The sequence below is a fragment of the Streptomyces sp. NPDC002577 genome, assembly GCF_053594815.1.
Genome location: NZ_JBSFWK010000009.1, coordinates 1 through 113176, shown reverse-complemented (window position 1 = coordinate 113176; position 113176 = coordinate 1). Strand labels below are relative to the sequence as shown.

Here is a 113176-nt window from a genome sequence, read left to right as displayed (position 1 = left end):
ACCCGCCGACGGCCTCCTCACCTGGCCCCCAGTGGTGGCGCGGGCCGGCCCGGATAGTCCGGTGGCGGCTTGAGGCGCTGGCCCGGCATACCGCCCTTTTCGTACTTCAGGAGTTTCTTCGCCTTCTCCGGGTCCGTTTCACCCTCGCCGTACGCCGGGCAGAGCGGGGCGATGGGGCAGGCGCCGCAGGCGGGCTTGCGGGAGTGGCAGATGCGCCGGCCGTGGAAGATCACACGGTGCGAGAGCATCGTCCAGTCGCTCTTCGGGAACAGCGCCCCGACGGCCGCCTCGACCTTGTCCGGGTCCGTCTCGTCGGTCCACTTCCAGCGGCGGACGAGCCGGCCGAAGTGGGTGTCGACAGTCAGCCCCGGCACTCCGAAGGCGTTGCCGAGCACGACGAAGGCCGTCTTGCGGCCCACACCGGGCAGCTTCACCAGATCCTCGAGCCGACCTGGCACTTCGCCGTCGAACTCGTCGCGCAGGGCGGTCGCGATACCCATGATCGACTTGGTCTTGGCGCGGAAGAACCCCGTCGGCCGGATGAGCTCCTCGACCTCTTCGGGGTTGGCGGCGGCCAGGTCCTCCGGGGTCGGGTACTTGGCGAAGAGCGCCGGCGTGGTCTGGTTCACCCGCAGGTCCGTGGTCTGGGCGGAGAGCACGGTGGCGAGCAGAAGCTGGTACGGGCTCTCGAAGTCGAGCTCGGGGTGGGCGTACGGATAGACGTCGGCGAGCTCGCGGTTGATCCGGCGGGCACGGCGGACGAGCGCCGCACGGGACTCGGGCTTGGCGGCGGCCTTGGCCGCACGCGCGCTCTCGACGAGGGCGGCCTTGGCGGCGACGGTCTCCGCGGGAGCGCTCTTGGCGCGTGTCGCCTTCTTGGCGGGCGCCGCCTTCTTCGCGGGCGACGTCTTCTTCGCGCCGCCCGTCGCCGTCTTCGCAGCCGCCGTCTTCTTCGCGGCTCCCGGCACCTTCTTCGCCACGGCACCCCTCGAGTTCTCAGCCCCGGCCTCGGCCGTCGTTGTCGGCCGCCCGGCGGCCGCTTCACTCGACGTCGATTTTGTCCCGTTTGTTCCATTCTCGAGCTCGGCGGCAGCCTGTTCGCCCATAGCGGAATTACGGCGTACAACCACCAGCCCAGCCCCCTTTGCCCGTGCTCTCACTGGCGTTTTGGACACCCGACCAGCCTAAAGCCAGCAACTGACATCCGCCCCGGACCCAGCGGATCGGCCCCCGATTGGCCCCCTCCCGCACAGCTCGCGACGCCGGTGCGGCAAACTTGTGACTGATCACACTGTTTGGACCGTCCGGCAAAATGGGGAGCACGGTCCCCTGGATACACGGGGGAGCAAGATCCTCTGAGCAGGTCGACAAGGAGAGAACTCGTGGACGACGTTCTGCGGCGCGCCCCGCTCTTCGCGGCGCTCGATGACGAGCAGGCCGCGGAGCTCCGCGCCTCCATGAGTGAGGTGACCCTCGCCCGCGGTGACTCGCTGTTCCATGAGGGCGACCCCGGTGACCGCCTGTACGTGGTCATGGAAGGCAAGGTCAAGCTCCACCGCACATCCCCCGACGGCCGCGAGAACATGCTGGCCGTCCTCGGCCCCGGCGAGCTCATCGGCGAACTGTCGCTGTTCGACCCGGGCCCGCGTACGGCCACCGCCACGGCCCTCACCGAGGTCAAGCTCCTCGGCCTCGGCCACGGCGACCTCCAGCCGTGGCTCAACGCGCGCCCCGAGGTGGCCGCCGCCCTGCTGCGCGCCGTCGCCCGGCGCCTGCGCAAGACCAACGACCAGATGTCCGACCTGGTCTTCTCCGACGTCCCGGGCCGTGTCGCCCGGGCACTCCTGGACCTGTCGCGCCGCTTCGGCGTGCAGTCCGAGGAGGGCATCCACGTCGTGCACGACCTGACGCAGGAGGAGCTCGCCCAGCTGGTCGGCGCCTCCCGCGAGACGGTCAACAAGGCGCTCGCGGACTTCGCGGGCCGCGGCTGGCTCCGTCTGGAGGCCCGCGCCGTGATCCTGCTGGACGTGGAGCGGCTCGCCAAGCGGTCGCGCTGACCCACGGTCGCACTCAGGGCTCACGACAGCACAGCGACGGGGTCCCGCCCACGGTCGGGCGGGACCCCGTCGTGCTTGCCGCCACCAGGGCACGCCCCGCGTACCGGGAACGGCTAGATCAGCCCGTGCTCCCGCAGATAGTCCAGCTGCGCCCTGACCGACAGCTCGGCGGCCGGCCACAGGGAGCGGTCCACGTCGGCGTACACGTGCGCCACGATCTCGGGGGCCGTGCGATGCCCGTCCTCGACGGCCGTCTCGACCTGCGCGAGGCGGTGGGCGCGGTGGGCGAGGTAGAACTCGACGGCGCCCTGGGCGTCCTCCAGCACCGGCCCGTGGCCCGGCAGCACGGTGTGCACGCCGTCGTCGACGGTGAGGGAGCGCAGCCGGCGCAGGGAGTCCAGATAGTCGCCGAGCCGCCCGTCCGGGTGAGCCACCACGGTCGTACCGCGGCCCAGGATCGTGTCCCCGGTGAGCACCGCGCGGTCGGCCGGCAGATGGAAGCAGAGCGAGTCGGCGGTGTGCCCCGGCGTCGGTACGACGCGCAGCTCAAGACCGTCGAGACGCACCACGTCACCCGCGGCCAGGCCCTCGTCGCCGAGCCGCAGGGCCGGGTCGAGGGCGCGTACCTTCGTGCGTGTCAGCTCCGCGAAGCGCGCCGCGCCCTCCGCGTGGTCCGGGTGCCCGTGCGTGAGCAGCGTCAGCGCGACCCGCTTGCCGGCCTGCTCGGCCGCCTCGATCACCTGGCGCAGGTGCGTGTCGTCCAGCGGCCCCGGGTCGATGACCACGGCGAGCGCGGAGTCCGGTTCGGAGACGATCCAGGTGTTCGTCCCGTCGAGCGTCATCGCCGAGGCGTTGGGGGCGAGGACGTTGACGGCGCGTTCGGTCGCGGGGCCGGAGAGCACCCCGCCGCGGGGCTGGCCCGGAAGGGCGGTCGCGTCGGTCATGCGGCGGGCCCCCCGGTCCTCCCGGTCGGGATGTGCTTGGTGAACTCGTCGTGGCCCGGCCAGGTCAGGACCACCGTGTCCTCCTCCAGCCGGGCCTGGGCCAGCACCGGCGTCATGTCGCAGGAGGGCGCGGCCGCGAGTACCTCGGCGGCCGAGTCGTACGCGGCGAGCCGGCGCAGCATCGCGATGGTCGGCGGCATCATCAGCAGTTCGCCCGCGTCGTAGCGGGCGGCTGCCTCGGCGGGGCGGATCCACACCGTGCGGTCGGCCTCCAGGGAGGTGCGGAGGGTGCGCTGCCCGTCCGGGAGTCCGGCCGCGAAGAACCACGTGTCGTAGCGGCGCGTCTCGAACTCGGGCGTGATCCAGCGGCCCCAGGCGCCCAGCAGATCGGAGCGCAGGACCAGGCCGCGGCGGTCCAGGAACTCCGCGAAGGACAGGTCGCGGTCGATCAGCGCGACGCGGTCCACGTCCCAGTCCTCGCCGGTGACGTCCCCCACGACGGTGTCCGCGGTCGCCCCGGCGAGCAGCACGCCCGCCTCCTCGTACGTCTCGCGCACCGCCGCGCACACGATGGCCTGCGCGGACGCCTCGTCGACGCCGAGGCGGGCCGCCCACTGCGCGCGGGTGGGGCCCGCCCAGCGGACCAGGCGGTCGTCGTCGCGAGGATCCACGCCGCCGCCCGGATACGCGTACGCGCCTCCGGCGAAGGCCATGGAGGCGCGTCTGCGCAGCATATGGACGGCAGGACCGTCGGCGTCGTCCCTCAGGAGCATGACGGTGGCGGCCCGGCGCGGGGTCGCCGGCGTGAGCTCGCCGCTCGCGACGGCGCGGATGCGGTCGGGCCACTCCGGTGGGTACCACTGACCATGTGCCATGGCCGGAGGCTAACCCGTGGCGGGCGAATGTTCGAGGGGCATGATCCGCCCGCCACTCGGCGGAAAGGCCAGGCGGCTGTCAGCCCTCGCCCGTGAGCTCCACCTGGATCTCGACCTCCACGGGCGCGTCCAGCGGCAGCACCGCGACACCGACCGCGCTGCGCGCATGCACGCCCTTGTCGCCGAGGACCTCGCCGAGCAGCTCGCTCGCGCCGTTGAGCACGGCGGGCTGGCCCGTGAAGTCGGGGGCGGAGGCGACGAAGCCGACGACCTTCACGACGCGCGCGATCCGGTCCAGGTCACCGGCGACCGACTTGACCGCGGCCAGCGCGTTCAGCGCACACGTACGGGCCAGGTCCCTGGCCTCCTCGGGCGTGACCTCGGCGCCGACCTTCCCGGTGACCGGAAGCTTGCCCTCCACCATCGGGAGCTGGCCCGCGGTGTAGACGTACGGGCCGGTCCGCACGGCGGGTTGATACGCGGCGAGCGGCGGCACGACCTCCGGCAGAGTCAGCCCCAGCTCGGCGATCCGCGCCTCGACGGCCCCGCTCATGCGGTCTTCTCGCGCTTCAGATAAGCCACCAACTGCTCGGGGTTCGGCCCGGGCACGACCTGGACGAGCTCCCACCCGTCCTCGCCCCAGGTGTCCAGAATCTGCTTCGTCGCGTGCACGAGAAGCGGCACGGTCGCGTATTCCCACTTGGTCATGTGGCCGACTGTAGCCGCCCTGAACGGTGGCCTCCTGCGTAGCCCGGTCCGCCACTGGTTAGGCTCGAAGGCGTGAGCAGGCTCCAGGTCGTCAGCGGCAAGGGCGGTACCGGCAAGACCACGGTGGCCGCAGCCCTCGCGCTCGCCCTCGCGACCGAGGGAAAGCGCACCCTCCTGGTCGAGGTCGAGGGCCGGCAGGGCATCGCACAGGTCTTCGAGACGGAGGCTCTTCCGTACGAGGAGCGGAAGATCGCGGTGGCTCCGGGGGGCGGGGAGGTGTTCGCCCTCGCCATCGACCCCGAGCTGGCGCTGCTCGACTACCTGCAGATGTTCTACAAGATGGGTGGCGCGGGCCGCGCGCTCAAGAAGCTCGGCGCCATCGACTTCGCGACCACCATCGCGCCGGGCCTGCGCGATGTCCTCCTCACCGGCAAGGCCTGCGAGGCGGTCCGCCGCAAGGACAAGCGCGGCCGCTTCGTGTACGACTACGTGATCATGGACGCGCCGCCGACCGGCCGCATCACCCGCTTCCTGAACGTGAACGACGAGGTCGCGGGACTGGCGAAGATCGGCCCTATACACAATCAGGCGCAGGCCGTCATGCGGGTGATCAAGTCGCCCGAGACCGAGGTGCACCTGGTGACGCTGCTCGAGGAGATGCCGGTCCAGGAGACCGCGGACGGCATCGGTGAGCTGCGTGCGGCGCGGCTGCCGGTGGGGCGGGTCATCGTGAACATGGTGCGGCCCGCCGTCCTCGACGAGGCCTCTGTGGAGCTCGCGCAGAGCGTGCCGCGTACGGCCCTCGCCAAGACGCTGTCGTCGGCCGGTCTCGGCGGCGCCCGCCGCGGCGGCCTCGCGGAGCGGCTCGTGGACCCGCTGCTGGAACAGGCCGAGGAGTACGCCGAGCGGTTTGCGCTGGAGCGCGACCAGCGCGCCGTACTGACCGACCTGGACCTGCCCCTGCACGAACTGCCGCTGCTCGCCGAGGGAATGGACCTGGCAGGCCTCTACCGGCTCGCCACGGAACTGCGGAAGCAAGGGATCTCATGACGCTGGACGCGGTGCGCACGCTCGACGTCGACCCCCTGCTCGACGACCCGAAGACCCGCATCGTGGTCTGCTGCGGCTCGGGCGGTGTCGGCAAGACGACCACGGCCGCGGCCCTGGGGCTGCGTGCCGCCGAGCGCGGCCGGAAGGTCGTCGTGCTCACGATCGACCCGGCCCGCAGGCTCGCCCAGTCCATGGGCATCGACTCCCTCGACAACACCCCGCGCCGGGTCAAGGGCATCGACGAGTCCGCGGGCGGCGAACTGCACGCCATGATGCTCGACATGAAGCGCACCTTCGACGAGATCGTCGAGGCGCACGCGAACGGCGACCGGGCCCGCCAGATCCTGGAGAACCCCTTCTACCAGTCGCTGTCGGCCGGTTTCGCCGGTACGCAGGAGTACATGGCGATGGAGAAGCTGGGCCAGCTGCGCTCCCGCGACCAGTGGGATCTGATCGTCGTCGACACCCCGCCGTCGCGTTCCGCGCTGGACTTCCTGGACGCGCCGAAGCGGCTCGGTTCGTTCCTGGACGGCAAGCTGATCCGGGTCCTGATGGCGCCGGCGAAGATGGGCGGCCGGGCCGGGATGAAGTTCCTGAACGTCGGCATGTCGATGATGACAGGCGCCCTGGGCAAGCTGCTCGGCGGCCAACTTCTGCAGGACGTTCAGACGTTCGTGGCCGCTATGGACACCATGTTCGGCGGCTTCCGCACCCGGGCCGACGCCACGTACCGGCTGCTGCAGGCGCCGGGCACGGCGTTCCTCGTGGTGGCGGCCCCGGAGCGGGACGCGCTGCGCGAGGCGGCGTACTTCGTGGAGCGGCTGGCCGCGGAGGACATGCCGCTGGCCGGTCTCGTGCTGAACCGGGTGCACGGCAGCGGAGCGTCCCGGCTGTCGGCGGAGCGGGCCCTGGCCGCCGCGGAGATGCTTGAAGCAGAAAATCTTGAAGACAGCCGCATTGTGGATCAGGAGGGCGGGAAAGCTGGAGTTCGTAACTCCCCCGAAACGCCCGGCGAGTCTGCCAAGGCTTCACAATCCCACGGCAGTTCACATGACACCGGCTCAGCCACCGCAGGTTCGGACACTCCCGACGAAGGCTCCCCCGCCTCCGACCGAACCAACGGCACAGACGGAACCAACCGGCCGGCCGAGCAACCAGCAGAACAACTGACCACTCTGACCGCAGGCCTGCTCAGGCTGCACGCCGAGCGGATGCAGCTGCTTGCCCGCGAGCAGCGCACACGCGACCGCTTCACCGCGCTCCACCCGGAGGTGGCCGTGACCGAGGTGGCCGCTCTGCCCGGCGATGTGCACGACATCGCAGGACTTCGGGCCATCGGAGACCGGCTCGCGACCGAAGACTGACCGGCCGGAGCTGGCTGCCGCCCTGTCTGCAGAAGGGCTGCTCAACCCGTGCCTGCAGAGGGGCATTCCGCGCGACAGCGCAGGGCGATCAGCCCACCGCCGCGAAGCTCTCGTACACCTCTTCGTCCACGTCGAGCGGCAGCAGACCTGCGCCGCGCTCGTATTCCGTACGCGCGGTCTCGAGCAGCCTGCGCCACGAGGTGACGGTGGGACGCCTGCGCAGAAGCGCACGGCGCTCCCGCTCGGTCATACCGCCCCACACGCCGAACTCGACGCGGTTGTCCAGCGCGTCGGCCAGGCACTCGGTGCGCACCGGACACCCGGTGCAGACCGCCTTGGCCCTGTTCTGCGCTGCTCCTTGTACGAACAGTTCATCCGGATCAGTAGTGCGGCAGGCCGCCTGCGCACTCCAGTCGGTAACCCAGCCCATACCGGCGCCGTCCTCTCCCGAATCGAGGCTCCCCCACGGCGGCAGCGGCATATTCACCGCCGCCAGTTGAGGACGTTACGGAAGGTGGGCACAGCGCAACACCCCCTTCGGGCCCAATCTTGAATGGCCCGAACGGACTATGCGTACGCGGCAGATCACCCAACGGAGTGAGCTGGGGACATACGTAAGGAACCCGGCAAACCGGGACAGTTCAGCTGAGGCACAACGGACGACCACTGACACATAAGGCAGATTCGGACACGCCCCCACCGCAGGGGAGGGTTGACGTCCAGTAACGATTCGGGTTCGCCGGACGTCATGCCGTGACTTGCGATGGGACTGCCGGAGGGACCAGTTGGAGAGCGGACCGGAGCGACCGGAGCGATCCAAAAGTCCCATACAGCCGGGTATGACCGACACTGCCGTGACAGCCGAGAGCAGCTTAGGCCAAGGGATATACGGCTGTCCGGCGAATCAGAACGTAGGCTTCCCCCATGGCAAACAAGCGCTCGGGCGGTGGTCTCTCACCAACGCAGCAGGCCGCCAAGTTCCTCGGTGTCAGCGTGCTCGCTGGAGCGGTGCTGGCCGGTATCGCGCTGCCCGCCGTGGGCGCGCTGGGACTTGCGGCCAAGGGGTCGGTCGAGAGCTTCGACGACATCCCCGCGAATCTGAAGCGTCCGCCCCTGAGCCAGCGCACCACCATCCTGGACAACAAGGGCGGCACGATCGCGACGGTCTACTCGCGCAACCGCACGGTGGTGGACCTCAAGGACATCTCGCCGTACATGCAGAAGGCGATCGTCGCGATCGAGGACGCCCGCTTCTACGAGCACGGCGCGGTCGACCTCAAGGGCATCCTGCGCGCGCTCAACCAGAACGCGCAGAGCGGCGGGGTGGCCCAGGGCGCGTCCACGCTGACCCAGCAGTACGTCAAGAACGTCTTCGTCGAGGAGGCCGGCGACGACCCGACGAAGGTCGCCCAGGCCACCCAGCAGACCATCGGCCGCAAGATCCGCGAGCTGAAGTACGCGATCCAGGTCGAGGAGAAGCTGGGCAAGAAGCGCATCCTCGAGAACTACCTGAACATCACGTTCTTCGGGCAGCAGTCGTACGGCGTCGAGGCCGCGTCCCAGCGGTACTTCTCCAAGCACGCCAAGGACCTGAACCTGGAAGAGGCCGCGATGCTCGCCGGCATCGTCCAGTCGCCCAGCCGCTACGACCCGATCAACGACGAGACCGAGGCCAAGAGGCGGCGCAACGTCGTCCTGCAGCGCATGGCCGACACCGGCGACATCTCCCAGGAGGACGCGGACAAGGCCAAGGAGAAGCCGCTCGGACTGAACATCAGCGCGCCCAAGGAAGGCTGCATCACCGCGGTCAAGGGCGCGGGCTTCTTCTGCGAGTACGTGAAGAACGTCTTCCTGAGCGACCCGGTCTTCGGCAAGACCAAGAAGGACCGGCAGAAGATCTGGAACCAGGGCGGCCTCAAGATCCGCACGACGCTCGACCCGCAGGCGCAGGAATCGGTGCAGGCGTCGATAAAGCAGCACGTGAAGCAGAGCGACGAGGTGGCGACCGCCGCGACCATCGTCCAGCCCGGCACCGGCAAGATCCTCGCGATGGGCCAGTCCCGGCCGTACGGCTTCGGGAAGGGTGAGAGCGCCATCAACCTGTCCGTGGACAAGTCGATGGGCGGCGGCGCGGGTTACCAGCCCGGATCGACCTTCAAGCCGATCGTGGCGGCGGCGGCGATAGAGGGCGGCAAGCCGGCGACGCAGACGTACTCCTCGCCGTACGAGATGGCGTATCCGAGCCCGGTCGCGCAGTGCGACGGCAAGACCTGGGTGAACAGCGACGGCGCCAAGCTCACCAACGAGGACGAGGCCGAGAAGGGCCCGTACGCCATGAAGGAGGCGACCGCGAAGTCGGTCAACACCTACTACGTACAGCTGATCAGCGACATCGGTATCTGCCCGGTGACGCAGATGGCGGAGAAGATGGGTGTCGAACGCGCCGACGGCGCGAAGATCTCCCAGGTCCCGTCGATCGCGCTGGGCACGCAGGAGATGTCGCCGCTGACGATGGCCAACGCGTATGCGACGTTCGCCTCGCGCGGCATGTACTGCACGCCGGTCGCGATCGAGTCGATCACGCAGAAGCTCGGCGGCAAGGACGAGAAGTCCCTGGACGTGCCGAAGTCGACCTGCACGCGCGCGATGTCGGTGAAGACCGCCGACACGATCAACACGATACTGAAGGGCGTCGTCGAGGACGGCACGGGTACGGAGGCCGGCCTCGGCAGCCGCCCCAGCGCGGGCAAGACCGGTACGACGGACTCCCGTTACGCCGCCTGGTTCGTCGGCTACACGCCGAACATGTCGGGCGCCGTCTGGGTCGGCGACCCCCAGCACGAGCGACAGATGGTCCGGATCACCATCGGCGGCCAGTACTGGGAGAAGGTCTACGGCGGCAAGGTCCCCGGACCGATCTGGCGGGACATGATGACCGGAGCGCTCGCGGGCAAGCCCGCACCCGACTTCAACCTCATCAACATCCCCGACCAGAACACGGACAAGAACAAGAACAAGAAGAAGAACAAGGGGAACAACGGCGGCGGCGCCACCCAGACCCCGCTGCCCACCATCACCCTCCCCGGGGACTTCATCGGCGGGGTGACCAGCGGCGGGAACAACGGGGGCGGCAACGGGCGAAACGGCGGATAACCGCTGTCGCTGCCGATTGCCGCTGATCGCTGCTGATCGCTGTTGCTACGCGCGTGAGGGCGCCCCCTGCTTCAGGGGGCGCCCTCACGCGCGTATGGATACGGGTACTGCAGACGGATGCGCGGTCAGCCCGCGAGAAGCTTCTTGACGACCGCCGCGACGCGGCCGCCCTCCGCCAGGCCTGCGACCTTGGGGTTCACGATCTTCATGACCTGGCCCATGGCGCGCGGCCCCTCGGCGCCGGCCGCCTTCGCCTCCTCGACCGCCTGCGCGACGATCTGCTGGAGCTCGTCGTCGGACAGCTGCTTCGGCAGATACTCGGCGAGGACCTCGCCCTCCGCCTTCTCCCGCTCGGCCTGCTCGGCGCGGCCGCCCTGCGCGAAGGCGTCCGCGGCCTCACGCCGCTTCTTCGCCTCCTTGGTGATCACCTTGAGCACCTCGTCGTCGGAGAGCTCGCGCGCCGTCTTGCCCGCGACCTCCTCCTTCGTGATGGCGGCCAGGGTGAGCCGGAGCGTCGAGGAGCGCAGCTCATCGCGCTCCTTGATCGCCGCGGTGAGGTCTTCCTGCAGCTTCGACTTGAGCGTGGTCATGCAGTGATTCTCGCAGGTGCGTCCAGCCGGACGCCCGCTGATTTCCGGTGCCCCGGGGTTCTGACACGATGAGCGTATGCGCGCGCGATACGGAGTACCCCTGGGCATCACGGCGACCGCGGCTGCGGGGCTCGTCTACGCGGCGGGCTTCGAGGCCCGCTCCTTCCGGCTCCGACGGGTCACCGTGCCCGTACTGCCGAGAGGCATGCGACCCCTGCGCGTCCTCCAGGTCTCCGACATCCACATGGTCTCCGGCCAGCGCAAGAAGCAGCGCTGGCTGCGCTCGCTGGCCGGGCTGCGCCCCGACTTCGTGATCAACACCGGGGACAACCTCTCGGACCCGGAGGGCGTACCGGAGGTGCTGGACGCGCTGGGCCCGCTGATGGAGTACCCGGGCGCGTACGTCTTCGGCTCGAACGACTACTACGGCCCCAAACTGCGCAACCCCGCCCGCTACCTCGTCGACAAGGCGCGCGGCCGGCACGGGCTCAACGGCAACGCACCCGCCGTCGGCGCCGTCCACAACCCGTGGGAGGACCTGCGGGACGGCTTCGACGAAGCGGGCTGGGTGAACCTGACCAACACCCGCGGTGCGCTGAAGATAGACGGCTTCGAGATCGCGCTGACGGGCGTGGACGACCCGCACATCAAACGCGACCGGTACGCGCGCGTGGCAGGCGGTCCCCCGGCGGGCGCCGACTTCTCGATGGGCATCGTGCACGCGCCGTATCTGCGCGCCCTCGACGCCTTCACCGAGGACGGCTATCCGCTGATCCTGGCGGGCCACACCCATGGCGGCCAGCTGTGCATCCCCTTCTACGGAGCCCTGGTCACCAACTGCGACCTGGACACGGACCGGGTGAAGGGCCTCTCCACGCACTCGGCGGCGGGCAACGTCTCCTACCTGCACGTCTCCGCAGGCTGCGGCACCAACCGCTACACGCCGGTACGGTTCGCGTGCCCGCCGGAGGCGACGCTGCTGACGCTGACCCCGCAGGTCTGACACGTCGCGTTCGCCACACCGATACGCGACGACCGGTGTCGGCCCGCACGACGCCCCAGGTCAGCGCCGTCCGCGGCGGCCGGGAAACCGGATTTCGTCTCCGGCCGCCGGTCCGCTAAAGTAATCGATGTCGCCGCGACGAGAACGAAAGATCTCGTCCAGCAGTGACATCGGGGTGTGGCGCAGCTTGGTAGCGCGCTTCGTTCGGGACGAAGAGGTCGTGGGTTCAAATCCCGCCACCCCGACAGTGAAGTAACAGGTCAGAGGCCAGGTACTGAATTCAGTACCTGGCCTCTCGCCTTGTGCGTGTCTATCTGCGTGACTACCGCTCGAGAGGGAGCCGACTTCGAGAACCGGCCTCCCAGGGCCGTCTGCCGACGAGCAGGCAGGAGCGTGTGCGGTCAGAGCCAGTCCCAGTGCTTGAAAGCGAAGTACAGCGTCAGAGAGACAACGACGATGACGGCGCTGGAAACGATGAATCCCGACTGATGTCCGAAGCCGGGGTAGGGAAGGTTCTGTCCGTAGAAGCCAGTGATCGCCGTGGGCACGGCGATGATCGCGGCCCAGCTCGTCACCTTCTTCATGATCAGGTTCATCCGGTTCGCCTGCACCGACAAGTTGGTCTCCATCACCGAGGCCACCAGGTCGCGCAGTGACTCCGTCCACTCGCCGGCACGCAGCACGTGGTCGTACACATCGCGGTAGTACGGCAGCAAGGGGCCGTCGACGACGTCGAGGTCGGGGCGCATGAGGGCGTTGACGACCTCCCGCATGGGCAGGACCACGCGACGGAGCCGGACCAGTGAATTCCGCAGGGCGTAGGACTGGCGCTGTACGGTCTGGATCTGTCGGCCGCCTTCGGCGAAGAGCAGATCGTCCAGTTCTTCGATACGTTCGTCGAGTTGCTGTACCGCGGCGAAGTGCCCGTCAACGACATAGTCGAGCAGGCCGTGGAGCAGAAAGGCGACCCCGTGTGCTGCCAGAGCCGGGGTACGGTCCCAGCGGGCGACCAGCTCGTCGAGGGCGAACGCGGCATCCTTGCGGACGGTGATCAGCGCCTGCGGCGTGAGGATGACCGCGAGCTCGCTCATCGTCAGTCCTGCGCCGTCCGGGTCGACGGCGACCGCGTAGACACTGAGGAAATGATGGGTGTGGTAGTTGTCGAGTTTCGCCCGCTGTCCCTCGTGCAGCGCGCCCTCGAGAGCCAGCTCGTGGAGACCGAGTTCCTCGCCGACCGCCGTGAACTCGGCGCGGTTCGGGCGGTACAGGTCCAACCACACGGTCGAAGACGGATCCGCCAGATGCCGGGAGATGTCCCGGACCGGGAAGTCCTCCTCGACCAGGGAGCCGTCGCGGTACAGCCGAGTACTGGCCATGTCGCGCACCCTAACGGCACCAGCGGAACATCAGCGGACACCACTACCGGGCATCCACCCCGACGGGCGGTACCGCCTCGATCGCCTTGAAGTAGGCGCCGCCCAGCGGAGACAGCCCTACCGGCGCCCGGACCTCCAGACGTCATTCCTCGGGCTCGAGGCGTTTCTCGCCGGTCCGAGGGCCCTCCGCGGGGATCGGGTGTGCTGATGGGTGCCGGTGTCGATGAGGATCTGTTCGGCATGGGGGGCTGGTTGTCTCTCGGTGAAATGCCTGCTCACGCACCGTCCCGGGGCCTCGGAGCGGCGTAGAGTGAAAGGGCAGGGAGTACTTCGCACACCGGCCGCCATGTCGGTGTCGTTCCCGGCGAGCAACAACACCGGCCTCCAAGAGGAGGCTCGGGGACAGGTCCGCGTCATGACCGCGACCATCGAACCCACGATCATCAAAGAGCGCCTGCCTTCGGCGTCGGCCCGCCTGTCCCTGGCCCCGACCGGCTCGGTTCCAGGTCTCCTGGACGGTGCCTGGTGGCCCCGCTCCCGTGATCTCCTCCGGGAGATCCCCACTCTGACAGACGCGCTGGACACGTGCTGGGGTCGGATCACCCGCGTCACCGTGAACCCGGCCCACTGGCCCGTCATCCCGCGCAAGGTCCCCGTCACGGGGCACACGGTGCACGTCGGCTGGTTCGCCGACGAGCAGGACGCGAACAAAGTGATCCTCTTCTCCTACACGGTGGGCCGCCTGGACCTGCTCGTGATCCCTCCGGAGACGGAGCCGGCCGCCGCCGCCCGGCTGATGGCAGCAGCAACCGTTCCGGGAGGTATCCGCACGGCCAGCGGTCTGATGGCCGACGAGGCCTGGGGCGACTGCCGTCACACTCACGGGCACGTCGCCCCTGATGCACGTCGTCCTGAATGAGCAAGGGGTCACCATGAAGTCACCGGAACTGCCGTCGACCGGGCACGCGGAAGTTCGTATAGTCGCCGCGGACCCGGAGGCGGCTCGCCGTGTCGCGGAGATTCTCCGCCGTTGTTTCGCCGCCGCCGAAGCGCGCAGCTACCCCGCAGGCGCCGACGGCGGAACACGCCTCCACCTCACCGTGGACACCACGCGCATGGCGGAGCCGGTGCGCTCCTGGCTGTTGACCAGCCAGTCCTCCCGGGACGATCACACACAGCCAGACGAAATCTGAGGAGATGGCCCTCAGCGGGGAAGGAGGATACCGCCCCGGACGTACGGGTTTCCGTCAGTGCCGGCACGAGAGGCAGGCGACCATGGCGACACTGCACGAGCGGGAGCACTACCGCGAGGCGATCATGAAGACCCTGTACGAGGCCGTCGAAGGCAATCGCCTCCTCGGCCTCACCGGGGCGCAGCTGCGCGAGGCCCTCGCCATGCCCGAGGAGGACCTGGCCGCCGCCTGCACATACTTGGCGGCCGAGGGACTGATCCAGGTCGACTGGGCGCGAGGAAACACACCCGCGATGGTCACACTGAAGCACAAGGGGCTCCAGCTCATGGAAACCGAGGAGAAGGACAGTGACTGACACGCCACGGGCCGCCCTCAGGGCTCCGGCTGGTCACATGACGGCCATGTCCTCCCATATGACTGAAATGGCGTCCCGGGCATACCCTGGTGAGTGGGCCGGTGCACTCTCACGTGCAACGACCTGGAAGGGCGGCCCCGGTGTGTATACGCCGGGGCCGTTGCGTCACTGGCACATTGGAACGGAGCCTGTGCCACACCTACGGCCGGGGCAAAGACCAGCCGGAGGCTGGGGGTGCCGGACCAGGGGGCTGAGGATCCTGGCCGCCATCACTGGGCCATCGAACGCACCATGTGCGCCACGAGCCCTTCTCCCGTGATCACGGGAGAGCCGGAGGACCGGGAAACCGTCTCGTCCGGTTTCGGCGGGAGGATGCGCGGAACAGTACGTGCCCCGCGAACCTTCCCGGTCGGCCAGACCCCTCGGCGGCGCCCTCGGTCGGCTCAGGCGTTGGGACGCTTGCCGTGATTGGCCTTCTTCTTCTTACGGCCACGTCGTTTGTTGCCTCGCTTGGCCATGGTGCATATCTCCCTAATCGGGCTAATCGGGACTTTTAACGCCTTCGCCAGTCTAGATTCGGCCCGTGGGATCCGCATCGGTGGTGCGGCACCCACACGCGCAAGCCGCAGATGTCCCGCCTCACGGCCCTGCGGTGCGCGTCGGAAGCGATGCACCCGTGGGTGACCGGTACCAGTGCGGGTGTGATCGCCTACGGGACCTGGGGTGCCGCTGCAGCCTGCGTGACCTAGTCGGCGTACGCTCTGCCGGGCCTCGTCGCTGAGAAGGCAGGCGGCCGCCCGCTGGCCCAGCAGTTCCGGGACCGGCTGTTCGCCCCCCCCTCGGACTGATGGGCGTTCGCCGCCCGGCACTCCGGGAACATAGTCGGACACCGGATCGCTCAGCCGGAGTTTGCCGTCCTCGGCGAGGTCACGATCGCCGAGCTGCTGAAGATGCGCAGCGGACTCTTTCGACACATCTGAGGGGTCGGGCGCCCCAGGCGCACACATCTGCGTGACCGGCCGATCCGGAGTGCCGTGGTGCGGTAGGTACCATCGGCGAGTGAACTCTTACTGGCACGTCGTTCTGCCGCCGCTCTGCGCCTGATCGGGCGCACACGCTGACGGCCTGACCCGCCAACCCGGCTGACCTGCACGGCAGCCAGGGTTTTGTTTTGTGCGCCCGTTTCGAATCCAGATCGCAAGCGGTATTCGACGACGGAAGTACACGACTGTGCCGAATCAAACCTCCTCGCACGCTGCCACCAGCGAGGCCCCTGCAAAGCCGCAGCCACACCCCGCCGGTCCCCTCAGCGGGCCGGTGCCCATCCTTGGCGCCGCCGTGCTGTGGGGTACCACCGGGACCGCCAGTTCCCTTGCTCCTGCCGGTGCACCAGCGGCAGCCATCGGAGCCTCCAGCCTGGTGCTCGGCGGCTTGATCCTGTTCCTGTCCGCGCGTGGCAGCCGCTCGCTGCCCAGGAAATGCGCACGCCACGAGCGGTGGCTGCTTGCCCTGGGCGCGGTGGCGGTGGCCGGATATCCGGTCAGTTTCTACCCGGCCGTAGCCCGCACGGGGGTGGCTGTGGCCACCGTCATTGCGCTCGGCAGCGCTCCGGTTTTCGCCGGCCTGCTGGCCTGGCTCACCGGCCAGGCCCGGCCGACCGCCCGCTGGGTGTATGGCACAGCGGCGGCAGTCAGCGGCTGCACCGTCCTGGTGCTGGGTCCCCTGCTGGCCGGTGGCACCACGCCCGTGGACATCATCGGCGTCCTCCTGGCCGGGCTCGCCGGTCTGTCCTACTCCGCCTACTCCCTCATCGGGGGCAAGCTCATCGCACGCGGACGGCCCTCCAACGCGGTGATGGGCGTCATGTTCGGGGGCGCGGCGCTGCTCGTTCTGCCTGTGCTGCTGTGCAGTGACACACACTGGCTCGTCACCGTCCCCGGCGCGGCGGTCGTGCTGCACCTCGCGGTGGTCACGACTTTCCTCGCCTACCGGCTCTTCGGATACGGCCTGCGGCACACCGCCGCCCAAGTGGCCACGACGCTGACCCTGGCCGAGCCCGCTGTCGCGGCGATGCTGGGCGTCGTGGTGCTCGGCGAGCGTCTGCCCATCGCGTCTTGGTGCGGGCTGGCCGTGCTCGCAATGGGCCTCGTCTTCCTCACCTTCCCCGCGAGGCGCCACGGACGGCGCTGATCGCACCAGGACAGGACGTGGTCCAAAGGGGGTGGGTGGCCGCCGCTGTCACCCACCCTTGACCGCACAATCTCCTTCGTCGGTTGCGAGGTTGGACCGAAAGAGTGAAGGTGGATAGAGAACATATGACCGAGCGCCGAATGGAGCTTGTCATGAAAGCGAGAAAGGCTGACCTGTACGCGCTTGACCTGACCCATGCACGCTGGGTCAAGAGCAGCAAGAGCCCCTACAGGGTGGACTGCGTCGAGGTGGCCGACCTTGGTGGCGGGGCTGTTGCCGTCCGTGACTCGAACAATCGGGACCTGCCGCCTCTGCGGTTCACCGCATCAGAATGGGCAGCTTTCCGAGATGGTGTGCGCGAGGGCGAGTTCGGTTAGAACATCTCGCGAACTCGATTAGTATATTTCGCGTTTCACCAATGCTTAGCCAGGCCTGGCTTCACACGTGCCGATCCAAATCGCGATACGCAGTGCGAATACTTGTTGTCGCTCAGGACTTTTGACCCTGATTATCGCAACTCCCCCGGTTACCACAACTCATTGAGCATTCAGGGGCATTGACCCGTCGATCGACACCTCGGCCCAGACTGTCTTGCCCACGGGGTGACGAGGTTCCGAGCCCCAGCGCACGGCCAGGACGTCCACCAGGAGCAGGCCACGGCCCGACTCGCCGTCGGGGTGCGACGAGGGCGGGGCGGCAGGCGGTCTTTTCGTGGTGGCGGCGTCGGCCACCTCGGTCCGGACCAGGCCTGCCGCCTCGTCAAGGCCGAGCCTGAGCCGGAAATCGCGCCCCGGGACACGGCCGTGCTGTACGGCGTTCGCAGCGAGTTCGCCGACGACGAGGGCGACCGTGCACGACGCGTCCGAATCCGGCGGGTATCCCCACTCCTCCATGCGCCGCACGGCGAGGCGTCGGGCGAGCCTCGCACCTCGGGGTGTCGAGGTGAACTGTGCGGTAAGCGCCTGGAGTTCGGTGGCCCTTCGCGGTTCTTCGCCCGAGGTGATCGTTCCTGTCAGCACGGCCTGTCCGTCCTTGCCCGTCGAGTCCTTGGACGTCTCGCGATGTACGCAAGTCGTCACGTTCCGTACTCAAGAGTCGTCAGACAGCCCTACGCTCGGAAGGTGACCCAGCCTTACCTTTCGCTTCGTAAGGGACGGAAGTGACGCCTTGGCCAACGGAATTGACCCCAGTAAGTCGATGGCAGCGCTGTTCGGTTTGCGCGTGCGCAGACTCCGTACAGCGGCCGGACTGACCCAGGCGGAACTCGGCAGGAAGACGCATGTGGTGAGCACCCGGATCACGCAGATCGAGCGGGCCTCCGGGGCGAAACCGACGCTGGAACTGGCGCGGGCGCTTGACGCCACCCTCGGCGCGGACAACCTGCTGGTGGAGTTGTGGCCGTACGTGTACCGGGAGGCGTTTCCGGACTGGTCGCGGAAGTTCATGGAGTACTCGGAGCGGGCGGTGTCCATCGGGCAGTACGCAGCCCATCTGGTGCCGGGTCTGCTTCAGACTGAGAAGTACGCACGGGCCGTTCTAAGCGTCGGTCTCACGCTCAACAGTGAAGCGCAGTTGGAGGAGAGGCTCACTGCGCGCATGGGACGCCAGGAGCGACTCGGCTCAACCGATCGGCCGGACCTGTGGGTCGTCCTCGACGAGGCGGTACTCAGGCGTCCGGTCGGTGGCCATGCGGTGATGCGTGAGCAGTTGGAGCGACTGCTCGAGGCCGCAGCGGAGCCTCACATCACCGTGCAGGTGCTGCCGTTCGATCAAGGCGAGCACGACGCGATGGGCGGCTCACTGACCACTCTCGTGCTGCCGGATGGCCCCGAAGTGGCCTACACGGAAGGCGCGCACTACGGCCAACTCGTCGAGGATCCAGCCGAGGTCAGGCGGTTCGCGCTGACCTACGATCGGCTACGGGCAGCAGCCCTGCCCCCGCTCATGTCACTCGACATGATCCGATCCGTGATGGAGGGCAACCACCGTGGAGCGAAGGTCCCGTCCCGATCTGAACGGCGCCGTGTGGCGCAAGAGCAGCTACAGCAATCAGGAAGGGGGCGACTGCGTGGAGGTGGCGGACGGGTTCCCCGGCGTCGTGCCCGTCCGTGACAGCAAGGTCCCGCACGGTCCCGCGCTGTGCTTCGAAGCCCGCTCCTGGGCTGCGTTCATAGGCGAGTTGAAGGCCGGTCGGCACCGCCCCTGAGCCATACGCGGGCCAAAGTCAAGCGACCAAGACCAACTGGCCCGGCCGACTGGCCGGGCCGTATTGGTGGCCTCGTCCGCGTGAGTCAGCCGAAGTCGTTCGTGCCGGGCGTGGGGCGGGTACTGATGGGCTCTTCGTACGTCGGCATGTTCGTGCCGTACGAGGTGCGCGGGTCCAGTGGTCCATCGCCGGAAGGGCGGCCGCCCGGGTCGAAGCCCGGGGCGCCCCCGCCTGGGTGCCCGATCGGGTGCTGCTCGCCCCCGCGGGGGCGCAGTGCCGCGGGCATCTCACCAGGGGTGGCCTGCGTCGCGGTGTCCGTGCCGGTCTTCTCGAAGTCCTGGGAGACCCGCTCGTCGTTCCACTCATGGCCGTTCGCCGACGACCTGAGGTTGTCCCCGCCGGCCTGTACGCGGGCGCGCAGACCGTCGAGGGCGGGCTTCCAGCTGTTGGCGATCTCCGTCAGGGCGGGCCCGATCGACCAGCCGGTGAGCGAGCCGCCCGCGGTCCCGGCCTCCTTGACGGCCTTGTCGGCGGGACCCTTCATGGTTCGGGCTATGTCGTCACAGGCTCCGGCGGAGGCGCGGAGTTCGGCCGGGTCGACGTCGGTGCGCTGGGACACGTCCGGTTCCTCTCAAGCGTTTCAGGGGGTCAGAACTGCTGCTGCTTGACGCCGGGCGGGAGCATGCAGGGAGTGCGTACGGAGAAGGAGAGGCGCTGCGGCTTCGTCTTGCCGGAGCCGACTGTGTCGGCCTCGACTCTGTAGTCGTTCTTCTTGTTGCGGGCCCAGAAGATTGCCGAGGCATAGGCGTTCTTGAATTCCCGGTACGAAGTCACCTCGTAACCCTGCTTGGGGAGTTCACTGCGTAGCTTGCGCACGATGCGGGTGTGCTCCGTGACGGGAGCCGGGGAGTAAACGTAATAGAAGAGGCTGTACCGGCCGTCCTCAGCAACCTCGTCGTTCTCCCCGACGCACTCTTCGAAGTTCACTTTGGCCGTGTCAGGGAGCAGTTCGACGTCGGTGAGTTTGGCCATGTAGGCGGTGTAGTCCTTGGCCCACTGCAACGCGGCATCCTTCGCCATCCGAGGCAACGGGGCGTTCGAATCATCGCTTTGAGACATGCAACCTCCAGTCAGGAGCAGGGCTGCGGAAACAGCCAGTAGCGTGCGGAGAAAGGAGTTACAGCCCAGGGACGATGTAAGCCTCCGGCGGCTGGTCACCGCCCTCCTTCGGGACCTCTCCGGGCTGCTTGCCCGCGATGACTGCTCCCTGGTTGGCGAGGGAATCGCTGCCCTTGTCCCAATAGCCACTGTGGCCGTGGGTGTCGACTTCGAAATTGTTTCCACCGAAGGCTCCAAGCATCGGGTCGCGGCCGAGGGTGAGGTCGGAGGCGTGGTTGATGACGGCGTCGTCCTTTGCGCCGCCGATCCACACGTGTTCCGGATCCATCTGCAGATCCTGTGCTCTGTCCACAGTCATCCCGGGACTGCCCACCACCACTACGTCGTCCGCCCCCAGACCGGAGCCCCCCGACGCGGCGGCACCGACCACGGTGGAGCCGTAGCTGTGTCCGAGGACGGTGGTGTGACTCGGGGATCCGTCGTGTGAGGCATGCGTGCCCGCCACGAACTGACGCAGGTCCGGAGCGGCATCCTCGGCCCGACCGGTGCCGCCGACGCTGTTGAAGTCGGTCATGGAAGCCTCGGGGGCGTCGTAGCCGAGCCAGGTGATCATTGCGACGCTCTCGCCGTCGGACTGGCGCTCCGCGGCGTTCTGCAGCCTGCCGATGCGCTCGAGCTGACCGGGCACGGCGTCCATGTTCGTATTGGTGCCCGGCACGAGGATCCCGGTGTGCGCGGCCGTGTCCGGGTTGCCCATGGCGATGATGGCCCGGCCGTCGTCCTTGGAGTCGTAGCCGAGGAGGTACAACTCCTTGCCCTTGGGAGCACTGTCCGCAGCTTCGAGCCGGTCATTGAGGACCTGCAGGTTGTTCAGACGCCTGTTGACGGTCTCATCACTGTCGCCCGGGAACCCTTCGTCCCAGTTGCCCTCCTGGATCAGATTGAGCTCCTGGACGAGGGCCGTGCGGTTGGCGTCGTCGCGTACGTCCGTCGGCAGACCGTCGGTCGCGCCGATCTCCTTCGGGTAGAGCGTGGTGTAGGTCTGGCGCTCTTCGGGGCTGAGGGCCTTCCACCACTCCGCCGCGGCCTTCGGATCGTCCTCGGGGATCTGCGGGGGCTGGACCCCCACCGCCTTCATCGCGTTCTTGACGTCCTGGGCGGATTCCGCTGCCGCGTCATGGCTGAGCGGGTCGGTCAGGATGTCGCCGTTCAGCTCCGCAAGGGCCTTCGACCCGTCGTTGCTGGCCTTGTGCGCGTCGGTCAGGGCCTGGTCGATACGTGCGCGGTACTGCCCGAGCAGGGCGTTGCGGTCCGCGATGATCGCCTGTGCGTCGGGGTCCTGGCGTGGCAGGTCCGTGGTCGTCGGGTCGCTGACCCAGCCGTCGTCGTCGACCTTGAAGTGGTCCTCCTCCGCACGCTGCACCGCGTTGCGGAGGTCCGTCTGGGACTGCTCCATCCAGAACCGTGTGGTGTCCAGGACCTCGGCGATGGCCATGGCCTCCGTCTCGACCACACCGATCCGCGATTCGACGTCCTCCAGATAGAAGAGGGCCGCGTCGGCGTCGTCGCCCTTCCAGGAGTGGTGCAGTGGCCCGGTGACCTGCCGGCGGTGACGGTCGGTCAGGGAGTCCATGGTCGTCGACAGCTCCCGCCAGACCTTGGCCGCGGCTTCCAGGTCGGAGAAATCCTGCTTCATCAGCCGGGAGAAGTCAGAGGCCACGTCGGCCCCCGCCTGACCTGCGCACACACCCTTCAGGGCATGGGCACGACAAATCGACCCAAGAAGACATACGACAACCCCCGTTGTTACCCCATGAGTTCGAGGCGCCCAGGTTATCCGACAACTCCGCGGCAGGACGCACCGATTCCGCACGGCATCGACGCCACAGCGACGAAGTTCAGCCGCGGCGGCCGGCCCCCAGGAACCGGTGGAGGGACGCCGTCATGTTCGTGACGAAGGCGTCGCGCGTCCGGTCGGAGACGAGGTCGAGCGACAGATAAGGGTTGAGGTCTTCCAACTCGACCAGCAGGAGCTCCCCTTCCCGGGTGCGGCAGGCGTCCACGCGCTGGATGCCGTGGTCGATGGTGTTCCAGTCGATGAAGCGCCGGGCGAAGACCAGATCGGCTTCCGTGGGCTCGTAGGGCTCGAGGACCCAGCGCCGGTCGGGGTCGGGGGCGTGGAGGGCGTACTGGTAGTTGTCGTCGACGTAGTAGAAGGAGACCTCGTAGCGGAAGTCGACGCGCGGCTGGACGAGGATGTCGCCCCAGGACAGGCCCTCCAGCTGCTCCCAGGAGACGAAGCTCAGGCCGATGGAGTCCGCGCCGGCCTTCGGCTTGACCGCGTACGAGGCGGTCTCGGACAGGCGTCCCAGGTGTTCCAGGCGTTCCAGGTCCTCGGGCCGGTCGATGGTGGGAATCACCGGGTATCCGGCCTCTGTGAGGTCCAGCAAGTACTGCTTGCCCTGCATGTCCGCCCGGCCGGTGAGCTGGTTGTAGACCCGGGTGCCGCGCGCTGCGGCCTGTGCGCGGAAGGCGTCGTACTCCTTCTGGTAGTGCAGGACGGGCCCGCTGTTGCGGACCACGACGGCGTCGAAGCCGTCCATCAAAGCCGCGGCATCGAGCGGGTGGCACAGGGCGATGTCGAATTCCGTGCGCAGCCGGGAGGACAGGGAGATGTCCTCGTCGCAGTAGCGCCGCCCCCGGGCCTGGTAGGCGAGGTCGGTCACGTACAGGAGGCTGGGGCGGGCTGGCACGGTTGATCTCCTCGTTCGACAGCCACCAAATGTAGCCAGACCCCGGATTCAGCCAGACCCCGGATTCCGTCCGACCACGGATGTGGCCCGACCACGGAGCACACCCTCGCGTCAAGTCACGATTTTTGGGGGCATGACCGTCATCTCCCGATCGTGTCTGCTGACCTCAGGGCCGCATCAAGGGATGCAGCTCTCAGTCAAGCCGTCGAGATCGAGCCGAGGTGTAATCCATGAGCACTGTCAATTCTGCGTGGGTGAATCAAGCGCCGCCCCGTGACTGCGGCCATGTGCCACCACCGCAACCGCCACCGCAATCACGCGTGATCGCCGCACCGGCCGGAACGCCGTATCACCGATTGGCGCGGACCGAGCTGCACCGCTGGTGGCGTCCGCTGGTGGCCACGCTGTTCGCCGTGGTCGTCTGGTTTCTGCTCCAGATCAACGTAGGAATCGGAATGGGCGTGGCTGCCGGGCTGACCGGGGTCGAGCCGGGCACGGGCGGCATGATCTTCGCCGATCCCCTCTGGGACAACGCCGCTCTGCTGCTCGCACTCGCGCTTCTGCTACCGAGCGTGCTGCTTGCCGCACGCCTGGTGCAACGACGGCCGGCGAACTCCCTGTCATCGGTGACCGGGGCGCTGCGCTGGCGCTGGCTGCTGGTCTGCATGGTGGCGGCCGTGGTCGCGGTGGTGCTCCTGTTCAATCTGATCGGCGTCTTCACCGCCGCATCCGGGGAGGTGCCCTGGAACTCGATGTTCGCCCTGCCGTCCGGCGCCTGGGCGGACTGGCCGGCCTTCCTGACCGCCGCCGTCGTGCTCACCTTGCTCGTGCCGTTCCAGGCAGCGGCCGAGGAGTACGTCTTCCGCGGCTGGATCCCGCAGGTCTTCGGCTCCTATATGCGCACGCCCTGGGTGGGCATCATCGTGGCAGGTGTGCTGTTCGCCCTGGCCCACGGGCTCGGCACACCATGGGGCTTCGCCGAGCTGATCGTGTTCAGCTTCGTCCTGGGCGTGCTGGCGATCCGTACCGGAGGGCTGGAGGCGGGCATAGCCGTCCACGTGGTCAACAACCTCTTGATCTTCCTGCTCTCCGCCGCCTTCGTGGGTGGGCTCAGCGATACCGGCAGCTCCAATGCCGCGAGCTCCCCCTGGCCGATGCTGGCGGCCGGCGCGATCGTGTGGCCGCTGTACGGGTGGGTGATCCTGCGTCTGGCGCCGCGGTTCGGCGTCGCACGCACCGCTCCGGAACCGCGTCCCAGCCTGGTGAAGGCCCCGGCCACCGCGGTCTGAGATCCGCCGCCCCGACAGCAACCACCCCGACAACGAAACAGCAGGTCAACGGGAAGGGCCTGATCCTCGGCAGCGAGGATCGGGCCCTCCGTGACGTCTGTACGCATTCGACCCGGCGGACACAGGCGTCCCATCGTTCACGGTGCGGACGGCCCCTTGACACCCCGAGTGCCCCACGGGCAAGGTCTCGATCATGAATGCTTCCGCTGATCACCCTTGCGCGTCCTCCGCGCTGGTGGAGCGGCGCCATGTCGATCTGTGCCGGCAGTCCAGCGCCATCTGTCGCTGATCCCGCAGATCTCTCCCGTTCTTCGCACTCTTCTTCTCTTCTTCGTGCCTGCGCGTTCGTGCCGGCGCGCGCCTCCGTGCGTCAGCACGTCTGCGCGCACCCACGAGGGTTTTCCCTGGTCTCGCGCGCTCCTCCTAGGTTCTCAAGGACACCGATGTCTCATAGCTCACGTATATCCGAAACCTCCTCAGAGCCCTCCGAGTCCGCGTCCGCCACCTCGCCCGCCGACGCCCGTGACGGCATCTCCCGGCGGCTGTTCGGCGGGCTCGTCGGCGGTGGCGCCCTGACCGCTGTGGCCGGACCGGCCGCGGCCGCGTCGGGCACGACCGAGACAGGCACGGCCGCGTCGGACACCAGTGCGTCCGGCGCGGCCGCCTCCGGCGCCACCGCGGAGAAGCCCTTCCGGGCCCGCGCGGGCGCAGGCCACGGCGGCCGGCCGAACCTGCTGGTCATCCTCGGCGACGACCTCGGCTGGGCCGACCTGTCGTCGTACGGCGCACCGCACATCAAGACCCCCAATCTGGACCGCCTCGCCCGTGAGGGTGTGCGTTTCACCGACGCGTACTCGGGCTCGGCGACCTGCTCCCCGACCCGGTTCAGCCTGTACACCGGCCGCTATCCGGGCCGTACGAAGGGCGGACTCGCCGAACCCGTCGGCGACAAGTCCCAGGGCCTCGACCCCAACCACCCCACTCTCGCGTCCCTGTTGAAGGCAGCCGGTTACTCGACCGCGCTCATCGGCAAGTGGCACTGCGGCTGGCTGCCGGACTACAGCCCCACCAAGTCGGGTTGGGACGAGTTCTTCGGCAACTTCGGCGGCGTACTGGAGTACTTCTCCAAGCTCGGGCAGCTCGGCGACTACGACCTCTACGAGGGCGACGCGACCTACAAGGACCTGCGCTACTACACGACGGTCCTGACCGAGCGGGCCGTGGAGTACGTCAGCCGCGACCACGACAAGCCGTGGCTGCTCAACCTCAACTTCACCACCCCGCACTGGCCCTGGCTCGCCGAGGACGACGCGGAGACCGCGGCGGAGATCGCCGCGAAGATCCGCGCGGCGAGCAACCAGGGGCAGGTCCTGAGCGCGCTGCTCCACAACGACGGCGGTTCCGTCGAGAAGTACGCGGAGATGGTCGAGAGCCTCGATGCCGCGGTCGGCGAAGTGCTGGCGGCGCTGCGGCGTTCCGGGCAGGAGGAGAACACGCTGGTGCTGTTCGCCAGTGACAACGGGGGCGAGCGCTTCTCCTACAACTGGCCGCTCAGCGGCAACAAATCCCAGCTGCTGGAGGGCGGCATCCGCGTGCCGACCATCGTGCGCTGGCCGGCCAGGATCGACGCGCACCAGGTCAGCCACGCGCCCAACTTCTCCCCCGACTGGACCGCCACCTTCCTCGAGCTGGGCGGCGCGCGGCCCCACCCCGCGTACCCGCTGGACGGCACCAGCCTCGCCGGCTACCTGCTGCGGGGCGAGGAGCTGCCCGAGCGCGAGCTGTTCTGGCGCGTACGGGCCAACCGGGCGCTGCGGCGCGGCGACTGGAAGTACTACCAGGACGCGAGCGGCAAGGACCACCTGTACAACCTCGCCCAGGACTCCCGTGAGCAGGCCGATCTGGCACCGGACCGGCCGGAGCTGCTCGCGGAGCTCAAGGCGGCGTGGGAGAAGACCGCTGGCGGACTGCTTCCGTATTCGGCTGCCTGATCGCGTTCGCGTGTGGCGCGGAGAGTTATCCACAGGCTGGGGGACTCTTCGGCCGTTTGTCGGCCGGTCCGGGCACTATGGGGCCATGACTGAGAGCAGCGGGTCCAACGGGGCCAACATGTCCATGCCGGGCTCCATGGCGGGCGAGGGGGAGGCCGTCGGCGCGGCGATGCCCGACTGGGAGAAGCGCTTCCGTGCGCCGAGAGTGTCCCTGCCGGACTGGGCGCAGGACGCGCCGGACCGGTCGCTGTTCGTGTCCAACGCTTCGGGGACGTACGAGCTGTATGCGTGGGACCGGGCCACGGGTGAGCAGCGCCAGGTCACCGACCGGCCGAACGGCACCACGGACGGCGTGCTGTCACCGGACGGCGAGTGGATCTGGTGGTTCGACGACAAGGACGGCGACGAGTTCGGCGTCTGGAAGCGGCAGCCGTTCCACGGCGGCGCCGACGACCCCGCGGTGCCCGGCCTCAAGGCGTCGTACCCGGCCGGGCTGGCCATCGGCCGGGACGGACGCACGGTGGTCGTCGGCCGTTCGACCGACGAGGAGGGCTCGACAATCCATGTCGTCCTGGGGGCGGGCGGGCCGGTCGAGGTCTACCGGCACCCCGAGTCGGCGGGCGTCGGAGACCTCTCCCACGACGGCTCGCTGATCGCGATCGAGCACACCGAGCACGGCGACGCCATGCACTCCGCGATCCGGGTGCTGCGGCCGGACGGGTCGGTGGTCGCCGAACTGGACGACACCAAGGGCGGCACGGTCGAGCTCGGCCTCGAGGTGCTCGGCTTCGCTCCGGTCGACGGGGACACGCGGCTGCTCGTCGGGCATCAGCGGCGCGGGCGCTGGGAGCCGATGGTGTGGGACGTCGCCTCGGGCGAGGAGACGGACCTGGCGCTGGAGCTGCCCGGCGACGTGTCGGCGGAGTGGTATCCGGACGGGTCGGCGCTGCTGGTCGCGCACAGCTTCGAGGCGCGCAGCGACCTCTGGCGCTTCGAGCCGGCGACGCGCGCGCTGGTCCGTCTGGACACGCCCCCGGGTTCGGTGTCCGGAGCGACGGCCCGGCCCGACGGCAGCGTCGAGTATCTGTGGTCGTCCGCGGCCGAGCCCCCGGTGGTCCGCTCGACGTCCGGCGGTGCGGTCCTCGACCCGCCCGGGATGAGGTCCCCGGGTTCGGTGCCCGTCGAGGACGTGTGGGTGGAGAGCCCCGGGGGCCGGGTCCACGCCCTCGTCCAGAAGCCCGCCGGTGCGACGGGCCCCCTGCCCACCGTGTTCGAGATCCACGGCGGCCCGACCTGGCACGACAGCGACTCCTTCGCGGCGGGCCCGGCGGCCTGGGTGGATCACGGCTATGCGGTGGTCCGCGTCAACTACCGCGGCTCGACCGGGTACGGACGGGAGTGGACGGACGCGCTCAAGCACCGGGTGGGCCTCATCGAGCTCGAGGACATCGCGGCGGTCCGGGAGTGGGCGGTGGAGTCGGGCCTCGCGGACCCGGCGAAGCTCGTGCTCGCGGGTGGTTCGTGGGGCGGCTATCTGACGCTGCTCGGCCTCGGCACCCAGCCCGACGCGTGGGCGATAGGGCTGGCGGCGGTCCCGGTCGCGGACTACGTCACGGCGTACCACGACGAGATGGAGGCCCTGAAGGCGATGGACCGCACGCTGCTGGGCGGTACGCCGGAGGAGCAGCCGGAGCGCTTCGAGGCATCGTCCCCGCTGACGTACGTGGACGCGGTGAAGGCGCCGGTCTACATCTCGGCCGGCGTCAACGACCCGCGCTGCCCGATCCGCCAGATCGACAACTACGTGGAGCGGCTCGCGGCGCGTGGCGCGGTCCACGAGGTCTACCGCTACGACGCGGGCCACGGGTCGCTGGTGGTGGACGAGCGGATCAAGCAGGTGCGGCTCGAGCTGGACTTCGCGGAGCGGCACCTGGGCGGCTGACCTCATGACCTCGCGGGCGGCACCGGTGGTGACCCACCCCCACGGCCGAGCCGCCCGCGCGGCCCCCGTACCGTGGAGGTGTGTACCGGTTTCTGCTGACCCCTCGGTGGTGGGGGATCAACGTCTTCGTCCTGCTGGCCATCCCCTTCTGCATCTTCATGGGGTCGTGGCAGCTGGGGCGGTTCGAGGACCGCATGCAGGACCACCGGGTCGCCGCTGAGCAGTCCGCCGAGGACAAGCAGGCCCCGGCCCGGCCGCTCGACTCGCTCCTGCCCGTCGACCAGGAGACGTCGGGCGACCGCGCCACGGCGACCGGCCGGTACGACAAGCAGCTCCTCGTCCCGGACCGCGAGCTCGACGGCAAGCGCGGGTTCTACGTGGTGACGATGCTGCGCACGGACAGCGGCAAGGCCCTGCCGGTCGTACGGGGATGGCTGCCCGGCGACGCGTCCGCCGCGAAGGCTCCGGCCCCGCCCGCCGGCGAGGTCACCGTGACCGGCGCGCTGCAGGCCTCGGAGAACGCGGACTCCGACGGGGTGACGGCGACGGGCGGGCTGCCCGCCGGACAGCTCGGCATGATCAGCGCCGCGTCGCTGGTGAACCTCGTGCCGTACGACGTGTACGACGCGTGGATCACCCTCGACAAGGCCGACGCGGGCATGAAGGCGGTGCCCGCGACGGAGCCGCAGGGCAGCGGGCTCGACCTGAAGGCGTTCCAGAACCTCGGCTACACCGGGGAGTGGTTCGTCTTCGCGGGGTTCGTCGTCTTCATGTGGTTCCGGCTGCTGCGCCGGGAGGCGGAGTTCGCCAGGGACGCCGCGCTCGGGCTGAACCCGGAGGGCGAGGAGCAGGAGGACCACACCGGGGCGGACCGGGTTCCCACTGCCTGAAAGGGGGCGGGGGCTCCTCCCCCACCCCCACCGAGGTCCTCTGTTCGGCTACTCGGTTGCTCGGCTACTCGGCCGCGAGCACTCCTGTTTTGTAGATCGTCCCTGCGCACGCGTTCGGGATGGTCGCCGACACCACCGGGCTGCCGGGCTCCGCGGTCAGGGTGAGGAGCACGCTGCCGTCCGCTGTGCCGCCGTCCTCGGCGACGAGCTGCGTCGTCGTACCGCTCTGCTCGGACGTGCCGCCGGTGCCGCCGGTGGTGGTGCTGTCCTGCGACGGGCTCGGGTCGGGCGAGGGTTCCCCGCTGCCACCGGTACTCGTCGTGGTGGGACAGGTCGCCGACGGCGCCCAGGCGAACCGCACCTGGTAGGACTTGCCCGGCGCGAGGACGAGCGGGCTTGCCTCCAGGGACGGATCGGGAAGCCCGGAGCCGTCTCCGGCGGTGTGGTCCACGATGCTGATCTTCGTACTGTCCGCCGCACCCTGCGCCGTGAAGCTCACGGTGCCGGCGCCTTCGATCGTGCAGGCGGCGCTGGAGATGTTCGTGATCGTGAAGCTGCCGTAGACCTTGCCGTCGGCTTCCGTTGATCCGACGCTCTGTGTGGGGCTGCCCAGTTCGTTCGCGCCGCAGGCGGGCGAACTCGCGGCCGCCGTGCTTGCGGGGTCCGAGCTGCCGGTGGCGCTGCCCGTCGTGCCCTTGTCCTGGTCGTTCTTGCCCTTGCTGCCCTTGCCCTGGGACTTCGACGCGCCCGAGCCGCTGTCGTCGCTCTTCTTACTGCCGTCCGGGCTCGCGCCGTCCCCTTGGCCCTGCGAGTCCCGGCTACTGGCGACGGAGGTCGTGTCCGGGGAGCCTGCCGAGTTCGAGACATGGATGAGTGCCGGGATGGCAGTGCCGACGAAGAGGGCCGCGGCGGCCATGCCGACGACGGCCTGGCGCTTGCGCGCACGGCGCGCGGGCACGGCATGCCGCAGATGGTCGAGGGCACCGTCGGTCGGCTCGATGTCCTGGACCGCCTGCTGCAGCATCCTGCGCAGGGCCAGCTCGTCGGAGCCCAGCTCGCCCTCGTAGGACATGTCAGACCCGTCGCGGGGGGTGTCCGGCCCGTCGTAGGAGCTTTCGGGGCCGTGATTCACAGTTCCGTTCCCAGCGTGTTGCTCGTACTCGTACCACTCGGCCTGTTCGGGTCGCTCCCGCCCGGACTCGTCGCCGCCCGGCCGCCACCACTGCTCGCTCATGCGGGCGCCTCCATGGCGATGCGCAGGGCCGCGATGCCGCGGGAGCCGTACGCCTTCACCGAACCGAGCGATATGCCCAGGGTCTCGGCGACCTGCGCCTCGGTCATGTCCGCGAAGTAGCGCAGCACCAGGACCTCGCGCTGGCGCCGCTGCAGGCCGCGCATGGCCGTGATCAGCGCGTCGCGCTCCAGCTGGTCGTACGCACCCTCCTCGGCGCTCGCCATGTCGGGCATCGGCTTGGAGAGCAGCTTCAGCCCGAGGATGCGCCGGCGCAGCGCGGACCGCGAGAGGTTGACCACGGTCTGCCGCAGATACGCGAGGGTCTTCTCCGGGTCACGGACGCGTTTGCGCGCGGAGTGCACGCGGATGAACGCCTCCTGGACGACGTCCTCGCAGGAGGCCGTGTCGTCGAGGAGCAGCGCCGCCAGTCCGAGGAGCGACCGGTAGTGGGCGCGATAGGTCTCGGTGAGATGGTCGACTGTCGTGCCCGCGGCCGTGATCTCGTCAGCGCCCTCGCGCTGGGACGGAATGCGGGCGGGCCGCGCCTGGGGCATGGGGGCGATCACCGGCATGCCGTCGGCCGGGCCGGGCATGCGGGGTCGGCGGGGCGGCCGAAGGGCTGCGCCCCTCGCCCGTACCGCTGTGAAGTCGAGTACCTCTGCCACGCTTGTTGGACACGGCTCCCCCCGCCAGGGTTGTACGCGTCAGGCATCAGATGTGCCGGGGGCACCGCTTGTGGCGGTGTGTCAATTGCCCTCATGCGTACCAGCTCTTCCCCTATGCCCTTTTTTCTACGCCGCGTTCGCCGCAGCACCAGGCGCCCCTGACAGGCGACCGCTAAAGACGCTCCCCGCCCCGTGCGCGGTTGCACGGGGCGGGGAGCGAAATCTTCGAATCCCGACCGGGGTCGGTTCAAGCGGTCTGGACTTTTTTCACAGCCCTTTAAACCTTCAACGATTCTGACAAACGATCCCGGCCTTGGCCAGGGAGATTCCGGATATCGGACAGTCGGCCGATGGGCCCGCACCCGCACACAGGGCTGCCCGCGGGCTACCCGTCCTCACGCCGCCATGAACTCGGCAGCCACCAGCTCGGCGATCTGCGCCGTGTTCAGCGCCGCGCCCTTGCGCAGATTGTCGCCGCACACGAAGAGTTCGAGCGCCGTCGGATCGTCGAGAGCGCGCCGCACCCGGCCGACCCAGGTCGGGTCGGTCCCCACCACGTCGGCGGGTGTGGGGAACTCACCGGCGGCCGGGTCGTCGAACAGGACGACGCCGGGCGCCGTCGCGATGATCTCGCGCGCCTTGTCGACGGTGACCTCGCCCTCGAAGCGGGCGTGGACGGTCAGGGAGTGCGTGGTGACGACGGGGACGCGCACGCAGGTCACGGCGACCTTCAGCTCCGGCAGCCCGAGGATCTTGCGGGACTCGTCCCGCACCTTCATCTCCTCCGACGACCACCCGTCGTCCCGGAGCGAACCGGCCCAGGGCACGACGTTCAGCGCGACCGGCTCGGGGAACGGCCCGGTGGCGTCCCCGACAGCCCGGCGTACGTCGCCGGGTGACGTCCCGAGCTCCGTACCGGCGACGAGCTTCAGCTGCTCCCGCAGGGTGTCGATGCCCGCACGCCCGGCGCCGCTCACCGCCTGGTACGAGGAGACGACCAGCTCGCGCAGCCCGAACTCGGCGTGCAGCGCGCCCACTGCCACGATCATCGAAAGGGTCGTGCAGTTGGGGTTGGCGATGATGCCGCGCGGGCGCACGCGCGCCGCGTGCGGATTGACCTCGGGCACCACGAGCGGCACCTGCGGGTCCATCCGGAAGGCGGCCGAGTTGTCCACGACGACCGCGCCCTTGGCGGCGGCGACGGGCGCCCACTGCGCGGAGACCTCGTCAGGTACGTCGAACATGGCGATGTCGACGCCCTCGAAGGCCTCCTCGCCGAGGGCCACGACCTCGACCTCCTCGCCGCGCACGGCCAGCTTGCGGCCGGCCGAGCGCGGCGAGGCGACGAGTCGGATCTCGCCCCAGATGTCCGCGTGCTGGGACAGGATCTGGAGCATGACCGTGCCGACGGCCCCGGTCGCTCCCACGACAGCGAGCGTCGGTCGTCCGGTCATAGCCGCACCCCTCCCTTGCGGGCGGTCATCGTCGTACGCCTCTGTGCGGCCGTGTAGCCGAGGGCGGAGGTCAGCGCCCGGTACCGCCGTAGACAACGGCCTCGTCGCTGTCGGAGTCCAGCCCGAACGCGGTGTGCACGGCGCGCACGGCCTCCGGGACGTCGTCGGCGCGGGTCACGACCGAGATGCGGATCTCGGAGGTCGAGATCAGCTCGATGTTGACCTGCGCGGCGCTGAGCGCCTCGAAGAACGCGGCCGTGACGCCCGGGTTGGTCTTCATCCCGGCGCCGACCAGCGAGATCTTGCCGATCTGGTCGTCGTAGCGCAGGGACTCGAAGCCGATGATCGACCTGGCCCGCTCCAGCGCGTCGATGGCCTTGCGGCCCTCGGCCTTCGGCAGCGTGAAGGAGATGTCCGTCAGGCCCGTGGCCGCGGCCGACACGTTCTGCACGACCATGTCGATGTTGATCTCCGCGTCGGCGATCGCGCGGAAGATCGAGGCGGCCTCACCCGGCTTGTCCGGGACGCCGACGACCGTGACCTTGGCCTCGGAGGTGTCATGAGCGACACCGGAAATGATGGCCTGCTCCACCTTCTGGTCCCCTTGCGGTTCGTTGCTGACCCAGGTGCCCTGCAGTCCCGAGAAGGACGAGCGGACGTGGATCGGGATGTTGTAACGACGTGCGTACTCGACGCAGCGGTGCAGCAGCACCTTCGACCCGGAGGCGGCGAGCTCCAGCATGTCCTCGAACGAGATCCAGTCGATCTTGCGAGCCTTCTTCACCACGCGCGGGTCGGCGGTGAAGACGCCGTCCACGTCGGTGTAGATCTCGCAGACCTCGGCGTCGAGGGCGGCGGCCAGGGCGACGGCGGTCGTGTCCGAGCCGCCGCGGCCCAGGGTGGTGATGTCCTTGCTGTCCTGGGACACGCCCTGGAAGCCGGCGACGATGGCGATGTTGCCCTCGTCGAGTGCCGTCCTGATACGGCCCGGCGTGACATCGATGATGCGCGCTTTGTTGTGGACCGAGTCGGTGATGACGCCTGCCTGGCTGCCGGTGAACGACTGGGCCTCGTGGCCCAGGTTTTTGATCGCCATCGCCAGCAGGGCCATGGAGATCCGCTCTCCGGCGGTCAGCAGCATGTCGAATTCACGCCCGGCAGGCATCGGAGATACCTGCTCGGCGAGTTCGATCAGCTCGTCCGTCGTGTCGCCCATCGCGGAAACGACCACAACCACCTGGTTGCCGTTCTTCTTCGCTTCCACGATCCGCTTGGCGACGCGCTTGATGCCTTCGGCATCGGCTACGGAGGAGCCTCCGTACTTCTGCACGACAAGGCCCACGTGCGCTCCTCGCTCAATCCGTTTCGTCCCGCATATATCGCGTATATGCGGTCGACCCGCATGACTGCGGTCGACTCAGTCTAACGAGCGGCCGAATTCCGCCCCTGTGATATCGCATCGTGAGATGTCCCGCCCACGACACGGATCGACATTCGATTCCAGGGACCGCGCTCCGGCTGCTCGGACTGGCACATGCCCCATCCGGGACCGCGCACTCGGAAAGTGGGACGGGTCACACACTCGCCCGCGGCCTCCGCCTTGGCCGGCTCGGCGGACGTGGCTGTGGGCTGGAGGCGCGCTGTACGGCGCGCCTCCAGGCCACAGCCACGTCCGTTCACGACACGGAGAGCGACGCACGCCGCTAGCGCGTGCGTCTGCGCCGTACTCCAGTCGCGGTCGTGGTGAGCGTGCAGCCGGCCAGTACCAGCGCGAGGCTCGTCACGGTCATGGGGGCCATCAGTGCGGGCGACCCGGTCTGCGCGAGGGAGCCCCGCCGCACGTATGTGTTGGTGACGGAGATGGTGCTGGTCACGCCTTCCGTGACCGTGACGGTGGCCGGTTCGATGTGTGCGGGGGTGGCGAGTGCCACCTCGTTGTTCTCGCCCGTGTCCCGCTCGGTCACCGTGCAGTGTGTGCCCGTCGGGATACCCGTCACCACCGGCTGGTCGTAGGTGCCTGCCTCCGCCCGCGCGTCGACGACGAACTGCCGGTCGAACGCGCCGTCCGGGTCGTCGCAGGCGAGGTCGAGGACCTTGGTTCCCTGCCGCCCGGCTGCCGGGCCGTCGATGGTGACGGCGACCTTCACCGAACCGGTCGCCCGCACATAGGTGTTGGTGACGGACACCTGCTGGGTCTCATCGGAGCTGATCGTGACGGTGGAGGGTTCGATGTCCGCCGTGGCGGTGACGAGGCCGTTGTCGCCGTCCGAGCTCTCGGTGATCGTGCACACGCTTCCGGCCGGGATGCCGGTGAGCGACCGTGAGTGGTCACCGGCGGACGTGCCGGCCGCGAGTGTCACCGTGCGGTGCTCGTCGAGGCCGGACTCCGGATCCCGGCAGTCCAACTCGACCACCTTCTCGGCCTGGAGTCCCGCCGCTTCTCCGTCGATGCGGAACCTGAACGCCACCGCGCCTGCGGGGAACGGCTGGAGCACCGCGCCGGCCCGCACCACCATTTCGGTCTCCTGCGCCAGTACGAGCGTCTGGGCCTCGTCCAGGCCCGCGTTCGTCCCGTCGTAGAGCAGGACGTTGCCCTCCACGACGTTGGCGAGGCGTTCGAGGACGAAGCCCTGCGGGTCGTCGTCCGAGACGCTGCGGGCCCATAGGCGCGTGCCGGGCTGCACGGTGTCGCCGTCCTGGAGCTGGTTGCGTCCCGCGGAGTCGGTGAACACCTCGACGCCGGTGATCCGGATCGTCGACGGGCCGTCGGCCGTGACCGTGAACGGGCCGACGATCTCGCCGGTCGCCGGCGCCGGCATCTGCTCGGGCGTGACGGACAGCTCCGGTTCCGCCGGCTCCGCGCTCGGCCCGTTGGCCAGGGCGTCCGCGACGATGGCCGCGGTGTACGTACGGATCGTGGCGCTGGTGCCGGTGGTCGCCAGGACGTACTTGTCGGTGAAGAACCAGATGGCCGCCTGCACCGCGGCCGCCCGCTGGGTGAGGGTGGCACCGGACGGTTCGCCGGTGGTCGGGTAGTAGTGCTGCAGGATGTACTCGACGTAGCCGAGGTTCGTGACGTTCGCCTCGTTCCACTCGCCGAGTTCGTAGTTCACCCCGGTCTCGGTGTCGGTGAACAGGTCGATGCAGTACGTGAGGGCGGTTCGTCCGGTGTTCCGGTCCTGGACCACGATCGTCCCGGCGTACGCGGCGGCGTGCACGGTTGAACCGTCGGGGATGGTGGCGGGATAGCCGTCGAGCGGGTTGAAACCGGACGGTGCGGTGGAGCCGTTGACGGTGGCGCCGACGCCGGTACCGGTGATCGTGGCCTCGGTGAACAGGCCCGCCGGGTCGGTGTACACGGGGGTCGGCCTGTACACCGCGAACGCCGCCATGGGGTCGGCCAGGGCCAGGAGCACGCCCACCAGGGCGACGATCATCGTTCTGGTGGCCGTCTGCGCCAGCGTCCGGCATGGCCGGAGCACGCGGTTGTGATGCTTGCCCAAAACGTCCCCTGCTGTGATGTATGGGGCACATGAAAAGCTCACGGCCCCATACCAAGATTTGGTGACTTTCGGGCAAATCGTGACAGGACGTCAGGTCAGGTTGACGACGACATGGCGTACATGATCATCAGCCACGCCTACGGTTGATGATTCGGGCAGACGTACGACCGCGAGGCGCTCGGACGGGACCGCGGCGCCTACTTGACCGTTCGCGCGCGCATGCCCAGCGGCCCGGCGATCTCCCTGGCCATGACCCTGCCGGCCTCCTCCGCCAGCGTGTCGTCGCCGACGCCCTGGTCGGTGTCGAGACCGTCCAGGTCCTCCAGCGGCTGGTTCAGCCGGACGTGGGCCACCAGGGACTGCAGGGCGCGCAGGGCGGCCGAGGCGGTGGCGCCCCAGTTGGAGAAGTAGGAGAACTGCCACCACCACAGGGCCTCGACGGTGCGCCCCTCGCGGTAGTGGGCCATGCCGTGGCGCAGGTCCGCCACGACGTCCGCCAGGTCGTCCGAGATCCGGCAGGCGACCGGTGCCTTCCGCGGCTCGTACGGGTCGAAGACCTCGGAGTAGATGTCGACCGGGTCGAGGAGGACGGCGAGGCGCTCGCGCAGATCGTCCACGTCCTGCTCCGGGCCGAGGTCCGGCTCGTAGCGCTCCTCCGGGACGAAGTCCTCGTGCGCGCCCAGCCTGCCGCCCGCCAGGAGGAGCTGGGACACCTCCAGCAGCAGGAAGGGCACGGCCGAGTCCGGCTCGTCGCCCTTCGCGACCTCGTCGACGGCGACGAGGAAGCTGCCGACCTGGTCGGAGATCTGGACGGCGAAGTCGCCCGGATCGTTCTTGACCGTGTTCAGCGTGGCGTCAGACATCTAGGAGTCGTCTCCCCTCGAAAGCGCGGCCCAGAGTGACCTCGTCCGCGTATTCCAGATCGCCTCCCACCGGGAGTCCGCTGGCCAGACGGGTGACCTTGAGGCCCATGGGCTTGATCATGCGCGCGAGGTACGTGGCCGTCGCCTCGCCCTCCAGATTCGGGTCCGTGGCCAGGATCAGCTCGGTGACCGTGCCGTCGGCGAGACGGGCCAGCAACTCCCGGATCCGCAGGTCGTCGGGGCCCACGCCCTCGATCGGGCTGATCGCGCCGCCCAGGACGTGGTAGCGGCCGCGGAACTCCCGGGTCCGCTCGATCGCCACGACGTCCTTGGGCTCCTCGACCACGCAGATCACGGCGGGGTCGCGGCGCTGGTCGCGGCAGATGCCGCAGTGCTCCTCCTGGGCGACGTTGCCGCAGACCGCGCAGAAGCGGACCTTGGCCTTCACCTCGAGGAGCGCCTGGGCCAGCCGGCGCACGTCCGTGGGCTCCGCCTGCAGGATGTGGAAGGCGATCCGCTGCGCGCTCTTGGGACCGACGCCGGGCAGCCTGCCCAGCTCGTCGATGAGGTCCTGAACCACGCCTTCGTACAACGGACTGCCTTCCTCGTTCTTCGTACTGTCTTCTACGTACCGTCCATACGTACCGGACTTCGCTTCCTTGGTACGTACGGTAGTTGGCCGCGCGTTGTCCTAGAAGGGAAGGCCCGGGATACCGCTGCCGCCGCCGAGGCCCTGGGCCAGCGGGCCCAGCTTCTGCTGCTGCAGCGCCTGTGCGTTCTCGTTCGCCGCCTGGACCGCCGCGACGATCAGGTCGGCGAGGGTCTCGGTGTCCTCCGGGTCCACGGCCTTCGGGTCGATCTCGAGGGCGCGCAGCTCGCCGGAGCCGGTCACCGTCGCCTTCACGAGGCCGCCGCCTGCCTGGCCGTCGACCTCCGTCGCCGCGAGCTCCTCCTGGGCCTGGGCGAGGTCCTGCTGCATCTTCTGGGCCTGCTGCAGCAGCTGCTGCATGTTGGGCTGGCCACCACCGGGGATCACGATCAGCTCCTGGGACTGGCTGGGACTGGAAAGTACGCCTGGGTTCTTGCCGGGTCACTGCGGTTCTGCACCTGGCACGAGCCTACGTGGTCAGGGTGGCGTGCGCTCCAGCACTCGTTCGAGTGACGCGGCACAGGCCCCTATATCTGATCAAGCCCCCCTTCCGGGCGGAAAGACCTCGAAACACACCTCATGCCCACCCATTGGGCGGTAGGAAGGTGCCGCGCTTCAGCACCAGGCGCCGCACATTCATCGCACGTTCATCACGTACTGCAGCAGAAGCCAGCAGAAGCAGCAGGTAGGGAGTGCCGGGTGAGCCAGCCGGAGATGCAGTCCGAGGGGCCGCCCCAGGTGGGGCGGGGCGAGCGTGGAGGTTCCGGACGCGGGGAGGGTGGAGGTTCCCGGGGGAACGACCTGGCGGGGCGGTCGTTACCGCTCGGCGACTGGGGTGAGCCGGCCGAGCGGCTCGACGAGCTGTACCGCTGGGTGGAGCGGGGCGCGCTGAGCACGGCCGAGTGGTATCTGGCGGACCGGGCCTGGAAGCGGCGCGGTGCGCGGGCGCTGCGGGCCGGGACGGCGCTGGGCGCCGTTGCCGGGGCCGCGCTGCCGGTGCTCGATCTGACGCGGGTGGTCGGCGGGGTGGCGCCCTGGGGGTGTCTGGCCCTGCTGCTCGCGCTGGCGTGCGCCCTGGGCGACCGGTATTTCGGGCTGACCTCCGGGTGGATGCGGGACGTGGCCACGGCGCAGGCCGTGCTGCGGCGGCTGCAGGTTCTGCAGTTCGACTGGGCGTCGGAGTGCGTACGGGAGGTGCTGGGACCCACCGAGGGGACGGCCGGGGAGGCGGCCGAGCGGTGCCTCGGGGTGCTGCGGCGGTTCTCGGAGGATCTGACGGAGCTGGTGCGGGCCGAGACCGCGGACTGGATGCTGCAGTTCCGGTCGGGGGGAGCGCCGCTCGGGCTGCAGGGTTTTGGTGCTGGTGGGGATGGTGGGGCGCGGGTGCCCGAGGGGCCGCCGCCGGGGCGGCTTCTCGGGGCGCCGGTCGGGCCGGGGGCCCGGCCGAACATGCCGCGGCAGCGGCCGCCGGAGCCGCGGTGAGGGGTTCCCCTCCGGGGAACCCCTGGGCCGGACGCCTGGGCCGTCCCGGGCCGGCACGAGCCGCTGTCAGCTGAAGACGATCATGGAGCCCTGGGCGAGGCTTCGCGTCGCGGCCGCGTGGAGGCCCAGCCACACATGGCGTTCCCGTGCGAAGGGGCTGTCGTCGTGGGGAGGTGGCGCCGCCGGTTCCTCCAGGGCCGTGGGCGCCGCAGGCGGAAGCGGGGCCGCCGGAGGGTTGGCGGGGTCGATGCCTATCGAGGGCGCCACGTACTCCAGCTCCCGCAGGAGCGCGTGCGAGGAGCCCAGCGGACCGCCCCCGGCCAGCAGCTCGTCGTTGGTCAGGGGTGCGGGGAAGTCCACGGGGACATAGGCCCCCGCGTGGTCGTAGTGCCACACCAGGTGGGACTGCTGTGCCGTCGACTCGAACATCTCCAGCAGCTGCTCGTAGTCGCCGCCCAGCTCGTCGACGGGGGTGACGGCCAGCCCGCAGATCTGCAGCAGGTACGCGCGGCGCAGGAAGTGCAGCGCGTCGTAGTCGAAGCCGGCCACGGGAGCCACGTCCCCGGACAGACCCGGCATGTACGCGTAGACCGGGACCGGCGGCAGTCCGGCCTCGCCCAGCGCCTTGTCGTAGGTCGCGAGTTCCTCGGCGAACGGGTTGTCGGTGCTGTGGCACAGCACGTCGACGAGCGGGACCAGCCAGAGGTCACAGGCCAAGGGAGCTCCTCGCATAGCACTTCACGGTGGTCAGGGCAGCGTAGTGCCGGAGTCCGTCCCTCAGCTGCCCTGCTGCAGATCCCATATCCAGCGACCGTCGGCCCACTCCTGCCGGTCCTGCCGGGCCGTCGCTCAACCGGCCGCAAGCCGCTCGATGAGGGCGAGGGAGTGCTCGTGGTACCCGGCCACGATCGAGAACGCGCCGCTTCTGTCGCGGCGCAGGAACGCGTCGATGAGGTCGGTGTGGCCGGACCACAGCAGCCCTTTGAGATCGCCTACGCGGCGCAGCGGGCCGACCGCGCAGGCCCAGGACTGGACGAGCAGGTGGTTCGAGAAGTCGGAGAGATACGGGTTGCCGAAGAGCGCGGCGAGCTCGCGCCAGAAGCGGATGTCGTAACCGATCAGGACGATCAGGTCACCCGCGACCGCGGCGCGCCGGGCCTCCTCGCCTCGGCGGCGTACGGCGATGAACGTGGCGGCGATGGCGTCCCGCCCCCGGACGTGAGCGCTGGGCTCGCCCGGGGGCGGTGAGGTCGCCTCGCGGCGCAGGCGTATGGCGTCGATGTCGCGGAACATCGCGTCGGCGAGGAGTGCGCGTGCCTCGACGAGGCTGCGGTAGTCGGCCAGCGAGAACTCGTGGACGCAGAATCCGCGGTGCTGGACGGCGTCCAGCAGGCCCTGTGCGGAGAGGTCGACGAGGGCCTCGCGGACCGGGGTCGCCGAGACGCCGTACTGCTCGGCGATCTCCTTGACGGTGAACTCCTGGCCCGGCTTGAGACGGCCTGCGAGTACCTCGTCACGGAGCGCGTCGGCTATCTGCTGTCGCAGAGTGCTGCGGGTGACGGCGCTGCCGCGCATGATGAGGTCCCTCTCCGTGTCGCTTACGGCAGCTCAGCCTACGCGGATCGGTGTGCCGTGCACCGGTCTGTTGTGGGCAATCGTTCCGCAGGGCGGAACAGGTGGGCACAACCCACGTCGTACGGCGCCCCTCGCCGTCGTACCTGGGCGTAGCCCACCCCCACCAGCGACCCCGCTCAGCCCGTGTACTCGTCCGCCACAGCCAGCGCAGCGTCCAGCGCCGCCAGCCCCTCCTTCGCCTCGGCCTCCGAGACGGTGCACGGCGGCACGACGTGGGTCCGGTTCATATTGAGGAAAGGCCACAGCCCGTGCTTCTTCGCGGCGGCGGCGAACGCCGCCATGGGGGCGTTGGCCTCCCCCGCCGCGTTGTACGGCACCAGCGGCTCCCGCGTCTCCTGATTCCGTACCAGTTCCACGGCCCAGAACGCACCCAGGCCGCGCACCTCGCCGACGCTCGGGTGGCGCTCGGCGAGCTCGCGCAGGCCGGGCCCGAGCACGGTCGCGCCGATGTGCGCCGCGTGCTCCACGACGCCCTCCTCCGCCATGACGTTGATCGTTGCGACGGCGGCCGCGCAGGCCAGCGGGTGGCCGGAGTACGTGAGCCCGCCCGGGTACGGCCTGCGGGCGAACGTCTCGGCGATGGCGCCCGAGATCGCGACGCCGCCGAGGGGCACGTATCCCGAGTTGACGCCCTTGGCGAACGTGATCAGGTCCGGGGTCACGTCGAAGTGCTCGGCCGCGAACCACGTGCCCGTACGGCCGAAGCCCGCCATCACCTCGTCCAGGACGAAGACGATGCCGTACCGGTCGCAGATCTCGCGGACGCCCGCGAGATAACCCGGCGGCGGCACCATGATCCCCGCCGTGCCGGGGATCGTTTCGAGGATGATCGCGGCGATCGTCGCCGGGCCCTCGAAGGCGATGGTGTCCTCGAGGTGCTGCAGCGCCCGCTCGCACTCCTGCTCCTCGGTCTCCGCGTGGAACGGCGACCGGTAGAGGAAGGGCGCCCAGAAGTGCACGACGCCCGCCGAGCCGTGGTCGGACGGCCAGCGGCGCGGGTCGCCCGTGACGTTGATCGCCGTCGAGGTGGCGCCGTGGTAGGAGCGGTACGCGCTGAGGACCTTGTGGCGGCCCGTGTGCAGACGGGCCATACGGACGGCGTTCTCCACGGCCTCCGCGCCGCCGTTGGTGAAGAAGATCTTGTCGAGGTCGCCGGGGGTCCGCTCGGCTATGAGGCGTGCGGCCTCCGAGCGCGACTCGACGGCGAAGCCGGGCGCGAAGGTGGCGAGCTTGCCGGCCTGCTCCTGAATGGCGGCGACGACCTTCGGGTGCTGATGCCCGATGTTCGTGAAGACGAGGCCGCTGGTGAAGTCCAGGTAGCGGTTGCCTTCGTAGTCCCAGAAGTACGACCCCTCGGCTCCGGCGACGGCGAGCGGGTCGATGAGCTCCTGCGCTGACCAGGAGTGGAAGACGTGCGCGCGGTCCGCGGCCTTCACGGCGGCGCCGGCCTGGGAAGAGGTCTGAGACGTCATGGCGGCGAGCGTAGGTGTGGCGGGCACCTACCCGGTATCGGCGTACTGTCCCCCGGTCCGGCGCTTTCCGCGACAGTGTGTCGGGCCTGGCACGGCACGGCTTTCGCCGACAGCGCGCCGGGCCTGGCGCGGCACTGCTCCTCGCGCCGGGGCCCGCACTATTCTCGGTCTGCTGCTGCATGTACGGGTGCATGTGCTTGGGGAGCACGTACGGGGGAGGGGAGCCGTGGCGCTGGAGAAGCTGGGGCCGGGGGATCCGCACGGAATCGGGGCGTACCGGCTGCTGGCGCGGCTCGGCGCGGGAGGCATGGGCCAGGTCTATCTGGCCCGCTCGGACCGGGGGCGCACGGTCGCGGTCAAGCTGGTCCGCCGGGAACTCGCCGAGCAGGAGGAGTTCAGGAACCGCTTCCGGCTCGAGGTCGAGGCCGCGCGGCGGGTCGGCGGCAAGTGGACGGCGCCGGTGCTCGACGCGGACACCGAGGCGGCGATTCCGTGGGTGGCCACGGGGTATGTCCCCGGGCCCGCCCTGGGGACGGTCGTGTCCCAGGACCACGGCGCGCTGCCGGAACGTTCCGTTCGGATTCTTGCGGCCGGTCTTGCGCACGCGCTGAAGGACATCCACGCGGCGGGCCTCATCCACCGGGACCTCAAGCCGTCCAACGTCCTGGTGACCATCGACGGGCCGCGCGTCATCGACTTCGGCATAGCGCGGGCGATGCAGACCGTGACGGACGGAGGCCTGACGCGGACCGGCGCACTGGTCGGCTCCCCCGGGTTCATGGCTCCCGAGCAGGTGCGGGGCGACCGGATCACCCCGGCGTGCGACGTGTTCTGCCTCGGCTCCGTGCTGGCCTACGCGGCGACGGGACAGCTGCCCTTCGGCGCGGCCGACAGCGGTGTGCACGCGCTGATGTTCCGTATCGCCCAGGAGGAACCGGACCTGGACCGGCTCCCCGAGAACCTCACCGACCTGGTGCGCGACTGCCTCCGCAAGGACCCGGCCGCCCGTCCGTCGCTCGACGACATCCTGCAACGCACCGGTGCGCAGGACACGGTCGGCGACGGCCGCGCCCGCGATCCGTGGCTGCCGAGCACGCTGGTCGCCCAACTGGGGCGGCATGCGGTGCAGTTGCTGGAGACGGAGAATCCGGACGGGGCGACGGCCGCGGGAGCGGGGCCGGCGGGGGCGGGTCATGCTGAGGCGGGTCCTGCAGAGGCGGGTCCGGCCGGGACGAGTCCTGCTGAGGCGGGGCGGCACGGTTCCGCGGCGGCCGCGGCCCGGGAATCCGGGCCTGCCGAAGCCCAGGGGGCGGCGCCGGCCATCCCCGGGCAGGCCGCGGCCGACCGCCTCCCCACGCAGCCCTCCGGCTCCGCGCCCCTCCCCGCCCCGCGGCCCGCGGGCCACGACGGTGCGCCCGGGTACGGCTATCCGCAGGGTCACTCCCAGCCCCACCCGTCGGCCTACGGCTATCCGCAGCCGGGCGGGTACGGCGGTGCCACGCCCCCGTACGGACCGGGCGCCGCCCCATCCCCGTACGGGCCGGGCGGTACCGCGCCCACGCCCCTGTACGGACCGGGCGCCGCCTCCCCGTACGGACCGGGCAGCACCCCGCCTCCGTACGGGCCCGCCGCCGGTGGACCCGGCGGCGGGTACGAGCCCCCGCCCAGGAGCCGTCGCTCGACGATCGCCCTGGTCGCGGCCGCTCTCGTCGTGGCGGTCGGGGCCGGCGGATCCGTCTATGCGGTGATGAAGGGCGACGGGGACCCGTTCGCCGGAGCCGACGCCAAGCCGTCGGCTTCCTCCAGCGGACCGGCGGATCCGGGGTCGCGGACGCCCGAGGCGAGCGGGACGCCCGATTCCGGGAGTTCCGGGAGTTCCGGGAGTTCCGGGACGACGGGGGCGTCGCCGACCGCGGACGGGGCGGTGCCCGAGAAGTACCTCGGTTCCTGGACCGGCAGCATCGACAACGCCGCCGGCCGGGGCACCCGCCGCCTCGTCATCCAGCAGGGCGAGGTCGGCGACACCGTGCTCTCGCTGACCGCGGACGGGCCTGCCGAGGGCGGCGGAACGTACCACTGCGTGTTCCGGGCCGAGCTCGCCTCCGCCCCGTCCGGCGACGGATCTCTCCGTATCGGCCCGTCGACGGTGACCGCCGGCGAACCGGCGTCCTCCTGCATGCCGGGCGCCGCCACCACCCTCACGATCCTGCCGGACGGCCGCCTCCGGCGCGTGAACGCGGACACGGGCGAGCAGTTGACGTACACGAAGGCGGGCTGACCGCCCTCGTTGAACTCCGGAAGAACATCTGACGACCATTCAGAACAGGCGTTCCGCCCCTGGCCGGCGCACCGTACGGTGACCGCACCGAAGAGCCGGCAACCGGCGACGAGGGGGCGGGGGGACGTCGTGGAGTGGCTCAGCGCCGAGAACGTCGTGGCTGTCGGCACCGCTGCGCTCGGTGTCCTGACCTCGGTCGGCGTGCTCTGGTACGAGCGACGCGTGCCCCGCCGCAGACGCATCGGCTACCGCGTGCAGCTCGACACCCCGATAGGCCGGGACGGACACGACGGCGGGGCGAACGTACGCCTCGGCTGGTTCGCGGAGGCCCCCGGCATGGAGGACGCCACGCTCGTCCTCCTGCGGATCGAGAACGACGGCTCGCAGAGCATCGACGAGAGCGACTACACCCGGCGCGAAGTGCACGGCCTCGAAGCGGTCTTCGCCGAGCGGACCATCCGGGGCGCCGTCGTCAGCGTGCCCCGGACCTCCCGCCACCTGATGGGCCATTTCACCGAGGCCGCGGGCTTCGGCTACAACGGCGCCACCCTCTGCATCCCCCGCGTCCCGCTCAACAGGGGCGAGCACTACAAACTGCTGTGCGTGCTCTCCGGCGGCGGCGTCGGGCGCGCGGTCAACATCGAGGGCGGGATCAAGGAGGGCGATGTCAAGGTCAACCGGTCCACCACACCGGACGACAAGCCTCCGCTGTTCAGCCGCGCGGCCCGCGTCATCACCGTGCTGCTCACCGTCTGCGTCGTCGTCCTCGCCGGCATCATCGTCGCGCGCGACGACTCACGGCCCCCGATGGGCTGCGCCAAGGGCGAGCTGAGAATCATGGGCTCCACGGCCTTCGCCCCCGTGCTCGAGGAACTCGCCGACAAGTACGAGAAGGACTGCGCGACGGCGCACCCCACCGTCACGGTCGACACTCACGGCAGCATGGAGGGGATCCGGGCTCTCGCCGACGCGGGCGCCGACGCCAAGGGCGGCTCCCCGGCGATCATCACCCTCTCCGACGGCCCGAAGCCGAGCGGCTATCCGCAGCTGCGCGAGAGCCGGATCGCCGTCTCGGTCTTCGCCCTCGTCCTGAACGACGACGTCCCGCTGAAGAACCTCAAGGTCTCCGACGTACGCCGCATCTACCGCGGCGAGATCCGCAACTGGAAGCAGCTCGGCGGCCCCGACCTGCCCGTACGCCTGGTCAGCCGCGACGCGAACTCCGGCACCCGGCAGGTCTTCCAGCGCCGCGTCCTCAAGGCCGGCGAACTCGCCAACACCTCGCTCGACTGCGTCAAGAAGGACACCCCGGACGCCCCCGTCGCCCGCTGCGAACTCGACAACACCGACCAGGTGCTGGAGACGGTGGCCAAGGTCCCCGGCGCCATCGGCTACAGCGAGCTGCGCGCCGCCACCAGCCTCAAGGGCCTGCACCGCCTGAAGCTCGACAACCGGGAGCCGTCCCTCGACGCCCTCGAACACGGCGACCGCGACGGCTATCCGTACCGCGAGATCGAGTACGCCTACACCTACGGCCAGCCGCCCGCCGACTCCCTCGCCTCCAGCTTCCTCACCTATATGAGCCGGGGCAGCGGCCAGGACGTCATCCGCACCCACGGCCACCTGCCGTGCGCGACGCCGGAGGGGCTGCGGATCTGCGGTGAGGAGTGACTCCGGTGCCAGGAGTGAGATGGCCGTCGCCGCTGGGCCGGTAACGCCAGCTCAGCGGCCAGGTGAATCCGTCAAGGGCGGGCACGGGGACGTAGGAGACGCGATCCGGCCCCGCGGTGAGCCGCGTAACGCCGTCGGGCCATGCGCGGTGGGAGGTACTGCCGACGGGCACCAGGAAGTACACCGCCCGGCGCCCGTTCGCCTCCTCGATGACGGGGCCGGGCACCCCGCCGGTCATCCGCGCGAGACGGTCCGCGAGCGCGCGGCCGGTGTCTCCGTCCACGCGCACGGCATCGAACCGGACGCCTGCTTTGCGGAGTTGGATGCCGGAGGAAGGGACCCAGTCGAGGTTTACGTCGTCACTTTGCGTATTCATGGGGACAGTTTGCGTAGGCATGGCTAGCGTTCTCTATGCCCCTGAGTCGCAGGTCAGCCACGGTCGGACACTGCCTGCGGCCAGTTGAGGCCGGTTGAGTTCGGGGGTGACCGCGATGGCGCGGGCGGAGAACAAGGCGGAGGCAGGCGGTACGGCCCATGTGGTCGCCGCCCTGGCGAAGGCGCTGCGCGAGCAGGAGCAGCTGTCCCAGGAGCAGCTGGGCAAGAAGGTCGGGTACACGGCATCAGCGATCAGCGCGATGGAGACGTGCGCGCAGCCTGCGAGTGATCAGATGCTGGTGAAGTTGGAGGAGGCGATCGGGGGCGGGTTGGGCGTCTTCCAGAAGGCACGCAAGTGGATGCTGCTGGAGAAGTACCCGGCACGCTTCCGAGGTTTCTCGGAGCTGGAGGCCGGGGCGGTCACGCTCTCCTCGTACGAGACGCTGGTGGTCGACGGCCTGTTCCAGACCGAGGAGTACGCACGGGCGTTGATCGGCGGAGGATATCCGCCGGTGTCCGAGCAGAAGCGCGAGGAGCTGGTCGAGGCGCGGCTGGCCCGCAGGGCGCTCTTCAACCGCGATCCGGCGCCGTTGATCGAACTGATCCTCGAAGAGAGCGTGCTGCGGCGGCCGTTCGGCAGCTGGGAGATCCTGCGCGGACAGCTGCGCTCGCTCGCCGAGGACGCCGGGCGGGACAACGTCTGCGTGCAGGTGCTGCCCCTGGAGCGCGGGCTGCGCGGAACGCACGCCGGCGACCGCGGCGCCATGAAGCTCGTCGAGACCGTGGACCACCAGCACGTCGTCTACATGGAGATCGAGGACCAGGGCGTTGGCAGGAGAAGAACGATGACCGGCACGCTACAGCGACAGCGGCGGCGGCAACTGCGTCGAAGTCGCCTTCCAGGCCCCGGCCCGCCAGTCGCCCCCGAGCGCCGTCCACATCCGCGACTCCAAGGACCCGGCGTCAGCATCCCTCGCCGTGAACTCCGCGGCCTGGGCGGCATTCCTCAGCTGGCTCCCCTGACCACCACGTCGCCACAACGTGACACCACCACCCCAAGTGTCACATTCCTGCGAGTAGGTGTCCCGTCCCCGCCCGCTCAGGGCAGGCTGCCTTCATGAGCAGCCACGCACCACCAGGGACGGGAACCGTGTACCGAGCGGTGCTCGACACCCTGGCCGACCACGGGCCGCGACGGGCGCCCCTCGCGCAGGTCGCGCGGCTGGCCGCCACCAACCGCCAGTTCCTCTACCGGAACTGGCCGAGCCCAGAGGCCCTGTTCCAGGATGCCTGCGCGATGGAATTGGAGCGCCTCTTGTACCTGGCGCGTGAGGTGGACGATGCGATGCCGCCGCCTTGTCTGCTGGTGGCGCAGATCGTGCGCGCAACCCGCCTGCTACGCGAGCACCCCGTGACCCGCGCGACCGCCCGGACGAGCCCCGACCTCACCCTCGCCGCTCTGGCAAGACGGGATACGTCGCTGCACCACCGGGCATTGAACTGGCTCCTGAGCCGCCTCGAAATTCTGTACGTGGGCCCCGATCGCAAGGCCTTGGCCGAGGCCCTGTTCACCGTCGCTGCTCCGTTCGCGCTCGTCCCGCCTCCGTCCCACGAACCCACCGATCGGGCATCACTCGACATACGGCTGAGTTCGGCCCTGCACTGCTGCCTGAACATCGGCCCAGCCTGTGCCAATTGCCAGGATCCGTGACACGTGTGTCTTCGCCGTGGGCAGCACCAGATGCAGCTCCCGTGCGATCTGCGCGTTGGACAGGCCGCACCCGACGGCCTGGGCCACTTCCCGCTCCCGCTCCCGCTCCCGCTCCCGCAGTAGGGCCAGCCGGGCCCGGGCGGCAACAGCCTCCGGATCCCCGGCGACCACCGTCCCGCCGCGCCGAAGCGCAGCGCGCGCAGCTCGTACGCATCGGCACCAGATCGGGCCGGTGCGCGGCGACCAGGGCGGGCACCTCGGCGGACCCGTACGTGATCGCCGCGACCACCTCGATGTCCGCGGCTCCACCAAGCATCAGGCGCAACCCGGCCCGCACGATCGCGTCGTCGTCGACGAGCAGGGCGCGGATCACCTGTGCTTGCCTTCCCCACCCCTGGCCTACGGCGGACGCGGTCTCTGCCGCAGGTCAGGGTAGCCAGACATAGACCCGGAACCCACCGCCGACGGAGCCGGCGTCGAGTTCGCCGCCCGCCAGTCGGGCCCGTTCGGCAAGGACGAGAAAAGACAGCACTCTGGAGTCGCCGATGCGTTGTCGACAGCCTGGATGTATGTGTGGACTGCCATCATCGAGGGGTGCTGATTCCCAGGGCAGTTGCTGTTGTCGTTGACGGACAGCGAGCGTTGGTCATCAAGCGCTTCCTCAGGAAGGAGACGTCTGCGGATTGCGTGATGTGCGAAGACAGTGGCTGGAGTGGGCCGAAGTGTCCCGGACATCACTACGCGGTGCTGCCGGGTGGGCATGTTGAGGACGGCGAGAGCGCCACAGACGCGGCATTGCGGGAGCTTCGGGAGGAGACGACGCTCGATGCTCGGATCGATCGACTGGTGTGGACTGGCCGACACAACGGTCGGCCAGCCAGCTATTACCTCGTGAGGGATGTCCGGGGCAGCGCTGTTCTGTCCGGCGACGAAGCCGAAGCGCATGGTCCAGAGGACAGTTATGAACTCATGTGGGTGACGGTCGATGCTTTCGACGAACTGAACCTGCATCCTGCGGACATCCGCGAGCCGCTGGCGCGGCTGCTTGGTGGCTGATCAGCCGTAACGATGGCCGCGCAGAGACGGGGATCGGTGAAGATCTTCGTCCACCCTCCAAACGACTCGTTGGAGGCGATGGCTTGCTTCTCGTCGGCGGCCTCGGTTCCGCGCGCTCCCGCAGCGAAGCGACCATCTGCTGCCGGGAACGTCCGAACAGCCCCCACCGCATGGCCTTGGCGATCAGCGCGAAGTAGGCCCGCCACGGCCGGGTCACGGCCACCGACGCGGTCGCGCGGCGAGGGCGCGGATGAACCACGGGCCACCCTTGGGCCGCCGGGCCGGCTGGCGCCTGGCCCCGTCGATGTGAAGGCCCGAGACACCGACGGCACGACGACGGCGGCCGCCCCTCGTCGGGACGGCCGCCGTGCGGTGTTGCTACAGGAACGAGTTGATCTGGATCGTCTCGTCGCGGCCGGGGCCGACGCCGATCGCGGAGATCGGGGCGCCGGACATCTCCTCCAGCGCCTTGACGTACGCCTGGGCGTTCTTCGGCAGGTCGGAGAACGACTTGGCGCCGGTGATGTCCTCGGACCAGCCCGGCAGCGTCTCGTAGACCGGCTTCGCGTGGTGGAAGTCGGACTGCGAGTACGGCAGCTCCTCGACGCGCTTGCCGTCGATCTCGTACGCGACGCAGACCGGGATCTGCTCCCAGCCGGTCAGGACGTCCAGCTTGGTGAGGAAGAAGTCCGTCAGGCCGTTCACACGGGTCGCGTAGCGCGCGATGACCGCGTCGAACCAGCCGCAGCGGCGGTCGCGGCCCGTGGTCACGCCGCGCTCGCCGCCGATGCGGCGCAGCGCCTCACCGTCCGCGTCGAAGAGCTCGGTGGGGAACGGGCCCGCGCCGACGCGCGTCGTGTAGGCCTTGAGGATGCCGATGACCCGGCTGATCTTCGTCGGGCCCACGCCGGTGCCGGTGCAGGCGCCGCCCGCGGTCGGGTTCGAGGAGGTGACGAAGGGGTACGTGCCGTGGTCGATGTCCAGCAGCGTGCCCTGGCCGCCTTCGAAGAGGACGACCTTGTCCTGGTCGAGGGCGTCGTTGAGGATCAGCGTCGTGTCGGCGACGTAGCCCTCGATCTGGGAGGCGTAGCCGAGCAGCTCCTCGACGACCTGGTCCACGGCGATCGCGCGGCGGTTGTAGAGCTTGGTGAGCAGCTGGTTCTTGACGTCGAGGGCCGCCTCGACCTTCTGCTGCAGGATCGACTCGTCGTACAGGTCCTGGACGCGGATGCCGACGCGGTTGATCTTGTCGGAGTACGTCGGGCCGATGCCGCGGCCGGTGGTGCCGATCTTCCGCTTCCCGAGGAACCGTTCCGTCACCTTGTCGACCGTGACGTTGTACGGCGTGATGACGTGTGCGTTACCGCTGATCAGCAGCTTCGACGTGTCGACACCGCGCTCGTTCAGACCGCTCAGCTCGGAGAGCAGGACCGACGGGTCGATGACGACACCGTTGCCGATGACCGGGACGCAGCCCGGGGAGAGGATTCCGGAAGGGAGGAGGTGGAGTGCATACTTCTGGTCACCTACGACCACCGTGTGGCCGGCGTTGTTACCACCCTGGTAGCGCACCACATAGTCCACGGATCCACCGAGCAGGTCGGTGGCCTTTCCCTTGCCTTCGTCACCCCACTGAGCACCGAGCAGCACAAGTGCGGGCACAGGCGTACACCCCTTCCGGGCGGGGCATGTCCAGGGTCAGGGGGCCGAAGCCGCCCGTACCGGTGTGCCCCGGAATAGACGAAGCCCCTGGCGCAATAGCGCAAGGGGCTCTTGCACCAAGATGCTACCCGAGGAAGTGAGGCAGGACAGAGGTGGCGGCTTCCGACCAGCTGCTGGTGGTCATCGATCCAGTGGCCCGGCGCAGCGATGGCGAGTCGGTACGGATTGCGAAAGACGTGCTCAGCGCGGGTGCGACGACGAAAGTCTGCCTGCCGGACGGGCCCGAGGAATTCGCGAGAGCTCTTGCCCGGCGAGGGTCCCGGCGGCCCGTGGTGATCGGCGACGACCGAGCCCTGGCGCGTGCGGTGACCCTGCTGCACCGCGAGCGGGAGCTGGCCTCGGCCGTACTGTCGCTGGTGCCGGTGGGCACCTCGCTGTCGCTGGCGGAGACCCTCGGGGTGCCCACGGACGCGGTGGCGGCGGCGCGGGCCGTGCTGGAGGGCGTCGAGCGGCGGCTGGATCTGCTGGTCGACGACCGGGACGGGGTCGTGATCGGGGATCTGCGGATCCCTCCGGTCGGCGGGGGTCCTGAGCCGACGGCATCGGATGACGGCGAGGGAGCCGCGGGGGCCGGGTCCGGGTGGGCCGGGCGGTTCGGCGGATCCGGGGGCTTCGCGGTGCTGGGGCGGTCCGGTGCGCCAGGGAGGCCGGAGAGCAGCGGGCCGGGAGGTTCCACGGGACTCGGCGGGGCCGGAAGGCCCGACGGCTCGGGGTCCGGCAGCTCGACGTCCGGCAGCTCGGGCTTCGGGATGCCCGGGTGGCCCGGCGGGGCGGGCGGAGCAGGCGACGGCGGGGAGTCCGGCGAGGCCGGGCCCTCCGGCCGTGGCGGCCTCGGGTCCACCGGGCATGCCGGGCACTGGCTGCTGTCGACCTGCCAGTCGCTCGTCCGCACCCTGGCGGTCCGGCCGCCGAGGGCCGCTTCGCCGCCGGGGCGTGCGGTGGTGCCCGCGCGGTTGAGGATCGAGGTGGACGGCGTCACGCTGATCGACCTCGACCAGCCGGTCGAGGCGGTCTCGGTCGCGCCGGCCAGCGCGGGACGGGCCCGCATCGAGGTGCGCCCTTCGTCGGTGGGGGCGGAGGCCACCCCCCTGCACGCGGTGGGGCGGAGCATCACCGTGTCCGGGGCGGATTTCCGCTATCGCGCGGATGCGGTGGTGGCGGGGCCCGTACGGACGCGTACGTGGACGGTCCTGCCCCGGGCGTGGACGCTTACGGTGCCCCGCGGGTCGGTGACAGCTGCCCACAGCGGGTGAGGCTTCAGCCCGAGCCGAAAAGCTTCTCCCTGTGGACCCGCCAGCGCTCCATCATGTCGGCCAGTTCGTTCTGGACGAAGTCGAAGAACGCGAGGGTCTCGGCCAGCCGGCGGCCCGCCGCGGTGTCGGGGCCGAGGCTGGCGACGCCCTCGCGCAGGGCGTCCTCCCAGCGCCTCATCACCGAGTCCCGGTTGGTGAGAGCCTCGTACCACTGGTTGCTGTGCACGCGGTAGCGGTCGCGGCGCGAGCCGGGCTCGCGCTCGCGGGAGACCATGTGCTGCTGCGCCAGATAGCGCACGGCGCCGGAGACCGCGGCCGGGCTGATCCGGAGCTGTTCGCCGAGCTCGGCGGAGGTGAGCACGCCGGAGTCGGAGGCCAGCAGAGCCGCGAAGACCCGGGCGGGCATCCGCGGCATCCCGGCCTCGACGAGCTGGGAGGCGAAGCGCTCCACGAACCGCGAGACGGCCTCCTCGTTGCGCGCACCGGCCGCGGCCTCCGTGTGTTCGACGGGCTCGGGGGCTTGTCCGGCCCGATCGGCGGCCTCGCTCTGTCGCGTCATGTCCGGATCATCTCCCCTGCTTCCTCGCCACGTCGCTCCTCCCCCACGTCCGCTGCCGAGTTTATACGTTTCCTTAACTTCACAATTTTGTGAATGTACCGTAGCTTCTGAAGCATGACGAAGGCGATCACTGTCGCGGACCTGCACAAGTCGTTCGGCAGGACCCGCGCGCTGGACGGCCTCGACCTGGAGGTCGAGACAGGCGAGGTGCACGGCTTCCTCGGCCCCAACGGCTCCGGGAAGTCCACCACCATCCGCGTCCTCCTCGGGCTGCTGCGCGCCGACTCCGGCGCCGCCCAGCTGCTGGGCATGGACCCCTGGGCCGACGCGGTCGAACTGCACCGCCGGGTCGCCTACGTCCCCGGCGACGTCACCCTGTGGCGGAACCTGAGCGGCGGCGAGGTCATCGACCTCTACGGGCGGCTGCGCGGCGGGCTCGACAGAACGCGGCGCGCGGACCTCGTCGAGCGGTTCGAACTCGACCCGACGAAGAAGGGACGCACGTACTCCAAGGGCAACCGCCAGAAGGTCGCCCTGGTCGCCGCCTTCGCCTCCGACGTGGACCTGCTGATCCTGGACGAGCCGACCTCCGGCCTCGACCCGCTCATGGAGGAGGTCTTCCAGCGCTGCGTCGCCGAAGAACGCGAGCGCGGGCGGACCGTACTGCTCTCCAGCCATGTGCTCAGCGAGGTCGAGGCGCTCTGCGACCGCGTGAGCATCATCCGCAAGGGCCGGACCGTCGAGTCGGGCTCGCTCGGCGACCTCAGGCATCTGACGCGTACGAGCGTGACGGCCGAACTCGCCGCGCCGCCGAACGGGCTGTCGCACCTGCCAGGTGTGCACGACCTGGACGTACAGGGCCACCGGGTCAGGCTGCAGGTCGAGACGGACAAGCTCGACGCGGTGCTGAGGTCGCTGACGGAGTCGGGCGTGCGGTCGCTGACCTCGACGCCGCCCACCCTGGAGGAGCTGTTCCTGCGCCACTACCAGGACGACGTACGGGCCGACGCGGAAGAGGCGGTGGCCCGATGACCGCCGTGACCGGGGCGCGGCGCGGCGGAGCCGCCGGCCGGCGCCGCGTGACACGTACGGGCGGGCGGCGTCAACTGGCCGGTACGAGCACCCTGCTGAGGCTCGCGCTGCGCCGCGACCGCGTCATGATGCCCGTGTGGGTGGTCGTGGTCGCCCTGATGGTCGTCAGCGGCGTCTCGTCCATCGGACAGCTCTACGACACGGCCGCCAAGCGCGCGGAACTCGCCGCGGACATGAGCGCCAACAGCTCGATGCGTGCGATGTACGGGCCGGTGTTCGGCGACTCCCTCGGCGCGATCGTCGCGTGGCGGTTCAGTGGCTTCGCGGCCGTACTGGCGGGCGTGATGAGCCTGATGATCGTCATCCGGCACACCCGGGAGGAAGAGGAGACCGGCCGCCACGAGCTGCTGGCCTCCGCCGTGGTGGGCCGCAGGGCGCCGCTGACGGCCGCGCTGCTCGCGGCACTGGTCGCCAACGCGGCGGCGGCCCTGCTCATCACCGCCGGACTGTCCGGTCAGGGCACGGCCGGTGCGCTCGCGCTCGGCCTCTCCGTCGGCGGCATCGGCATGCTCTTCGCCGGCATGGCGGCGATCACGGCGCAGTTCACCGAGAGCGCCCGGTTCGCCAGGGGCCTCACGGCCGCGGTGCTCGGCATCGCCTTCCTGCTGCGGGCGGCGGGCGACTCGGCGAGCGACGACGGCGGGTCCGTGCTGACCTGGCTCTCACCGCTCGGCTGGGCCGAGAACGCCCGGCCGTACGCGGACGAACGCTGGTGGGTGCTTGCGCTGCTCGCCGCCGCAGTCGTGGTGCAGCTGGGCCTCGGCTACGTCCTCACCGAGCGGCGCGATGCCGGGATGAGCTTCCTGCCGAGCCGGCCGGGCCCGGCCGAGGGCCGGATCGCCGGCGCGGGCGGGCTCGCCTGGCGGCTGCAGCGCGGCAGCGTCGTCGGCTGGGGCGTCGGCTTCCTGTTCGCCGGGCTCGTCTTCGGCGGGATGACGGAGGGCGCGGCCGACCTGGTCGGCGACAACGAGGACGCACGCGAGATCTTCGAACGCATGGGCGGCCAGGCGGGGCTGACCCAGGCGTTCCTGGCCGCGATGGTCGGCATGCTGGGCATGGTCGCCGCGCTGTACGTGGTGCAGTCCGTCCTGCGGCTGAACGGCGAGGAGACCTCCGGGCGCGCCGAGCCCGTACTGGCGAACGCGGTCGGCCGGCTGCGCTGGGCGGCGGGCCACCTGGTCATCGCCTTCGGCGGATCGGTGCTGGTCATGCTGCTGGGCGGACTGGGCCTGGCATTGGGCTACGGCAGCGAGTTCGGCTCCGTACTGGGCGCGTCCCTGGTCCAGGTCCCGGCGATCTGGACACTCGGCGCCGTCGCGCTGTTCCTGTACGGCGTGTTCCCGAAGGCCTCGGTGGCGGGGAGCTGGGCGGCCGCGGGCCTGGCACTGGCCCTCGGCTGGATCGGTCCGGCGCTGGACATCCCCCAGGCGGTGATGAACGTGTCGCCGTTCGGGCATCTGCCGAAGCTGCCGGGGGCGGAGATGGCGTGGACGCCGGTGGTGGTGCTGACGCTGGTCGCGGCGGGGCTGGCGGCGACGGGGCTGGCTGGGCTGCGGCGACGGGACCTCACCACGTGAGGTCCGTGAGGTCCTCCTCACCGAAACCCTGAGAGACGTGCGTGAGGCAACCGCAGGCGCCGAGCCGCGCGTGTCCCCTATCTGACCGTCCTGGTCACGGAGCTGCCCCTCGTGGCGCTCGCCGGCGGGCTCGTGCCGCTCGTCCTGTACGCCCTCGCGCTGCGGGGGCCGGGCGTACGCCGCGCGCGGCGGCGGCCGGCCGACGACGCACCGTCACACCTCGACGAGTAGCTCCTTCAGCCCGCGGATCACGAAGTTCGGCTTGGGCTCCGGCTCGGCCGCCAGGCGCAGCGCCGGTGCCTGGTCCAGCAACGCCCCGAGCGATGCGGCCAGTTCGATACGGGCGAGCGGGGCGCCGATGCAGTAGTGGATGCCCGCGCTGAACGAGATGTGCGGGTTGTCCTTGCGGGACAGGTCCAGGGTGTCCGGGTCGGCGAAGGCGTCCGGGTCGCGGTTGGCGGAGCCGAAGAGCATGGCGATCTCGGAGCCGCGCGGGATCGTCGTACCGCCTATCTCGATGTCGTCGAGCACCCAGCGCTCGAAGAGCTGGAGCGGGGTGTCGTAGCGCAGCAGCTCCTCCACAGCTGTGGACAGCAGCGAGCGGTCGGCGCGGAGGGCGGCGAGCTGGCCGGGGTGCCGGAAGAGGGCCCACCAGCCGTTGACGGTGGCGTTGACGGTGGCCTCGTGCCCCGCGTTCAGCAGCAGCACGCACGTGGAGATCATCTCCTGCTCGGTGAGCCGGTCGCCCTCGTCGTACGCGGCGATCAGCCCCGAGATCAGGTCCTCACCGGGATCCTTGCGCCGCGCCTCGATCAGCTCCCGCAGATACGCGGCGAACTCGACCGACGCCTGAACCGCGCGGCGGGCCGTCTCCTCGGGCGGGTTCAGCTCGTACATCCCGCAGATGTCCGCCGACCAGGGCCGCAGCAGCGGGCGGTCCGCCTCCGGGATGCCGAGCATCTCGGCGATGACGGCGACGGGCAGTGGTTCCGCGACCGCGGCCAGCAGATCGCCGCCGCCGTCCGCGACCAGCCCGCCGACCAGTTCGGACGCGAGCCGGTGCACATACGGACGCAAGCGCTCGACGGTGCGCGGCGTGAACGCCTTCGACACCAGGCGGCGGATACGGGTGTGGTCCGGCGGCTCGAGGTCGAGCATGCCGTGGTCGTTGAGCACGTGGAACGGCTCGTGCTCGGCCGGCGGGGCCTGGCGGCCGAACTCCTCGTGGGAGAACCGGTGCTGGTAGGTGCGCCCCAGGCGGCGGTCGCGCAGCAGCGCCGCCACGTCCGCGTGACGCGGCACGAGCCACTGGTCGGTGGGCTCGTAGTAGTGCACCCGGCCGCGGGCACGCAGCTCCGCGTAGGCGGGATAGGGATCGGCGACGAAGTCGGGCGACCAGGGATCGAACAGGTCGAACAGTGCGCTCATGGCGGGACGCTAACCGCTTCCCCGCGAGGTGGAAAGCGCCAGCGGGTGCCGCGGAGCGGCGCGGGTCACCCGGGAGTGACCAACCGCGCCTCGTACGCGAACACCGCCGCCTGCGTACGGTCCCGCAACCCCAGCTTCACCAGCACCCGGCTCACATGTGTCTTGATCGTCGACTCGGCCACCACCAGCCGCTCGGCGATCTCCGCGTTGGACAGGCCCTGCGCGATCAGCACCAGCACCTCCGTCTCCCGCTCGGTGAGCTCCCCGTACGCGCCGCGGTTCACCGCCGGGGGCATCGGTGCGTCCGCGAGCTTCGAGAACTCGGTGATCAGCCGCTTCGTGACGCTCGGCGCGAGCAGCGCCTCTCCGGCCGCCACGACCCGTACGCCGTCGGCGAGCTGCCGTGCGGAGGCGTCCTTGAGCAGAAAGCCCGAGGCCCCCGCGCGCAGCGCCTGGTAGACGTACTCGTCGAGATCGAACGTCGTGAGCACCAGCACCTTGGCGCTGCCGTCCGCCGCCACGATCTCGCGCGTCGCCTCGATGCCGTTCATCTCCGGCATACGGATGTCCATCAGAACGACGTCGGGCGCGAGTTCGCGTACCCGCTGGACGGCCTCACGGCCGTTGACCGCCTCACCGACGACCTCGATGTCCGGCATCGCGTTCAGCAGGACCGAGAAGCCCTCGCGCACCATCATCTGGTCGTCGGCGATCAGCACCCTGATGGTCACGGCCTGCCCCTCTCCGCCACGGGCTCCTCAGCAGGGACGGGCAGGAAGACCGTCACCTCGTAGCCGCCGTCGGCCGCCGGCTCCGCCGTCATCTCGCCGCCCAGCATCGCCACGCGCTCACGCATGCCGGTGATGCCGTGACCCGCGCCGTGCGTGGACTTCACCAACACGAGTGTGGGCGAAGGACCGTTGACGATACGCAGTCCGAGGCCGCCGATGACGTAACCGATCTCGACGCACGCGGTCGAGCCCGGCGCATGCCGCAGCGCGTTGCTCAGCGCCTCCTGCACGATGCGGTACGCGGACAGCTCGACGCCCCCCGGGAGTTCGCGTACGGCTCCGGTGACCGTCTTCTCCACGGGCAGGCCCGCCTCGCGCACGTTGGCGAGCAGCCCGTCGATGTCGGCGAGCGTCGGCTGCGGCGCGTCGGGCGCCTCGTAGTCCTCGGCCCGTACGACACCGAGGACGCGGCGGAGTTCGGTGAGCGCGGCCACCGCGTTCTCGCGGATCGTGGCGAAGGCCTGCTCGAGCTCGGGCGGCGGGTTCTCGACGCGGTACGGCGCGGCCTCCGCCTGGATGGCGACCACCGACATGTGGTGGGCGACGACGTCGTGCAGCTCGCGGGCGATGGTGGTGCGCTCCTCGAGGAGGGTGCGCTTGGAGCGTTCGTGTGCGGTGACGGTCTGCTGCGCGGTGACCTGATTCGCCGCCTCGCGGCGCACGTGCCGGACGGTGACGACCAGCAGGGCCAGCGCGGAGACGAACAGGAACGGCACGGTGGCGGAGCCGTAGTAGTTCGGCAGCAGGACCTCGGCCAGCAGCCCGTACAGGCCTGTCAGCACCCACATCCAGGCGGCGGTACGCGGCCGCGTCCGGGCCGCGACGACCGCGAGCACCACGAAATGCGCGAACAACGTGCCGGGTGTCCACGGCCACTCGCCCCTGCCGTCGAGGAAGCTGACGAACGGCGTCACCGCGAGGGACACCCAGAACGCGGCGACCGGCCGGACCAGGGTCATCACGACCGCGACCGCGGGTATGAAGCCGACCAGCAGACTCTGGAGAGCGCCGACGTCGTAGCCGGCGGACTCCATCCCGATGTTCAGCGTCAGCAGTGCGCAGGCCACCACGAACGCGTGCGGCGCCCAGGGCGCGTACCTGCGCAGCCGCTGCGGCAGCCGGCGCACGAGCGGGCCGTCGGTGCTCATGGGGGGCAGCAGTCGGTACGCGAACGCGTCGTGGAACAGGTCACTGCGCAGCCCGCCGAGCATCCCCACGGCGAGGTGGTACTCGGGACTGCGGTACTTCGGCTTGCCCGCCGCGATCGGCTGGGTACGGGTCTCGGTCACGTACAGCAAGGTAGGGCGCGCCCACCTCGGAGTCGTCAGCAAAAAGAACGGTCCTTCCGGGTCCGTCCCAAGTACTACGCGGTCCCGACAGCGGAAACCTGCGGGCCCGCCGACCGGCTCACCACGCCAGCTGTGCGATCTCCTCCGCCACCACCGCGCACGCGTCCGCCGCCGGATCGATGAGCGGGAAGTGCCCCACGCCCTCCAGCAGCGTCAGCCCCACCATTTCTCCTGCCCTCGCCGCCGCATCCGCGTACGACTCGGCGACCTGATGGGGCACGTCCATGTCACCCCGGCCCTGGACGAGCGTGGTGGCGATCCCCGTGGGCAGCAGCGCGACGGGGTCGGCATACGGCAGGCGCTCCGCGAACGTCTCGTCACCGCCGAGGAGTTGCTCCACCGCTCCCGAGCACACGTCCAGCTTGCGGGCAACCGTGAAGTCGGCGATCGGTGCGAGGGCGACGACACCGCGCAGCCGCGCGGGCCGCGCCGTGCGCCACGGGGCGTCCTCGGGGAGGACATGGCGGGCGGCCGCCCACAGCGCGAGATGTCCGCCCGCGGAGTGCCCGGTGACGACGGTGCGGCGCGGATCCGCCTGCGGCAGCGCCTCGCCGACGAGCGCGGGCAGCGCGTCGAGCGCGGCGGCGACGTCGTCGAAGGTCTCCGGCCAGCGCCCGGCGACGGGCCCTTCGCCGCCCTGCGCCGGGATCAGGCTTCCCCGCCGGTACTCGACGCTGGCCACGGCGAACCCCCGGCGGGCCAGGAAGTCCGCGAACGGCGAGATGTGCCGGCGGTCGTAAGGGGCGCGCCAGGCGCCGCCGTGCAGGACGACGACGAGGGGAGCGGACGAGACCCCGTCCCGGGGCGCGTAGAGGTCGATCACCTGGTCGGGGTGGTCGCCGTAGGCGACGGTGGCGTCCGGCGGGACGGCGGGATGCGAGAAGGCCGACTCTTCCTCGGCGGCGCTACGCGCGGCGTCCTCCGACATGATCCAACCTCTCAGCACTCCGGTGGTTGGCCGGGACATTATCAGCGCCACAACGTGACGCCGCACGGCCCCCGTTGCGGACAGGCGCCCTGTGAGAACGCCTGCCCGCAACGGGCGCCACTCAGGTCAGCAGCTCCCCCAGCACCCGGGCCGCCTTCTCCACCTCCGCGAAACCCACGTACAGCGGTGTGAAGCCGAACCGGAGGATGTCCGGCGCCCGGTAGTCGCCGACGACTCCGCGCTCGATGAGGCGCCGCATCACGTCACCCGCATGCGCGCAGCGCAGAGCGACCTGGCTGCCGCGCTCCGCATGGGCCGACGGCGTCACCGACTCGACGAGCCCCTGGGGGACGTACGCGTCCACGCACTCCAGGAAGAAGTCCGTCAGCGCCAGCGACTTGGCCCGGACCGCCTCGACCGAGACGCCCTCCCAGACGTCGAGCGCCGCCTCCAGAGCGAGCATCGACAGGATGTCGGGGGTGCCGACCCGGCCCCGCACCGCACCGGCCCCGGCCTCGTACTCGGGCCGCATCGCGAACGGCTCGGCGTGCGAGGTCCAGCCGGGCAGCGGCGAGTCGAAGCGCGGCTGGAGTGCCTTGCGCACGTACAGGTACGCGGGTGAACCCGGCCCGCCGTTGAGGTACTTGTACGTGCAGCCGACCGCCAGATCCACACCGTCCGCGTCGAGTTCCACGGGCAGAGCACCCGCGCTGTGGCACAGGTCCCACACGGCCAGGGCACCCGCGGCGTGCACGGCGGCGGTGAGTCCGGGCAGGTCGTGCAGCCTGCCCGTCCGGTAGTCGACGTGGTTGAGCAGCACGGCGGCCGTACGCGGGCCGAGCACGCCCGGCACGTCGGCGGGGAGGACCGGGACGATCCGGCACCCTGTCATCCGCGCCGCGGACGAGGCGATGTACCCGTCCGTCGGGAACGTCGAAGCGTCCACGACGATCTCGTCCCGCGCAGAGCCCGCAGTGCCATCGGACGAACCACCGTCGCGTGCCATCCGCACCGCGGCCACCAGCGCCTTGAAGACGTTGACGCTGGTGGAGTCGCCGACCACGATCTGCCCCGGCGCGGCCCCGACCAGCGGCGCGATACGGTCGCCGATCCGCTCCGGCGCCGTCCACCAGCCGCTCTCGTCCCAGGACCGGATGCGCAGCTCGCCCCATTGGCGGCGTACGACGTCCTCGACGCGCCCGGGGACGGCACGCGGCAGCGCACCCAGCGAGTTGCCGTCCAGATAGACCCCGGCGGCGTCAGCCGCATGATCGGACACAGTGTCGAGCACGAAACGCTCGCGCAGCCCGGCCAGTTCATCGGCGGCGTCCAGCTTCGCCGCCTTCTCTTCGTACCTCTCCCCAGGCCTCTCAGACATGGCTGCGCGCCGTCCACAGCTCGGGGAACACGTTCTTCGCGGCGCGCTTCTCCAGCCAGGCCACGCCCGCGGAGCCGCCGGTGCCGGCCTTGGCGCCCATGGCCCTGCGGGTGGCGACGAGATGGTCGTTGCGCCAGCGCCACACCAGTTCGGCGACGTCGGTGAGCGCCTCACCGAGCCGTACGAGCTCGGCGTCCTGGTCACCGCCGTACAGCTCGGCCCACACCGCCTCGACACCGGCCGACGGCTCGTAGCGCAGCGCGAGGTCCCGCTGCAGGACCTCCGCCGGGATCGCGTACCCGCGGCGCGCCAGCAGCCGCAGCACCTCGTCGTAGAGGCCCGGCTGCTGCAGCGCCTTCTCCAGCTCGGCGTGCACACGCGGCGCGCCCCGGTGCGGGACCAGCATGGACGCGGACTTCTCGCCGAGCAGGAACTCCATCCGCCGGTACATCGCGGACTGGAAACCGGAGCCCTCGCCGAGGGCCGACCGGTAGGAGTTGAACTGTGCCGGGGTCAGCCCGGCGAGCGGCGTCCAGGAGGCGCCCAGCGCCTCCAGCTCGCGTACGGACCTCTTGAGCGCGGCCAGCGCCACCGGCAGGTCGTCCTCGCGCAGCGCCCGCGACGCCGTCTCCCACTCGTGGACGATGACGGTGAACCACAGCTCCATGACCTGGGTGGTGACCAGGAAGACCATCTCTCCCGGATCGTCCGAGAGGGGGTGCTGGAGGTGGGTGAGGACGTCGGCCTGGACGTAGTCCTCGTAGGGGGTAGTTCCGGCGAAGTCGAGGTTGGGGGTCTCGGGCTCGTGAGCCCCGTCCCCGTGGATCACCTCGTGGGACATTGCTGTCTCCTGTGAACTCCGGGTAGCGGTCCGCCCCTGCCATGCCGGCACGGGGGCCCCGGTCCCCACCGGCATTCTTGCGCAAGGGTCCCCGGAGACGGCAAGACCCGCCTGGGTCACACCGGCCAGACGGGTCTCATCAATACCGCGGGGCTCAGCAACACCGCGGGACTCAGCAGTACCGCGGGACTCAGCAGTACCGCGGTGCTCAGCAGTACCGCGGGGCTCAGCTCAGCGTCTGGGCCGCCGTCGGCGAGGAGTCCTTCAAGAACTGGCTGCAGCGCTCGTACTCCTCCTGCTCGCCGATCGCCTGCGCGGCGCGGGCGAGGGCGTGCAGGGCGCGCAGGAAGCCGCGGTTCGGCTCGTGCTCCCACGGCACCGGGCCGTGGCCCTTCCAGCCGCTGCGGCGCAGCGCGTCCAGGCCCCGGTGGTAGCCGGTGCGGGCATACGCGTACGACTCGACGACACGGCCGCCCTGGAACGCGTCGTCCGCCAGCTGGGCCCAGGCCAGCGACGATGTCGGGTACTTCGCGGCGACGTCGGCCGGCGCCGCCCCGCTCGCCAGGAGCTCACGGGGCTCCGGTTCGTCGGGCAGATGGGTCGGGGGCGGTCCCCCGAGCAGGTTTTCGTGAATGGCCATGGCCCCAGTCTGCCTTGCCGAGCACACGAGCCCGGCACCCCTGGGGGGTGCCGGGCTCGGATACGCACAGGCAGCCGACGAATGTCAGGCTGCCGCCCCAGCCGTTACTTCAGCTTGGTGCCGGCGGAGCGCAGGTCGGTGCAGGCCTCGGTGACGCGCTTGGCCATGCCGGCCTCGGCGGACTTGCCCCAGGTGCGCGGGTCGTAGGTCTTCTTGGAGCCGACCTCGCCGTCGACCTTCAGGACGCCGTCGTAGTTCTTGAGCATGTGGTCCGCGACGGGCCGCGTGAAGGCGTACTGGGTGTCGGTGTCGAGGTTCATCTTCACGACGCCGTTCTCCAGCGCGGTGGCGATCTCCTCGGCCGTGGAGCCGGAGCCGCCGTGGAAGACGAAGTCGAACGGGTCCTGCTTGCCGAACTTGGCGGCCACACCGGCCTGCAGGTCCTTGAGCAGCTCGGGGCGGAGTACGACGTTGCCCGGCTTGTAGACACCGTGGACGTTGCCGAAGGAGGCGGCCAGCAGGTAGCGGCCCTTCTCGCCCAGGCCGAGCGCCTCGGCGGTGCGGATCGCGTCCTCGACGGTGGTGTACAGCTCGTCGTTGATCTCGTGGCTGACGCCGTCCTCCTCACCGCCGGTGGGGGTGATCTCCACCTCGAGGATGATCTTGGCGGCGGCGGCCTTCGCCAGCAGCTCCTGGGCGATGGCCAGGTTGTCGGCGAGGGTCTCGGCGGAACCGTCCCACATGTGGGACTGGAAGAGAGGTGCCTGACCGGCCTTGACGCGCTCGGCGGAGATGTCGAGCAGCGGGCGGACGTAGCCGTCCAGCTTGTCCTTCGGGCAGTGGTCGGTGTGCAGCGCGACAGTGATGTCGTACTTCGCGGCCACGACGTGCGCGAACTCGGCGAGCGCGACCGCGCCGGTCACCATGTCCTTGTTGTACTGGCCGCCCAGGAACTCCGCACCACCCGTGGAGATCTGGATGATGCCGTCGCTCTCCGCCTCCGCGAAGCCGCGCAGTGCCGCGTGCAGGGTCTGCGAGGACGTCACATTGATGGCCGGGTAGGCGAACTTGCCTGCCTTCGCCCGGTCGAGCATCTCGTTGTAGACCTCGGGGGTTGCGATGGGCATCTGTCCGCTCCTTGTGATGTGCGGGTCGGGTGTGTTCGGAGCCCTGACCTAGGGGGCGACGTCATCGTCGAGGCACATCTTTCCAGACGCGGCGAATTCCTCCAGCCACGGACAGGGCCTTCTCCACGCAAAGGGCGGGGGGTTTCACGTGAAACCCCCCGCCCTCCAGCAAAGCCGCAGGTCAGAGACCTAATCGCCGACCCTGATCACCGCGTCACAAATTGACGTCCACTACACACAAGCCGTAGCGGCGGGTCGGATCCGCCCTCAGTCGAGCCCCAGCTCGTCCTTCGAGAAGGCGAAGAGATACGGCACGCCGGCACCCTCGCTGATCTTCTCGGCGGCGCCGGTCGCGCGGTCGACGATCGTCGCGACGGCGACCACCTCGGCACCGGCCGCGCGGACGGCCTCGACCGCGGTGAGCGGCGAGCCGCCGGTGGTGGACGTGTCCTCCACCACGAGGACACGCCGGCCCTTGATCTCCGGACCCTCGACCTGACGCTGCATGCCGTGGGCCTTGGCGGCCTTGCGCACGACGAACGCGTCCAGAGTCTTACCGCGGGCGGCGGCCGCGTGCAGCATCGACGCGGCGACCGGGTCGGCGCCCATGGTGAGGCCGCCGACCGCGTCGTAGTCGAGCTCGGCGGTCAGGTCGAGCATGACCTGACCGACCAGGGGAGCGGCGACGCCGTCAAGGGTGACCCGGCGCAGGTCCACGTAGTAGTCGGCCTCCAGACCCGAGGAGAGGGTCACCTTGCCGTGCACCACGGCCTTGTCCTTGATCTGCTGCAGCAGCGCGCCGCGTACGTCACTCATGTCTGTCAGCTTAAAGGCGCCGCCAGGTCCAGGTCGTCGCCGTCTCCAGCGGCTCGATGGGGGTGATGAAGCGCGGGTCCGAGTTGAGGCCGTCGGGCGGCCCGGTCTGCGGCTCCACGCACACGGCCTCCTTCTGCTCGTCGTAGACGACGACCCACTGCTCGCGGCTCTTGACGTTCAGCTCCAGCTGGCCGGGCCAGGTCAGGGTGACGTCGACGCCGTCGGGCATCCCGAAGCAGTCGTCCCACGGGCCCGGCCGCTGCGCGATCCGCCGCCCGGTCGGCATGTGATCGCTGCCGCGCTCCTCCTGCCACGCCGGTGCGAAGTCCAGGCGCACGTCCTCGCCGCCCAGATTGCGGTTGAACCAGGGGTGCCAGCCGGCCTGGGCCGGGAAGGTGGACTCGTACGTCTCGACGGACATGGTGAGCGTCAGCGCGTCCTCTGCCAGCTCGACGATCTGGCTGACACGGCCCGGATACGGCCAGGGGTCCGTGAGGTCGTACGTGAACACGGCCGACGACTCCTCGACGCGGCCCGTGCGCCACTTGCCGTCGCGGGCCGTGCCGTGGATGGCGTGCGGTGCGGCGTTGAGCGGCATCTGGTGGACGACGGCGCCGTCCCGGAAACGGCCGTTCCTGGTCCGGCCGCACCACGGGACCATGGGGAAGCAGCCGTAGCGGGCGCCCTGGCGCAGCAATTCGATGCCGTCGATTCGCAGACTTCCGAGTCGGCAGCCGTTGGCGGGCTGCACGGTCACCTCCGCGTTGCCCGCGGTCAGCGTGATCTCTCCACTACTCACGTTGCCGACCCTACGCGCCGTCCCGGCGCCGGGGGTCGGGCCCACGTGTTACCTGTGCACAGGTCTGGCGCACAGTGTGGGCTCGCCCGAACGACGTACGGCTCGGCGCCAGACCTGGGGGCACCTCCCAGGCCCTTAAGGCACTGGGGGAGTACATCCCGCCGCGGCCCCGACCCACGCACCGGCAGGTGGCGAACCACCCACCGGCCCGCAGACGCGTACGTGCTGACGGCCCCACCGGCAGAAGGCGAACCACCGCAACCGCCGGAGGCGCTAGCGGCGGCGCCGCAACGCCCGGCCCACCACGATCGCCGAGGCGACGACGAGGGCCGCGGCCGGTGCCACCCACCGCAGCGTGGCCGTCGTGGAGATCGACTCCGGCTCCGGCACAGGCGCGTACCGCCCGCGCGGCGGCGCATGGTCCACCTCCTCCGCGCTGCGGCCGATCATCGTCCGACGCGCATGCGCGGCCTCCGCCGGACGCTCCGCCCCCGGCGCCCCCTCGTTCTCCGCGAAGGGATCCAGCGACGACGGCGGCACCTCGGTCTCGAAGACCGACGCCCCGGGCTCCGGGGCCTCCGCGGGCTCGGCCTCCGCGAGGGCGTCCTCAGCCGTCTCCGGCCCCTCTGCCCCCGCCCCGGCCGCCAGCCCCTCCGCGAACCGGTTCAGCAGCCGCCGCACCCCCGACTCCACCGACTCGGACTTGAGTTCGGCAGCACGGCCGTCCGCGGTCGCGGTCGCCGTGAAGGCGAACGTCGTACCCCCGTCAGCGGGGGTGAGGCGGATCAGCAGGCCGATCTTGACGCCACCGGTGCCACGGGCCTCCGTGGCCTCGCCCTCGACGGCGTACGACCCGTCGGGCTGCCCGCCGATCCGCAGCGCACCCCGGTACGTGATCGTATGGCCGCCGATGCGGACCTTGAGGCGGCCGGACACGGGCGGCTCCCCCGCATCCTGTTGGAGCCCGGGGACCGCGCGGGCGACCCGCACGGGGTCCCCCAGCACCTCCCGCAGAGGCTCCACCGCAACCGGAACGAACACCTCATGCTCCATGCCGCCGAGCCTACTCAGGACGACCGCCCCTTGTACCAGCGTCAGCGCAGAAGCCCCGCACATTGCGGACCTGAGCACGACCGAGCGAGACCAGCGGGCAGCAGCCGGCGGACCCTGCTCCTCAGTTCCCCGCCCCGTACCGCGGATGCACCAACGTCGAAGGCGGCAGCCCCGCGATCCGCGACCGGCCGAGCTCGCGGGCGCCGGCGTCCAGCACGGCCTGGCTGATCGAGCCGGGCGACGGCCCCGCCGGGTCGAGCGCCGGCTCCGGCCGCTCATGGCCGGCCAGCACGAACGCCCAGTCGTGCGACGCCCGCGCACCGCTCGACGCACGGTCGAAGACGGAGCCGGAACGGGTGAGCCGCCCCTCCACGCGGTACGGCGCGGTCCGCAGCCCGGCGGAGCGGACGGTCGCCTCGACCGTCCAGAAGACGCGCGGGTGGGAGCTCGCGGAGCCCGCGTGGACCACGAGCCGCCCGTCATGCGCCAGCACCCGCGAGACCAGCCCGTAGAACTCCTGGGAGTAGAGCTTCGCGCTCCTCGTGAGTGCGGGATCGGGCAGGTCCGAGATCACCACGTCGTACGTACGGTCCATGCTGCGCAGCCGCTGGAAGGCACCGCCGCCGATGACGTGCACCCGAGGGTCCCGGAACACATGCCTGTTCAGCGCGCTGAGCGCAGCATCGGTGCTCGCCAACCGCACGACACCGGCGTCGAGTTCGACCACGTCGACCCGCTGCACCCCGCTGTGCCGCAGCACTTCGCGGGCCGCGAGGCCGTCTCCTCCGCCGAGGATGAGCACGCGCGCGTGCGGGCCGTTCATCGCGGGGTGGACCAGCGCCTCGTGGTAGCGGCGCTCGTCGCGGCTGCTCATCTGCAGCCGTCCGTCGAAGAAGAGATCCAGAGAACCGTTCCTGCCACCGGTGAGAACGATCTCCTGCTCGTCGGTCCGGACGACGGCCCTGACCTGCGAGCCGTACATGGCCTCCCGCGCCGCATGCTCGAAGTCGTCGACGAGGGCGACGCCCGTGACGAGCAGAGCGAGCACGGCCGCGTTGAGGGCGATCAGCGCCCGCCGGCTGCGCACCGACAGGTCCCCGCGGAACAGGCCGAGGACCAGTGCGGCGCCCGTGAGCACGTTGACCGCGCCGGTGAGCAGCGCACCCGTCAACTGGCCGTATCTGGGCAGGAGCAGGAACGGGAAAGCGAGCCCGCCGATCAGCGCACCCACGTAGTCGGCGGCGAAGAGATCGGCGATCGCACCCCCCGCGTCCTGCCGCCGGATGCGCTGGATCAGCACCATCAGCAGCGGCACTTCGGCCCCGATGAGCACACCGATGACCAGCGAGAACGCCACCAGCAGGTATCGGGGTCCGCCGGCCCAGGCTCCCCCCAGGGATCCGGTCCAGGCGAAGACCGCGTACAACGCCATCGCGCTGCACCCGCCGACCAGCGCGAGCACCGCCTCGACCGCGCCGAAGCCGGCCGCCGCCCGGCGCCTCAGCCGTTTGGTGACGAGCGACCCGATACCCATGGCGAAGACCATCACGGACACGACGACCGAGGTCTGGGTGACCGAGTCGCCTGTCAAGTACGTCGCGATGGCGACCAGTTCGAGTTCGTATACGAGACCACAGGCCGCGCAGACGAAGGTACCGACGAGAACGAGGAACCTGCCCGTCCCGGAGCGGACGGGCAGGGGCGCCGGCTTCTCCCTGCCCCGGGACGGCGGGGCGCCCGTCGGTGCGGCGCGGGCTGACGTATCGACCACGCTGCGAACGCTACGTCACCGAACGTCCGCATCCAGTCACCCACACGCGTGGAAACTGGTGCGGCGAACGCATACTCGGCAATACATCAACGCGCCTTCCCCGGAAGGGCGTTCATGCCAGACGGACACAACAGAGCGATAGCGGCAAAGCAGACACAGGGCACCGAAGACGGCGCGCTCACAGCACAGCCGGCACCCTCACACCCACGCGTGTACGGGTCGCCACAAGCTGACCCTCCTGCGGGTACGCATGCCACGTACGCCAGTGCACCTGCCCCTCGTGGCGCTGGGCCAGCATCGCGGTGAACGCATAGGGGCTGCCGGGGAAGACGCCCGCCAGACCGTTCGGATGGTCGGCGACCAGCGCCAGAAGCTCCTGCGCGCGGCCTGCGAAGGAGCCCGGCGAGAGCGTCTCGACGCGCGCCGCGAACTCGTACTCCCACTCGCCGACGCGCTTGGCGACTCCGAGCGGCAGCGGCGTGCTGCTGCCCGGGATACAGGCGACGGTCTCCGAGCAGGTGCCCTGCTCCTCCTCCAGGAGCACTTGGTGGGACGCACCGAGGAGCCTCAGCTGCAGGTTGGCCCCCGGAAGGTCGACATCGAGAGTGGCGAGCGCGGGGAGCGGCTCCCTTCCGAGGGCCCAGGCGAGGTCGGCCGCACGCGTGTCGGTATAGGCGGTGTGGAGGGTGGTGAGCATGGGGGGGCTCCGCATAACACGCAAAAAGGGGGAGGCCGGCGCGCCCCCGGAAGACACCAGGAGATCGGCCCGGTCGGCCACCGGGCGATCGGGTGAGCCGGCTCGCGCCCACGAGTTGTTCCCAGGCGCGTTGACGGTCACGGAAAGCTGTGTTGACTGTTAAGAGCGACTATGTTGACGGTTAAAAGGAAATCATGAACAACAGCAGTGTCACAGCGCTTTTACCCAACTTGGCAAGCTTTCCATCCGCGCGAGGGCCCCACTGCTCACCTGTTCAACTGCACTGCGCCCGCAGGGGACTTGCCCTGCGGGCGGAGTTCTGCCAGGCAGGCCGGGCCGCTTCCGATGGCGAACCTGCGTCGTACGGACTGATGTGTCACGTGCGGAGGGGTAGCGCGCTCCAGTCACCGCGCGCCCCCGTCTCCGCACTTCGCTGTAGCGCGCTCCAGTCGCCGAGCGTCGCACACCTCCCCACTTCGGTGTAGCGCGCTCCAGTGACCCCGTGCGATGACCGGCCCCCTCAGGAGCCGCCTCCGCAGCCGCCGCCACCGCCGCACGAGGAACCGCCCCCGCACGAGGAGCCACCTCCGCACGACGAGCCGCTGCAGGACGAACTGCTGCCGCACGACGCAGACCCACCCGAGTCACCGCCGCCGGCCCACCAGCCGCCGTCCGACGAACGCCGCGAACGCGAGCTTCGTCCGGCCTTCCGGACGTTCCTCCTGTTGTCGTTCTTCGTCGCTGCCACCAGCATCAGGACGATCGCGAAGGCGACCACTGCCGCCAGGATGATGCCTGTTTCCATGGCTTCATCCCTCCTTTCGTTCCCCCGAAGCAGGCCCCCCGTGGACCCTCGCTTCCCGCGTGGCAGGGGGATGCCCCCGGCCTCGCGGGACCAAAGCAGAGTTGAGGAAGTCCAGAGGTTCGGCGCAGGATGGCGGCCATGACCTCCTCTTTCGGCTCCTCCCCGGCGTCCGGGGCGGAGCGGCGCCCGCTGCTCAACCGCCGCCTGGCCGAGTTCGGTACGACGATCTTCGCGGAGATGTCCGCGCTCGCCGTACGGACCGGCTCGATCAACCTCGGCCAGGGCTTCCCCGACACCGACGGCCCGGAGGAGGTCCGCGAGGCCGCGGTCAGGGCGCTGCGCGACGGGCGCGGCAACCAGTACCCGCCGGGCCCGGGCGTGCCCGAGCTGCGCCAGGCGATCGCCGCGCACCAGCAGCGCCGGCACGGGCTGTCGTACGACCCCGACACCGAGGTCCTCGTCACGGCAGGCGCGACGGAGGCGATCGCGGCATCGCTGCTGGCGCTGGTCGAGCCCGGCGACGAGGTGGTGGCGCTCGAGCCGTACTACGACTCCTACGCCGCGTGCATCGCGATGGCCGGCGGCACCCGCGTGCCCGTCACGCTGCGCCCGCACGAGGGCACCGAGGGCGACGGCGGCGAGGTGCACCGGCGGTTCCGGCTGGACCTCGACGAGATGCGCGACGCGGTCACCGACCGCACGCGCCTGCTGCTGATCAACACCCCGCACAACCCGACGGGCACGGTGCTCACCCGCGAGGAGCTCTCCGCGATCGCGGAGCTGGCCGTGGAGCGCGATCTCCTCGTGGTCACGGACGAGGTGTACGAGCATCTGGTCTTCGACGACGCCGAGCACATCCCGCTCGCCACGTTCCCGGGCATGCGGGAGCGGACGGTCACCATCGGCAGCAGCGGGAAGACGTTCTCGTTCACCGGCTGGAAGGTCGGCTGGGTGACGGGGTCGCCGGAGCTGGTCGGCGCGGTCCGCTCGGCCAAGCAGTTCCTGACGTACGTCTCGTCGGGCCCGTTCCAGTACGCGGTGGCCGAGGCACTTGCGCTGCCCGACTCGTACTTCGAGAGCTTCCGCCACGACATGCAGGCCAAGCGCGACCTGCTGAGCGAGGGGCTGGCGGAGGCCGGGTTCGCGGTCTACCGGCCGGCCGGCACGTACTTCGTGACGACCGACATCCGGCCGCTCGGCGAGTCCGACGGCTTCGCGTTCTGCCGGTCGCTGCCGGAGCGCGCCGGGGTGGTCGCCATCCCCAATGCCGTGTTCTACGACCACCGGGCCGCGGGTGCACCCTTTGTCCGTTTTGCGTTCTGCAAGCGCAAGGATGTGCTGGTGGAAGCCGTCGGCAGGCTCGGGCGGCTGGCGCTCACCGGCTGAACGCGTCGTGGAGGAAAGCGGCGACGACAGCCCACGTCGGTTCCACCGGGCGGCCGTCGTCCGCCGCGCCGTCGAGCGACGAGTAGCGGCGGGCGCCGTCGGCCGCGCCGGACCCGGCCAGGAAGGAACGCCACTGGCCGTGTCCCCCGCGCGGCAGTCCAACCAGGTCCACCTGGCGCCGGTGGCGCCGCGCGGCCCGCAGCAGCGACAGGCTCTGGCCGTAGGGGACGAGCGGGTCGCGTTCCCCGTGCAGCAGCAGCACCGGCGGGCTGTCCGGCCCGAGACGGTGCAGCGGGCTCGCCCGGCGCGCCAGGTCCGGCAGAGTGGTGAGCGGGCCGCCGAGCAGCCGGGACTCCGGGGACGACGGGTCGGCGTGGCTGCTGAAGCGGCCCCCTGACCAGCGGGCCAGCGCCCGGCCCGCGACCGGTGGCGCCTGGGCGTCCATGCTCAGCAGATCCGTGGGCGGGTAGAAGGCCACCGCCGCCCGCGGTGCCCCGGCCCGCCCGGCCCCGGTGAACGCCGCCATCAGAGCGAGCCAGCCGCCGGACGACTCCCCCATCACGGCGAACCGGCCGGGGTCCAGGCCGTGCCGGACGGCCGCCGGACCGGCCAGGTACCGGACGGCCGCGGCAAGGTCGTGCAGCTGGCCGGGGAATCGCGCGTGGTCGCTGGAGCGCACCGCGACGCCTGCCACCGCGATGCCCCTGGGGACCAGCTGCGCGGCGACCTCGTCGGTGCCGTCCCTGCCGTTGTCCGCCAGCCAGCCCGACCCGTGCGACCAGAGCACCACGGGGAACGGGCCGGGCCCCGGCGGCAGATGCAGGTCGAGCAGCCGCCCCGCGCCGCCGGGCACGTCCGGCGGCGCGTACGCGAGGTCGAGCAGCGGTGTCCGTGCAACGGCCTGCCCGCTCATCCGATGGGCAACCCGGTGTAGTTCAGGGCGAGTTCGGTCTCGGCCGTCGGCGAGGACACGAGGCGGCGCAGCTGTGCCAGCTGGATCCTCGCGTCGAAATCGGAGTGCGCCGGGTCCGTGTGCATCATCGTGGTCATGAACCACGAGAAGTGCTCCGTCTGCCACACCCTGCGCAGACACGTCTCGGAGTAGCTCTCCAGCAACTCGGCCGAGCCGGTACGCGCCCATGCGTCCAGGGCCCGGGCGAGCACGGCGACGTCCGCGAACGCGAGGTTGAGGCCCTTGGCCCCGGTCGGCGGCACGATGTGGGCCGCGTCGCCGGCCAGGAAGACGTTCCCGTACCGCATCGGCTCGAAGACGTAGCTGCGCATCGGCACCACCGACTTGGCGGTGATGGGGCCGTGCTGCAGCTCCCAGTCGCCGTCGTCGACGGCGAGGCGCTCGTCCAGCTCCTTCCAGATGCGTTCGTCGGGCCAGTCGTCGGGCTGGGTGCCCGGCGGCACCTGGAGGTAGAGCCGGGTGACCGACGGCGGGCGCATGCTGTGCAGGGCGAAGCCGCGCGGCGAGTGGGCGTAGATCAGCTCGTGCCCGGAGGGCGGGACGGCCGCCAGGATGCCCAGCCAGGAGTACGGGTAGGTCCGCTCGAAGACCCGGCCCACGTCCTCGGGCACGCAGTTCCTGACCACGCCGTGGAAGCCGTCGCAGCCCACGACGTAGTCGCACTCCAGGGTCTGCTCCCGGCCCTCGTGCCGGAACCTCAGCCGCGGCGCCGGGGTGTCGGCGCCCTCCACTTCGAGCACCTGCGCGTCGAACAGCAGCGGTGCGCCGTCGGCCAGCTGGAGCGCGATGAGGTCCTTGACGATCTCGGTCTGCGGGTACGTCATCACCGTCCGACCGCCGGTCAGCGCCGGGAAGTCCATGCGGTGCCGGCCGCGGTCGAAGCGTAACTGGATGCCCCGGTGCACTAAGCCCTCGGCGTCCATGCGGGCGCCCGCCCCGCACTCCCGCAGCAGCTCCACACTGGCCCACTCCAGGGTGCCCGCGCGCTGCCGCCGCTCCACGTAGTCCCGGTCCCGCGCCTCCAGGACGACGCAGTCGATGCCCGCGCGGTGCAGCAGCCGGGCCAACAGCAGCCCCGCCGGACCGCCGCCGACGATGCCAACCGTGGTGCGCATCATTTCCTCCGTGATGGTGCGGCATCGGGGGCCGCCTCGGACAGGGGGACGTAGCGGGGGTTGAAGCGCTCGTGGACGTAGAGTTCGGCGCCGTCGTCGCAGTGGATGACGTACTTCTTGTACGCGCACGCGGCCCCGGCGTCCGACAGCGGCCACCGGTCGAGGCCGTGCGCCAGCAGGGTGCGGAACTGCAGGGTCCCGCGGCCCCGTAACTGACGTCCGATGGGGGCGTCCTCGACCGACCGGGTCAGCCAGGGAACCGAACCCTCCCGGAAGACGACCTCGTTGACGCTGATCGGCTCCTCGCCCGGGACCACGAGCGACGAGCGCCGCACGACGCACCGCTCCCCGTCCGACACCCGCAGCGTGCGCCTCACCTCGTCGGCCAGGCCGCCGGCGGCGACCGGCTCCTGGCCGTGGACGGTCAGCTCGACCTGGACCCCGACCAGGGATTCGAGCAGCACGGTGGTGGACCCCTCGCTCTCCAGGAGCATCCGGGTCACGGGCGGCAGGACCGCCACCTGGCTCTGTGTCATACGCCCTTGAGCACCTTTCCGGTCGCGGAGCGGGCGAGCTCGGCCACGAACTCGACCCTCCTCGGGAGTTGATGACTCGTCAGTCGAGATCGGCACCAGGCCACGATGTCCTCCTCGGTGACCGCGCCCGCGGCCACCACCCGGGCCATCGGCACCTGCCCCCGTGAGGCGTCCGCGACGGCGAGCACCTGCACCTCCGACACGGCCGGGTGAGCGGCCACGACGCGTTCGATCTCCAGCGGGCTGACCTTCTTGCCCGCCACGTTGATGAGGTTGCGCAGCCGCCCCGTGAGCCGGATCCGCCGGTCCTCGACGAACGCCAGATCACCGGTGCGGTACCAGCCCTGCGTCTGCTCCAGCGGTACGACGCCGTCCTGGCCGAGGTAGCCGACGGCCAGGGAGTCCGTGAGCAGCAGCAGCTCTCCCCCGAAGTCCACCCCTTCGACCGGCACGGCTCTGGCGTCGAGGCCGGGCAGCAGCGTGCCCACGTCCCCCTCCGAGAAATCCGGTCCGACCCGGACCAGGGAGATCGCGCCGGTCTCCGACGACCCGTATCCGTTGTGCAGGGCGAAGTCGAAGCGCTCCGCCAGGGCCCTTGCCGTGTCGGTGGGCAGCGGCGCCCCGGAGGACACCGCCCGCCGCAGCCGCGGCAGTTCGGGGGTGCGGGCGGACGTCGCGAGCAGCCCGCAGTGGAACGGCAGGGTGACCAGGGAGTCCGCGTCGTGCTCCCGCACGGCGCGCACCAGCGACGACAGGGTCGACCTGGGCGGGGTGAAGCGGGCCACGGCCCCGTGCAGCAGCGGCGCGAGGAGCCCGTACGTGAATCCGTAGGGATGGAAGACGGGGGTGCTGACCGACACCGGCACCCCGGTCCCGTACCGCATGAACGCCCCGATGCGGCGGCAGTCGGCGAGGACCACGGAGGCGGGGCGCACCACCCCGGTCGGCGTTCCGGTCGAGCCGGACGTCAGGAAGATCTGGGCCCCGTCCGCGATCCCCGGCGGCACCGGCCGCTCGGGTGCCCGCTCGAACCACAGCGGCAGCTCGCCGTCCGGGTCCCAGGCGGTTCCGGACGACGAGTCGTCGCGCACCACGACGCCCGGGTGGGACGGTGCCGCCGCCGGATCGCCGTGCAGGACGGGAAGCCCGGCGAGATCACAGGCCAGGCTCACCACCGCGCGGGCGGCCGGGCCCGCGACATGGGCGGCGATCAGGTCGGGGCCCGGCGCACGGTGCCGGCCCAGGTGGTCCGCGAGACGCTCGGCGTGCCCGAGCAGCTGCGCGTAGGTCCAGGTCCGGCGCTGGGCCACGAGGGCCGGCCGGGCGCCGTCCCCCGCTGCGGCGCGGACGGCCGCGAACAGGCTCATCCGTCGCCCTCCGTCCCGCCGGCCGCCGCCACAAAGCCGACGATCTTGTCCAGGGAGTCGAAGTTCTCGAAGGCGAGCTTCTCGTCGTCGATCTCCAGGCCGTACTCCTCCTCGAGCCACGACAGCAGTTCCAGCAGGGCCAGCGAGTCGAATCCGGGCCGGTCGGCCAGGCGGCCGACAGCCTCCGGTGCGACACCGTCGAGCTCGGGCAGCAGCAGGCGCAGCCGCTCCAGGACGTTCTGGGTCACCTTCTCCTGGTCACTCATCCGCGTACTCCACGTCCTCGGCACACGCCGCAGTCGTCAGAACCATTTCGAATCGCTGAAGGACGTCGCGCAGGTCGTCGCCGGTGAGATCGGCGGTGTCGGTGCCCAACGTCATCCGGGCCGTGTCCGACAGCTCCCAGATGTCGAACTTCAACTCGTCGCATTTCTGCGGTGCCGTCCCGTGCAGGGCGAAGAACTCGCTTGCGTCCGGCAGCTTCCGCAGTTCCTCGCGGGTGATCCCGGCATGGGAGTCGAGCCCCGCGCGGGCCCCGTTCGGGGCGCCCGGATACAGGTCGCCCGGGCCCACGATCCGCAGATTCACCACGTAGGGCAGGGCGAAGTCGCCCACCCGTCGCCGCCGCTCGTCGTCGACCGCGCGCGCCTGGCGGACCGGGTCGAAGCGCCCGTAGCGGTAGGCGCGCAGACAGGCCGCTCCGGCCTGCCGGCACAGCGCGCCGAAGTCGTCGTGGCCCGTGTCGACGGTGACCGCGGTGCGCTGATGGAGATTGGTGACCGTGAGCCGGGTCTCGGGGTGGTCCCGGTTCCCGCTGACCAGGCTGAGGGTGCGGCTGCCGACGGGCGAGCGGTCGTCGAGCACCTTGGCGTACGCGGCGAGCAGCACCGCGCCCGCGGAGACACCGTGGTGCCGGGCGAGCCGGTGGCACGCGGCGGCCACCGCACGAGAGTTGAGCGCCCACTGCCGGTACGGATATCCGCCCGACGCGTCGGGGGTGCCCGGGGCCAGCCGGGCCGAGCGGGCGGCCTCCAGCTGTCTGCGGTGGTAGGCGTCGGCGCGCTCGGCGTGCCGCTGCTGTGCGGGGGTCTGCTCGTGCGCGGCGATCTCACGCGGCTGGCGCACGGGCGGCAGCTCGGCCCCCGGATCGAGGCTCAGCCGCCGGATCTCCTCGCAGACGATCCCGGCTGCGAGCCCGTCCGCGCTGACGTGGTGCAGGGCGAGCACCACCCGCCGCGGCGTCCCGTCGACGCAGACCAGGGCGGTGCGCAGCGGCAGTTCGTCGGGCCCGAACAGCGGCAGTGCGATCTGCTCGGAGACCTGTCCGGTGACCGCCGCGACCTCGTCGGCCGGGCAGTCGAACTCCACCACGGTCAGGGCGCCTTCGGCCCGTACCACCTGCATCCGCCGGGCGTCCGCGGCCGCCGCCGGATAGTGCGTACGCAGCGCCTCGTGCCGCTCCACCACCCGGCGCACGGCGTCGAGGGCGCCGCTCAGGGTGGTGCCGGGTTCGAGCGGGGCGTGCATCCGCACGTTGTAGTTCTGCGGCGCCGAGGTGCCGTCGCCCTCGATCTCGTCGAGCACCCACGCTTGCGCCCAGGCGAGCGGATGGCTGCCGGCGTGCTCGCCCCGGAAGGCGACACGGTGCTGCCGGGTACGTCTCATGCGAGTACCAGTCCTCACTCACTGTGTCCGAACTTGTGTTCGAAATTACGTTCGAAGCTGTGCCGGAAGCTGTGTCCGAAGTGTCGGAAGCTGTGTCGGAAGCCGCTCGGGGTCAGGAATCGGCCGACGCGTACGCGGTGGCCTGGATTCCGTACAACTCGGCGTACCGGCCGCCGACGGCGACCAGTTCGTCATGGGTGCCGGACTCGACGATCCGGCCCTTGTCGAGCACCAGGATCAGATCGGCGCCGTTCACCGTGGAGAAGCGGTGGGAGACGATCAGGGTGATCGCCCCGGTGCGGCCCGCCAGTTCCCTGGCCCACGTCATGTACCGCTGGAAGATCTCCTGTTCGCTGGGGGCGTCCAGGGAGGCGGTCGGCTCGTCGAGCAGGAACAGCAGGGGGGTGCGGCGCATCGACGCCCGGCCGAGCGCGGTCTTCTGCCACTGCCCCTCCGACAGGTCGACCCCGTCGAATCTGCGGCCCAGCTGGGTGTCGAGGCCCTGCGGCAGGCGGGCCACGAAGCGGTCCCCGTCCGCGGCGCGCACCGCCTCGGCGATGCGGTCCCGGTCGTCGAGGTGCGGCAGGTCCCCGAGGCCGATGTTCTCGGCCAGGACCGTCTCGAACCTGCCGAAGTCCTGGAAGGCGGCGCTGATCCGGGATCGCCAGGCGGCGGTGTCCAGCTCGCCGAGGTCCGTGCCGTCGACCCGCACCGCGCCCCGGTCCGGCCGGTAGAACCTGCACAGCAGCTTGGCGAGCGTGGTCTTGCCCGAGCCGTACTCGCCGACGACCGCGACGACGCTGCCCGCGGGCAGCGTGACGCTGATGCCCTCCAGGGCGGGCCGGCCGGTGCCCGGGTAGGTGTAGGTGACGTCCTCGAACTCGATGCCCTCCTTCAGCACGGTCGGCGCGGGCAGCGTCCCGGCCTGCTTGGCCCGTTCGGCGGCGACGTAGGCGCGCAGCCACAGGAAGGGTTCGATGAGCCGTCCGCCGCGTGAGCTGGAGGTGGTCTGGGCGACGACGGCATGGACGGACTGGCGCAGGCTGGTGGCGACGGTGACGGCGAGCACGATGTCGCCCGCGCCGCCGTGCCCCGCCGCGGCCCGGTGGACCACCAGGGCGAGCCCCGCGGTGAAACCGGTGGTGAACACCACCCAGCCCACCAGCTTCCACACCGCTGCCGTCACCCGGGCCCGGGTCCGCTCGGCCATCGCCTCCCGCCACGCCGCCGACTGCCGCGCGACCAGTTCACGCCCGGCACCCGCGACCCGGATCTCCTTGCCGCCGCCCGGCTCCGTGGCCAGGTCGAAGAGTTTCTCCTGGAGCCGGTAGGACTCGGCAGTGGCGGTTTCCGCGTCCCGTACGGCGGCCTGGCCGCGGTGGTCCGACCAGACGGGGACGGCGGCGAACACCAGCAGGAACAGCAGCCAGGGGCTGACCGAGCCCAGCAGGAACAGCAGCACCGAGAGCTGCAGCGCGGTGAAGACGGTGCCGACGGCCGACCAGGTGGACTGCATGAGGCCCCACGCGGAACCCCGCAGCACGGTGATCCGGTCCAGGACGTCGGTGCGTTCGAGGTGGTCGAGCCCTTCCAGGGTGGCGACGTCGCGGTAGATCCGCGGCTGCAGCTCCAGCAGCGCCACCTTCTCCAGGGCGACGGCGGTGACATTGGTCCGCATGTCCTCGGTGACCGCCATGACGGCGTAGACCGTGGCCGCCCCGGCACCGGCGGCGGCCGCCGCGCCCGCCTGTTCCCGCAGGGCGGCGTCGACGCACCGGCTGAGCAGCAGCGACACGGAGGCTATCGAGACGACCGAGACCAGATGCAGACCGAACACGGCGGCCGTGAGCCCCGGCACCCGGCGCCAGGACAGCCGCAGCAGCTCCGCCCAGAGCTTCACGTACGTCGTCATCGCGCCTCCCCCTCCATGAGGTCCATGAGCTGTTCGTCGCCGTGGTCCGCCCCGCGGGCGAACCGTTCGGCCTGGATGGCGAACATCCGCGCATAGCCGCCGCCGAGACGCATGAGCTCGTCGTGGGTGCCCGACTCGGTGATCCGGCCGCCGTCGAGCAGGACGATGCGATCGGCCTGGCGCACCGTGGAGAGCCGGTGCGAGATCAGTACGACGCTCGCCTGCGACTTGCGGGCGGCCAGCCGCTCGAAGACCTCGAACTCGGTGCGGACGTCGAGGTGCGCGGTCGGCTCGTCGAGGACGAGCAGCCCCGCACCGGCCCGCAGCGCGTACAGGGCGCGGCCGAGCACCACCTGCTGCCACTGCCCGCCGGACAGGTCGACCCCGCCGGTGCGCGAGCGGGCGAGGGGGGTCTGCCAGCGCTGCGGCAGCCGGTCGACCAGGGTGTCGAGTCCGGCATCGCGGGCCGCCGCCTCGACGGCCTCCTGGTCGGGGGGTGCCGTGGCCTTGCCGAGGGTCACGTTGTCGGCGGCGGTCAGCGGGTACTTCACGAAGTCCTGGAAGACCACCGACATGCGTCTGCGCCACTGGTCCACGCCGAGTTCCGCGATGTCCGTGCCGTCCGCCGTGATCCTGCCGGACGTCGGGTCGTACAGGCCGGACAGCAGCTTGATGAGGGTCGACTTGCCCGCCCCGTTGAGTCCCACGATCGCCAGGAGTTCACCAGGGCAGATCTCCAGGTCGATCCCGTCCAGGACGGTGCGGCCGATTCCGGGGTAGGCGAAGGAGACGTTCTCGAAGCGGACGCGGGGCGGGCCGGCCGGTACGGGGGAGGACCCGGCCGGCCCCTCGGCGGCGGGTTCGAGTACCCGGCCGAGTTCGTCGTGGGCGCGCAGGCACTCCAGAGCGCCATGGGTGTCGCGGACGCCCTCGCCGTACTTGAGCACCTGGTAGACCGACCACCCGGCGGCGAGGACCGCCGTCTCGGTCTCGACCGTGGCCTCGCCCCGCGCCGCCGCGGCGGCCACGGACGCGAACGTCACCAGCAACGGCACGCCGACCAGCAGGAGCTGGCTCCACTCGCGGCGGGCCGTGCGCAGCCCGGCGCCCCATACCGGGCCGAACATCGTCCGTGTGTGGTCGAGCGCCCGCTCGGTCGCCCAGTCGCCGAGCCCGTAGACCCGGATCTCCTTGCCCTCGCCCGCCGACAGCGACGCCGCCTGCCAGACCCCGGCGCGGAAGCCGTGGATGAGGCCCGCGCGCCACAACTGGCCATAGGCCAGGGCTTGTTGGCTGCGCAGTACGTGGTTGAGGACCGCGGGAGCGAGCAGCAGGGGGATCGCCCACCACGCGTAGCGGGCGAGGACCCCGCACGAGGCGATCAGGCCGATCATGCTCGCCGCGAGCCGTAACTGGGCCAGCGCCCCTGCTGCGGGGGTGCGTTCGGTCCAGTTCTCGGGCATCGCCTTTGCGGCCCTGACCAGTTGCTGCGCGCGCTGCCCCTCCAGTGCGCCGATGGTCGGTCCGAGCGCGGCGAGGCGCATCACACGGGTGCGGTGCGCGCCGTCGATCCGGGCCCGTATCGCGAAGTCCAGCGGTTCCGCGGCCGATTCGAGCAGATGACCCGCAAGCAGCGCGGCACCGAAGGCGAGCAGCGGCCCCAGGGCGGCGGCCAGCAGACCGGACGACGCCGGCCGCCCCACCGCGTCCACCAGGGCGCCCATGGACAGCGCCGTCGCCGCGGGGACCAGCCCCTCGAGCAGCACCAGCACCGCCATCGCGCTCACCAACGGGCGGCCCGCCGCAGGGAGTTCCCTGAATAATCGCACCCTGCCGAACAGAAAACGCACAGAAACCACCATCGTCGAAGCGATTCACCAAGGTTCGTCGAGCGTGACGAAAGGACGGCCTCGATCTGCCGCACCCCAAGGTCACACAGGGGTATTACGCGGCAAAGAGCCCGATATAAAGCGAAACGAGTGGTGCTCAAGACACGTGAGATACACGTGGGAAGTGCATGGGAAGTACATGCTGTCTGTCGAAGCGCTTCAACATTGGCATGGACACGTAGTTGCGTCAACACCTCATCTCACCAGGTGAGTTGAGGACTTCGCGGAAATCAAACACAGACCAACATGACTCATGTCATCATCTGCCGCATGACCCAGCCATCGGCCGCGGCCCGCACGCCGCGCTCATCCGGCATGTCCAGAAGACGCCTGCTCAGCATCGCTACGGGCTCCGCGGCGGGGACGATCCTCACCACGGCCGCGTTCACTCCGTACATGCTCAACGCCGGGGACGCCGGCGCCTCCGAGGCCCCCACGACCACGCCGCTGCCCGTGCCTCCTGAGCTCAATTCGACCCGGTTACACGGCACTTCGGTGTTCCGCCTGGAGATGCGCTCCGGCACGCACGAAGTGCTGCCGGGCGTCGCCAGCGAGACCCGCGGCTTCAACGGCACCTTCCTGGGACCGACGATCCGCCTGCGCGACGGCGAGCGCGTACGGATGGAGGTCACCAACCGCATCGGCGAGGACACCACCGTCCACTGGCACGGCGGCCATGTCCCGCCGCGCGAGGACGGCGGCATGCAGACCTCGTTCGCCGACGGCACCACCTGGACGCCCGAGTTCACCGTCAACCAGCAGGCCGCCACACTCTGGTACCACCCGCACCCCATGGGCGCATCGGCCCGGCAGCTCGCCCAGGGCCTCGCCGGAATGCTGATCGTCGACGACGACTCCCCGGCCTCCCGGGCCCTGCCGCACGACTACGGCGTCGACGACATCCCGGTCGTCCTCCAGTGCATGGCGACCGACCCGGCCGGCACCCTCAAGTACGACTTCGACGGCTACAACGAGGAGAACGTGACCTTCCCCGTCCTCACGAACGGGGTGAACGTGGAGGGCACCACCCTCACGCACCGGGCGGCACGCACCCGGTTGCGGCTGCGCTTCCTCAATGCCTCGCTCTCGGACGTCTTCACCGTCTCCCGCGCCGACGGCGCACCCCTCACCCAGGTCGCCACAGAGTCGGCGCTGCTGCCCGAGCCCGCCCAGGTGGACTCCATACGCCTGGTGGCCGCGTCCCGCGCCGAGATCGTCATCGACGTGCGCGACGCCGTCCAGCTGCAGGCCACCGTGGAGACGGCCTGGGTCGAGGGCGGCAGCGGCACCTACCCCTTCCTGAGGCTCGATCCGCCGCGCAGCCTCGGGCGCCCCGGGCCGCTGCCGGCGCGCCTGAACACCGTAGAGCGCTTCGACACCTCAGGCGTGACGCCCCGCCAGATGACCCTGACCTGGAACTTCACAAAGAAGGGCATGGGCATCAACGGCGTGGTCGGGACCTCCATGGAGGCCATGATGTCCAACGTCGTCCATGTCCGGCTCGGCGAGCTGGAGGTCTGGGACATCGTCAACACCACGGGCCTCGAACACTCGTTCCACATCCACGGCGTCCCGTTCCAGATCGTCTCGGTCGACGGAACCGCCCCCACCGGCGTGGACCTCGGCTGGAAGGACACGGTGGAGATCCGGCCGGAGCAGACCGTGCGGATCGCCATGCGCTTCACCGACTACGCCGATGACGAGTACATGTACATGATGCACTGCCACATCACCCCGCACGAGGACGAGGGGATGATGGGGATGATCATGGTCATGGACGAGTGAGCCCCGGGGGTCCCGAGGGTTGACGAGTGAGACCCGGGGGTCCCGAGGGTTCTGGGGCGGCCGGGCCGGTGCCCGCCCCCGCGCGCGGCGCGGCCCCGTGCACCCGGCTGGGGGAATTCCGCTCGCGCTGGCGTGTCGGTGGACGGAGGGTGCGCATGTGACCTTCCCGCGCACTGTTGCCCCTGCTCCGCTCGAGGCGGCCGGTACCGCGAGTTGTGCCCGCCCGTTCCTCCCCGAGCGCGTCAAGCGCCTGGTGGGACCCCGGACGGAACGCCTCATGGCGACGGCGGCGACGGCTCTCGGGCTCTTCGTCGCTGCCCGGCTGTGCGGCGTGCTCGTCCTCGCGGCCGCCGCGCACGCCACCGGGAAGAGCACGTTCGCGCTGCTGGGACGGTCGTGGGACTCCCTGTGGTACCTCGAGATCGCCGTACACGGGTACGGCCGCACCCTGCACTTCGAGCCCGGTGTCATCCACAGCGACCTGGCCTTCTTCCCGCTCTACCCCGGCCTCGTACGGATCGTCACCGCCGTCGTGCCGGTCAGCGGGGGCGCCGCCGGACTGCTGGTCTCATGGACGGCCGCCATGGCGGCCGCCTGGGGCATGTACCGGATCGGAGTGCTGCTGCACGGACACGGCACGGCCACCCTGCTGGTCCTTCTGTGGGGCCTGCTCCCCCACTCGGTCGTCCTCTCCATGGCCTACACCGAGCCGGTGCTCACCGCCTTCGCCGCCTGGTCGCTGTACGCGGTGCTCACCGGCCGCTGGCTGTGGGCGGGGGTGCTGGCGACGCTCGCCGGGGCCTCGCGGCCGAACGGGTTCGCGGTGGCCGCCGCCGTCATCGCCGCGGCCGGGTGCGAGGTGTGGAAGCGCCGCGGCCGCGTTCCCCACAGCCTGTGGACGGGCGCGGCGCTCGCGCCGGCCGGCTGGTGCGCCTTCGTCCTGTGGGTGGGATTCCGCAAGGGCGATCCGCTCGGCGGCTATTTCGCGGTGCAGCGCGGCTGGGGCTCACGCTTCGACTTCGGCGCGGACTCGCTGGTCTTCGTCAGACACCTGCTGCTCGAAGGCGACCGGGTGGTCTTCCCCGTGACGATGGTGATCGTCGCGGCCGGCGTGCTCCTGTACGCGCTGCTGATCGCCGATCGCGCACCGCTTCCGCTGCTCGTCCACAGCGGCGTCCTGCTGCTGATCACGATCGCCGGCTCGGGGTTCTTCGAGTCCAAGCCGCGCTTCCTGCTGCCGGCGTTCCCGCTGCTGCTGCCGCTCGCGTGCGCGCTCGCGCGAACGGCGAGAGCCCGGCCGCTGCACGCCGTCCTGGTGGTCGGCGCCCTGGCCGGGCTCTCCATGGCATACGGCACGTATCTGGTCGCGATCGCCCATACGCCTCTGTGACGCCGAGCGTGCCTACTCGTCGTCTTCCTCGGGCTTCTCGGTGTTGTCGATCTCCTTCTCGAGACCGAGCTGCTCGACGAGCCAGCGGTCGAACTCGATGGCGGCCCGCACCCAGCTGACGGTCGACGACACGAAGTGCTCCAGGCTGACGCCGGTGCCGACCAGCATCTGCGCCTCGCCGATGAGACGGACCGAGCCGTCGTCGTGCGTGTGGCTGTAGACCTTGGGCCACAGGGTGCGGCGGTTCCAGTCGTCGATGGACTCGAGCAGCTGCGGCTTCTCGTCGAGCTCGTGCGGCCGGTCGTAGAACGTACGCACCGAGAAGACCTGCTGGTCGCCCTCGCCGCGGAACATGAAATACGTACGGAACTGCTCCCACGGCGCCGCGAGGTCACCCTCGTCGTCGACGACGTACTTCAGCTCCATCTGGTCGAGGAGCTGCTTCACGAGGTCCTGATCCGGGACGACAGGGCCCGCCGGTCCTTGGGGCTGCTGCCCCGGCTGGCCCCCGAAGTTCGGAATCGAGGACGGGTCGATGCTCACCGTGTTTTTCCCTTCGTACGGATCCCGCCATCCTCCCTCAGGAGGGGCGGGGCATGGCAAGCCCCGCCCCCGGTGGTTCGGGCAATCTGTGGCCGGATTCCGCTCAGAGCGTCCCTGTTCGGAAGGCCGGAAGGTCCCTGCGGTGACCCGCGGGTGACCCTCCGGTGACCCGCCGGTCAGAGCGTCTTGGCGGTGGCCGGGCCGACCAGCAGCCCGTCGCCGAAGACATCCACCCGGACCGTGTCGCCGTCCTTGACCTCGCCGGCGAGGATCTCCTTCGCGAGCCGGTCGCCGATGGCCGTCTGCACGAGGCGGCGCAGCGGCCGCGCCCCGTACGCCGGGTCGTTGCCCTCGTCCGCGAGCCACGCCAGCGCCTCGGGCGTGACCTCCAGCGTGAGGCGCCGCTCGGCCAGCCGCTTGGCGAGCCGGTCGATCTGGAGCCGGGCGATGCGCTGCAGCTCGTCCTTGTCCAGGGCGGAGAAGACCACGATGTCGTCGAGCCGGTTGAGGAACTCCGGCTTGAAGGACGCGCGGACGATCTCCAGGACCTGTTCCTTCTTCTCCTCCTCGCCCGTCGTCGGATCGACGAGGAACTGACTGCCGAGGTTCGAGGTCAGGATGAGGATGGTGTTGCGGAAGTCCACCGTCCGCCCCTGGCCGTCGGTCAGCCGCCCGTCGTCGAGGACCTGCAGCAGGATGTCGAAGACCTCTGGGTGCGCCTTCTCGACCTCGTCGAGCAGGATCACCGAGTACGGGCGGCGGCGCACCGCCTCGGTCAGCTGGCCGCCCTCCTCGTAGCCGACGTAGCCGGGGGGCGCGCCGACGAGCCGGGCGACGCTGTGCTTCTCGCCGTACTCGCTCATGTCGATACGGACCATGGCCCGCTCGTCGTCGAAGAGGAAGTCCGCGAGGGCCTTGGCCAGCTCGGTCTTGCCGACGCCGGTGGGGCCGAGGAACAGGAACGAGCCCGTCGGCCGGTCCGGGTCGGCGATACCTGCACGCGTGCGGCGTACGGCGTCGGAGACGGCCCGCACGGCCTCGGTCTGGCCGATCAGGCGCCTGCCGATCTCCTCCTCCATGCGCAGCAGCTTCTGCGTCTCGCCCTCGAGGAGCCGGCCTGCGGGGATGCCGGTCCAGGCGCCGACCACCTCGGCGATGTCGTCGGGGCCGACCTCCTCCTTGACCATCGTGTCCTTGGCGACCTCCTCCTCGGCCTCGGACGCGGCCTCCAGGTCGCGCTCCAGGGCCGGGATCTCGCCGTACAGCAGCTTGGAGGCGGTGTCGAAGTCGCCGTCGCGCTGGGCGCGTTCGGCCTGGCCGCGCAGGTCGTCGAGCTTCTCCTTCAGCTCGCCGACGCGGTTGAGGGACTCCTTCTCCTTCTCCCAGCGCGCGGTCAGCCCGCGCAGCTCCTCCTCCTTGTCGGCGAGGTCGCGGCGCAGCTTCTCGAGGCGCTCGCGCGATGCCGGGTCGGTCTCCTTCTCCAGCGCCAGCTCCTCCATCTTCAGCCGGTCCACGGCGCGCTGGAGCTCGTCGATCTCGACGGGCGAGGAGTCGATCTCCATACGCAGCCGGGACGCGGCCTCGTCGACCAGGTCGATGGCCTTGTCGGGCAGGAAGCGGGACGTGATGTACCGGTCGGAGAGGGTCGCGGCGGCCACGAGGGCGCTGTCCGCGATCTGCACCTTGTGGTGGGCCTCGTACCGCCCCTTGAGGCCGCGGAGGATCGCGATGGTGTCCTCGACGCTCGGCTCGGCGACCAGCACCTGCTGGAAGCGGCGCTCCAGGGCCGGGTCCTTCTCGATGCGCTCGCGGTACTCGTCGAGCGTGGTCGCGCCCACCATGCGCAGTTCGCCGCGCGCCAGCATCGGCTTGAGCATGTTGCCCGCGTCCATCGCGGAGTCGCCGCCGGCGCCCGCGCCGACAACGGTGTGCAGCTCGTCGATGAACGTGATGATCTGCCCGTCGGAGTCCTTGATCTCGGCGAGGACGGTCTTCAGGCGCTCCTCGAACTCACCGCGGTACTTGGCCCCGGCGACCATGGCACCAAGGTCGAGCGCGACGAGCCGCTTGTTCTTCAGCGACTCGGGGACGTCGCCCTTCACAATGCGCTGGGCGAGGCCCTCGACGACGGCGGTCTTGCCGACGCCCGGCTCGCCGATGAGGACGGGGTTGTTCTTCGTACGGCGGGACAGCACCTGCACCACGCGGCGGATCTCGTGGTCCCGCCCGATGACGGGGTCGAGCTTGCCGTCGCGCGCTGCCGCGGTGAAGTCCGTGCCGAACTTCTCCAGGGCCTTGTACTGACCCTCCGGGTCCGGTGTCGTCACCCGGCGCCCTCCCCTCGTCTTCTGGAAAGCGTCCAGCAGCTTCTTGGCGGTCGCGCCCTGCTGGGAGAGTACGTCCCCGGCCTGGCCGCCCTTGGCTGCGATACCGATGAGCAGGTGCTCCGTGGAGACGTAGTCGTCGCCGAGGCTCTTCGCGCGCTCCGCGGCATCGGCGATGACGGCCAGCAGGTCGCGGCTGGGCTGCGGCGGCGCGACGGTGGAGCCCGTGACGCTCGGCAGCGCGGAGAGCAGGCGCTCGGTGCCCGCGCGCACGGCGGCCATGTCGGCCTCGACCGCGGCGAGCAGGTCGGTGATGTTCTCGTTGTCCTGGCCCTCGAGCAGTGCCAGCAGCAGGTGTGCGGGGGTCAGGTCCGGATGCCCCTCGGTCACGGCCCGGTTGCTGGCCGCGCCGAGCGCGTCCCGGCTCCTGTTGGTCAGCTCGGCGTCCACGTTCGCTGTCTCCTCCTTGCGTCAGCCCGTCCTTGATCTGACATGGGCAACGTACACAAAGTTGAGTCTATTCCACTCAAGGCAAGCCCGGGAAGTACATTCCAACCCATGACTGCGTACCCCGTCGACCCACTCCGCCCCGACCCCGCCTACCTCAGCTTCTGGCAGGAGAGGCACCTGTGCACGTTGACGACACTCCGGCCCGACGGCACACCGCACGTGGTGCCGGTCGGGGTGACGTACGACCCGGAGGCCGGCCTTGCGCGCGTGATCACCAACAAGTCGAGCGCGAAGGTCAGGCACGTACTGGCCGCCGGGCCCGAGGGCGCGCGGGTCGCGGTCTGCCAGGTGGACGGCCGCCGCTGGGCGACGCTGGAGGGGCGGGCGACGGTGCGCACGGAGCCGGCCCACGTAGCGGAGGCCGAGCGCCGCTACGCCGAGCGCTATGGCCGCACCCCGTCGCCGAATCCCGACCGCGTGGCGATCGAGATCCGCCTGACGACGGCGATGGGCCGCGGCTGAACACCGCCGCCCGCCCCCGCCCCGCTGTGGGCAGTCGTTCCGCTGGGGCGATGGGGGTCCCCCCACGCCCTTAGGGCAGTGGGGGAGGGTGGGCGCAGCCGTCAACGGTCAAGCCGCGCGCAGCGCAAACTGCAGCGGCGCCACCGTGTTCAGGTCACGGTGACGCCGCTGCGGGGGGAAGCACCTGAGCGATTTGTAACGACGGGGGAATCGCGTCAGGCACTGCGGGGGGTGGCGGAGAAAGTTTCTGATGCCTCCTGCTCGACCGGCTGATGGTCCCGCTGGTCGAGGTTCACAAAGATCATTCCGTACCGGACCGCGCACCGCACGGGCTGTGGGGCACCCCGCGGCCGACGCAGGCACCGGTACGCCCGTACGTCCTCGTCCTCCTCGCGCACCACGACGATCGGCTCACCGACCAGCGTCACCATCAACGAATCACCACGGTGCGGAATCGCCGTGACGAGGTCGATGAAGTGCCAGCCTGATCGATAGGCGGTCGCCATCTCGCGTCGGAAGGACCGGTCGTCGGGTGGGATGGTCATGCGTCCGCGCCCACCGGAGCCGTGTCCCAAGCGAGGTCCGGCGGTGCGGTCGCAACGCTCACGGAGGCCGGGGTACTGTCCCAAGCGAGATCCAGAGGGCTCACTGCGCCGAAGACCAATCCAGCGGAGAAGGCTACGGCAAGCGCCGAGCGAAGCATTCTCTTGCACATAGTGGGCTTCGTCCTCACTTCCGATGTCTCTCCCCCGCTCTCAAGACGATGACTCATCAAGCCACGTCAAAGCCACAGAAGCGGTGCATCATGTTCCTGCACGTTCAAGACCCTGGGGGGTGGAGATTTGCCTAAAACAAACACACAACGGACACATCCCCATGCGGTGACCGAACTGTGCGATGCAGGGAGGCGTTTGTACGCCGACGCTCTGCGCCTGGGGCGCATAGGGCGCGCGGAGGTGGCGCCCGCACCTTGCCTCCTTGAGTTCGCGCTCCTGCACCCCGATCCGGACGACGCCAACTGGCTTCGCCCAGTTCCGCCTACAGCGGCGCTGGCGCAGAGACTCCACCCCATCGAGCGCGAGATCCAGGAGCGCCGGGCCTCTGCCATCAAACTGACCGATTCCTTCGAACCGTTCATGGGCATCAGCACCCAGGACCCGGGCTCCACCGCGGCGGTGACCGTCCTCGAGGGCATCGAGCGGATCAACTCCGCCATCGACCTCGCGATGACCGAATGCCAGTCCGAGGTACTCACCGTGCAGCCCGGAGGAGGCCGCAGCGAGCACGCGCTCGGCACGGCGCTCAAACGCGGCCAGGCCGTCATCGAGCGCGGCATCTCGATGCGCACGCTCTACCAGCACACCGTCCGGCACAGCCAGGGAACCCTCGCCTACGCCGAGATCATGGCCAAGGGGAAGGTGGAGATACGCACTCTCGAGGAGCTCATAGAACGCCTCATGATCTTCGACCGGACCGTGGCCTTCATCCCGGCGCGCGACGACCGCCGCGTCGCCCTGGAGTTGCGCCACCCCGGCCTGGTCGAGTACCTCGTGAAGGTCTTCGAACAACTCTGGCGCCGTGCCGTGCCCTTGCTCGAAGAGACCCCCTACGCCCCACCCACGGACGGCATCTCCGGCGTCCAGCGCTCCATCGCCAAGCTCCTCGTCGAGGGCCACGTCGACGAAGCGATAGCCCGCCGTCTCGGCATGAACGTACGCACCTGCCGCGCCCACATCGCCAAGCTCGCGGCGGCACTCGGCAGCGGCAGCCGGGCACAACTCGGCTATCTGATCGCCCAGTCCGGGATACTGAACGAGAATCACTGAGCGCCCATCGGAGAGAGCCGCAGGTGACCGTCGAAGCGCACACGCACGGAGTCGCGGAACTGTGTGAGGCAGGCCTACATCTGTACGCCCGTGCACTTCGCGAGGGGGGTGTCCGTCAGCAGGACGCCGGTTCAGCGCCCTGCCTGATCGACTTCGGTCTCCTCCACCCCGACCTCGAGGACATGCGGTGGCTGCGACCCACCGCACCCTCCGTCGCCCTTCCCATGCTGCTCCGCACCATCGACGAGGAAGTCGCCCGTCAGCGCCGCCGCGGAACGAAGCTGGCCGAGACGTTCGAACCCCTCATGGAGTTGGACGCCGAGGGCGCCTCCCAAGCCAACTCCCCCTCGATCACCGTGCTGCAGGGATTCCACAGAATCAACGCCGCCATCACCCACGCCTTGGGCGTCTCCTCGCAGGAGCTGCTGACCATCCAGCCCGGCGGACAGCGGTCTCCGACCACCCTGGCCGGCGCCCTTCCGCGGGAGCAGGGGCTGCTCGCCCGCGGGGCCCGGATGCGAACGCTCTACCAGCACACCTCCCGCTACTCGCCCGCCATTCTCGCTCATTACGAGCAACTGGACGGCGACGTCGAGGTCCGTACGCTCGACGAGGTCACCGAACGGCTCGTCGTCCTCGACCGCGCCGTCGCCTTCATACCGGGAAACAAAGACCGCGATGTCGCCCTGGAGATACGGCACCCAGCCCTGATCGCCTACTTCGTCACCACTTTCGAGCGGCTCTGGCGCCTCGCCACCCCCATGTTCCCCCAAGCTGCCAGCCAGCCCGCGTCGAACGGCATTACGGCCCGCCAACGAGCCATCGCCGGGCTTCTCGTCGAAGGTCACACCGACACATCGATTGCTGAGCGGCTTGGCATGAACGTCCGTACGGTCCGCGTCCACATCGCCAAGCTGGCCGAGAAGTTGGGAAGTAACAGCCGGGCACAACTCGGCTACCTCATCGGCCAGGCAGGGATTCTGGAGGAAGCAACCTCAGGATCGCCGGATCGCTGACCGAAGCGGGCGCGGACACCCTGACCAGGCAATACGCGTGCGCAGCCGTTCCACAGGCCGCCAGATGCGATGGCCCGACACCCGGTGTCGCCCAACACTCGCTTATCGGCGGCTCTTTTGCCAGCGAGGTGCCTGCGAGGCGCATTGCAACTTCCCGTATGTCCTGGATCTAGCTAGCAGGTGGCATATGCGCACCCCTCCGCATTCTCCACACGCAACAAGATGACGGTGGTGCCCTTGTGAACGCGCGATGCATGGTTGGTGACGACAAGATCTTGGTCACCCCATCACACAGCGGACCACGGGCGCCTTCCTGCGGAACGCGTCCACGAGCAGCCCATGGGGGTGTGCGCATGGCCGACGAAGAGGTCCTGAAGAACGAGAACGCCTCTGGCGCCGTCGTCTGACTGGTCGCTGAGAGGGCCCCGGCGGGGCCTGGGGCACAACATGTGCAATCTGCAGGCCCTGCCGGTTTTCACACGGCGCAGCTTGATGAGAGAGCGCAACTCTGGTGGCCACGCCGCGTCGGCGGGTGCACGTATATGTGTCAGCGCCCTCAGGTTCGCGCGTCTGGGCAGCAGGGACAACTCTCCGCCGGCTCGCCAACACGGCAGCTCACTCGTTCCCATGCCCAAGCTGACTAGCCGCCCTTTGCCAGAAAGGCAATCCCAGCTGTCATTTTTCGCACTTCAGGCACCAGAAACAACATTTTTGTTTTGGTTTCGACAGTCACTGGAGGTCGCACAATGCCCCATGCCCCATGCCCCGAGGAGACTCGCGCAGATTCTCTCCGCCGCACTCCTGGTCACCATCGCGGCAGCTGTCCCGGCATCCGCCGGGGAACCCCCGAAGCCGCTCACTGACCCCACCCGGGCGGCAGCGCTGGCACACAAGCTCGGCGCCGACCGGACCGGCGGCGTGTACTACAAGGACGGGCACCTCGTAGTCACGGTCACTGACCAGGCAGCCGCGCAGACCGTCCGGGACGCGGGCGGGACCCCGAAACTGGTGACCCGAAGTGCGGCTGAGCTTGCGTCCATTCACCATGAGCTTGACCAGCTGGGGGGCATCCCCAATACCGCGTGGGGCGTTGAGGCCAGTACCAACCAGGTGTCAGTCGAGATCTTCGACGGGGTGCCCACCACCAGCAGGGCCCGGATCGAGAAGGTTGCGACAGCTCACCCCGGGGCGATACGCATTAAAAGACTCGGGGGCAAGTTGGAGGCCGCCGCCACCGACCTTCGGGGCGCCAATGGGATTTGGTCCGAAGGCTGGCTTTGCAGCGCCGCGTTCAACACCAAGAACTCCTCGGGGACGATCTACACACTCACCGCAGGCCACTGCGTACCCGGCACCGGCAACACCTGGTACATGGACTGGAACGGCGCCAGGATCGGAACCCAGACCGCGTACAACTTTGAAACCGGAACCGACGGCTACTGTGACGGGTCCACTCGCGCCTGCGACTGGGCCACCATCAAGGCGGACGACCCCGACATCAACCCGCTCGGGACCGTCAGATACTGGGGTGGCGATTACCACCAGATCGACAACTCCCGCTTCGCAGCCGAAGGGGAAAGCGCGGACCGGATCGGAGTCGCGAGCCAAGACACAGTCGGCTACATAAGCAAGTCCAGTACGACTGTCACCTACACCGACGGGACGACCTTGTACGGCATGTACGAGGCCACCCTCTGCACGATGCATGGAGATAGCGGAGGGCCCCTGGTCCAGGGCACGACCGCCCTGGGTATCACCTCCGGCGGAAACTACCTCGACGAGCCCTGCGGCGACTCCGATGCGCAGACAGGCCGCCACTCCTTCTACACGCGAGTGCAGACCGTGCTGGACCAACGCGGCCTCCACGTCTACTGACAACACGCCCTCAGCTGCCCGCAACCCGGTGAACCAATCATGGGCCAGCCGCGTCACAAGGACGGCACAGCTTGCCGCGTCGCCATCGCAACCGGAGGTCATATGCGTATCAGAACATCAGGCACCGCTGGCATGCGCGCCTTGGCGATCTTGACGGCTATCGGTGTGGGTGCCGTCACCGGTTGCGGCAGCGAGAAGGGTGCCGGTGACCACGCGGAGGCAGTGGTGAACCGCGCCCGGCAGGTCGCCGCAGCCTGGGACGGGTCCAAGGCTGCGGCGGCGTGGCGTGCTGGCTACCACCCAATGGGCGAAGTGATCCAGCTGCCGCGGGGTGGCCTGCAGAGCAAGGCTGATCAGCAGGCCTACCAAGACCACAGCTTCGTCCTGGACGGAAAGTTGCCCACCACCTGGCCGAAGAACGGCCGGGTCGCTTGGGACGGGGACGGATTGCTCACACGGCCGCTGGTGGAGCCGGACTCGTCATATAAGACCCTGGCTAGCGCCCGCGTCGGCGGGAACCCGCACCTCACTGTGACCGGGGCGAAGCTGGGTGAGATGAGCGTGGCCACCAGCCGGGGGCCTGCAGTCGTCCCTGCCTGGCTGTTCAGCCTGGAGGGCTATGACTCTCCCCTCAAGCAGGCCGCTGTCATCCCCTCGAAAATGCCTCAGTCGCCGATCAGGCGGGCCACCGACGTCCCCGGTTATCCGCTCAACCGGCTGGTCCAGATTGCCGCAGACGGGCGATCGGTCACCGTGGTTGCCCTTCATGGTGTCTGCGACCGCGGCCCCGCGGTTGATGTGCTGGAAACACGCGGCAGCGTAGTGCTGTCCGCCTCCGTCAAGCACCCCGACGACAGTGACTGCACCGCGCAAGGGAGACTGACACAGGTGACGGTAAAGCTGGACCGCCCTCTGGGCGACCGCGTTCTGCTCGATGCACTCACCGGCCAACCAGTTCCCTACAAGCCGCCGCACGGGCCTTCGCCGAGCTGGAGCTGAGCCGCGCACCCCAGCCCCGGCTCGGACGCACTGACCCCGAAACTTCCCGTGGCGTGGGGGCGGGAAGGTGACGGCCTCTGCCCAGGCCACCGGGCCTATCGCGCCCTGACGTAGTCCTCTGTCGTCCCATCCGACGCCGCGGTCTTCATCACGGGCAACGTCCGCGGACCAGGTCCTCTGTGGGCTCCGTTTCGTCCATGGGCAGCATGCACCGCGCCTGCACCTTCGAGGCCGACAACCCGCACAGCATCGAACCGGAGGCGTTCGGGCAGAGGACCGGCACGCCATACAGCGATGGCTCCCTCACCGATCTTGGAGCGGTCCCCTCAGGAAGCTCCATAGCGCTCCACGCCACCTCCTCGGTGCCGCCACGCCATTGGGTGCTTCAGGAGGTAATCGATCACGCCGACCACCCTCCGCGAAGCCGTCCAGTACACATCTCGTTCAGCTCGAACCACACTCCTTTCGCGTACCGCCCCGCCCGGTCCGCCGCGACGCCCCACGCGTCCGCGACCTCGGCGACGAGCGCGAGTCCGCGACCCCAGCAGGCAACGGCTCCGGCGGCGGGGTCGCAATCACCGGCGGGTCCGGGCTCTCGTCGAAGACGCTGACCCGAAGGCGCGCCGGGGTGAGCCAGACCCGCAGCATCGCGGAGCCCTTGGTGTGCAGATGGACGTTCGTGACGAGTTCCGAGGTGCAGAGCGTCGCCGCGTCGGCGAGTGGCTCTCTGCCGAGGGCGAGCAGGACGCCGCGCACGAAGTCGCGGCACAGTTTCGGGGCGGTGGCGTCGCCCGGCGCGAAGAGGCTGTACTCGTAGGCGAGTTGGGTGGGGCGGTGTGATGCGCTGCGCGCTGGTTGCATGGGTGACGGCTCCCATCGATAGGAGTGAGGAAGGTCGTCCCGTGCCGAGCGATGGCGTTGCCCGCGCGCTCCTGGTGGGAGGGGTGGGTGCTCTGTCGGCTTATGGGCAGGGGGAGTCGAGCGATTCCGTAGCGTTATCGGTACCGCACCCACGGTAGCCATTTAGGGTTCGTATGCGCAACCAACTCCCCTCTTCCGGTGGACCAACCCCCTTGAACGAGGCAGACTTTGGACGAGCCAGCAGGGAGAGACCGTGGGATTGCGCACCACCATCAGCGAGCGGCAACGACGACTCGGATTCGAGCTCAAACAACTGCGCGAAGATGCGGGTTTGAGCGCAGTTGAGGCCGCCGAGCGGATCGACATGAGCCGCGGACAGCTCAGCCACATCGAGCTCGGCAGGACGTCGATCCTTACGGAGCGACTTCTGGACCTGTGTCGGGCTTACAGTTGCGCAGACGAGCCCTATATCGAAGCACTGGTGGCCTTGTCCGAGGCAACCGGCAAGGGATGGTGGAGCCCCTACAAGAAGCACATGGGGCCTGGCGCGCTCAACTTGGCCGAACTGGAGGCAGGCGCCCAATCTCTACGAACCCACGAGCCGCTGTTCATCCCTGGCCTCTTCCAAACGGCCGACTACGCGCGGGCAATCTTCACCAGCCCCAAGCTCGGCTTCGAGAACATCGAGGAAGCCCTGACGTTCCGTATGGAGAGGCAGCACATCCTCACCCGCGAGAACCCGCCCACCGTGCACGCCGTCATCCATGAAGCGGCCCTGCACATGCGCTTCGGCGACACCAAGGTGGTGCGCGAGCAACTGCTGCGACTCATCGAACTGGCCCGCCTGCCGAATGTGACCATCCAGGTCTACCCGTTCCGAGCCCAGGCGTACGGGGCCCTCAGTGGACCCTTCGTACACATCAGCCCCAGCGCACCGCGGCTGGGCACGGTAATCGTCGAACAGCCTCTGGGTTCCCTCTACTTGACCGAGCAAGCCCAGCTTCATCAGTACGCCTCATTGTTCGACCGACTCGCCGAGAACGCCCTCGCCCCCATCGACGTATCGTTGGCCCCCGAAGCGCACTCAGTGAAGGACTCGCTGGCCCTCATCCAGCACCTTCTCTACACCCTCTAGGGAGGCCAAGATGCCGGAACTGAACTGGCAGAAGTCATCGTTCAGCGGCGGCCCGGAGGGCAACTGCGTCTACGTCACCGCCACCCCCGACCGAACCATCCGCCTCCGCGAAAGCGACACCCCGGACGTCATCCTCCGCACCACCCCCGCCGGGCTGGCCGCCCTGCTGCGGCACCTGAGGGCAACCTCGAGCGACGAGCACTGAGCGAAAGCGGTCCAACCGGCCCGCACCCCCGTGAGCTGCCGGAAATCGCCCGGTGACCGGGATGTTACGTATGGCATCTAACGTCGCGCCATGGCGGACATATTTGACGCGTACGCGTTGGCCGATGCATGGGACGAGATGTTCGAGCGTCCGGGTGAAGTCAGGACCGCCTATGAGCCGGTGCTGGCGGCGCTGCAGCCGATGGATCCGGCCGAACTGCGGTTCCGGGCCGACCAGATGGCGAGGTCGTTCACGGACCGGGGTGTGACCTACGCCTTCGCCGGCGAGGAGCGGCCCTGGCCGCTGGACCTCGTGCCGCGCATACTCGACGCACTCGAGTGGGACCTGATCTCGCGCGGCGTGGCCCAGCGCGTGAAGGCGCTGGAGGCGTATCTCGCCGACGCCTACGGACCGTGCCGGGCCTTCGACGACGGTGTGGTGCCGTGGCGGCTGCTGCTCAACTCGCCCCACTTCCACAGATCGGCGGGGCCGGTCGAGCCGCCGGGCGGGGTGCGCATCCACGTCGCCGGGATCGACCTCGTACGGGACGAGCAGGGCGACTTCCGGGTGCTCGAGGACAACGTGCGGGTGCCGTCCGGGGTTTCGTATGTGATCGAGAACCGGCGTGCGATGACCCGGATCTTCCCGTCGCTCTTCGCCGAGCAGCATGTGCTGCCGGTCGACGGCTACGCACAGCGGCTGCTGGCCGCGCTGCGGGCCGCCGCGCCCGGCGGGATCGCCGACCCGCGGGTGGTCGTGCTGACCCCCGGGCCGAACAACGCCGCCTACTTCGAACACGCCTTGCTGGCCCGGCTGATGGGCGTGCAGCTGGTCGAGGGGCACGATCTCGTCTGCCGCAACAACCGGGTGTGGATGCGTACCACGCGCGGCGAGATGCCGGTCCATGTCGTATACCGGCGGCTCGACGACCACTTCCTCGATCCGCTGCACTTCCGGCCGGACTCCGTGATCGGCTGCCCGGGCATTCTCAGCGCCGCGCAGGCCGGCACGGTCACGCTCGCGAACGCGGTGGGCAACGGCATCGCGGACGACAAGCTGCTCTACACGTACGTGCCGGATCTGATCCGGTACTACCTCTCCGAGGAACCGATTCTGCCGAATGTCGAGTCGTACCGTCCCGACGAGCCGGGACAGTTGGAGGCCGTGCTCGACCAGCTCGACCAGCTGGTCATCAAGCCCGTCGACGGCGCCGGCGGCCAGGGCATCGTCATCGGACCGCACGCCGACAAGGCCACGCTGGACGAGGTCGGCAAGGCGGTCGCGGCCGATCCGCGCGGGTGGATCGCCCAGCGTCCCGTCGCCCTGTCGACCTCGCCCACGCTGGCGGGCGACGGCATGGCGCCGCGCCACATAGATCTCCGCCCGTTCGCCGTGAACGACGGCGACGAGGTGTGGGTGCTGCCCGGCGGCCTCACCAGGGTGGCGCTCCAGGAGGGCAACCTCATCGTCAACTCCAGCCAGGGCGGCGGCTCGAAGGACACCTGGGTCCTCACGGACGGCGGCCCCGCGTCCGCCGCCACGGATGAACCGGCCGGCACCCCGCCGCCCGTCGCACCGCGCCAGCTGGGGCCCGACGGCACCGGCTTCCAGGGCGTACAGGAAGGGGCGCAGCAGCAGTGAGGACCATCCCCGTAGGACAGGCAGGACTGGCAGGACAGCTCTCCGGACAGACTCCCGGACAGCCCTCCACCGCAGGAGGTACCGCCGTGAACGACGTGATCCTCTCCCGTATCGCCGAAGCCCTCACCTGGACCGGCCGCTATGTCGAGCGCGCCGACGCGACCGCCCGCATCCTCGACGCGTATCTGCACCGCCTCCTCGAGGACCCGTGGCGCGACGAGGACACCGCGTGCCGCTCGCTGTACGCGATCCTCGGCGTGGATGCGGGCGCGGAGGCCGTCGACATGCAGCAGGTGCTCGACCAGCTGGCCTTCGACGCCCGCACCACCTGCTCCATCGAGGGCGCGCTCGGTGCGGCCCGGCTCAACGCCCGCAGCGCCCGCGAGGCCGTCTCCTCCGAGATGTGGGAGTGCCTCAACTCCACCTGGCACGCGCTCGCCGACCAGCGCACGGCGGCTCGCCGCACCGGCCCGTACGCCTATCTGGAGCTGGTACGCCGCCGGGCCGCGCTCTTCTTCGGCCTCGCCGACTCGACGATGAGCCGGGACGACAGCTGGCGGTTCGTGGTCCTCGGCCGGAGCCTGGAGCGCGTCGACATGACGGTCCGCCTGCTGTCGGTACGCGTACTGGACGCCGCCCATGCCCCCGACTGGCCGACGCTGCTGAGCGCGAGCGGCGCGGACGAGGCGTACGCGCGCGTGTACAGCGGTTTCGGCGACACCCCGCGGGTGGCCGAATTTCTCCTCCTGGACCGGGATTTCCCGCGCTCGGCGCTGCACGCGCTGACGACCGCGGAGGAGTGCCTGGCCGCGCTCGGCCGCCCCCGCCAGGACCCCGCGCGCCGCCCGATAGGCCGGATGCGGACGCGCCTCGAGTACCTGGAATCGGCCGCGCTGGAGGACGGGCTCCCGCACCTGCTGCGCGATCTGCAGCAGGCCTGCATGAACTCGGCGGAGGCCGTGGCGGAGAGGTTCTTCCCGTATCAGGGCCCGGTCGAGTGGGCCCAGGAAGGAGCGTGAGCGGGATGACGGGAAGGACGACGACCGTGGACACGACGAGCGCGACGGCACAGCGGACGAGCAGGCTCCGGATCAGGCACGAGACCCGCGTTTCGTACGCGCAGGCGGCGGTCTCCTCGCACAACGAGGTCCGGATGACCCCGCTGACCCTGCCGGGCCAGACCACCCTGGACGCGCGTGTGACCATCAGCCCTGCCACCGCCACCTGGGCGTACTGGGACTACTGGGGCACCCAGGTCACCGGCTTCGACCTGATGGAGCCGCACGAGGACCTGACGATCACGGCGCTGAGCCTGGTGGAGACCTCGCCTCCGGCGCCCCTCACCACTCCGCCCACCTGGGCGGAGGTGGCCGACCAGGCCGCGAACTCACGCCTGTTGGAGTACGCCGTGCCCACCACGCGTACCGCCGTGACCGAGCAGCTGGCCGACCTGGCCCGTGCCGCGGCCGACGGCCTGGACCCGCACGAGACGGCGGTCGCCGTCTCGAACCTCGTGGCCGACCGGGTCGCGTACGTCCCCGGCGCGACGGGCGTCCACACCGTCGCCACCGAGGCCTGGGAGCAGGGCGCCGGGGTCTGCCAGGACATCGCCCACCTCACGGCGGGCCTGCTGCGCGCCCTCCGCCTGCCGACCCGCTACGTCTCCGGCTACCTCCACCCGGAACGCGACGCGGAGCTCCACCGCCCGGTCGCGGGCCAGAGCCACGCCTGGATCGAGTACTGGGCGGGCGACTGGACCGGCTACGACCCGACGAACCGCACCCAGGCGAACGAGTCCCACGTGATCGTGGGCCGGGGCCGCGACTACGACGACGTGACACCGCACAAGGGGGTGTACCGGGGGGTGGCCGGCGGGCCGCCGGAGGTGTTGGTGGAGTTCACGCGGGTGGCGTGAACGGGGGTGGAGGGTGGGGTGTCCTGGTCACCCTGTCGGGGCGGGGGGCGAGCCGCCAACTCGCCCTCCCCATCCACTCGTCGGGCCCTTTACTCCCATGCCGATCACGGGGAAACTGACACCCGCGCCGCGGTCACCAGCCCACCCTCTCGTCCCCCCTCCCCCATGCTCGACCGCGAGAGCCGCCGGTCCGCGCGCATCCCGCCACCCGCCCCCGTGAGACGGTGCCTCCCCCACCCCGGCTCCACCGCCCCGGTGAAGGACGTACATGCGACGCTCCACCCTCGTCACCCGCGCCCTGGCCTGCGCCGCTCTCGCCTGCGCGGCCGTGGCCCTGGTCCTGGTCTTCGCCCGCTACGACGCCCCGGCGCCGCGCTGGGACATCCTCTGGGCGCTGGGCGGGGCGGCGGTCGCCGTCGGAGGGTGGGCGCTCGCCTGCCGTACGGCGCCTCTGCTCGGGCCGGTGTCGCAGGCCGTGGCGACGGATTCCGCGACACCGCCACCTTTGCCGCGCAAGCTGCCGCTCCCGGCCCGCGACACCGGCCGGGCGACGGCTGCCGTCCTCGTCGCCCTCACCCCGCTCGTGCTCACCCGGCTGGCCGCAGGCACCAGGGGCGGCTTCCTCAGCGGGTTGGTGATCATCCTCGTCTTCATCGTGACCGTGAAGGCCCTCGGCTTCGCCCGCCGCCAGGTGAGCCAGGCGGACCAGCGACGCAAGCTGCGCGTCCTGACCGAGGACGCCGGCCGCGGCGAGGTCCACGCCGTCCGGGTACGGGTGGGCGAGCCGGTCCGTCTGCGCTACTCGAAGCGCGGCGACAAGCCGGGCGAGCTGAACGTCACGCAGTTCCACTGGCTCGTCCTGCGGGCCGGCGAGCGCGAGATCAGGCTGGCCGCTCCGTCGGACGAGGTAGGCCGTGCCGCCCTGCGCCTCGGCGGCCAGGAGGGCCGGCTGTGCTGGCCCGAGCGATGGAAGCTGATCGAGGAGGAACTCCCCGCGGCCTTCGTCGCCGACAACGGCGAGGTCCTCATGGGCCTCACCGACCCGGACGAGGCCCGCCCGTACCTGAAGGGCACCCACCGCGCGGCCCCCGGCGACGCGACAACAGCCCGCCGCCTGCCCCGAACCGCCAAGTTCCAGGCACCTGTTCACCTCCCGATCCTGGGCGGCGCACTGCTCGCGGCACTGCTCGCCGCCCCGGTCCTGTACGTCGGCCCCGACGACCTGCCGGCCGCACTGAGCTGGCTGCTGTGCGCGCTCTCCGCGGCCGCGCTCGTGACCGGCGCGATACGCGGAATCGCAGCGTCCAGCCAGTCCCTCCCGGAGGGCCTGTCCTGGACGGTGGTCGAGGAATCGGACCCGTCGATCGCATGACTTGTGACAAGCACCCGGGCGCCTCCCGTACGGTCGTCTCATGACCGAACTGGTGTTGAGGGGACGCCGGGCCACGGCGCGCTTCGGGCGGGACGAGGTGCTGCTGGAGCGGGCATGGGGGCGGTCTCGGATCCGTATTCCGCTGGCCGCCATAGAGACGGTCCGTACGCGAGGACGTAACGGTCAGGACCCGGGAGACGGCACGACCGGAGGACCGAAGCCGCGGGTCATCGAGATCGTCCTGACGTCCGCATCCGCGAGCACCGATCCCGTCGTCTACACGCTCGGCTCACCCAGTGCCGAGGCCGCCCAAGCCTTCGCGGCGGCGGTCACGGCGGCGCTGCCCGTCCGGGACGCCGAGCAACGACGCGTGGACGGTGCCACCTTGGTGACCGCCGTGCCCCGTCCTGCGGCGGCCGAAGGCAGGGACCGCTGGCGAACAGTTCGCGAATACCCGATGCTCTGGGCGATGGGCGGCCTGTTCGTCCTGGGCCTCGGGCTTGCCGCCGCAACCGGCGAATCGGAACTCACGCTGTTCTGGGCCGTCTTCTTCACGCCGTTCCTCGTCGGGCTTGCGATCGCCGTGTTCGTGTACCGGACCACGGTGGACTGGTGGCTGTTGCGCCGCCGGGGCATCACGGTCGTGGCCACTTTCAAGGAGAAGAGCTACGGGACCGGAACCGACGGCGAGACCACGGTCACCAAGGTCTACGCGTTCACCGACGCGGCAGGCACCCAGCGGACGTACAGCGGCGGCGGCAAGGTGGTCGCCACCGACCCGGAACGCATCGAGGTGACGTACGACCCGTACGACCCGGATCGGATCGCCGCCCGCCACGGACTCGTCGTACGGGCCCTCCTCTTCCTCGCCTACGTCCTCCTCGGCCTGCCCATCACTGTGCTGGCCGCCGCGTACCCGATCGTCTTCCTCGGCGTACTCCTCATGAACCTCTGAGCGGAGCGCCCCTCAGGCCCGCGCCGGGCCCGTGATCGTTGCCCGTGTCCGCGGCGGCCGTCCTCGCGACCGCCCCGGTCCTGGTGAGCGCGGCCGTACCGCCGTCCTCCTGACGGCACGACTGACTGCACGGCCGACGGCACGACCGACGGCATGACGAAGGGGCCCGGAGATTCTTCTCCGGGCCCCTTTCGCGTAAGCGTGTGCGTCAGCGTGCGTCAGTCCGAGGACTGCTGCCGCTTCGGCCGCCACACCACCAGCGCGCTGGTCTGCTGCACCTCCTGGTACGGCACCAGGTCCCGGCGGTACGACGCATGGACCGCCGCCTCGCGCTGCCTCATCGTCGCCGCCGCCCCGTCCAGCGCGTCCTGGAGTTCCGCGACGCGCTGCTGCAGCGCCACGACCTGGTTCTCCAGCTCGATGATGCGCTTGATGCCGGCGAGGTTGATGCCCTCGTCCTGCGACAGCTGCTGCACCTGGCGGAGCAGCTCGATGTCGCGGGCCGAGTAGCGCCGGCCCCGGCCGGCGGTGCGGTCGGGTGAGACCAGGCCGAGACGGTCGTACTGCCGCAGAGTCTGCGGGTGCAGCCCGCTGAGCTGGGCCGCCACCGAGATGACGTACACCGGCGTCTCTTCGGTCAGTTCGTAAGGGTTCCGCCGACGGCTGTCCATATGCGTCATGCTCCCTTCGCGGCCTGGAACAGCTCCTCCCGCGGGTCGTCACCCGCGGTCGCCTCGCGATACGCCTCCAGGGCGTCCCGAGCCTTGCCCGTCACGTCCTTCGGCACGGCGACCTCGACCGTGACCAGCAGGTCGCCGCGGGTGCCGTCCTTGCGGACCGCGCCCTTGCCGCGGGCGCGCATCGTGCGCCCGTTGGGCGTGCCCGGCGGCAGCTTCAGCGTGACCGGCGGGCCGCCGAGCGTGGGGACCTTCACCTCACCACCGAGCGCGGCCTCCGCGAAGGTGACCGGCACCGTGACGGTGAGGTTGTCACCCTTGCGGCCGAAGACGGGGTGGGCGTCGACGTGCACGACCACATACAGGTCGCCCGCCGGGCCGCCCCGCTCGCCGGGTGCGCCCTTGCCGCGCAGGCGGATCCGCTGCCCGTCGCTCACCCCGGCCGGGATACGGACCTGCATGGTGCGGGACGACTTGGCGCGGCCCGAGCCGTTGCAGACCTCGCAGGGGTTCTCCGCGATCAGGCCGCGGCCCTTGCAGTCGGGGCACGGGTCGGTCAGCGAGAAGCCGCCGCCCGAGCCGCGCGCCACCTGGCCGGTGCCGACGCAGGTCGGGCACACGCGCGGCGTGCCGTTCTTGTCGCCGGTGCCCGAGCAGGCCTTGCACGGCTGCTGCGACGACATCCGCAGCGGGACGGTCGCACCGTCCACCGCCTCCGTGAAGCTCAGCGTGACCTCGGACTCGATGTCCTGGCCGCGCCGCGGCTGCGTACGCGTGCCCGTGCCGCCACCGCGGTTGAACAGCCCCCCGAAGACGTCACCGAGCCCGCCGCCGAATCCGCCGGCACCGCCCGCGCCGCCCTGGGCGCCCCCGCCGAAGAGGTCGCCCAGGTCGAAGTTGAACGTTCCGCCCCCGGCTCCCGGCCCCGGGCGGAACCCGCCGTTGCCGAAGAGGGCGCGCGCGTCGTCGTACTCCTTGCGCTTCTTGGGGTCGCCGAGGACGTCGTTCGCCTCGGAGATCTCCTTGAAGCGCTCCTCGGCCTTGGCGTTGCCCTTGTTGGCGTCCGGGTGGAACTCGCGGGCGAGCTTCCGGTACGCCTTCTTGATCTCGGCCTCGGTGGCGTCCTTGGGGACGCCGAGGACCTTGTAGAAGTCCTTCTCGATGAAGTCCTTGGTGCTCATCCCCGACGTCCCTCCTTCCTCGTCCGTACGGCGATCCGTACCGTTCGTATGACGTCAGCCCTCGTCCGGGCCACCGTTCTCCTTGCCCGTCGCGTCTGTCGCTTCCGAAGACCCGTCGCCTGCTTCGGCCTTGTCGGCCTTGACCGTCTGCGCGCCGGGCTGCGGCTCCGCCACGGCCACCCGCGCGGGGCGGATGGTGCGCTCGCCGAACCGGTACCCCGGCTGCAGAATCGCCACGCACGTCGTCTCCGTGACGTCCGGCGCATACGAGTGCATCAGCGCCTCGTGGACCGTCGGGTCGAAGGGCTCGCCCTCCTTGCCGAACTGCTGCAGGCCCATCTTGGCGGCGACCGTCTCCAGCGATTCGGCCACCGACTTGAACCCGCCCACGAGCTCGCCGTGCTCCCGCGCGCGCCCGATGTCGTCGAGCACGGGGAGGAGCTCGGTCAGGAGGTTCGCGATGGCGATCTCCTTGACCGCGATCCGGTCGCGCTCGACCCGGCGGCGGTAGTTCTGGAACTCGGCCTGCAGCCGCTGGAGGTCCGCGGTGCGCTCACCGAGCGCGGTGCGCACCTGGTCCAGCTCGGCCGTCAGGCCGGCCGTCTGCGTCGCGTCCCCGGCCGGGGCCGCCGCGCCCTCCTTGGACTCGGCGGCCTTCGACTCGGCGTCTTCAGAGGTGGCGCCGGAGGGGACGTCGGGCTGCTCTTCGAAGCCCGGGGTCTCCTCCGTCACGCGGCACCGTCCTTGCGGTCCTCGTCGACGATCTCGGCGTCGACGACGTCGTCGTCAGCGGCCTTGGCCTGACCGGCACCGGCGTCACCGGCACCGCCCGCGGCCTGCGCGGCCTGGGCGTCGGCGTACATGGCCTGGCCCAGCTTCTGCGAGACGGCGGCGACCTTCTCCGTGGCGGTGCGGATCTCGGCGGTCTCCTCGCCCTTGAGCTTCTCCTTCAGCTCGGCGACGGCCTCCTCGACCTCGGTCTTGATCTCGCCCGGGACCTTGTCCTCGTTGTCCTTGAGGAACTTCTCGGTCTGGTAGACGAGCTGCTCGCCCTGGTTGCGGGTCTCGGCGGCCTCGCGGCGGCGGTGGTCCTCCTCCGCGTACTGCTCGGCCTCCTGGCGCATGCGGTCGACCTCGTCCTTCGGCAGCGAGGAGCCGCCGGTGACGGTCATCTTCTGCTCCTTGCCCGTGCCCAGGTCCTTCGCGGTCACGTGCATGATGCCGTTGGCGTCGATGTCGAACGCGACCTCGATCTGCGGGACGCCACGCGGGGCCGGCGGCAGACCGGTCAGCTCGAACATGCCGAGCTTCTTGTTGTACGCCGCGATCTCGCGCTCGCCCTGGTAGACCTGGATCTGCACGGACGGCTGGTTGTCCTCGGCCGTCGTGAAGATCTCCGACCGCTTGGTCGGGATGGTCGTGTTCCGGTCGATGAGCTTGGTCATGATGCCGCCCTTGGTCTCGATACCGAGGGACAGCGGGGTCACGTCGAGGAGCAGGACGTCCTTGACCTCACCCTTGAGAACACCGGCCTGCAGGACGGCGCCGATGGCGACGACCTCGTCCGGGTTGACGCCCTTGTTGGCGTCCTTGCCGCCGGTCAGCTCCTTGACGAGCTCGGCGACGGCGGGCATACGGGTGGAGCCACCGACCAGGACGACGTGGTCGATCTCGTTGATCGAGATGCCGGCGTCCTTGATCACGTTGTGGAACGGCGTCTTGCAGCGCTCGAGCAGGTCGGCCGTGAGCTGCTGGAACTGGGCGCGCGTGAGCTTCTCGTCCAGGTGCAGCGGGCCCTCGGCGGACGCCGTGATGTAGGGCAGGTTGATCGAGGTCTCGGTGGACGAGGACAGCTCGATCTTGGCCTTCTCGGCGGCCTCACGGAGGCGCTGGAGGGCCATCTTGTCCTTGGACAGGTCGACGCCGTGGCCGTTCGCGAACTGCTTGACCAGGTAGTCGACGACGCGCTGGTCCCAGTCGTCACCACCGAGGTGGTTGTCGCCGTTGGTGGCCTTCACCTCGACGACGCCGTCACCGATCTCGAGGAGGGACACGTCGAAGGTGCCGCCACCGAGGTCGAAGACGAGGATCGTCTGGTCGTCCTTGTCGAGGCCGTACGCCAGGGCGGCGGCGGTCGGCTCGTTGACGATACGCAGGACGTTCAGACCGGCGATCTCGCCGGCCTCCTTCGTCGCCTGACGCTCGGAGTCGTTGAAGTACGCCGGGACGGTGATGACCGCGTCGGTCACCTTCTCGCCCAGGTACGCCTCGGCGTCCCGCTTCAGCTTCTGCAGGATGAACGCGCTGATCTGCTGCGGGTTGAAGTCCTTGCCGTCCAGGTTGATCTTCCAGCCGGTGCCCATGTGGCGCTTGACCGACCGGATGGTCCTGTCGACGTTCGTGACCGCCTGGCGCTTGGCGACCTCGCCGACGAGCACCTCACCGTTCTTGGCGAAGGCGACGACGGACGGCGTGGTCCTGGCGCCCTCGGCGTTGGTGATGACGGTGGGCTCACCGCCCTCCAGAACGCTGACGACGGAGTTAGTCGTGCCCAGGTCGATGCCGACCGCACGTGCCATTTCAATTCCTCCAGCATGACTTGAGTGGAACAGGCTCAAGGATGCATGAAGGATGTGGGCGAGTCAACAGAGCTGAGTCGACCGGACTCAACTTTTATCGAGCGCTTACGAGCAAGCACAGAGCGTCTCGCGAGGCGCCGCCGCACCGCCGCGACAGACCGAGCACCACCTGGAGCCAGTGTGGACCCTACGCCCGATTTGTCCCATCGGGGCAGGTCCTGTGGTGCCCGGTCCGAGGCCCAAGGTCCATCTTCCGGGGGCCCTCGGTCCACAGCCGGGGCCGACGCCCGCCGTGCGCCTCGGGCCCCCGGGCCCCCGGCGGAGGGGGCCCCTACGACAGCGCCAGGGCGGCAGCCGGTTCCAGCAGCGAGGCGAGGCGGGACACCGCCGCGTCGATCTCCCGCGCACAGTCGCGCAGGACGGCGTACGGCTGTCCGACAGGGTCCGCGACATCGTCCTCGCTGCCGTGCACCGCGGCGACGAGGCCCCGACGCGCGGCGGCCTCCGCGACCACGTCGCCGAAGGCCCCGTCGGCCAGCCGTACGAACTCCTTGAGCGTGAAGCAGCGGCGCATCGCCAGCGGCGAGATCTGCACGGCGGCCTCCCGGTGCTCGTGGGCGAGGCCGAGCACCAGCCCGGCCCCGGCGACGAGCTCCTCGGTGAGCGGGCGGGACGCGAACCCGGCGCCGTCACCGCCCAGCTCCTCCAGAACGCGCCGGGTGGCCGCGTCCATGCCGCCGCGGTGCCGCGCCTCTGTGCCGGCGCTCTCCGGCAGCACGGGGGAGCCCGGCCCGAGCCTGGCCCCCAGCAACCGCTCGGCGAGTACCGAGCGGTGCACATTGCCGGTGCAGACGAAGAGCACCCGGGTCATTTGTCGCCCGCGAGGTGTGTCAGGGCGGGCTCGGCGCCCTCCTTGCGCTTGCCCGGGCGCGGCGAGGGCAGCTCGCCGTAGGACCCGTAGCCGTAGCCATAGCCCTTGCCCTTGGACAGCGGCGCCATGCTGAAAACGGAACCGAGGGTGCGTACGCCCACCTGGCTCAGCGAGGCCGCGGCCGTACGGATCTGGTCTCGGCTTGTCTTCGATGCGCGTACGACGAGGAGCGCACCCTGGGCGAGCGGCGCCAGGCCGATGGTGTCGGCGACCGGCAGCAGGGGCGCGGTGTCGACGATCACGGCCTCGTAGCGGGCCGCGAGTTCGCGCAGCACCTCGCCCATCCGGTCCGAGGAGAGCAACTCGGTCGGGTTGGGCGGCACCGCGCCACTCGTGAGCACCGAAAGGCTGTTCCCGGCCTGCTGGATCACGTCCTCGATGTTGGCCTGGCCGATGAGCACGGTGGTCAGTCCGGCGTTCTGCACCAGACCGAAGGTGCGCGCCATGCACGGACGGCGCAGGTCGGCGTCGACCAGACAGGTCTTGATGCCCGCCTCAGCGAGTGAAAGGGCCAGATTCGCAGCGGTGTTGGTCTTGCCCTCGCCGGGCACCGGGCTGGTCACGACGATCACTCGCGGCCGGTCGTCGACCTGCGCGAACTGCAGATTGGTACGGAGCTTGCGGAACGCCTCGGCACGCGTGGTGTGCTTGGCGGCGCCCGTGGCGAGCGGCTGCCTCGAGGCGTCCTTGTCGAACGGAATGGATCCGAGCACCGGCAGCGAGGTGAGCTCGCTCAGCGCCTCGCTGGACTTGAGGGTGGTGTCGAGCGTCTCGCGCAGGGCGACGAATCCGGCGCCGAGCAGCAGACCGCCGAGGATGCCTGCGACCAGATTGAGCAGCGGCCTCGGCGAGACGGGGACGGTCGGGGCGCCGGCGGGCTGGGTGACGCCGAGCGAGACGGGCGAGATGGCCTCGGCGGGCGGGACGGCGGCGGGGGCGGCAACGCCGTCGCCCGCCGGTCCGCTGGCCCTCGGCGCGGGCTCCGTCACCCGCTTCGGCGTCTCGAGCCGCTCGACGACGGCACTGAAGCGCTCCGCGACGGCGTTGGCGATCCGCGCCGCACGCGACGGGGACGTGTCCCGGACCGTGATGTTGATGAGCACGGTGTTGAGCGGGACCTCCGCCGAGATCTTGGAGGCCAGCATCTCCGGCGTGGTCCGCAACCCCAGTTCACGCAGCACTGGTTCGGTCACCTGGCGGGTGGCGACGATCGCCGCGTACGACTGGACGCGAGCCTGCGAGAAGCTCTGGCCCTGGTTGAGTTCAGCGGTGTCGACGCCGGTCCTGGTGGCGACGAAGAGCTGAGTACGGGCCTCGTAGACGGGTCTGATCAGCTGGGTGGCGGCCTGACCCGCACCGATGCCGAGCAGCAGACAGACCACGACGGTCGGCCAGCGTCTGGCGAGAACCTTGAGAAATCCGCGGAAATCCAACGTGCACCCCTCACAGGGCTGTAGAAAATGGTCTGGGTAGGCCGGATCGTCTGAGTGGACCGGTTTGCTCCCGATGTGCACCGCAGAGGATAGGCACTGCGGTACTTCAAACCCGGGAGTCACCCGAACGACGGCACGTCAGGCTTACGGCGCTACCGGACGGTCCTCCCGCAGAGCCGCGAACAGCCTTGCCGCCTGCGGCTGTTCGAGCACCAGACGATTGGCGTCGTCCGGCGCGGTGCGGTGCGGAACCGTGACAAATCGGACATGGCTTTCCGGTACCTCCCTGACACGCTTGATCACTGCGTACAACTCACCGAGCGAATCGAGCCCTGCGTCCGCGGTGATCGACGAGGTCGCAGCGTCCAGAATCGGGTACAGCCTCGAAGGGTTGGTCAACACACCACTGCTGCGCAGCTTTTCGCCGAGGCTGGTCAGGAACCCCTGTTGCCGGTGAATCCTGTTGAGGTCGCTCCCGTCCCCGACGTACTGCCGGGCACGGACGTACGCGAGCGCCTCCTCGCCCGTGATCACCTGCCGTCCGGCCGGCAGATCGAGCCCCACGTTCGGGTCGCGCTCCGCTTTCGGCAGATCGACCTGGACGCCACCGACGGCGCTGATGATCTTCCTGAAACCGCCGAAGTCCAGCACCAGATGATGGTCGACACGGACGCCCGTGAGTCGTTCGAAGGTCCGAATCGTGCAGGCCGCACCCCCGAACGCGTAGGCCCAGTTGAACTGGGCGCGCTGGGCCCGGCTGGGCTCCCCGTCCGCCGTACGGCAGACGGGGAGGTTCGCATAGAGATCACGCGGCACACTCACGATCTCGAGGCGGCTGCGGTCGCCCGACAGATGCAGCAGCATCGCGGTGTCCGAGCGGGCGCTGCCGAGTTCCTGCCGGTAGTCCGATCCCAGCAGCAGGATGTTCTCCGCATCGCCGGGAGCAGGCTTCGGCCGCTCCGCGCCGTGCTGGGCGAGTTCCGCGCTGGCGGCGCCGTCGGTACGGATGTTGCCGTCGAACTTCTCGTAGGACACGAGCCCCACGACGGCCGTGGTGACAATCAGCAGAGCCGCTCCGGCGGCGCCGAAGGTGAACCACCGACGGCGCCGGCTCGGTCTCTTCTTCCGCCGCTGCGCCCGGTGCCGCTCCTGGCGGTGCGTCTCAAGCCGTTCGGGGCTGTGCTGCTCCCCCGTGGGGGACTCGTACTTCTCGGCTCTGCCCATGATCTGCTACAGCACCGCCAGTCCCGACTGAGGAGACGCGGGCCCCGGCACCTCGACAAGCGCACCCGTACGTTCCGTGCCCGCCGCGAACCACTCGATGGTCCGCAGCAGCCCCTCCTCCACCGAGCTCCGCGGCTGCCAGCCCAGCTCGCTGCCGGCCAGGGCGATGTCCGGACGGCGCCGCTTGGGATCGTCCGTGGGAAGCGGCACCAGGACGATCTCGGAGCGCGAACAGGTGAGCTCGCGGATCCAGTGGGCGAGTTCGAGCATGGTCACCTCGTGCGGATTGCCGAGGTTCACGGGTCCGCCGATCGACGCGCCCAGCATCCGCAGGACGCCGTCGACCAGGTCGTCCACGAAGCACAGCGACCGCGTCTGCGATCCGTCCCCGGTGACCGTCATCGGGGCGCCGTCCAGCGCCTGGCGGATCAGGTTGGGGACGACTCGGCCGTCGCCGGGGCGCATCCTCGGGCCGAAGGTGTTGAAGATCCGGATGATTCCGGCATCGGTGCCCCGCGAGCGCCGATAGGCCATCGTCAGCGCCTCCGCGTACCGCTTCGCCTCGTCGTAGCAGCTGCGGGGCCCCACCGGATTGACGTTGCCCCAGTAGGACTCGGGCTGCGGATGCACCTGCGGATCGCCGTACGTCTCGGAGGTCGAGGCCAGCACGAAGCGGGCACCGTGGAGGTTCGCCAGCTCCAGTGCGTGTCTCGTACCCTCGGCGCCGGCCCGCAGCGTGGCCAGCGGATGGCGCAGATAGTCGACCGGCGAAGCCGGCGACGCGAAGTGCAGCACCGCGTCCACCGGGCCGTCGATATCCAGCCCCTGGACGACGTCGCAACCGATCAGCCGGAACCCGTCACGGCCCGCGAGATGGGCGATGTTCTCCGGTTTTCCGGTAAGGAAGTTGTCGACGCACACCACATCGGTGTAGCCGGCTTCCAAGAGCCGACCGCACAGATGGGAGCCGATGAAACCTGCTCCTCCGGTTACTACGGCACGCATGCCAGCCCCTCTCGACCTCGGGATCACCTCTGCCGCCGGGTCACGCGTGGCGCGTCGACCTGGCTTCGGACATCGTGAGAGAGTCCTAGCCTCAAATTGCATCTTCTTTTGCGAATCGCCTCGATTTCCCACAAACGGATGCGGCTCATGCTGATCAAGCGGCTCATCGATGTGATCGGCAGCCTGGCTGTACTGCTGCTGATGGCCCCTCTGATTCTCGTCATCTCACTAGCGATCGCCTCTACTTCACCAGGTGGTGTGATCTACCGGCAGGCGCGAGCGGGGCGCGACGGACGCCCTTTCGCGATGTTCAAGTTCCGCACCATGCGCGCGGGCGCGGACGCCGAAAGGGCCGCACTCGCCGCGCGCAACGAGACGGACGGCCACCTCTTCAAAGTCCGGGACGACCCCCGGATCACCCCGGTCGGCCGACTGCTGCGGCGGCTGTCACTGGACGAACTCCCCCAGCTCGTCAATGTGTTGCGGGGCGAAATGTCACTGGTCGGTCCGCGCCCGCTGCCGGTCGGCGACTCCGACTACTCCGGCCCGGCGCGCGCCCGGCTCTCCGTGGCACCCGGACTGACCGGCCTGTGGCAGGTCAGCGGCCGCTCCCAACTCCCCTGGGAGGAGATGGTGCGGCTCGACCTGCACTACGTGGAGCACCGCTCGCTCGGCCTGGACCTCGTCATTCTCGCCCGTACGGTCCCGGCGGTACTGACGGCGAGGGGCGCGCACTGACGGTGTGTGAGGTCAGCGGGCGCCCCCTGACGCTCTGACGTGTCAGGGGGCGCCCGCTGCCGGTGTGACGTGTCATACAGGCCGCGCACCGAACGCGACGCGTCATACCCGGATGCTGATGGGTGACTCCGAGCGGTACCAGGCGTAGGTGTCGGCAATACCGTCGTACAGCTCGATCGAGGGCTCCCATCCCAGGGCGGTGATCCGTGAGATGTCCAGGACCTTGCGGGGGGTGCCGTCCGGCTGGGTGGGGTCCCATTCCAGGACGCCTTCGTAGCCGACCACGGACGCCACCGTCTCCGCGAGCTCCCGGATGGTGAGGTCGTCGCCGGTACCCACATTGATGGGTGACTCCGAGTCGTACCGTTCGAGAAGGAGGAGGCAGGCGCGGGCGAGATCGTCCACGTGGAGGAATTCGCGGCGTGGCGCCCCGGTCCCCCAATTGACCACTTTGGGCTGCGCCTCGACACGCGCTTGATGGAATCGCCTGATGAGGGACGGCAGCACATGTGAGTTCTCGGGGTGGAAATTGTCGCCGGGGCCGTACAGATTGGTGGGCATGGCGGAGATCCATGGCAGGCCGTGCTGCCGCCGGACGGCCTTGACCTGGGTGATTCCGGCGATTTTGGCGATCGCGTACGCGTCGTTCGTCTCCTCCAGAGGGCCCGTCAGCAGGGCGTCCTCACGGATGGGCTGGGCTGCGGCCCTGGGATAGATGCAGCTGGAGCCGAGGAAGAGCAGCCGTTGCACTCGGTGTCGCAGCGCGGCGTCCAGGACGTTCACCTGGATGCGCAGATTGTCCGAGATGAATTCCGTGGGCCGGGTGGCGTTCGCCTTGATGCCGCCGACCCGGGCCGCGGCGAGGACCACCACCTGGGGCTCGTGCTCCGCGAACCAGCCGAAGACGGCCGCCCGGTCCCTGAGATCCAGTTCGTCCGAGCCCGGCCCGAGCAGCGAGGTGAAACCCTGGGCGGTGAGATGCCTCCAGAGCGCGGAGCCGACGAGCCCGTAGCGTCCGGCGACGAAGACCGGAGCTGAGCGGTCCAGCGTTTGGCGTGTGCCGGTCGGCACCGTGGATGCGACGGTCATCAGCGAACGCTCCTGTCTGCCGCTTGTCTGCGGGGATGTGTCGGTCGGTCCGCTCTGCGGAGCTGGACCCCCAGGGTATTACCCAAAGCCGCAAACAGGACACATCGCCACAATGCATGGAAAGCAACGACGAATTCCCTACGCTCGCATAGTGCGGCGTCCCACCAGGAGCACGCCTCGGGACTGCGGATCCGAAAGTCAATCCACCAGCATGGGGTGCACGTGGCAGGCAAGAAGGCACTCATCACCGGTATCACCGGCCAGGACGGCACCTATCTCACGGAGCTGCTGCTGGAGAAGGACTACGAGGTCCACGGCATCGTCCACCGGAATCCAACGCTCCACACCGACCGCGTCGACGATCCCGGTGCACGGGCGCGGTTGTCCCTGCACTACGGAGACCTGACGGACGGCTCTCGGCTGACCTGTCTGCTGGAGACCGTACAGCCGGACGAGGTGTACCACCTGGCCGCCCAGTCCCATGTACGCCGGTCCTTCGACGAGCCGGAGTTCACCGGGAACACCACGGGCCTTGGCACCACACGTCTGCTGGAGGCGATCCGGACGGTCGGCCTGCCGTGCCGCTTCTACCAGGCCTCCAGCTCGGAGATGTTCGGTGCCGCACCCCCGCCCCAGCACGAGGAGACCCCCTTCCACCCGCGCTCCCCCTACGGCGTCGCCAAGGTCTACGCCTACTGGGCCACCCGCAACTACCGTGAGGCCTACGGCATTTACGCCGTCAACGGCATCCTCTTCAATCACGAGTCCCCACGTCGCGGCCCCGCCTTCGTCACCCGCAAGATCGCAACCGCCGCCGCACGCATCAAAGCCGGCCTTGAGGACAGCGTCTACCTCGGCAACCTCGACGCCCGACGCGACTGGGGCTACGCAGCCGAGTACGTCGACGCCATGTGGCTCATGCTCCAGCAAGACCAACCCG

Annotated in this window: 104 protein-coding genes, 1 tRNA gene and 2 pseudogenes; 44 read left to right on the top strand and 63 right to left on the bottom strand. The window is 70.0% G+C overall.

From position 1 onward, the window contains the following. Positions 1-17 precede the first annotated feature (17 nt). Positions 18-1106, bottom strand: a complete 1089-nt coding sequence (nth, locus tag ACWD4J_RS15430; protein ID WP_451395864.1) for an endonuclease III — start codon at positions 1104-1106, stop codon at positions 18-20. 276 nt (positions 1107-1382) lie between these two features. Here nth and ACWD4J_RS15425 point away from each other — a divergent pair, with 276 nt between their 5' ends. Then, entirely contained in the window at positions 1383-2057 is a 675-nt protein-coding gene (locus ACWD4J_RS15425; protein ID WP_030573597.1) for a Crp/Fnr family transcriptional regulator, read from the top strand. Positions 2058-2170: 113 nt separating this feature from the next. Here ACWD4J_RS15425 and ACWD4J_RS15420 read toward each other — a convergent pair whose 3' ends face one another. From ACWD4J_RS15420 to ACWD4J_RS15405, 4 genes are all read right to left on the bottom strand, one after another. Beyond that, positions 2171-3001 (bottom strand): MBL fold metallo-hydrolase, encoded by an 831-nt coding sequence (locus ACWD4J_RS15420; RefSeq protein WP_451395863.1) that lies wholly within the window; start codon positions 2999-3001, stop codon positions 2171-2173. Further along, positions 2998-3876 (bottom strand): NUDIX hydrolase, encoded by an 879-nt coding sequence (locus tag ACWD4J_RS15415; RefSeq protein ID WP_451395862.1) that lies wholly within the window; start codon positions 3874-3876, stop codon positions 2998-3000. Before ACWD4J_RS15415 ends, ACWD4J_RS15420 begins: the two co-directional genes overlap by 4 nt. Before the next feature lie 79 nt (positions 3877-3955). Further along, positions 3956-4429, bottom strand: a complete 474-nt coding sequence (locus tag ACWD4J_RS15410; protein WP_451395861.1) for a RidA family protein — start codon at positions 4427-4429, stop codon at positions 3956-3958. Further along, on the bottom strand, positions 4426-4584 hold the full coding sequence (locus ACWD4J_RS15405) for a DUF4177 domain-containing protein (RefSeq protein ID WP_157902902.1): 159 nt from the start codon (positions 4582-4584) through the stop codon (positions 4426-4428). The genes ACWD4J_RS15410 and ACWD4J_RS15405 overlap by 4 nt, the downstream gene beginning before the upstream one ends. 72 nt (positions 4585-4656) lie before the next feature. On the opposite strand from ACWD4J_RS15405, the gene ACWD4J_RS15400 reads away from it, so the two are divergent. Both ACWD4J_RS15400 and ACWD4J_RS15395 read left to right on the top strand, forming a co-directional pair. Beyond that, positions 4657-5634, top strand: a complete 978-nt coding sequence (locus ACWD4J_RS15400) for an ArsA family ATPase (protein WP_451395860.1) — start codon at positions 4657-4659, stop codon at positions 5632-5634. Further along, positions 5631-6998 (top strand): ArsA family ATPase, encoded by a 1368-nt coding sequence (locus tag ACWD4J_RS15395; RefSeq protein WP_451395859.1) that lies wholly within the window; start codon positions 5631-5633, stop codon positions 6996-6998. Before ACWD4J_RS15400 ends, ACWD4J_RS15395 begins: the two co-directional genes overlap by 4 nt. A gap of 88 nt (positions 6999-7086) precedes the next feature. Here ACWD4J_RS15395 and ACWD4J_RS15390 read toward each other — a convergent pair whose 3' ends face one another. Further along, positions 7087-7428, bottom strand: a complete 342-nt coding sequence (locus tag ACWD4J_RS15390) for a WhiB family transcriptional regulator (protein ID WP_451395858.1) — start codon at positions 7426-7428, stop codon at positions 7087-7089. A 494-nt stretch (positions 7429-7922) separates the two neighbouring features. Here ACWD4J_RS15390 and ACWD4J_RS15385 point away from each other — a divergent pair, with 494 nt between their 5' ends. Beyond that, complete coding sequence (locus tag ACWD4J_RS15385; RefSeq protein ID WP_451395857.1) at positions 7923-10151, top strand: transglycosylase domain-containing protein; 2229 nt, start codon at positions 7923-7925, stop codon at positions 10149-10151. 125 nt (positions 10152-10276) lie between these two features. Here the strand turns inward: ACWD4J_RS15385 and ACWD4J_RS15380 are convergent, their stop codons facing one another. Next, positions 10277-10741: a GatB/YqeY domain-containing protein gene (locus ACWD4J_RS15380; RefSeq protein WP_451395856.1), complete on the bottom strand. Its 465-nt coding sequence runs from the start codon at positions 10739-10741 to the stop codon at positions 10277-10279. A 76-nt stretch (positions 10742-10817) separates the two neighbouring features. Between ACWD4J_RS15380 and ACWD4J_RS15375 the strand changes: the two genes are divergently transcribed. Beyond that, entirely contained in the window at positions 10818-11744 is a 927-nt protein-coding gene (locus tag ACWD4J_RS15375) for a metallophosphoesterase (protein ID WP_451395855.1), read from the top strand. A 171-nt stretch (positions 11745-11915) separates the two neighbouring features. Then, positions 11916-11989 (top strand) — tRNA-Pro (locus ACWD4J_RS15370). A 156-nt stretch (positions 11990-12145) separates the two neighbouring features. Here the strand turns inward: ACWD4J_RS15370 and ACWD4J_RS15365 are convergent. Continuing rightward, a complete protein-coding gene (locus tag ACWD4J_RS15365) occupies positions 12146-13120 on the bottom strand; it encodes a magnesium transporter CorA family protein (protein ID WP_451395854.1) in 975 nt (324 codons plus the stop codon). A 415-nt stretch (positions 13121-13535) separates the two neighbouring features. Between ACWD4J_RS15365 and ACWD4J_RS15360 the strand changes: the two genes are divergently transcribed. The 3 genes from ACWD4J_RS15360 (at position 13536) to ACWD4J_RS15350 (ending at position 14668) form a co-directional block, all read left to right on the top strand. Beyond that, a complete protein-coding gene (locus tag ACWD4J_RS15360) occupies positions 13536-14039 on the top strand; it encodes a DUF5994 family protein (RefSeq protein ID WP_451395853.1) in 504 nt (167 codons plus the stop codon). Between the two features lie 13 nt (positions 14040-14052). After that, positions 14053-14313 carry a hypothetical protein gene (locus tag ACWD4J_RS15355; RefSeq protein WP_451395852.1) on the top strand — a complete coding sequence of 87 codons (261 nt, stop codon included), beginning with the start codon at positions 14053-14055 and terminating at the stop codon, positions 14311-14313. Between the two features lie 82 nt (positions 14314-14395). Continuing rightward, on the top strand, positions 14396-14668 hold the full coding sequence (locus tag ACWD4J_RS15350; protein ID WP_451395851.1) for a hypothetical protein: 273 nt from the start codon (positions 14396-14398) through the stop codon (positions 14666-14668). A 443-nt stretch (positions 14669-15111) separates the two neighbouring features. Here the strand turns inward: ACWD4J_RS15350 and ACWD4J_RS15345 are convergent, their stop codons facing one another. After that, entirely contained in the window at positions 15112-15186 is a 75-nt protein-coding gene (locus ACWD4J_RS15345; protein WP_099504217.1) for a 50S ribosomal protein bL37, read from the bottom strand. Positions 15187-15985: 799 nt separating this feature from the next. Between ACWD4J_RS15345 and ACWD4J_RS15340 the strand changes: the two genes are divergently transcribed. Continuing rightward, positions 15986-16858, top strand: coding sequence for a DMT family transporter (locus ACWD4J_RS15340; protein ID WP_451395850.1), 873 nt, complete (start codon positions 15986-15988; stop codon positions 16856-16858). Positions 16859-16983: 125 nt separating this feature from the next. Then, complete coding sequence (locus ACWD4J_RS15335; RefSeq protein ID WP_451395849.1) at positions 16984-17235, top strand: DUF397 domain-containing protein; 252 nt, start codon at positions 16984-16986, stop codon at positions 17233-17235. Positions 17236-17394: 159 nt separating this feature from the next. On the opposite strand, the gene ACWD4J_RS15330 is transcribed toward ACWD4J_RS15335, so the two are convergent. After that, positions 17395-17877, bottom strand: coding sequence for an ATP-binding protein (locus ACWD4J_RS15330; RefSeq protein WP_451395984.1), 483 nt, complete (start codon positions 17875-17877; stop codon positions 17395-17397). Positions 17878-18055: 178 nt separating this feature from the next. Here ACWD4J_RS15330 and ACWD4J_RS15325 point away from each other — a divergent pair, with 178 nt between their 5' ends. Both ACWD4J_RS15325 and ACWD4J_RS15320 read left to right on the top strand, forming a co-directional pair. Further along, positions 18056-18970, top strand: coding sequence for a helix-turn-helix domain-containing protein (locus ACWD4J_RS15325; RefSeq protein WP_451395983.1), 915 nt, complete (start codon positions 18056-18058; stop codon positions 18968-18970). Then, on the top strand, positions 18882-19064 hold the full coding sequence (locus ACWD4J_RS15320; protein WP_451395848.1) for a DUF397 domain-containing protein: 183 nt from the start codon (positions 18882-18884) through the stop codon (positions 19062-19064). The genes ACWD4J_RS15325 and ACWD4J_RS15320 overlap by 89 nt, the downstream gene beginning before the upstream one ends. 85 nt (positions 19065-19149) lie before the next feature. Here ACWD4J_RS15320 and ACWD4J_RS15315 read toward each other — a convergent pair whose 3' ends face one another. The 4 genes from ACWD4J_RS15315 to ACWD4J_RS15300 all read right to left on the bottom strand — a co-directional run bounded on the left by ACWD4J_RS15315 (position 19150) and on the right by ACWD4J_RS15300 (position 22936). After that, the gene (locus tag ACWD4J_RS15315; RefSeq protein ID WP_451395847.1) at positions 19150-19683 is read right to left on the bottom strand and encodes a hypothetical protein; all 534 of its coding nucleotides are present in this window, start codon (positions 19681-19683) and stop codon (positions 19150-19152) included. A 29-nt stretch (positions 19684-19712) separates the two neighbouring features. Further along, the gene (locus ACWD4J_RS15310) at positions 19713-20144 is read right to left on the bottom strand and encodes a hypothetical protein (protein ID WP_451395846.1); all 432 of its coding nucleotides are present in this window, start codon (positions 20142-20144) and stop codon (positions 19713-19715) included. A 97-nt stretch (positions 20145-20241) separates the two neighbouring features. After that, positions 20242-21903 carry an alpha/beta hydrolase gene (locus ACWD4J_RS15305; protein WP_451395845.1) on the bottom strand — a complete coding sequence of 554 codons (1662 nt, stop codon included), beginning with the start codon at positions 21901-21903 and terminating at the stop codon, positions 20242-20244. A gap of 178 nt (positions 21904-22081) precedes the next feature. Then, complete coding sequence (locus tag ACWD4J_RS15300; protein WP_451395844.1) at positions 22082-22936, bottom strand: hypothetical protein; 855 nt, start codon at positions 22934-22936, stop codon at positions 22082-22084. A 356-nt stretch (positions 22937-23292) separates the two neighbouring features. Between ACWD4J_RS15300 and ACWD4J_RS15295 the strand changes: the two genes are divergently transcribed. The 5 genes from ACWD4J_RS15295 to ACWD4J_RS15275 all read left to right on the top strand — a co-directional run bounded on the left by ACWD4J_RS15295 (position 23293) and on the right by ACWD4J_RS15275 (position 29048). Then, entirely contained in the window at positions 23293-24225 is a 933-nt protein-coding gene (locus ACWD4J_RS15295; RefSeq protein WP_451395843.1) for a CPBP family intramembrane glutamic endopeptidase, read from the top strand. 193 nt (positions 24226-24418) lie between these two features. After that, complete coding sequence (locus ACWD4J_RS15290; RefSeq protein ID WP_355937091.1) at positions 24419-24514, top strand: putative leader peptide; 96 nt, start codon at positions 24419-24421, stop codon at positions 24512-24514. A 154-nt stretch (positions 24515-24668) separates the two neighbouring features. Continuing rightward, positions 24669-26216: a sulfatase family protein gene (locus ACWD4J_RS15285; RefSeq protein WP_451395842.1), complete on the top strand. Its 1548-nt coding sequence runs from the start codon at positions 24669-24671 to the stop codon at positions 26214-26216. An 85-nt stretch (positions 26217-26301) separates the two neighbouring features. Then, positions 26302-28158 (top strand): prolyl oligopeptidase family serine peptidase, encoded by a 1857-nt coding sequence (locus tag ACWD4J_RS15280; RefSeq protein ID WP_451395841.1) that lies wholly within the window; start codon positions 26302-26304, stop codon positions 28156-28158. Between the two features lie 80 nt (positions 28159-28238). Further along, entirely contained in the window at positions 28239-29048 is an 810-nt protein-coding gene (locus ACWD4J_RS15275; protein WP_451395840.1) for an SURF1 family protein, read from the top strand. A gap of 64 nt (positions 29049-29112) precedes the next feature. Here the strand turns inward: ACWD4J_RS15275 and ACWD4J_RS15270 are convergent, their stop codons facing one another. The 8 genes from ACWD4J_RS15270 to ACWD4J_RS15235 form a co-directional block, all read right to left on the bottom strand. Next, positions 29113-30282, bottom strand: coding sequence for a hypothetical protein (locus ACWD4J_RS15270; protein WP_451395839.1), 1170 nt, complete (start codon positions 30280-30282; stop codon positions 29113-29115). Then, positions 30279-30947, bottom strand: a complete 669-nt coding sequence (locus ACWD4J_RS15265; RefSeq protein WP_451395838.1) for a SigE family RNA polymerase sigma factor — start codon at positions 30945-30947, stop codon at positions 30279-30281. The genes ACWD4J_RS15270 and ACWD4J_RS15265 overlap by 4 nt, the downstream gene beginning before the upstream one ends. A 395-nt stretch (positions 30948-31342) precedes the next feature. After that, entirely contained in the window at positions 31343-32401 is a 1059-nt protein-coding gene (locus ACWD4J_RS15260; protein WP_451395837.1) for an aspartate-semialdehyde dehydrogenase, read from the bottom strand. A 70-nt stretch (positions 32402-32471) separates the two neighbouring features. Further along, the gene (locus ACWD4J_RS15255; protein WP_451395836.1) at positions 32472-33743 is read right to left on the bottom strand and encodes an aspartate kinase; all 1272 of its coding nucleotides are present in this window, start codon (positions 33741-33743) and stop codon (positions 32472-32474) included. A 361-nt stretch (positions 33744-34104) separates the two neighbouring features. Then, the gene (locus ACWD4J_RS15250) at positions 34105-35838 is read right to left on the bottom strand and encodes a DUF5979 domain-containing protein (protein ID WP_451395835.1); all 1734 of its coding nucleotides are present in this window, start codon (positions 35836-35838) and stop codon (positions 34105-34107) included. A gap of 263 nt (positions 35839-36101) precedes the next feature. Next, positions 36102-36767, bottom strand: coding sequence for a DUF5063 domain-containing protein (locus ACWD4J_RS15245; RefSeq protein WP_451395834.1), 666 nt, complete (start codon positions 36765-36767; stop codon positions 36102-36104). Next, complete coding sequence (gene recR / locus ACWD4J_RS15240) at positions 36760-37359, bottom strand: recombination mediator RecR (protein ID WP_351291870.1); 600 nt, start codon at positions 37357-37359, stop codon at positions 36760-36762. Before recR ends, ACWD4J_RS15245 begins: the two co-directional genes overlap by 8 nt. A gap of 99 nt (positions 37360-37458) precedes the next feature. After that, on the bottom strand, positions 37459-37803 hold the full coding sequence (locus tag ACWD4J_RS15235; protein ID WP_451395833.1) for a YbaB/EbfC family nucleoid-associated protein: 345 nt from the start codon (positions 37801-37803) through the stop codon (positions 37459-37461). 312 nt (positions 37804-38115) lie between these two features. Here ACWD4J_RS15235 and ACWD4J_RS15230 point away from each other — a divergent pair, with 312 nt between their 5' ends. Beyond that, positions 38116-38898: an SLATT domain-containing protein gene (locus ACWD4J_RS15230; RefSeq protein WP_451395832.1), complete on the top strand. Its 783-nt coding sequence runs from the start codon at positions 38116-38118 to the stop codon at positions 38896-38898. Positions 38899-38964: 66 nt separating this feature from the next. Here the strand turns inward: ACWD4J_RS15230 and ACWD4J_RS15225 are convergent, their stop codons facing one another. The 3 genes from ACWD4J_RS15225 to ACWD4J_RS15215 all read right to left on the bottom strand — a co-directional run bounded on the left by ACWD4J_RS15225 (position 38965) and on the right by ACWD4J_RS15215 (position 42005). Next, positions 38965-39615 carry a hypothetical protein gene (locus tag ACWD4J_RS15225; protein WP_451395831.1) on the bottom strand — a complete coding sequence of 217 codons (651 nt, stop codon included), beginning with the start codon at positions 39613-39615 and terminating at the stop codon, positions 38965-38967. A gap of 132 nt (positions 39616-39747) precedes the next feature. Next, the gene (locus tag ACWD4J_RS15220; RefSeq protein ID WP_451395830.1) at positions 39748-40473 is read right to left on the bottom strand and encodes a GntR family transcriptional regulator; all 726 of its coding nucleotides are present in this window, start codon (positions 40471-40473) and stop codon (positions 39748-39750) included. 176 nt (positions 40474-40649) lie between these two features. Then, complete coding sequence (locus tag ACWD4J_RS15215) at positions 40650-42005, bottom strand: aminotransferase class III-fold pyridoxal phosphate-dependent enzyme (RefSeq protein WP_451395829.1); 1356 nt, start codon at positions 42003-42005, stop codon at positions 40650-40652. A 232-nt stretch (positions 42006-42237) separates the two neighbouring features. Here ACWD4J_RS15215 and ACWD4J_RS15210 point away from each other — a divergent pair, with 232 nt between their 5' ends. Then, positions 42238-44283 carry a protein kinase domain-containing protein gene (locus ACWD4J_RS15210; protein ID WP_451395982.1) on the top strand — a complete coding sequence of 682 codons (2046 nt, stop codon included), beginning with the start codon at positions 42238-42240 and terminating at the stop codon, positions 44281-44283. Between the two features lie 129 nt (positions 44284-44412). After that, positions 44413-45954, top strand: a complete 1542-nt coding sequence (locus ACWD4J_RS15205) for a substrate-binding domain-containing protein (RefSeq protein WP_451395828.1) — start codon at positions 44413-44415, stop codon at positions 45952-45954. On the opposite strand, the gene ACWD4J_RS15200 is transcribed toward ACWD4J_RS15205, so the two are convergent. Continuing rightward, positions 45887-46330, bottom strand: a complete 444-nt coding sequence (locus tag ACWD4J_RS15200; RefSeq protein ID WP_451395827.1) for a hypothetical protein — start codon at positions 46328-46330, stop codon at positions 45887-45889. The genes ACWD4J_RS15205 and ACWD4J_RS15200 overlap by 68 nt on opposite strands. 106 nt (positions 46331-46436) lie before the next feature. On the opposite strand from ACWD4J_RS15200, the pseudogene ACWD4J_RS15195 reads away from it, so the two are divergent. Further along, positions 46437-47159: pseudogene (locus tag ACWD4J_RS15195) on the top strand (helix-turn-helix domain-containing protein); the annotation flags it as partial. Positions 47160-47446: 287 nt separating this feature from the next. Beyond that, complete coding sequence (locus ACWD4J_RS15190; RefSeq protein WP_451395826.1) at positions 47447-48040, top strand: TetR/AcrR family transcriptional regulator; 594 nt, start codon at positions 47447-47449, stop codon at positions 48038-48040. Here the strand turns inward: ACWD4J_RS15190 and ACWD4J_RS15185 are convergent. Further along, a pseudogene (locus ACWD4J_RS15185) lies at positions 47960-48356 on the bottom strand (LuxR C-terminal-related transcriptional regulator). The gene ACWD4J_RS15190 and the pseudogene ACWD4J_RS15185 sit on opposite strands and share 81 nt — an antisense overlap. A gap of 278 nt (positions 48357-48634) precedes the next feature. On the opposite strand from ACWD4J_RS15185, the gene ACWD4J_RS15180 reads away from it, so the two are divergent. After that, entirely contained in the window at positions 48635-49096 is a 462-nt protein-coding gene (locus ACWD4J_RS15180; RefSeq protein WP_451395825.1) for an NUDIX domain-containing protein, read from the top strand. 378 nt (positions 49097-49474) lie between these two features. Here ACWD4J_RS15180 and ACWD4J_RS15175 read toward each other — a convergent pair whose 3' ends face one another. Continuing rightward, a complete protein-coding gene (locus tag ACWD4J_RS15175) occupies positions 49475-50758 on the bottom strand; it encodes an adenylosuccinate synthase (protein WP_451395824.1) in 1284 nt (427 codons plus the stop codon). Between the two features lie 152 nt (positions 50759-50910). Here ACWD4J_RS15175 and ACWD4J_RS15170 point away from each other — a divergent pair, with 152 nt between their 5' ends. Next, positions 50911-52071, top strand: coding sequence for a diacylglycerol kinase family protein (locus tag ACWD4J_RS15170; protein ID WP_451395823.1), 1161 nt, complete (start codon positions 50911-50913; stop codon positions 52069-52071). A 4-nt stretch (positions 52072-52075) separates the two neighbouring features. On the opposite strand, the gene ACWD4J_RS15165 is transcribed toward ACWD4J_RS15170, so the two are convergent. Next, entirely contained in the window at positions 52076-52630 is a 555-nt protein-coding gene (locus ACWD4J_RS15165) for a GbsR/MarR family transcriptional regulator (RefSeq protein ID WP_451395822.1), read from the bottom strand. 114 nt (positions 52631-52744) lie between these two features. Here ACWD4J_RS15165 and ACWD4J_RS15160 point away from each other — a divergent pair, with 114 nt between their 5' ends. Next, complete coding sequence (locus ACWD4J_RS15160; RefSeq protein ID WP_451395821.1) at positions 52745-53662, top strand: ABC transporter ATP-binding protein; 918 nt, start codon at positions 52745-52747, stop codon at positions 53660-53662. Then, on the top strand, positions 53659-55299 hold the full coding sequence (locus ACWD4J_RS15155) for an ABC transporter permease (RefSeq protein WP_451395820.1): 1641 nt from the start codon (positions 53659-53661) through the stop codon (positions 55297-55299). Before ACWD4J_RS15160 ends, ACWD4J_RS15155 begins: the two co-directional genes overlap by 4 nt. A gap of 213 nt (positions 55300-55512) precedes the next feature. On the opposite strand, the gene ACWD4J_RS15150 is transcribed toward ACWD4J_RS15155, so the two are convergent. From ACWD4J_RS15150 to ACWD4J_RS15090, 13 genes are all read right to left on the bottom strand, one after another. After that, entirely contained in the window at positions 55513-56727 is a 1215-nt protein-coding gene (locus tag ACWD4J_RS15150) for a cytochrome P450 (RefSeq protein WP_451395819.1), read from the bottom strand. Positions 56728-56792: 65 nt separating this feature from the next. Continuing rightward, positions 56793-57458: a response regulator gene (locus ACWD4J_RS15145; protein ID WP_451395818.1), complete on the bottom strand. Its 666-nt coding sequence runs from the start codon at positions 57456-57458 to the stop codon at positions 56793-56795. Further along, on the bottom strand, positions 57455-58816 hold the full coding sequence (locus ACWD4J_RS15140; RefSeq protein WP_451395817.1) for a sensor histidine kinase: 1362 nt from the start codon (positions 58814-58816) through the stop codon (positions 57455-57457). Before ACWD4J_RS15140 ends, ACWD4J_RS15145 begins: the two co-directional genes overlap by 4 nt. A gap of 109 nt (positions 58817-58925) precedes the next feature. Continuing rightward, positions 58926-59795 (bottom strand): alpha/beta hydrolase, encoded by an 870-nt coding sequence (locus ACWD4J_RS15135; protein ID WP_451395816.1) that lies wholly within the window; start codon positions 59793-59795, stop codon positions 58926-58928. Between the two features lie 121 nt (positions 59796-59916). Continuing rightward, entirely contained in the window at positions 59917-61173 is a 1257-nt protein-coding gene (gene kynU, locus ACWD4J_RS15130) for a kynureninase (protein ID WP_451395815.1), read from the bottom strand. Beyond that, on the bottom strand, positions 61166-62014 hold the full coding sequence (locus ACWD4J_RS15125) for a tryptophan 2,3-dioxygenase family protein (RefSeq protein WP_451395814.1): 849 nt from the start codon (positions 62012-62014) through the stop codon (positions 61166-61168). Before ACWD4J_RS15125 ends, kynU begins: the two co-directional genes overlap by 8 nt. Before the next feature lie 226 nt (positions 62015-62240). Next, positions 62241-62654, bottom strand: coding sequence for a DUF3151 domain-containing protein (locus ACWD4J_RS15120; RefSeq protein WP_451395813.1), 414 nt, complete (start codon positions 62652-62654; stop codon positions 62241-62243). A 104-nt stretch (positions 62655-62758) separates the two neighbouring features. Then, a complete protein-coding gene (gene fbaA / locus ACWD4J_RS15115) occupies positions 62759-63781 on the bottom strand; it encodes a class II fructose-bisphosphate aldolase (RefSeq protein ID WP_451395812.1) in 1023 nt (340 codons plus the stop codon). Positions 63782-64048: 267 nt separating this feature from the next. Then, on the bottom strand, positions 64049-64597 hold the full coding sequence (gene pyrE, locus ACWD4J_RS15110) for an orotate phosphoribosyltransferase (RefSeq protein WP_451395811.1): 549 nt from the start codon (positions 64595-64597) through the stop codon (positions 64049-64051). A 10-nt stretch (positions 64598-64607) separates the two neighbouring features. Beyond that, complete coding sequence (locus ACWD4J_RS15105) at positions 64608-65396, bottom strand: aldose epimerase family protein (protein WP_451395810.1); 789 nt, start codon at positions 65394-65396, stop codon at positions 64608-64610. A gap of 273 nt (positions 65397-65669) precedes the next feature. Then, on the bottom strand, positions 65670-66449 hold the full coding sequence (locus ACWD4J_RS15100; protein WP_451395809.1) for an SRPBCC domain-containing protein: 780 nt from the start codon (positions 66447-66449) through the stop codon (positions 65670-65672). Between the two features lie 121 nt (positions 66450-66570). Continuing rightward, a complete protein-coding gene (locus tag ACWD4J_RS15095; RefSeq protein WP_451395808.1) occupies positions 66571-68220 on the bottom strand; it encodes a polyamine aminopropyltransferase in 1650 nt (549 codons plus the stop codon). Positions 68221-68398: 178 nt separating this feature from the next. Continuing rightward, positions 68399-68917 carry a DUF2617 family protein gene (locus ACWD4J_RS15090; RefSeq protein ID WP_451395807.1) on the bottom strand — a complete coding sequence of 173 codons (519 nt, stop codon included), beginning with the start codon at positions 68915-68917 and terminating at the stop codon, positions 68399-68401. A 934-nt stretch (positions 68918-69851) separates the two neighbouring features. On the opposite strand from ACWD4J_RS15090, the gene ACWD4J_RS15085 reads away from it, so the two are divergent. Then, positions 69852-71108 carry a pyridoxal phosphate-dependent aminotransferase gene (locus ACWD4J_RS15085; protein ID WP_451395806.1) on the top strand — a complete coding sequence of 419 codons (1257 nt, stop codon included), beginning with the start codon at positions 69852-69854 and terminating at the stop codon, positions 71106-71108. Here the strand turns inward: ACWD4J_RS15085 and ACWD4J_RS15080 are convergent. The 8 genes from ACWD4J_RS15080 to ACWD4J_RS15045 all read right to left on the bottom strand — a co-directional run bounded on the left by ACWD4J_RS15080 (position 71098) and on the right by ACWD4J_RS15045 (position 80538). Continuing rightward, on the bottom strand, positions 71098-72021 hold the full coding sequence (locus tag ACWD4J_RS15080) for an alpha/beta hydrolase fold domain-containing protein (RefSeq protein WP_451395805.1): 924 nt from the start codon (positions 72019-72021) through the stop codon (positions 71098-71100). The two genes, ACWD4J_RS15085 and ACWD4J_RS15080, sit on opposite strands and share 11 nt — an antisense overlap. Beyond that, on the bottom strand, positions 72018-73196 hold the full coding sequence (locus ACWD4J_RS15075; RefSeq protein WP_451395804.1) for a 4-hydroxybenzoate 3-monooxygenase: 1179 nt from the start codon (positions 73194-73196) through the stop codon (positions 72018-72020). Before ACWD4J_RS15075 ends, ACWD4J_RS15080 begins: the two co-directional genes overlap by 4 nt. After that, complete coding sequence (locus ACWD4J_RS15070) at positions 73196-73732, bottom strand: hypothetical protein (protein ID WP_451395803.1); 537 nt, start codon at positions 73730-73732, stop codon at positions 73196-73198. Before ACWD4J_RS15070 ends, ACWD4J_RS15075 begins: the two co-directional genes overlap by 1 nt. Then, positions 73729-75099 (bottom strand): class I adenylate-forming enzyme family protein, encoded by a 1371-nt coding sequence (locus ACWD4J_RS15065; RefSeq protein WP_451395802.1) that lies wholly within the window; start codon positions 75097-75099, stop codon positions 73729-73731. The genes ACWD4J_RS15070 and ACWD4J_RS15065 overlap by 4 nt, the downstream gene beginning before the upstream one ends. Next, positions 75096-75365, bottom strand: coding sequence for a phosphopantetheine-binding protein (locus ACWD4J_RS15060; RefSeq protein ID WP_451395801.1), 270 nt, complete (start codon positions 75363-75365; stop codon positions 75096-75098). Before ACWD4J_RS15060 ends, ACWD4J_RS15065 begins: the two co-directional genes overlap by 4 nt. After that, entirely contained in the window at positions 75358-76764 is a 1407-nt protein-coding gene (locus ACWD4J_RS15055) for a condensation domain-containing protein (RefSeq protein ID WP_451395800.1), read from the bottom strand. The genes ACWD4J_RS15060 and ACWD4J_RS15055 overlap by 8 nt, the downstream gene beginning before the upstream one ends. Positions 76765-76876: 112 nt before the next feature. Then, entirely contained in the window at positions 76877-78676 is a 1800-nt protein-coding gene (locus tag ACWD4J_RS15050; RefSeq protein WP_451395799.1) for an ABC transporter ATP-binding protein, read from the bottom strand. Then, positions 78673-80538, bottom strand: a complete 1866-nt coding sequence (locus ACWD4J_RS15045) for an ABC transporter ATP-binding protein (RefSeq protein ID WP_451395798.1) — start codon at positions 80536-80538, stop codon at positions 78673-78675. The genes ACWD4J_RS15050 and ACWD4J_RS15045 overlap by 4 nt, the downstream gene beginning before the upstream one ends. Positions 80539-80835: 297 nt before the next feature. Between ACWD4J_RS15045 and ACWD4J_RS15040 the strand changes: the two genes are divergently transcribed. Both ACWD4J_RS15040 and ACWD4J_RS15035 read left to right on the top strand, forming a co-directional pair. Next, the gene (locus ACWD4J_RS15040) at positions 80836-82350 is read left to right on the top strand and encodes a multicopper oxidase family protein (RefSeq protein WP_451395797.1); all 1515 of its coding nucleotides are present in this window, start codon (positions 80836-80838) and stop codon (positions 82348-82350) included. A gap of 277 nt (positions 82351-82627) precedes the next feature. After that, positions 82628-83740, top strand: a complete 1113-nt coding sequence (locus ACWD4J_RS15035) for a hypothetical protein (protein ID WP_451395796.1) — start codon at positions 82628-82630, stop codon at positions 83738-83740. 12 nt (positions 83741-83752) lie between these two features. On the opposite strand, the gene ACWD4J_RS15030 is transcribed toward ACWD4J_RS15035, so the two are convergent. Together ACWD4J_RS15030 and clpB are read right to left on the bottom strand one after the other, a co-directional pair. Further along, the gene (locus tag ACWD4J_RS15030) at positions 83753-84283 is read right to left on the bottom strand and encodes a YbjN domain-containing protein (RefSeq protein WP_451395795.1); all 531 of its coding nucleotides are present in this window, start codon (positions 84281-84283) and stop codon (positions 83753-83755) included. A gap of 176 nt (positions 84284-84459) precedes the next feature. Then, a complete protein-coding gene (gene clpB / locus ACWD4J_RS15025) occupies positions 84460-87057 on the bottom strand; it encodes an ATP-dependent chaperone ClpB (RefSeq protein WP_451395794.1) in 2598 nt (865 codons plus the stop codon). Between the two features lie 108 nt (positions 87058-87165). Between clpB and ACWD4J_RS15020 the strand changes: the two genes are divergently transcribed. After that, positions 87166-87579 (top strand): pyridoxamine 5'-phosphate oxidase family protein, encoded by a 414-nt coding sequence (locus ACWD4J_RS15020; protein ID WP_451395793.1) that lies wholly within the window; start codon positions 87166-87168, stop codon positions 87577-87579. A 215-nt stretch (positions 87580-87794) separates the two neighbouring features. Here the strand turns inward: ACWD4J_RS15020 and ACWD4J_RS15015 are convergent, their stop codons facing one another. Beyond that, positions 87795-88124: a (2Fe-2S)-binding protein gene (locus ACWD4J_RS15015; RefSeq protein ID WP_451395792.1), complete on the bottom strand. Its 330-nt coding sequence runs from the start codon at positions 88122-88124 to the stop codon at positions 87795-87797. Between the two features lie 297 nt (positions 88125-88421). Between ACWD4J_RS15015 and ACWD4J_RS15010 the strand changes: the two genes are divergently transcribed. The 4 genes from ACWD4J_RS15010 (at position 88422) to ACWD4J_RS14995 (ending at position 93295) form a co-directional block, all read left to right on the top strand. Further along, positions 88422-89405: a helix-turn-helix transcriptional regulator gene (locus tag ACWD4J_RS15010; RefSeq protein WP_451395791.1), complete on the top strand. Its 984-nt coding sequence runs from the start codon at positions 88422-88424 to the stop codon at positions 89403-89405. A 23-nt stretch (positions 89406-89428) separates the two neighbouring features. Beyond that, positions 89429-90421, top strand: a complete 993-nt coding sequence (locus ACWD4J_RS15005) for a LuxR C-terminal-related transcriptional regulator (protein WP_451395790.1) — start codon at positions 89429-89431, stop codon at positions 90419-90421. Positions 90422-91174: 753 nt separating this feature from the next. Further along, positions 91175-92296: a S1 family peptidase gene (locus tag ACWD4J_RS15000; RefSeq protein ID WP_451395789.1), complete on the top strand. Its 1122-nt coding sequence runs from the start codon at positions 91175-91177 to the stop codon at positions 92294-92296. Positions 92297-92398: 102 nt separating this feature from the next. Then, a complete protein-coding gene (locus tag ACWD4J_RS14995) occupies positions 92399-93295 on the top strand; it encodes a hypothetical protein (protein ID WP_451395788.1) in 897 nt (298 codons plus the stop codon). Between the two features lie 444 nt (positions 93296-93739). On the opposite strand, the gene ACWD4J_RS14990 is transcribed toward ACWD4J_RS14995, so the two are convergent. Then, complete coding sequence (locus ACWD4J_RS14990) at positions 93740-94156, bottom strand: ATP-binding protein (RefSeq protein ID WP_451395787.1); 417 nt, start codon at positions 94154-94156, stop codon at positions 93740-93742. A gap of 253 nt (positions 94157-94409) precedes the next feature. Between ACWD4J_RS14990 and ACWD4J_RS14985 the strand changes: the two genes are divergently transcribed. The 7 genes from ACWD4J_RS14985 to ACWD4J_RS14955 all read left to right on the top strand — a co-directional run bounded on the left by ACWD4J_RS14985 (position 94410) and on the right by ACWD4J_RS14955 (position 101379). After that, positions 94410-95291 carry a helix-turn-helix domain-containing protein gene (locus tag ACWD4J_RS14985; protein ID WP_451395786.1) on the top strand — a complete coding sequence of 294 codons (882 nt, stop codon included), beginning with the start codon at positions 94410-94412 and terminating at the stop codon, positions 95289-95291. A 10-nt stretch (positions 95292-95301) separates the two neighbouring features. Continuing rightward, positions 95302-95496, top strand: coding sequence for a DUF397 domain-containing protein (locus ACWD4J_RS14980; protein ID WP_451395785.1), 195 nt, complete (start codon positions 95302-95304; stop codon positions 95494-95496). Between the two features lie 90 nt (positions 95497-95586). Then, positions 95587-97137: a circularly permuted type 2 ATP-grasp protein gene (locus ACWD4J_RS14975; protein ID WP_451395784.1), complete on the top strand. Its 1551-nt coding sequence runs from the start codon at positions 95587-95589 to the stop codon at positions 97135-97137. An 86-nt stretch (positions 97138-97223) separates the two neighbouring features. Then, positions 97224-98156, top strand: a complete 933-nt coding sequence (locus ACWD4J_RS14970; RefSeq protein WP_451395783.1) for an alpha-E domain-containing protein — start codon at positions 97224-97226, stop codon at positions 98154-98156. Positions 98157-98161: 5 nt separating this feature from the next. Then, complete coding sequence (locus ACWD4J_RS14965) at positions 98162-99052, top strand: transglutaminase family protein (protein ID WP_451395782.1); 891 nt, start codon at positions 98162-98164, stop codon at positions 99050-99052. 268 nt (positions 99053-99320) lie between these two features. Further along, complete coding sequence (locus ACWD4J_RS14960; protein ID WP_451395781.1) at positions 99321-100424, top strand: hypothetical protein; 1104 nt, start codon at positions 99321-99323, stop codon at positions 100422-100424. Between the two features lie 40 nt (positions 100425-100464). Then, positions 100465-101379: a hypothetical protein gene (locus ACWD4J_RS14955; protein WP_451395780.1), complete on the top strand. Its 915-nt coding sequence runs from the start codon at positions 100465-100467 to the stop codon at positions 101377-101379. 218 nt (positions 101380-101597) lie between these two features. Here ACWD4J_RS14955 and ACWD4J_RS14950 read toward each other — a convergent pair whose 3' ends face one another. The 8 genes from ACWD4J_RS14950 to ACWD4J_RS14915 form a co-directional block, all read right to left on the bottom strand. Continuing rightward, positions 101598-102050, bottom strand: a complete 453-nt coding sequence (locus tag ACWD4J_RS14950) for a heat shock protein transcriptional repressor HspR (RefSeq protein WP_451395779.1) — start codon at positions 102048-102050, stop codon at positions 101598-101600. 5 nt (positions 102051-102055) lie between these two features. Beyond that, entirely contained in the window at positions 102056-103237 is a 1182-nt protein-coding gene (gene dnaJ, locus ACWD4J_RS14945) for a molecular chaperone DnaJ (RefSeq protein WP_451395778.1), read from the bottom strand. Between the two features lie 54 nt (positions 103238-103291). Then, on the bottom strand, positions 103292-103969 hold the full coding sequence (gene grpE / locus ACWD4J_RS14940) for a nucleotide exchange factor GrpE (protein ID WP_451395777.1): 678 nt from the start codon (positions 103967-103969) through the stop codon (positions 103292-103294). Then, positions 103966-105816, bottom strand: coding sequence for a molecular chaperone DnaK (gene dnaK, locus ACWD4J_RS14935; RefSeq protein ID WP_451395776.1), 1851 nt, complete (start codon positions 105814-105816; stop codon positions 103966-103968). Before dnaK ends, grpE begins: the two co-directional genes overlap by 4 nt. A 331-nt stretch (positions 105817-106147) precedes the next feature. Further along, complete coding sequence (locus tag ACWD4J_RS14930) at positions 106148-106687, bottom strand: arsenate reductase/protein-tyrosine-phosphatase family protein (RefSeq protein ID WP_451395775.1); 540 nt, start codon at positions 106685-106687, stop codon at positions 106148-106150. Continuing rightward, entirely contained in the window at positions 106684-108180 is a 1497-nt protein-coding gene (locus tag ACWD4J_RS14925) for a polysaccharide biosynthesis tyrosine autokinase (RefSeq protein WP_451395774.1), read from the bottom strand. Before ACWD4J_RS14925 ends, ACWD4J_RS14930 begins: the two co-directional genes overlap by 4 nt. A gap of 144 nt (positions 108181-108324) precedes the next feature. Then, positions 108325-109404 carry an LCP family protein gene (locus ACWD4J_RS14920; RefSeq protein WP_451395773.1) on the bottom strand — a complete coding sequence of 360 codons (1080 nt, stop codon included), beginning with the start codon at positions 109402-109404 and terminating at the stop codon, positions 108325-108327. Between the two features lie 6 nt (positions 109405-109410). Next, positions 109411-110409, bottom strand: coding sequence for a UDP-glucuronic acid decarboxylase family protein (locus ACWD4J_RS14915; RefSeq protein ID WP_451395772.1), 999 nt, complete (start codon positions 110407-110409; stop codon positions 109411-109413). A 147-nt stretch (positions 110410-110556) separates the two neighbouring features. Here ACWD4J_RS14915 and ACWD4J_RS14910 point away from each other — a divergent pair, with 147 nt between their 5' ends. After that, positions 110557-111147 (top strand): sugar transferase, encoded by a 591-nt coding sequence (locus ACWD4J_RS14910; RefSeq protein ID WP_451395771.1) that lies wholly within the window; start codon positions 110557-110559, stop codon positions 111145-111147. Between the two features lie 102 nt (positions 111148-111249). Here ACWD4J_RS14910 and ACWD4J_RS14905 read toward each other — a convergent pair whose 3' ends face one another. Further along, positions 111250-112236 (bottom strand): GDP-L-fucose synthase family protein, encoded by a 987-nt coding sequence (locus ACWD4J_RS14905; RefSeq protein WP_451395770.1) that lies wholly within the window; start codon positions 112234-112236, stop codon positions 111250-111252. A gap of 222 nt (positions 112237-112458) precedes the next feature. On the opposite strand from ACWD4J_RS14905, the gene ACWD4J_RS14900 reads away from it, so the two are divergent. Continuing rightward, the coding region (locus tag ACWD4J_RS14900; protein WP_451395769.1) for a GDP-mannose 4,6-dehydratase at positions 112459-113176 on the top strand (718 nt) is incomplete at its 3' end.

What these genes read in the sequence shown, in the direction of transcription:
- nth (WP_451395864.1), bottom strand. Translation starts at nt 1,106, where the DNA reads ATGGGCGAACAGGCTGCCGCCGAGCTCGAGAATGGAACAAACGGGACA.
- ACWD4J_RS15420 (WP_451395863.1), bottom strand. Translation starts at nt 3,001, where the DNA reads ATGACCGACGCGACCGCCCTTCCGGGCCAGCCCCGCGGCGGGGTGCTC.
- ACWD4J_RS15415 (WP_451395862.1), bottom strand. Translation starts at nt 3,876, where the DNA reads ATGGCACATGGTCAGTGGTACCCACCGGAGTGGCCCGACCGCATCCGC.
- ACWD4J_RS15410 (WP_451395861.1), bottom strand. Translation starts at nt 4,429, where the DNA reads ATGAGCGGGGCCGTCGAGGCGCGGATCGCCGAGCTGGGGCTGACTCTG.
- ACWD4J_RS15405 (WP_157902902.1), bottom strand. Translation starts at nt 4,584, where the DNA reads ATGACCAAGTGGGAATACGCGACCGTGCCGCTTCTCGTGCACGCGACG.
- ACWD4J_RS15395 (WP_451395859.1), top strand. Translation starts at nt 5,631, where the DNA reads ATGACGCTGGACGCGGTGCGCACGCTCGACGTCGACCCCCTGCTCGAC.
- ACWD4J_RS15390 (WP_451395858.1), bottom strand. Translation starts at nt 7,428, where the DNA reads ATGGGCTGGGTTACCGACTGGAGTGCGCAGGCGGCCTGCCGCACTACT.
- ACWD4J_RS15385 (WP_451395857.1), top strand. Translation starts at nt 7,923, where the DNA reads ATGGCAAACAAGCGCTCGGGCGGTGGTCTCTCACCAACGCAGCAGGCC.
- ACWD4J_RS15380 (WP_451395856.1), bottom strand. Translation starts at nt 10,741, where the DNA reads ATGACCACGCTCAAGTCGAAGCTGCAGGAAGACCTCACCGCGGCGATC.
- ACWD4J_RS15375 (WP_451395855.1), top strand. Translation starts at nt 10,818, where the DNA reads ATGCGCGCGCGATACGGAGTACCCCTGGGCATCACGGCGACCGCGGCT.
- ACWD4J_RS15365 (WP_451395854.1), bottom strand. Translation starts at nt 13,120, where the DNA reads ATGGCCAGTACTCGGCTGTACCGCGACGGCTCCCTGGTCGAGGAGGAC.
- ACWD4J_RS15360 (WP_451395853.1), top strand. Translation starts at nt 13,536, where the DNA reads ATGACCGCGACCATCGAACCCACGATCATCAAAGAGCGCCTGCCTTCG.
- ACWD4J_RS15355 (WP_451395852.1), top strand. Translation starts at nt 14,053, where the DNA reads ATGAAGTCACCGGAACTGCCGTCGACCGGGCACGCGGAAGTTCGTATA.
- ACWD4J_RS15350 (WP_451395851.1), top strand. Translation starts at nt 14,396, where the DNA reads ATGGCGACACTGCACGAGCGGGAGCACTACCGCGAGGCGATCATGAAG.
- ACWD4J_RS15335 (WP_451395849.1), top strand. Translation starts at nt 16,984, where the DNA reads ATGACCGAGCGCCGAATGGAGCTTGTCATGAAAGCGAGAAAGGCTGAC.
- ACWD4J_RS15325 (WP_451395983.1), top strand. Translation starts at nt 18,056, where the DNA reads ATGGCAGCGCTGTTCGGTTTGCGCGTGCGCAGACTCCGTACAGCGGCC.
- ACWD4J_RS15310 (WP_451395846.1), bottom strand. Translation starts at nt 20,144, where the DNA reads ATGGCGAAGGATGCCGCGTTGCAGTGGGCCAAGGACTACACCGCCTAC.
- ACWD4J_RS15290 (WP_355937091.1), top strand. Translation starts at nt 24,419, where the DNA reads ATGAATGCTTCCGCTGATCACCCTTGCGCGTCCTCCGCGCTGGTGGAG.
- ACWD4J_RS15285 (WP_451395842.1), top strand. Translation starts at nt 24,669, where the DNA reads ATGTCTCATAGCTCACGTATATCCGAAACCTCCTCAGAGCCCTCCGAG.
- ACWD4J_RS15280 (WP_451395841.1), top strand. Translation starts at nt 26,302, where the DNA reads ATGACTGAGAGCAGCGGGTCCAACGGGGCCAACATGTCCATGCCGGGC.
- ACWD4J_RS15270 (WP_451395839.1), bottom strand. Translation starts at nt 30,282, where the DNA reads ATGAGCGAGCAGTGGTGGCGGCCGGGCGGCGACGAGTCCGGGCGGGAG.
- ACWD4J_RS15260 (WP_451395837.1), bottom strand. Translation starts at nt 32,401, where the DNA reads ATGACCGGACGACCGACGCTCGCTGTCGTGGGAGCGACCGGGGCCGTC.
- ACWD4J_RS15250 (WP_451395835.1), bottom strand. Translation starts at nt 35,838, where the DNA reads ATGATCGTCGCCCTGGTGGGCGTGCTCCTGGCCCTGGCCGACCCCATG.
- ACWD4J_RS15245 (WP_451395834.1), bottom strand. Translation starts at nt 36,767, where the DNA reads ATGTCTGACGCCACGCTGAACACGGTCAAGAACGATCCGGGCGACTTC.
- ACWD4J_RS15220 (WP_451395830.1), bottom strand. Translation starts at nt 40,473, where the DNA reads ATGCGCGGCAGCGCCGTCACCCGCAGCACTCTGCGACAGCAGATAGCC.
- ACWD4J_RS15215 (WP_451395829.1), bottom strand. Translation starts at nt 42,005, where the DNA reads ATGACGTCTCAGACCTCTTCCCAGGCCGGCGCCGCCGTGAAGGCCGCG.
- ACWD4J_RS15200 (WP_451395827.1), bottom strand. Translation starts at nt 46,330, where the DNA reads ATGAATACGCAAAGTGACGACGTAAACCTCGACTGGGTCCCTTCCTCC.
- ACWD4J_RS15190 (WP_451395826.1), top strand. Translation starts at nt 47,447, where the DNA reads ATGAGCAGCCACGCACCACCAGGGACGGGAACCGTGTACCGAGCGGTG.
- ACWD4J_RS15165 (WP_451395822.1), bottom strand. Translation starts at nt 52,630, where the DNA reads ATGACGCGACAGAGCGAGGCCGCCGATCGGGCCGGACAAGCCCCCGAG.
- ACWD4J_RS15160 (WP_451395821.1), top strand. Translation starts at nt 52,745, where the DNA reads ATGACGAAGGCGATCACTGTCGCGGACCTGCACAAGTCGTTCGGCAGG.
- ACWD4J_RS15155 (WP_451395820.1), top strand. Translation starts at nt 53,659, where the DNA reads ATGACCGCCGTGACCGGGGCGCGGCGCGGCGGAGCCGCCGGCCGGCGC.
- ACWD4J_RS15150 (WP_451395819.1), bottom strand. Translation starts at nt 56,727, where the DNA reads ATGAGCGCACTGTTCGACCTGTTCGATCCCTGGTCGCCCGACTTCGTC.
- ACWD4J_RS15135 (WP_451395816.1), bottom strand. Translation starts at nt 59,795, where the DNA reads ATGTCGGAGGACGCCGCGCGTAGCGCCGCCGAGGAAGAGTCGGCCTTC.
- kynU (WP_451395815.1), bottom strand. Translation starts at nt 61,173, where the DNA reads ATGTCTGAGAGGCCTGGGGAGAGGTACGAAGAGAAGGCGGCGAAGCTG.
- ACWD4J_RS15125 (WP_451395814.1), bottom strand. Translation starts at nt 62,014, where the DNA reads ATGTCCCACGAGGTGATCCACGGGGACGGGGCTCACGAGCCCGAGACC.
- ACWD4J_RS15120 (WP_451395813.1), bottom strand. Translation starts at nt 62,654, where the DNA reads ATGGCCATTCACGAAAACCTGCTCGGGGGACCGCCCCCGACCCATCTG.
- fbaA (WP_451395812.1), bottom strand. Translation starts at nt 63,781, where the DNA reads ATGCCCATCGCAACCCCCGAGGTCTACAACGAGATGCTCGACCGGGCG.
- pyrE (WP_451395811.1), bottom strand. Translation starts at nt 64,597, where the DNA reads ATGAGTGACGTACGCGGCGCGCTGCTGCAGCAGATCAAGGACAAGGCC.
- ACWD4J_RS15100 (WP_451395809.1), bottom strand. Translation starts at nt 66,449, where the DNA reads ATGGAGCATGAGGTGTTCGTTCCGGTTGCGGTGGAGCCTCTGCGGGAG.
- ACWD4J_RS15090 (WP_451395807.1), bottom strand. Translation starts at nt 68,917, where the DNA reads ATGCTCACCACCCTCCACACCGCCTATACCGACACGCGTGCGGCCGAC.
- ACWD4J_RS15085 (WP_451395806.1), top strand. Translation starts at nt 69,852, where the DNA reads ATGGCGGCCATGACCTCCTCTTTCGGCTCCTCCCCGGCGTCCGGGGCG.
- ACWD4J_RS15080 (WP_451395805.1), bottom strand. Translation starts at nt 72,021, where the DNA reads ATGAGCGGGCAGGCCGTTGCACGGACACCGCTGCTCGACCTCGCGTAC.
- ACWD4J_RS15075 (WP_451395804.1), bottom strand. Translation starts at nt 73,196, where the DNA reads ATGCGCACCACGGTTGGCATCGTCGGCGGCGGTCCGGCGGGGCTGCTG.
- ACWD4J_RS15070 (WP_451395803.1), bottom strand. Translation starts at nt 73,732, where the DNA reads ATGACACAGAGCCAGGTGGCGGTCCTGCCGCCCGTGACCCGGATGCTC.
- ACWD4J_RS15065 (WP_451395802.1), bottom strand. Translation starts at nt 75,099, where the DNA reads ATGAGCCTGTTCGCGGCCGTCCGCGCCGCAGCGGGGGACGGCGCCCGG.
- ACWD4J_RS15060 (WP_451395801.1), bottom strand. Translation starts at nt 75,365, where the DNA reads ATGAGTGACCAGGAGAAGGTGACCCAGAACGTCCTGGAGCGGCTGCGC.
- ACWD4J_RS15055 (WP_451395800.1), bottom strand. Translation starts at nt 76,764, where the DNA reads ATGAGACGTACCCGGCAGCACCGTGTCGCCTTCCGGGGCGAGCACGCC.
- ACWD4J_RS15050 (WP_451395799.1), bottom strand. Translation starts at nt 78,676, where the DNA reads ATGACGACGTACGTGAAGCTCTGGGCGGAGCTGCTGCGGCTGTCCTGG.
- ACWD4J_RS15045 (WP_451395798.1), bottom strand. Translation starts at nt 80,538, where the DNA reads ATGGTGGTTTCTGTGCGTTTTCTGTTCGGCAGGGTGCGATTATTCAGG.
- ACWD4J_RS15040 (WP_451395797.1), top strand. Translation starts at nt 80,836, where the DNA reads ATGACCCAGCCATCGGCCGCGGCCCGCACGCCGCGCTCATCCGGCATG.
- ACWD4J_RS15035 (WP_451395796.1), top strand. Translation starts at nt 82,628, where the DNA reads ATGGCGACGGCGGCGACGGCTCTCGGGCTCTTCGTCGCTGCCCGGCTG.
- ACWD4J_RS15020 (WP_451395793.1), top strand. Translation starts at nt 87,166, where the DNA reads ATGACTGCGTACCCCGTCGACCCACTCCGCCCCGACCCCGCCTACCTC.
- ACWD4J_RS15015 (WP_451395792.1), bottom strand. Translation starts at nt 88,124, where the DNA reads ATGACCATCCCACCCGACGACCGGTCCTTCCGACGCGAGATGGCGACC.
- ACWD4J_RS15000 (WP_451395789.1), top strand. Translation starts at nt 91,175, where the DNA reads ATGCCCCATGCCCCGAGGAGACTCGCGCAGATTCTCTCCGCCGCACTC.
- ACWD4J_RS14995 (WP_451395788.1), top strand. Translation starts at nt 92,399, where the DNA reads ATGCGTATCAGAACATCAGGCACCGCTGGCATGCGCGCCTTGGCGATC.
- ACWD4J_RS14990 (WP_451395787.1), bottom strand. Translation starts at nt 94,156, where the DNA reads ATGCAACCAGCGCGCAGCGCATCACACCGCCCCACCCAACTCGCCTAC.
- ACWD4J_RS14980 (WP_451395785.1), top strand. Translation starts at nt 95,302, where the DNA reads ATGCCGGAACTGAACTGGCAGAAGTCATCGTTCAGCGGCGGCCCGGAG.
- ACWD4J_RS14975 (WP_451395784.1), top strand. Translation starts at nt 95,587, where the DNA reads ATGGCGGACATATTTGACGCGTACGCGTTGGCCGATGCATGGGACGAG.
- ACWD4J_RS14965 (WP_451395782.1), top strand. Translation starts at nt 98,162, where the DNA reads ATGACGGGAAGGACGACGACCGTGGACACGACGAGCGCGACGGCACAG.
- ACWD4J_RS14960 (WP_451395781.1), top strand. Translation starts at nt 99,321, where the DNA reads ATGCGACGCTCCACCCTCGTCACCCGCGCCCTGGCCTGCGCCGCTCTC.
- ACWD4J_RS14955 (WP_451395780.1), top strand. Translation starts at nt 100,465, where the DNA reads ATGACCGAACTGGTGTTGAGGGGACGCCGGGCCACGGCGCGCTTCGGG.
- ACWD4J_RS14950 (WP_451395779.1), bottom strand. Translation starts at nt 102,050, where the DNA reads ATGGACAGCCGTCGGCGGAACCCTTACGAACTGACCGAAGAGACGCCG.
- dnaJ (WP_451395778.1), bottom strand. Translation starts at nt 103,237, where the DNA reads ATGAGCACCAAGGACTTCATCGAGAAGGACTTCTACAAGGTCCTCGGC.
- dnaK (WP_451395776.1), bottom strand. Translation starts at nt 105,816, where the DNA reads ATGGCACGTGCGGTCGGCATCGACCTGGGCACGACTAACTCCGTCGTC.
- ACWD4J_RS14930 (WP_451395775.1), bottom strand. Translation starts at nt 106,687, where the DNA reads ATGACCCGGGTGCTCTTCGTCTGCACCGGCAATGTGCACCGCTCGGTA.
- ACWD4J_RS14920 (WP_451395773.1), bottom strand. Translation starts at nt 109,404, where the DNA reads ATGGGCAGAGCCGAGAAGTACGAGTCCCCCACGGGGGAGCAGCACAGC.
- ACWD4J_RS14915 (WP_451395772.1), bottom strand. Translation starts at nt 110,409, where the DNA reads ATGCGTGCCGTAGTAACCGGAGGAGCAGGTTTCATCGGCTCCCATCTG.
- ACWD4J_RS14910 (WP_451395771.1), top strand. Translation starts at nt 110,557, where the DNA reads ATGCTGATCAAGCGGCTCATCGATGTGATCGGCAGCCTGGCTGTACTG.
- ACWD4J_RS14905 (WP_451395770.1), bottom strand. Translation starts at nt 112,236, where the DNA reads ATGACCGTCGCATCCACGGTGCCGACCGGCACACGCCAAACGCTGGAC.